Raw genomic sequence first — 100,117 nt, forward strand, 5'->3', positions numbered from 1 at the left:
TTCAATCACCGCCGCTTGCATGGCGAGATCAACCACGTCCCGCCTGTCGAGTACGAGGCCGCCTACTGGGCAAATCACTCGGCGGCCGACTACCGTGAGACACCGGTCCTCGCTGAGGCTGGAACCAGATAGCTGAGCCTCCGCCGAACTCGGGGCGATTCACATCCCTCTTGCGTCAGCGGAGATCAAGACACCGCCGACTCCCGCGATCGCGAGTGTCTCCGTGCCGACAGCGATCACGCGGCGCGCCCATCCCACGTGGCCGATGACAAGACCTTCGATCCGCGCCATGATGTGGACATCATGTGATGTGTAGCCGTAGGGCTGTTGCGGATCCCACTCTCCGAGCTCCTTGAGATACTCGCTGTCGAAGAGCTGTCGAAGCCCACCCAGATCGGCCTCAGTGAGCTCCTGGTGGGCGAGGACCTCGCTCGAATGACGCTTCACGCATTGACATTCCACGGGTCCACGAGTTCGACGCCGGTGTGCTGGAAATCCTTCACATTGCGCGTAGCGCAGGTTGCCCCGTGCGCCAGGCAGATCGCGGCGATCTGGGCGTCGGCGGTACTGACCGGCGCACCTGCTGCCTCACGCGACGCGAGCACCTCCGCGTATCGCTCCGCCGCGTCAGCATCGAAGGCGAGCACCGACCGGCTCCCCCGATACGGTGCTACCGCTTCCTCGATCCCGTGCGCCAGCTCGTCTTTGCGTCGGCCTTCCGGGAGCCTTCGGATACCGGCATGCAACTCCGCGAGAGTGATGGCGGTGATCGCGACGTCGCCCGTCAGCGAAACGAGCCACTCTACGAGACGAGGCTCCGGCGAGGACCGAAAGATCTCTGCGATGACGTTCGTGTCGAGGACGATCATTCGAAGTCCGCCGCCCGTGCGACATCATCGCGCGTCGGAATCGGCAGCTCATCGCCCCCACCGACATCCCGCGCCACGGCCAGAAGAGCCATGCCGATGTGCTGCCGTCGAGCGGCCTTCGTCAGGATGTCTCGAACCTCGGCCTCCATGGACCGCCCGTGCTCCTTCGCCTGCGATGCGAGCTGTTCCTTCACGTGGTCATCGAGACCACGCACGATGATGGATGACATCAGAGCCACCTCCTCTTGCTATCAACTATGATAGCGCTGATTGCTCGATGCGGAAAGACAAGAACGAGGCGACGAAGCCCCGCCGATCACGACGATCGACGGGGCCCGCGGAGCAGGATCAGCTCACATCACACGTTGAATCGGAATTCCACAACGTCTCCTTGGTCTCGCCTACTCACGAACTGCCTCTCCTGTCACTACTAGATCCTTCAACGGCACAAGCCGGTCCGGCGTCTCCAACGCCCAGAACTCAAGGCCACTCATATTGGTGACGCCCAACGAGTGGGAGGCTTCCGTCAACGAATCAAACTGCTTTGTACCGTCGATCACCAAGGTGGCGTCATCATCGACGACTGCATCGACTTCCCACCCAGGGTCAACAGGGTCGAGCAGGTCTCCGGGCCGCAAGACTCCAGCTTCGATTAGCTCGGCCAATGTCGGTTCCTCGGCTGGTTCCGCAACCTCCTGGACGCGTTCAACTGGCAACTCGGTTGCAGATCCAGACAGAACCTTGTAGCCGTCACGAGTGACGCGGGCCATCAGTACACGCCTAGCCTCAAGGAAATCCTCATAGGTCATGCTCTCCCAGCTCTGCGGCAACGCATGCCAGTACATCTGCTTGGCCAACCATTCCGGTGACGTCGACCGAGCGGCGACCAGCTTCGGCCAGTAGACCGACGGGGGGTCGTCGCCAATGGCGATATTGGTACTCCAGTCAGTAGGCGCAAAGTTAGCAGCCTGATTGACACGCTTGATGTCGGTGATGCCAAGCACCTTCTCTTGATAGGCGCGAGGGAACAAGTGGTGCCCCTCAGTACCTTTTACAGCTGGTTGTGAGGGGTCCATCCAGTCGACGACCCGGGCGTCGAGCATGAACATCTTGGCATCAAGAATGTTGAGCGCCGCGAGGTAACACTGGTATTGAGGAGAGAGCGCAGAGCCAGACGTCATCAGGTCCTGGGGCATATTGAACTGCCAGAAATCTGGCGTGAGCTGGGAGCCGATCATCTCGTCGAGGATAGTGGCGAAGCCCGCAGCATCGCCTTTGCTGACGCTGTAGATACGATCGAGATCCTTCTGAATCTGCGACTCCGACGACCCGGTGTACCTGCCCGTCAACTGCGCCATGAACAGCCAACGCGCAACGAGAGTCCGCAGGACGGCCAACTCCACGCCGTAGTGAGTACGCCCCAACAGGAATATGACGTACGAGTAGACGACGTTCATGTTCGAAGTCAGGTTCGCCGATTGTCGGAAGCCCGCCGTGCGAATCGACCGCACATATTCGGTCCAGCTCACCTGATTGGTAACCACTGGCAGCGCGGCTTTCAGTTTGTTCAGCTCCACCTCTTGTCGGTGAGCGTTAACTTGCCCGGTCGCCTTCTCCTTGGCTTGGAGTGCCGCATACGCATCCTGGAGGCGACCTCGACCTTGCCCCACCGCGACCAAAGCCCGCACCACGTGACCGGTCTCCACGGCAATGTACGGATTCAACGCAGTCCAAGTGACGGGAGTCCCTGCAATCTCGGATGCACGTTGAGTGCTGAGTCTGGAGTTGCGGGCAAAATTTTCGATCTCCTCGCGCCCCTCAGACCAGAACACACTCAGCCAGGTCAGAATGTAGTCGTATGCCTTGAGTCTGACTCCCTCCGAATTGATCCGGACGAACACGTCGGCCACAAGCCGCTTATCCACATCCTTCTGAATGTGGACCACGTCGAACTGGTAGTTCTTTAGCTCAGTGAGCTTGGCGAATACGACCTCGACACGTTCTTCTTCGTCCTCGCTGAGTTGGTTACCTCCGGCCTCATAGCGCTTGACGAAAGCCTTACGGGCAGCGATAGGCGATGCGAAACACGAGGAGATGTCTTCCACCCACTGCACGGACTTCGCAAGGGCTGGCGTGCGGACTTCGAATTTCTCGGTGAAGGGATTGAACGCGATCACGATCTTTCGCTGCCGGTATGCTTCGTCGCGGACCGAGTGACCCTGCATCGCGGCATACAGACTCGTCAACCTCTGTTGGCCGTCAATTATCTGGTGACTCGCACCCAGCTGCGCGTCTGAGCTGATCGCATGAGTTTCACCCGCTGCGACCACGTCCCAAAACATCAACGAACCGACCGGGTAGCCACGGTACATCGAGTCGAAAAGGTCCCGCACTTTGGTAGCAGGCCAAACGAAGGGCCGCTGCAAGTCAGGCAACTGGATCTGTCCCGTGCTGACGCCGCTCACCAACTGCTCGACCTGCCAAGCGACGGTCTTGAAGATTGCGGCCATTGCACTACTTCCTCGTGGACTCTATCCGTGATCTACCTGCGCTCGGAACGACCGACCCAGCTGTCACCCGATCTTTATCTAACTCACTTCTTCCCAGACTGGTTTCCGCTACGGAACTCCACCACGTCACCGTCGACCATCACGTAGTCCTTGCCTTCCATCCGCACCTTGCCTGCGGCCTTGGCCGCGTTCATCGAGCCGGCAGCGTCGAGGTCGGCGAACGACACGACCTCCGCCTTGATGAATCCCCGCTCGAAATCGGTGTGGATCACACCGGCGGCCTTCGGTGCGGTGTCACCCTTGCGGATCGTCCAGGCTCGGGATTCCTTCGGACCCGCCGTGAGGTAGGTCTGCAAGCCGAGGGTGTGGAAGCCCGCGCGCGCCAACTGCTTCAGGCCCGCTTCGGTCTGACCGATGGATTCGAGCAGCTCCATCGCCTCGTCCTCGTCGAGTTCGAGAAGTTCCGACTCCACCTTCGCGTCGAGGAACACCGCATCCGCCGGAGCGACGGCCGCGCGCAGTTCGTTCTTGCGGTCCTCGTTCGTGAGCACCGACTCGTCGGCGTTGAACACGTACAGGAACGGCTTCGCCGTGAGCAGATGCAGCTCACGGAGCAGTTCGGCTTTGATTTCGCTCTGCGCGGCGAAGATGGTGCGTCCGTCCTCGAGGATCTTCTGCGCCTTCTTCGTCTCGTCCAGTTGGGCGACGAGTTCCTTGTTCTTCCGCGATTCTTTCTCGAGGCGCGGGAGGGCCCTCTCGATGGTCTCCAGGTCGGCGAGGATCAGCTCGGTGGCGATGACCTCGATGTCGGCCATCGGATCGACCTTACCGTCGACGTGCACGACGTCCGGGTCGTCGAAGACACGCACCACCTGGCAGATGGCGTCGGCCTCGCGGATGTTGGCGAGGAACTTGTTGCCCATGCCCTCCCCGGCGGAGGCGCCCTTGACGATGCCGGCGATGTCGACGAACGACACGGTGGCGGGCAGGATCCGCTCGGATCCGAAGATCTCGGCGAGCCGGTTCAGTCGCTCGTCGGGCAGTTCGACGACACCGACGTTCGGCTCGATGGTCGCGAACGGGTAGTTCGCGGCCAGCACGTCGTTCTTGGTCAGCGCATTGAAGAGCGTCGACTTGCCGACGTTGGGAAGTCCGACGATTCCGAGGGTAAGGCTCACGGAATCAAGATTCTACGTGGTCGCCTCCGGCGGACCGACGCCCGCATGGCAGCGGCGTCGTGCCCGCGCGTCACAGGCAGGCGGCGCGCACCATCTGCGTGATCTGCCCGACCTGGTCGTCGGTCGGCTCCGCCGATCCGTTGGTGGCCGTTTCGGCGACCTTCGCCCGGATGTCGTCGTCGGATGCGTCCTCGTCGACGAGGGGGCAGGTCTCGGTCACGATCGTCTCGATCGAGGAGGTCTCCCGATCCGCCGACAGGTCCGGGTACGCGGCACGGAACGCCGCAACGAACGCGGACAACTGTGCCTGGTCGATGGCGTCCCCCGCCTGGGCACCCGCGCTCTGCACCGACGAGAGGGCACCTTCCGCGCCCTCCTTGACCGAGGTGACGACCGCACCGGCGGAGGAACGCAGGTCGTCCGTCGACGGGGCGTCGTCGGTGCCACACCCTGCGATCGCAGCGGTGGCGACACCGGCCGCGAACAACACGGCCGTCGTGCGGGACGAACGGAAGCGGGGGCTCATGGTTCGAGGATGCCACGTCACACCCCGGCACCGCAGAGCTACGACCGTGTCGGCCCTGCGCACGCGGGGTGTCACCCGTAGATTGGCGATGTCGATCGAGTCGACGGCCCCGCGCCGACCGAAAGGACCCGTGTTGAGCGAATCGAAGGACGAACCCTCGGCCGCCCCGGAGGACGCCGGGGAGTCGACGGACACCGCCCCGGCGAACGACACCGCCGCAGCGAACGACACCGCGCCGGCGAACGACACCGCTCCGGCCCGGCCCGATCGCGGAACCCTCATCGGCAAGGGCGGCATGTGGCTGGCGAAGTGGTCCGCATGTCTCGTGATCATCGCGGCGGCAGCGCTCGTCCTCGGGTGGATCATCGAGAAGACCTGGGTGATTCTGCTGCCCATCGCACTCGCGATCGTCGTGTCGACGATCCTGTGGCCGCCCACCCGGGGCATGACGAAACGCGGTGTTCCGCCGGCCGCCGCCGCGGGCATGACACTCGTGATGTTCTTCCTGATCGTCGGCGGGATCATCGCGGGGATCGTCCCGTCGGTGATCTCGCAGATGCCCGACCTCGCGAACAAGGCCACCGAAGGCATCAACACGGTCCAGGACTGGATCCAGGGCCCGCCGATCAACCTGCGCGACGAGCAACTCGACAACGCCGTGCACGTCGTCGTCGAGAAGGTGCAGGGCAGCGCCGCCAGCATCGCCGGTGGCGTCTTCTCCGGGGTGAGCACAGCCGGGTCGCTGCTGGTCACCCTCGGTCTCGTACTGGTGCTCACGTTCTTCTTCATCAAGGACGGGCCGCGTTTCCTTCCCTGGCTGCACCGTGTCGGCGGTGGGCGCGCGGGTCGCCACCTCGAAGCGGTCCTGCTGCGCATGTGGGACACGCTCGGCGGCTTCATCCGCACCCAGGCGCTCGTGAGCCTCATCGATGCTGTGTTCATCGGCATCGGTCTCGTCATACTCGGTGTCCCGTTGGCGCCGGTACTCGCGATCCTCACGTTCATCGGCGGATTCGTGCCGATCGTCGGGGCCTTCGTCGCGGGCGCGCTCGCGGTACTGGTCGCGCTCGTCGCGAACGGGTTCACCACCGCGCTGATCGTCCTCGCCCTCATCATCGCCGTGCAGCAGATCGAAGGGAACGTGCTCCAGCCGGTGCTGCAGTCCAAGAGCATGAACCTGCACGCCGTCATCGTGCTGCTCGCCGTCACCGCCGGCTCGTCGCTGTTCGGCATCATCGGCGCGTTCCTCGCGGTGCCCGTCGCCGCCGTCGCTGCGGTCGTGATCCGCTACGTCGGTGAACAGATCGACGAACGCTCCACCGAACGCACCGTCCCGTGAGCGAATGGACCGTTCGTCTCGATCGATCGAGCGAACGTACCGTTCGCTCGGGGTAGGGGCGGGGGGCGGGGCGGGAGCGGTCAGCCGACGACGTCGACCGTCGAACCGGCGCGACCGCGCAGGACGTGCAGGCGGCTCGGAATCCGCTGACGCATCTCGTCGACGTGACTGACCACACCGACCACCCTCCCACCGGCGCGCAGGTCGTCGAGCACGCCCATCACCGAGTCGAGCGCATCGGCGTCGAGCGTGCCGAATCCTTCGTCGATGAACATCGTGTCGAGGACGATGCCGCCGGCCTCGGCCGCGACCACATCGGCCAATCCGAGCGCCAACGCGAGGGATGCCTGGAACGATTCGCCGCCCGACAGGGTCTTCGTCGATCGCACCGCACCGGTGTATTCGTCGTGGATGTCGAGCCCGAGCCCACCGCGACGACCGTGACTACCGGCGGCGTCGGTGTGCACGAACTCGTAGCGCCCGCCGGACATCCGACGCAACCGTGTCGACGCGGCCTCGGCGACCTCCTCGAGACGCGCCGCCAACACGTACGACCGCAGTGACATTCGTCGCGCATTCGCCCCGCCCCCCGCGACGACGTCGGCGAGCGCGGTGAGCTCGGCGTGCGCGTCCCGCAGCGGCACCAGTGTCGCGTGCGCATCCTCGAGACGTGCCGTGTACGTCGCGATGTCGTCGTGTCGACGATCCGCCTCCGACGCCACGGAGATCGCCCGCTGCAGCTGTTCACCTGTCTCCATGACGGCGGCGCGCGCCGCGTCCACGTCGACGAACTCATCACCGGTCAGTGCCGCGACAGCGGGTTCGGTCAGCGTGGCCGCCGCGACCGCTCGCCGACTTTCGGCCTCGCGCAACACACCGTCGATCTCGTCGAGCCGCGCCGCGGTCCGCACCGCGGCCCGTGCCTCGGAGACATCGGCGAAACCGTGCTCGCGTGCGGCGATCTCCGCCTCGTCGGCACGTCGCCGCTCGAGGGCGAGGGCGTGTGCCGTGTCGATGCGCGCGTCGAGCCACGAGGTGGCCGCGTCCAGCAGCGTCGCCGTCCGCGCACGCTGCTCCGCCAACGACACACCGTCGCCGGCGGCCTCCGTGATCCGGCGACGGATCTCGGTGGCCTCCGCCTCCGCGACCGCGTCGTCGCGGTCGAGCGCCGCCAGTTCGGTGTCGATCGTCGCGGCACGGTTCTGCAGTGCGCCGTCGAGGTCGGTGAGGTCGGCGACGTGCCGGCGACGCCGTGGGAGGTCACCGGCCACGTCCGCTGCGGCCTCGTGTGCCGCGACCGCAAGGCGGTGGGTCTCTTCGAGGTCGGTCACCTCGCGCCCACCGCAACGCTGTTCGAGTGTCGCGACGACCGCGGCGATCTCGGCTTCGGCCGCGCGCGCCACGGACAGCGCCTCGGCTGCGCGCTGTTCGACGGTCTGCGCGCGTTTCTCGTCGTCCTCGGTCGTGGCGTCGGGTGCCGGACGCGCGGGTTCGGGGTGGTCGCGGGACCCGCACACCTCGCACGGCCGTCCGTCCTCGAGGCGGCCCGCGAGTTCGGCGGCCATCCCCGCGAGACGTCGCTCACGGATCTCGAGGGTCGCCGTCCTCGCCGTGTTCGCAGCATCGTGCAGTTCGACGGCCTGCACGCGAACGCGTTCGAGTTCGTCTGTGCGGGATCGCAGTTCGACGCCGGCCTCGAGAGCGTCGGCGCTGCGTTCGCGGTCGGCGATCAGCCCGGGCAGTGCGGCCTCCGCCTTCTCCGCTTCCGAGACCGCCGCGGTGGCCGCGGCGAGCCGATCCGGCAGCGACGCACGATCGGCGACCACCCCCTCGCGTTCCGCCTCCAGTCGTGCCCGTTCGACATCGGTTCGCTTGCGGCGCTTCTCGATCGCGTCGAGCGTTCGTTCCTCGTCGAGCAGGGCGTCGAGCCGCGAGACCCGACCGGACCAGGCGTCGCACCGGGGCCTGATCGTGGCGCGGTCGCTCTCGGACGGGGGTCCCGAAACCTCGTCCAGGAGGGCGGAACCCTCGGTGTGGGCACCGAGAGCGGTTGCCGCGACATCGAGCCGACGACGGGCGGACTCGGCTGCAGCAGCAGCTGCGGCGGCGTCGCGGTCGTGAACGGCGACGACCTCCGCGCGGCGCGCTGCTTCACGCTCGGCGGCCAGGGCCGCACGATCGACGGCGGTCGCATCGAGCTCGGCGTTCGTCGCGAGCGCCGCGGCTCTCCGGCCGATCCGTTCCTGCAACGCGGTGGCGGCCTCGAGTGCCGCGCGGGCGCGGGTGTCGTCGTCGCGGGCCCGGTCGAGCGCCGCGGCGGTGGCGTCACGGGTGTCGGCGGCGTCGGCGAGCAACCGGTGTGCCCACTGCACGGGTTCGGAGTCGGCGCCCGCCTCGATACCCGCGGACGCGGCGACCTTCGCGGCGAGGACGTCGACGGCGTGCTGTGCGTCGGCGAGTTCCTTGGCCCCGGTGCTGCGTCGCTCCTTGAACCATTGTTCGACGTCGCCGAAGCGAGTCGTGTCGAACAGCCGCTCGAGCAACCTGCCGCGTTCGTCGCTGGGCGCCCGCAGGAACTTCGCGAACTCGCCCTGCGGCAGCAGCACCACCTGGAAGAACTGGTCGGCGCTCATCCCGAGCAGCGCCTTGACGACGTCGCCGATGTCGGGGATGCGCGACAGGTTCTCACCCGAGCCGTCCAGCCATTCGAGGGTCGCCTTCGCCTGCTGTCGGACGGTTCCGGTTCCGCGGAGTTTGGGCCGCTCGAATTCGGGGCTGCGTTCGATGCGCACGCGACGACCACCGATGGTCGCGTCGAGGCGCACCTTCGGGACCGCTCCCCGGGGGGCGTGGTCGGACAGCAACCGGCGACCGTCGGCGCGGGCACCCGGCACCGTCCCGTAGAGCGCGAACGCGACCGCATCGAGGATGGAGGTCTTGCCGGCGCCGGTCTGCCCGTGGAGGAGGAACAGGCCGTCGGTGCCGAGTTCGTCGAAGTCGATGCACACGGTGTCGGCGAACGGCCCGAACGCGGTGATCTCCAGCGAATGCAGCCTCATGCCGACACCTCGGCGCGGTCGTCGCCGGGGGTGGCCTGTTCGTCCCCGACACCTCGACGGCGGTCGGCGTCGCGCAGGGCCTGCTCCATCCATCGGACTTCGCGTTCGCTCGGTTCGGACCGCACGTCGGAGACGAACGTCGACGCGACCTCGAGGTCGGTGCGTCCGCGCACCTTCTCGCGGTAGCTGCCTTCGGACGCGGTGTCGGGGCGTTCCCACTGCACGTGCACGGCGTGCGGGAACCGGGCCTGCAGCCGACGCATCGCATCGACGGGGCGGGCGCGGTCGGTGAGGACGGCCGCGACGTAGTGGTCCTCGGCGGGGCCGTACCCGGGGTCGGCGAGCAGATCGTCGAGGGTGCCCGTCAGTTGCGAGAGCTCACGCACCGTGGGCAGGTCGACGCGTTCGACGCGGTGGAGGCCGTCGCCGTCGAGGTCGACGAGCCACACGGCCTTGCGGTGGTGGCGTTCCCCGAACGAGTACGGCAGCAACGACCCCGAGTACCGGACGTGCTCGGTGACGGTCTGGGGTGAATGCAGGTGGCCGAGCGCGACGTAGTCGGCACCGTCGAAGGTGCCGGCCGCGACCGTCTCGACGCCACCGACCGAGATGGACCGTTCGGACTCGGACGGTTCCCCGTCGACGACGAAGGCGTGCGCGAGGACCACGTGCCGGCCGCCGCGGCTCGCGGCGTCGGCACGCACCCGGGCCATCGCGGCGTCGAGGACGTCCTGGTGCGATCGTGCATCGGGGATCCCCAACTCGGCCCGCGTGATCTCGGGTTCGAGGTATGGGATGCCGTAGAACGCGACGGGCCCGTGGTCGTCGTCGAGGACGACCGGACGATCGATTCCGGAGAGCCGGGTGATCAGGTGCAGGCCGCCGTGCGCCGCGAACGACGCCGCGGCACCGAGCCGCACCGGCGAATCGTGGTTGCCGGAGGTGGCGACGATGGCCGCACCGGCCGACCGGATGGCCTCGAACCCGTCGTTGCACACGGTGACGGCGTCGGCGCCGGGGATCGACCGGTCGTACACGTCGCCCGCCACGACGACGACGTCGACGGCGCGTTCGGTGACGATCCGTGCGATCGCGGCGAGCGCCGCCGACTGGTCGGCGAGCAGGTCGACACCGTGGAAGGTGCGCCCGATGTGCCAGTCGGACGTGTGCAGGATCCGCATGACCTCCGACCGTAGAGGACCGGACCGACACGTCCGCCGCACGGGTGAGCGACGTCCCCGCTCGTGTCGGTGCGGTGCGGCATCATGCGCTGCATGTCGGTTCTCACGGCCACGGGTCTGCTGGTTGCGCTCGCCCTCGGAGTGGTGCTCGGCTGGTTGTTGCACTCCTCCCGCAGCGGCGACCGCGCCGCGCGCGCCGAAGCGAAGCTGGCGGCGCTCGAGGCGAACGAGGCGCAGTTGCGTCAGTCGCTGAGCGCCGTGAGCGAGGACGCCGCGCGCCGACAGTCGGGGGCGATCGGCGATCAGGTGTCGCGGCTCGTCGGGCCGCTGCACGAGGCGGTGGGCGCGCTGGCCCGCCAGGTCGATCAGGTCGAACGCAGCCGGGTGCACGCGTATGCGGGTCTGACGGAGCAGGTCGAGGGCATGCACCGCGCGTCGCAGCTGTTGTCGACGCAGACGCAGCAGCTCGTCACCGCGCTGCGCGCCCCGCAGGTGCGGGGGCGGTGGGGGGAGATCCAGCTCGAGCGGGTCGTCGAACTCGCCGGGATGGTCCGGCACTGCGACTTCGACACGCAGGTCGTCGCGGACGGTGTGCGGCCCGATCTTCTGGTGTACCTGGCCGGCGGGAAGCAGATCGTCGTCGACGCGAAGGTGCCGTTCGCGGCCTACCTGGACGCGGCGCAGACAGAGGATCCGGCGGCCCGCGACCGGCATCTGACCCGGCACGCCCGTCAGCTGCGCACGCACGTCGACCAGTTGTCGGCGAAGGCGTACTGGGAGTCGTTCGATCCCACCCCCGAGTTCGTGGTGTTGTTCGTGCCGGGCGACCCGTTCCTCGACGCGGCGCTGGGAGCGGACCCGGATCTGCTCGAATACGCCTTCACGCGGAACGTGATCCTGGCCACGCCGACGACGCTGGTGGCGTTGCTCCGCACCATCGCGCACACCTGGCGGCAGGAGGCGTTGTCGCAGGACGCTGCGACGATCCACCGGTTGGGGCGCGAACTGTACCGGCGCCTCGGCACGGTCGGAACCCATCTCGACCGGCTGGGCAGTCAACTCGGCAAGGCCGTGGACTCGTTCAATCTCACGGTGTCCTCGATGGACACCCGGGTCGGTGTGACCGCCCGAAAGCTCCACGACCTGGAGATCTTCGACGGCGACGTGCCCGAGGTCCGGAGCGTCGATGCGTGGCCGCGGCGCAGCACACTTGCAGAAACCACCCGATCCACCGGTCCTGTCGACGAAGTCGGATGATGTCGTCGGGTTACTGTTTACCTTGTGTCTGCATCCCAACGCGCCCGCTCGGCAGTGCCGCTGGACATGCGGTCGTCGGCGCCGTCGCTGCCCGGTGTGCCCTGGTGGGGTGCGCTGATCGTCGCCATCGTGGTGACCGGCATCGGCGTCCTGATCGACGGCATGAGCGGCGACCAACTGTCGTCGACGTTCACGCTGTTCTACGTGCTCGGTTGCGTCGCCGCCGTGGTGGCCGTGCGCTACCGGGCACTGTTCACGGCGATGGCGCAGCCGCCGCTGTTGCTGCTGCTGATGGTGCCGCTCGGGCAGGAACTGGTGGCCTCCGGTAGCACCGCGGGGCTCAAGGATCTGGCGCTCAACGTCGTCTATCCGCTGGTGAACCGGTTCCCGGCGATGCTCCTGGCCACCGTCCTCGCCTTGACGATCGGCGGGGCACGGATCTTCCTGACACACCGGAACACGGGTGTCCGGGCGCGCCGTCCCGCGCGGTCGGGGCGCACACCGGCACCGGCGCGCGGGGCGTCGAGGAAGACCGCCGGTGCAGGCGGCCGGAAGGCTGCGGACGCCGTGGGCCGGGGCGCCGAGGCGCCGGTACGCACCGCACCGCCGCGGGCCGCGCAGTCACCGGCCGCCGACCGTGGCCGGCGAGGCACCCCCCGCGGCGACCTCCCCCGCGCTGAGGCCGCCCCCGTGCGTTCGGGAGCGCCGCGGCGGGCACCGGCACGCGCCACTCGCGAAACCCCGGTGGAAGCGAAGACACGCGTGACGACGAAGGCGTCCGTCCGCGATGTCGTCGACACCCGGGGTGCGCCGGCGGTGCGCAGATCCGCACCGCCGGGGGCGGCCGGGGTCGATCCGGCGCGGCAGGCGCAACCGTATCCGCCGCGGCAGGTCCGCTACCGCGACCGCGTCGACGACTGAGCATCCGGCTCCGAGCCGACGCGGGCAGCCGACGCTGACGGGTGCCGCGCGGACGGGTGCGGTGGGGTCAGGCCCGGCGGGCGTCCCTCAACTCCCGGGGCAACGCGAACACGAGTGTCTCGTTGGCCGTGGTCACCGACTGCACATCGTCGAATCCGTGGCCCTCGAGCAGTTCGATCACACCGCGCACCAGGATCTCGGGGACCGACGCTCCCGACGTGATTCCGACGGTCCGTACCCCCTCGAGCCACGCGGGATCGACCTCCGCGGCGTAATCGACCAGGTGCGCGGCCCTCGCGCCGGCGCCCAGTGCGACCTCGACGAGCCGCACCGAGTTCGACGAGTTCCGGGATCCGACGACGATCACCAGATCGCATTCGGGGGCCATCGCCTTGACCGCGACCTGACGGTTCTGGGTGGCGTAGCAGATGTCGTCGCTCGGCGGATCCTGCATCAGCGGGAACCGTTCACGCAGACGCTGCACCGTCGCCATCGTCTCGTCGACGCTCAGCGTCGTCTGCGACAGCCAGATGACCTTCGCCGGGTCGCGCACCTCGACGTTGTCGACCGCGTCGGGGCCGTCGACGAGCTGCACGTGGTCGGGTGCCTCTCCCGCGGTGCCCTCGACCTCCTCGTGGCCTTCGTGGCCGATCAGCAGAATGTCGTAGTCGTCGCGCGCGAACCGCTTCGCTTCCTGGTGCACCTTCGTCACCAGCGGGCACGTCGCGTCGATGGTGTGCAGGTTCCGGGCGGCCGCGGCCTCGTGCACCGCCGGGGACACACCGTGCGCGGAGAACACGAGCACGGCGCCCTCGGGCACCTCGTCGGTTTCGTCGACGAACACGACACCGCGGTCGGCGAGGGTCCGCACGACATGCCGGTTGTGCACGATCTCCTTGCGAACGTAGATTGGTGCGCCGTGCTTCTCGAGGGATTTCTCGACGGTTTCGACCGCCCGATCCACGCCGGCGCAGTAACCGCGGGGTTCGGCGAGCAGCACCCGCTTCCCACGACCGGAGACGGCGGGTGACCGGGTGATACCGACTTCGAGTGGAACAGGCGCAGACATACCACCAGACTACGGGCCGCAGAGTACGGGCCGCGAACACCGTGTGGCGTTCCCGGTCACCATCGACCCCGATCGTGAGGCAGGCTGAGGACATGATCCGTCCCCCGTTCATGGCGCGTGTGGCCGCAGGTGTGGCCGTCACCGCGTACGAAGAGACACTCAAACTCCCGAGCACGGCCGTCGCGTTGCCCATGACGACGGTCAGTCAGGTCCTGCAGACCACCATGCGGATGCAGCAGGTGCTCACCGAACTGGCCATCAAGGGCGACGGATTGTTCGAGTTGCTCGGAGCGGGCCCCGACGAACAGCCCGCGTGGGCGGTGTTCGACGACGATGCACCCGCCTCTACCAGCGCAACCACCGCGACCGACTCGGATGGTCCGGCCCCGGCGCGGGCGCCGACTGCGCCCGCGGATCCCGCTCCGGCGGAGACCGCGGCGACCGGCCGGTTCGCGCTCTACTCGACACCGCCGCCCGCCTCCCGCGACACCGCCGGCGCCCCGTCACCGTCACCGGCCGACGACGCACCGGCAGCATCGGTGAAGGCGGCACCGGCGACGAAGGCCCCCGCGAAGAAGGCGCCGGGGAAGAAGGCGCCGGCCACGAAGAAAACGTCGCCCGCGAAGAAAACGTCGTCCGCGCGGAAGACCGCACCCACCGCGAAGACCCCGACGAAGCCGGGTGTGACGAAGACCTCACCGGTGGCGGGCGCCGCCTCCACCGCCGAGATCGTCGAGTACCTCGACTACGACTCACTGACGCTCGCGCAGCTGCGCGCCCGGCTGCGCACCCTGTCCGTCGACGACCTCACCGTGCTGCTCGACCACGAGAACGCGCACGCCGCCCGCGCACCGTTCGTCACGATGCTGTCGAACCGGATCGCCACCGCCGGCCGCAAGTGACCACCGGGCAGGGCGCCGGTCGCACGAACTCGGCGGAGAATCCGTGGCCGGTGCGGACGGTCGCGCAGAAGGTCGCCGGCTGGATCGACCGGCTCGGCACCATCTGGGTGGAGGGGCAGATCACGCAGATCAACGCCCGCCCCGGAACCCGCACCGCGTTCCTGACGCTGCGTGACGCGTCCGTCGACATGTCGCTGCAGGTCACGTGCTCACCCCAGTTGCTGCACTCGGCTCCGATGCCGCTGACCGAGGGCAGCCGCGTCGTGGTGTTCGGCAAACTCACGTTCTGGCCCGGTCGCGGCAGCCTGTCGCTGCGGGTCACCGAGATCCGCGCGGTCGGGATCGGCGAACTCCTCGCCCGCATCGAACGCCTGCGCGCCCTGCTCGCCGCCGAAGGTCTGTTCGATCCACGACTCAAACGGCCGCTGCCGTTCCTGCCGCAACGCATCGGCCTGATCACGGGTCGGGCGAGCGCCGCGGAACGGGACGTCGTGTCCGTGGCCCAGCGGCGATGGCCGGCCGTGCGCTTCGCCATCCGCAACACCCCGGTGCAGGGCCCCACCGCGGTCCCGCAGATCCTCGACGCGCTCGAAGCCCTCGACGCCGACCCCGACGTCGACGTGATCATCATCGCGCGAGGCGGAGGAAGCGTCGAGGATCTGCTGCCGTTCTCCGACGAAGCGTTGTGCCGCGCCATCGTCGCATGCACCACGCCGGTGGTCAGCGCGATCGGTCACGAACCCGACAGCCCCCTGTCCGATCACGTCGCCGACCATCGCGCCGCCACCCCCACCGACGCCGCGAAACACGTGGTTCCCGACGCGGTGGCGGAACTGCAACTCGTCGGCGACCTGCGGACCCGTTCGGCCGCCGCGCTGCGCAACTGGGTGCGGCGAGAAGAGCACGTGGTGGCGGGGCTGCGCGACCGTCCGGTGCTGGCCGACCCGCTGCGCGGGATCGACACCCGCGCCGAGGAGATCGACCGGCTCCGGCACACCGCACGTCGCGACATCGTCCGCGTCGTGGACCGCGAGGCGACGACCGTCGAGCACCTGCGGGCTCGGCTGGCGACGCTGGGACCGGCCGCCACCCTCGCGCGCGGGTACGCGGTGGTGCAGCGGGTGATACCGGACGGTGAACCGGAAGTCGTGTGGTCCGTCGACGAGATGCCACCCGGAACCCAGCTACGGGTGCGGGTCGGTGACGGCGCGATCAGGGCCGCGGTGATGGGACGAGAGAAGTAGAGGATCGACAGGTGAGCGACACGAACGCCGATGTGGCCGAGTTCGGCTACGAACGGGCACGGGACGAACTGGTCAACGTGGTCAAGATGCTCGAACAGGGTGGTCTCGATCTCGACGATTCCCTCGCACTGTGGGAACGGGGCGAGGCCCTCGCGAAACGCTGCGAGGAACACCTCGCCGGGGCACGCGAACGCGTCGAGAACGCGCTCGCCGCCGGTGAGGACGAGTTCGACGACGCCTGACGACCGTGACAGCCCGAGACTAGGGGGTGAGGGGTTCGGCCGATCCGACGGCCGTCGCGATGGTCGCGAACTCCTCGTCGGTACCCGAACCGCCGATCAGGATGCGCACGTCACCGAAGTCCGACACCCAGAGCGCCTCGACACCCTCACCGCCGTAAACGGTCCAGTCGCGGTCGCCGATCTGCTGGGCACCGGTCACGTAGCGTGGTCCCCCGGCGACGAACCGGACGAGTTCGTCCTCCCCCGCATCCGATTGGGTGAACCGCACGTAGCGGCCGCCCTCGGTGATGTAACCGACGGTGCTCGAGTCACCGCCGTGGTCGCCGGTGATGATGCTGCGGCTACCCGAATTCGAATGCCACGCCTCCGGCACCTCGGGTTGCCGGATCGGGAATCCGAGTTCCTTCGCGTCGTACCGCAGGCCCGCATCGACGTCGAACGTCGGTGCCGGTCCCGCGGACGGGCCCCCCGGGTTGAACGAGCACTGGCTCGCCACCGCGGCGATCAGCAGCATCGCGACCACCAACGGGATCAGCGACCACGACATGTCGCGGAGATCGGTGAGAATGCGGGGTTTCTTCGAAGCCACCCGTCCAGTCTGACAGCCGCCCGCAGACCGCGGTGACGCCGCCCTGGGTCCGAGAGGTCATCACCGTGCACATGGTGAGACAATGACCACGCAAGACACCCATCAGCACGGCCGCCGATCGGCCGCCGCGCCCGTCGGTGCCATCCCGCACCGACCGACTGCACCAGGAGGCAGTAGCCCATGACGGCCACCACCCCATCGCGCCGCGAAGCTCCCGACCGCAATCTCGCACTCGAGTTGGTTCGCGTCACCGAAGCAGCGGCGATGGCTGCGGGCCGCTGGGTCGGGCGCGGCGACAAGGAGGGCGGCGACGGCGCCGCCGTCGACGCGATGCGCCACATGGTCAGCTCCGTGTCGATGCAGGGTGTCGTCGTGATCGGCGAGGGCGAGAAGGACGAGGCGCCCATGCTGTACAACGGCGAGGAGGTCGGCAACGGCGACGGGCCGCTGTGCGACGTCGCCGTCGACCCCATCGACGGCACCACCCTCATGTCGAAGGGCGCCGCGGGTGCGATCGCGGTGCTCGCCGTCGCCGAGCGCGGCGCCATGTTCGACCCGTCGGCCGTGTTCTACATGGAGAAGATCGCGGTGGGTCCCGACGCCGCCGACGTCATCGACATCACCGCACCGGTCGGCGAGAACGTGCGTCGCGTCGCCAAGGCGAAGAAAGTCGCGATCTCCGATCTGACGGTGACGATCCTCGACCGCCCGCGGCACGCGCAGATCATCGGGGAGGTCCGTGAGGCCGGTGCCCGGATCCGCCTGATCTCCGACGGCGATGTCGCCGGCGCGATCGCCGCGGCCCGCCCCGGCTCCGGTGTCGACATGCTCCTCGGTATCGGTGGCACCCCCGAAGGCATCATCGCGGCCGCCGCCATGCGCTGCATGGGTGGCGAACTGCACGGTCGGCTGGCGCCGAAGGACGACACCGAACGGCAGAAGGCCATCGACGCCGGCCACGACCTCGACCGTGTGCTGACCACCGGCGACCTCGTCACCGGCGAGAACATCTTCTTCTGCGCGACCGGAGTGACCGACGGCGAGTTGCTGCGCGGTGTCCGCTACAGCGCGGGTGGCGCCGAAACCCAGTCGATCGTCATGCGCAGCAAGTCGGGCACCGTCCGCATGATCGAGGCGTACCACCGCCTGCAGAAGCTCAGCGAGTTCTCGTCGATCGACTTCGAAGGTGTCGACGGCGCCGTCCCGCCCATGCCCTGATCCGTTCTCGAGGCCCGTGGGGTGCCCGCGACCACGTTCGTGTTCGTGACACCCCACGGGAGGACCCCGCGGGCATACCGTGGACGTCATGACCGACACTTCCGATCAGGAATCCCCGCAGTACCGCATCGAACACGACACGATGGGCGAGGTGCGTGTCCCGATCGACGCGCTGTGGCGCGCGCAGACGCAACGTGCCGTCGAGAACTTCCCGATCTCCGGCCGCGGCCTCGAACGCGCACAGATCCGCGCACTCGGCCTGCTCAAAGCGGCGTGCGCGCGCGTCAACAAGGACCTCGGTCTGCTCGACGCGGCGAAGGCCGACGCGATCGTCGCCGCCGCCACCGAGATCGCCGACGGGAAGCACGACGACCAGTTCCCCATCGACGTGTTCCAGACCGGTTCGGGAACCAGCTCGAACATGAACACCAACGAGGTCATCGCGTCCATCGCGGCGAACGCCGGCGTGACCGTGCATCCCAACGACGACGTGAACATGTCCCAGTCGTCGAACGACACCTTCCCCACCGCCACCCACGTCGCCTCCACCGAGGCGGTCGTCACCGATCTCGTTCCGGCCCTCGACCACCTGCACGCGGCGCTGCGCGGGAAGGCCGACGAGTGGCGCACCGTCGTCAAGTCCGGTCGTACCCATCTGATGGACGCCGTCCCGGTCACGCTCGGCCAGGAATTCGGTGGCTACGCCCGGCAGATCGAGGCGGGCGTCGAGCGCCTGCGCGCCACCCTGCCGCGGCTCGGTGAACTACCGATCGGCGGCACCGCGGTCGGCACCGGGCTCAACGCCCCCGACGGCTTCGGCCCGCGGGTCGTGGCGGCGCTCGTCGAGGCCACCGGTCTCGACGATCTCCGGCCCGCAGCCGACCCGTTCGAGGCCCAGGCCGCGCGTGACGGTCTGGTGGAGGTCTCCGGTGCGCTGCGCACGATCGCGGTGTCGCTGACGAAGATCGCGAACGACGTCCGGTGGATGGGCTCCGGTCCGCTGACGGGACTGGGCGAGATCCAGCTTCCCGACCTGCAACCCGGCAGCTCGATCATGCCCGGTAAGGTCAATCCCGTTCTGCCCGAGGCGGTCACACAGGTCGCCGCTCAGGTGGTCGGCAACGATGCCGCGGTCGCGTGGGGTGGCGCCGCCGGGGCGTTCGAGCTCAACGTGTACATCCCGATGATGGCACGCAACGTGCTCGAGTCGATCCGCCTGCTCGCGAACGTGTCCCGGTTGTTCGCCGACCGGTGCATCACCGGTCTCGTCGCGAACGTCGAGCATCTGCGGACGCTCGCGGAGTCGTCGCCGTCGATCGTGACACCTCTGAACTCCGCGATCGGCTACGAGGAAGCCGCGGCGGTCGCGAAGGAAGCTCTCGCACAGCGTAAGACGATCCGTCAGACGGTGGTCGACCGCGGACTCGTCGGCGAGAAGCTGTCGGAGGACGAACTCGACCGCCGACTCGACGTCCTCGCGATGACGAAGGTCGACACCCCCGACTGACCTTCCCCGGCCCACTCGTTCCACCCGGCCCGGCCACCCCACAGCCGAGCGAATGTATCGTTCGCTCGATCGAATCGATCGAACGATACATTCGCTCGGACAAGGGAAGTCGGTGCGCCGGTTCAGTCCTGGACAACCTCGGTCTGCCCGTCGATGTAGGTGATGTGCCCGTTCTCGAAGTCGCTCTGCAGGCCACCTTCGATCGGGTGTTCGTCGCTGATCGGGAAGCCCAGCTCGCCGCCTGCACCGCCGGCAGCCTCCCACGCGACGCGGATCTCGCCCCACACGATGTGGGCGTCCGTGTCGGGGCTCCACGCGATGATGCCGCCCTCGAACTCGGTGACGGCTCCGTCGCCGATCTCCTCCTGGTTGCCGGTGGCCGGCCCCAGTGGACTCGCGTCGCCACCCACCTCGTCGTACTTGGCGAGGATGTGCCCGCTGATCTCGACGGGCTGCCCGTCGGCACCCGGCACCGCGCTGCTCTGGTCGATGAGCGGTTCATCGGTGTCGCCGGGTAGGTTCTCGACGATCGACTCCGCGGCGCTGGTGCCGCTCTCGGTGACGTCCTGGACGTCGTCGGTGGTGCACCCGGCCAGGATCAGACCGGTCGCCGCGAACCCTGCCGCGACCGCGGTCGCCCTGCGTGGCATGTTCTTCATGTGTTGCGCTCCCATCGTCACGTCCCGCGGCCCGCGCGCGGGACCGGACTGTGTGGACGGCTCGACGGTAACCGCCGCCCGCGGGAGGACACAGCGGTTCCGGAACGATCGATACCGACCCGCCACGTTCGACGACCCCGCGCACGAGAGATCACCGAAACCGGCCCTCGACGGCGACGATCGGCTTACCATGCCCCGCCGGTCGTAGACTCGTCCCGGCAGCCGAACGGTTCGGGTGCCATCCGACAGGGAGCAGCAGTATGTCCGACAGCGACCGCACCGCGGGCTATCACACCGGTCTCGACGTCCGCCGGGAGGTGATGGGCGACGACTTCGTCGAGCGCGCATTCGATCGCGCGCGGGGCACCGATTCGGAAGTGATGCAGCACTTCGTCACGGAACACGCGTGGGGTGCCGTGTGGGACCGCCCCGGACTCGACCGCCGCAGCCGCAGCCTCCTCAACCTCGGGATGCTCATCGCGATGCGCGCCGAGAACGAACTGCGGGGGCACGTGCGTGGCGCCCTCCGAAACGGGTTGACCCGCACCGAGATCGTCGAATCCGTGGTCCACTGCACCGCGTACTGCGGGGCGCCGGCGGGGCTCGCGGCGATGCGCGTCGTGCAGGAGGTCCTCGACACGGAATTGGGTCCTCTTCGGACCCCGCCCGCTTCCGGCGGCGAACCGCGGGACACGGGTGGGTCAGGCGCCGGGGGCGAATTCCTCGAGCATCTCGGTGACGAGCGCAGCGATCGGCGACCGCTCGCTGCGGGTGAGTGTGATGTGCGCGAACAACGGATGCCCCTTCAGCTTCTCGATGACCGCGGCCACACCGTCGTGACGACCCACGCGGAGGTTGTCACGTTGCGCCACATCGTGCGTGAGCACCACCCTCGACCCACCGCCGAGGCGCGACAGCACGGTGAGCAGCACATTGCGTTCGAGCGACTGGGCCTCGTCGACGATGACGAACGAGTCGTGGAGCGAACGACCACGGATATGGGTGAGCGGCAGCACCTCGAGCATGCCGCGACCGGTCACCTCGTCCATCACGGCGGGGCTCGCGAGACCTTCGAGGGTGTCGAAGACCGCCTGGCCCCACGGGTTCATCTTCTCCGCCTCGGACCCGGGCAGGTAGCCGAGTTCCTGTCCGCCGACCGCGTAGAGCGGCCGGAACACCACGACCTTGCGATGCGAACGGCGTTCGAGGACGGCCTCGAGACCGGCGGTGAGCGCCAGCGCCGATTTGCCCGTCCCGGCCTTGCCGCCGAGCGACACGATGCCCACGGATTCGTCGAGGAGCAGATCGAGGGCGACGCGCTGTTCCGCGGAGCGTCCGTGCAGACCGAACGCCTCCCGGTCGCCGCGCACCAACTGGACGCGTTTGTCGGCGGTGACCCGGGCGAGCGCACTGGAGGTTCCACCGAGGAGACGAATCCCCGTGTGACACGGAAGGTCCCGAGCCGATTCGAGGTCGATCACCGTCTCGGCGAACAGTCGGTCGATGTCGGCGCGGTCGACGTCGAGTTCTGCCATGCCGGTCCACCCGGAGGTGACGACGTCCTGCGCGTGGTATTCGTCGGCGGTCAGGCCCACCGCCCCGGCCTTGACGCGCAGCGGCGTGTCCTTGCTGACGAGCACCACGTCGCGACCGTCGGCGGCGAGGTTCAGCGCACACGCGAGGATCCGCGAATCGTTGGTATCGGTGCGGAATCCGGCGGGAAGCACGGCCTGGTCGGTGTGATTGAGTTCGACGTGGAGGGTTCCGCCCGCGTCGCCGACGGGGATCGGCCGGTCGAGCCGGCCGTGGCGCTGCCGCAGATCGTCGAGCAACCTCAGCGATTCCCTTGCGAACCAGCCCAGTTCGTGATGGTGGCGTTTGCCCTCGAGTTCACCGATGACGACGAGGGGAAGGACGACCTCGTGCTCGGCGAACCGGGTGACCGCCCACGGATCGGACAACAGCACGGATGTGTCGACCACGTAGGTGCGCACGGCGGGGACGGAGCGTGTTGTGTTCACGTGAGGCTCCTCGATCCGCGCGACACCACGCGGATTCGGTTCGGTGGGCCGGTCGTTCCCCGGTGTCCCGCAGACACGGGAGCCGGGTGCCGGCCCCCTCACTCGGACGATTCATCCGCACGATCAGGGACCTCCCGTGTGCCCGGCAACCGTGCCGGTCACATCTTCGACGCTAACCCCGACACGCCCCACCGCTCGGCAGCGGAGGGGGCGTGTCGGTGAAGATCCGGTGAACGGCGGTCCCGCGGTCAGCGCGACGCGACCGCGAGCCGCTCGGCACCGGCGATACCGCGGTCGGCCGTCGCGGCGATCGCCTCGAGCACGCCGTCGGTGGTCTCGACGCGCCCGACCCGCTTCGCGACGTAGGTCAGGGCCATCAGGTGTTCGTCGCGGGAGAAGTCCGCGGTGGCGTCGAGCACCATGAACGGTGCGACGTCGCTCATGAACGCGTCGGCGGCGCTGAGCATGCAGCCCATGTGCGCATACACGCCCGTCACGATGAGCTGGTCGCGACCGTAGTGCGCGAGCAGCTGACGGAAGTCGGTGCGCTGGAACGCGGAATAGCGCCACTTCGTGACCTGGATGTCGGACGGTGCGGGGGTCAGTTCGTCGATGACCTCGGTGTCGCGGCCCGTGGACAGGCCGACACCCCAGAAATCCGCGAGGATGCCGCGACGCGACGGGTGCTGATCGCCCGGCTGCATGGTGTAGACGACGGGCACACCCGACGCGATGCACGACTCACGGAGCCGGACGATGTTCGGCACGACCGTCGCCATCGGCTCTGCATCCGTGCGATACGCGTCGATGAAGTACTTCTGCATGTCGTGGATCAGCAGGACGCACCGGGAGGCGTCCAGGTCCCATCCGACACGGTCGGCGGGTACCTCGTCACGCCCGGGCAGGTCGTAGGGCGGGATCGCGGGGATGGCCATGCAGTTTTCCTCCGGTCGAGCGTTGCGGTGGTCGGCGTCACCATGACGACGCGGGTTGAGGTTACCCTAACCTTCGCTCACCGGGGTGCGCCCGGAACGCCGCGAGCCCGGTCCGCACCACACGGGTGCCGACCGGGCTCGCACCGGACGATTCCGTCCGATCAGACCAGGCGCCAGTCCTCGAGACCGGTGTACAGCGGGACCTGCTGGGCCAGAGCACTCACCCGGGTCCGCAGCGACTCCACGTCGGCGCCGCCGATCAGGGTCTGCGCGATGACGTCGGCGACCTCGGTGAACTGCTCGTCACCGAAACCGCGGGTGGCGAGGGCCGGGGTGCCGATCCGCAGGCCGGAAGTGACCATCGGGGGGCGCGGGTCGAACGGCACAGCGTTGCGGTTGACGGTGATGCCCACGTCGTGCAGCGCGTCCTCACCCTGCTGTCCGTCGAGCTGCGAGTTGCGCAGGTCGACGAGCACCAGGTGGACGTCGGTGCCCCCGGTGAGCACCGAGATGCCCTTGTCGGCGACATCGGCCTGCGACAGACGCTCGGCGAGGATCCTCGCGCCCGACAGGGTACGGGCCTGCCGGTCCTTGAACTCGTCGCTCGCCGCGACCTTCAGCGCGACGGCCTTCGCGGCGATCGCGTGCATGAGCGGACCACCCTGCTGGCCGGGGAACACCGCGGAGTTGAGCTTCTTCGCCCATTCCTTCTTCGCGAGGATCAGGCCGGAGCGGGGGCCGCCGAGCGTCTTGTGCACGGTGGTGGACACGACATCCGCGTACGGCACGGGCGACGGGTGCAGGCCGGCCGCGACCAGACCCGCGAAATGCGCCATGTCGACCCACAGGTACGCCCCGACCTCGTCGGCGATCGCCCGGAACGCCGCGAAATCTTCGTGCCGCGGGTACGCCGACCAGCCGGCGACGATGACCTTCGGCTTCTCGCGCAGCGCGATGTCGCGGACCTCGTCCATGTCGATGCGGTGGTCTTCCTTGCTGACCCCGTAGGACGCGACGTCGTAGAGCTTGCCCGAGAAGTTGAGCTTCATGCCGTGGGTGAGGTGCCCGCCGTGCGCGAGGTCGAGACCGAGGAGCTTCTCCCCCGGCGTCATCAGCGCCATCAGCACCGCCGCGTTGGCCTGCGCGCCCGAGTGCGGCTGGACGTTGGCGAACTCGGCGCCGAACAGTTCCTTCGCGCGGGTGCGCGCGAGGTCCTCGATGACGTCGACGTTCTCGCAACCACCGTAGTACCGGCGGCCCGGGTAGCCCTCCGCGTACTTGTTGGTCAGCACGCTGCCCTGCGCCTGGAGCACCGCACGCGGAACGAAGTTCTCGGATGCGATCATCTCGAGGGTGTCGCGCTGACGCGACAGCTCCCCGGCCATGGCCGTCGCGACCTCGGGGTCGAGATCGGCGAGTGCGGCGGTGTTCACATCTGTGCCGGGCACAACTGTCATCAGGGCTTCTCCAAGCTGAGGGCGGCAGAATTCACCGTCCAGTCTACGAACCCCGGGCACCCTGCCGAAACCAGGTCCCTCCCGGCGGCCGGGTCAGCGCAGCGAAGCGGGCACCAGTGGCTCGTCGAGCAGTCGGCGGAACCGCTCGGCACGCCCGGATCCGTCGGGTGCCTCGGCGAGCCAACCACCGAGCAGCCGGTAGCCCTCCACGTACGTGCTGATGTAGGCCCGCCACAGCGGCGACGACAGGAATCGCAGCGATTGACGTGCGCGATCCGGGGTCGACAGCGACCAGCGCTGCAGAAACGCGGCGACGTCGTCCTGGCTGCGCCGACGGTCGTGGAGCAGCAGTGCGGCGTCCTGCCGCACGGACAGCAGCCCCGCGGAGGCCCGGCTCACCCGTTCGGCGAGTTCTCCGTCGAACCGCAACCCGAGATCCGCGTAGATCTCCTGCGCCCAGAGACCCCAGCCCGGGCCGACGATCGCGTCGAGCGCGAGGTCGGCGAGCCCCTCGGCCATGAGGCACTGCGGCGTGTTGACCAGGAACAGCGTCTGCTCCTGCTGGCCCGCCGCGACGAGACCGGCCTCCTTGCGGCAGTGCTCGGTGTGGTGACCGGGGTAGGCCTCGTGCGCGATCAGGTGCGGCAGGTGGGTCATGTGTTGATCGAGGTCGGCGTTGATCGCGACCCGGGACCGGAAGTCACCCAGGTAGTAGTTGAATCCGGACCACGGCTTGTCGCCGACCACCTCGTATTCGACGCGTTCGGTCTCGGGTAGCGGATGGACGGCGCGCACCCGGTCGCGCAGCGCGCTCGAGAACGCGTCGACGCACTCGGCGAGCCGGTCGGCGGGAATCACCTCGGTGCGACGGTGCGTCCGGAGACGGTCGGCGAGTGCCGCTCCCGTGCCGCGGCCGGGCAGCACCTCGTCGAGTTGCCGGTGTGCGTCGCGGTAGACGTCCTCGTCGCCGGGTTCGATGTGCACGTCGAAGTACGCGAAGACCTCGTCGACGAAGCCGATGTCGTCGCCGGCGAACTTGCGCGCCGAACACTCCATGGCCCGCAGGTGCACGTCGAGGAACAGTGTCCGCTCGTCGGACAGGCCCGCCGACGGCAGGTCCGCGCGCAGGCGCTGCGCGATGTGGGATAAATCACGAGGGTCCGGTGCGGGCGCGTTCTCGACCCGGCGGCGCAACGCGGGATCGCCGGTGTACGCGTCGACGAAGCCTTCCTCGAGCCGGTCGAAAGCCAGCCCGAGCAGCAGGTATTCCTCCACGAACGTGTCCGCACCCATGACGCGTAACCCTAGCGCCGCCACTCACGCAGGGGTGCGCGGGTGTGGGTACCCCGGCGAGGCGCGGCGCTGTGTCGACGCGCACAATCCGTTACATGGACATGCAACGCCGCCCGGACGCTGCGGGCAGGACCGCCGGAGCGCGATCCGTGGGAGGGACGCACCGATGGCTCGGGTGAGCGAACCCAGTCCGTACGTCGAGTTCGACCGCAAGCAGTGGCGGACACTGCGCAAGTCGACGCCGCTGGTGCTGACCGAGAACGAACTCGTCGGGTTGCGGGGTCTCGGCGAGCAGATCGATCTGGCCGAGGTCGCCGAGGTGTACCTGCCGCTCGCCCGTCTGATCCATCTGCAGGTCGCCGCGCGGCAGCGGTTGTTCGCCGCGACCGCGACGTTCCTCGGGGAGAAGCACCCCGACCGTCAGGTCCCGTTCGTGATCGGGGTCGCCGGGTCGGTCGCGGTGGGCAAGTCGACCACCGCGCGTGTCCTGCAGGCGCTCCTGGCGCGATGGGAGCATCATCCCCGCGTCGACCTGGTGACCACCGACGGCTTCCTCTACTCGTCGAAAGAACTACTTCGACGAAATATCATGCACCGCAAGGGCTTTCCTGAGAGTTACGATCGACGGAAGCTGCTCCGGTTCGTCACCGAGGTCAAGTCGGGCGCCGAGGAGGTCACCGCCCCCATCTATTCGCACGTGTCCTACGACATCGTGCCGGGCCAGTACCACGTGGTGCGCCAGCCCGACATCCTGATCATCGAGGGGCTCAACGTCCTGCAGACCGGTCCGCGTCTGATGGTCTCGGATCTGTTCGATTTCTCGATCTACGTCGACGCACGCATCGAGGACATCGAGAAGTGGTACGTCGAGCGGTTCCTGGCGCTGCGCAAGACGTCCTTCGCCGATCCCGAGGCCCACTTCCACCACTACTCGAACCTGTCGGACCGCGACGCGATCGGTGCGGCCCGGGAGATCTGGCACTCGATCAACCTGCCGAACCTGGTGGAGAACATCCTGCCGACGCGACCGCGCGCGACGCTCGTGCTGCGCAAGGACTCCGATCACGCGATCAACCGGTTGCGGTTGCGCAAGCTCTGAGCGACGCACCTCGCGGGGGGGCACCGGGGTGCGGTGTCGGGTGCGGTCAGATACCGAAGCGACGGTGCCGGGCGGCGAAGTCGCGCAGCGCGCGCAGGAAGTCGACCCGGCGGAACTCGGGCCAGTACGCCTCGGTGAACCAGATCTCCGAGTACGCGCTCTGCCACAGCAGGAAGCCCGACAACCGTTGCTCACCGGAGGTGCGGATCACCAGGTCGGGGTCGGGTTGCCCGGACGTGTAGAGGTGCCCGTCGACCCCCTCGACGGTGACGGCGTCGACGAGGGCGGCGCCGGAGAGGCCGGCGCCCTGCTTCTCGCGCAGCAGCGCCTGGACCGCGTCGACGATCTCCTGCCGCCCGCCGTAACCGACGGCGACGTTGACGTGGGTGCCGGTGCGGCCGGTGGTGGCCGCGGCGGCGGCCCGCAACCGAGAGGCGTGGTCCTCGGGCAGCAGGTCGGTGGTGCCGACGATCTTCACGCTCCAGTTCTGTCCGGGCGCGGAGATCTCCTCGACGACGTCGCTGATGATCTCGAGGAGCACGTCGAGTTCCTCGGGGTCGCGGCGGAGGTTCTCGGTGGAGAGCAGGTAGATGGTGGCCGTCTCGATCCCGGCGGCGTCGCACCAGGTGAGCAGTTCGGCGATCTTGCGCGCCCCCATGCGATGACCGTGGCTGACGTCGGTGAATCCGTTCTCCCTCGCCCAGCGCCGGTTTCCGTCGCACATGACCGCGACGTGTCGCGGATGACGGGCACCTTCGAGTTGTCCGAGCAACCGGCGTTCGTAGAGCCGGTAGAGCGGTCCGCTGAGTTTCACCCCGTCATCACCACGCGTGTCGTCTTCACCACGTCAGTCACAGTACGCCCACGTCCGACGGCCGTTGCGATCGTGGTCACGGTGCGGCGCACGAGCGCCCCGGAGGGCGTAGCGTGTCCCCCGACCAAACCTACGGGACCGTAGGTTACCGGCGGGTCGAAAGGGTTCCCAGACATGACCGTGTTCGGCATCGACGATCCACCGATGAAACCGGCACTGCGCGGGCGCATTCACCAGTGGGCTTTCGCGGTGGCCGTCGTCGCCGGGGCCGCACTCGTCGCCACCTGCGCGGTCACCCACCCGCGCGCGGTGGTGCCCACCGCGATCTACGCGGCGACGGTGTGCGGGGTGTTCGGCGTCAGCGCCCTCTACCACCGGGTGCACTGGCACGAGCCCGCCCACCGCATGTGGATGAAGCGCGCCGACCATTCGATGATCTTCATGTTCATCGCGGGCAGCTACACGCCGTTCGCGACGCTCGCCCTGCCCGCCGACACCGGCCGCGCGTTGCTGACCGTCGTGTGGACGGGCGCACTCGCGGGTGTCGCGCTGAAGATGCTGTGGCCGACGGCCCCGCGCTGGGTGGGGGTGCCGCTCTACCTGCTGCTCGGGTGGGCGATCGTGCCGGTGGCCGGGGAACTCACCCGCACGGTCGGCGTCGCGCCGATGGTGCTGCTCGCCGTCGGGGGTGTCTTCTACAGCCTCGGCGCGATCCTCTACGCGGCACGCTGGCCGGACCCCTGGCCCGCCACGTTCGGGCACCACGAGTTCTTCCACGCCGCGACCGTGATCGCCGCCGTGTGTCACGCGATCGCCGTCGTCCTCGTCGTCGGGTGAACTCGACGCGAACGGTCACGAATCGGTAACGTCGCGGGCGATGTTCCCCTCATTCCTCGCCCTCGATCCGACCGCCTTCGAGCTGACCGACACCAACCGCGAATGGCTCATCCACAAACCGATCGCCATCGTGAGCTACGTCGTCGTGGCAGTGGTGTTGCGCTACCTGCTGCACCGGCTCATCGACCGGATGACACTCCCCCGCGACCCGGAGAAGAGGTCGTCGCGATCCCTGCTGAGGCCGCTGCAGGAACGCGCCTCGAAGAATCTCGGCGACCCCGCCGCGCGTGAGCGGCGCGCGCAACGCGCCCGCACGATCGGCTCGGTCTTCAAATCGGGCGTCTCCATCGTCGTCCTGATCTGGGTGGTCCTGCAGACCCTCGACGAGCTCGGGTTCAACGTCGCCCCGTTCATCGCGTCCGCCGGCATCGCCGGTGTCGCGCTCGGTTTCGGCGCGCAGAACCTCGTCCGGGACTTCATCTCGGGCATGTTCATGCTGCTCGAGGACCAGTACGGGGTCGGGGACGTCGTGGATGTGGGCGACGCGATCGGCACCGTCGAGTCCGTCGGCCTGCGCGTGACCACCATCCGCGACATCGACGGCACGCTCTGGTACTGCCGCAACGGCGAGATCCTGCGCGTCGGGAACATGAGCCAGGGACACGCCGTCGCCGTCGTCGACGTTCCGGTCGCCCCCACCGTCAACGTCGACCGGGCACAGCGGGTCGCGTTCGATGCCGTCGTCACCGCCGTCGAAGCCGAAGAGATCGCGCCGCACGTCCTCGAGGCCCCCGAGCTTCTCGGGGTCAACGCGGTGACCGCCGGGTCCGTCACCCTCCGCATGACGGTGCGGGTGCGCGCCGGCAAGCAGTGGGCTGTCCGCCGCACACTCACCGGCGCGGTCCTCGAGGCGTTCGAGCAGAACGGCGTCGAGTCGCCGGGGCACCTGCTCGCGACCGTCGCTACTCCCTGACGGCGCTCCCGACGACCACCTGTTGCGAGGACGGATCCGGGACCGCCGGGGGCTGCCCCGGCGACCGGAACCGATCGACGAGGACGACCGACAGCAGCGACACGGCACCCCAGATTCCGAAGGTCACCAGGTGCGGACCGACCGAGTCCGCACCGAAGTACAGGATCGACCGGATCGACTCGACGGCCGCGGGCATCGGCAGCACCCCGTGCAGCACGCGGAAGATCTCCGGGCTCATGAAGATCGACATCGCACCGTTCGACGCCGGCACACCCAGGAACATCAGGATCGCGACCGCGGGGACGACGGCGAGCATGCCGAACAACCGGGTGAGGAAGGTGGCGAACATCGCCGTGGTGAAGATCGCCAGTAGTCCGGTGCCGAACAACTGCGGGAAGTGCCCGTCGACCGCCCCGGTGAGCGGAGCCGCGATCACCCACACGACGAGGGACATGAACACCGAGTAGACGGCGCTGATCGGCAGCAGCGACTTCACTCGCATGGCCGCGGGTGCGGCGCTGTTTCCCACGACGGCGAGCATGAAGCCGGACATGATCCAGCCCATCGCGACGTACATGGACACCGTGCCCATCGTGTCGGATCCGGGCAGCGGGGCGATGTCCTCCACGGTCAACGGCACCTGCATGCCCGCGGCGACCTGCCGGAAGGTCATCGTCACCACCTGCTGCTGGCTCATCCCGGCCGCCTGACTCGTGATCAGCGTCGCCGCGGGCGACTCGGCCGACGGCAGCACGTACGCCGCGACGACGCTGCGGTCCTGCACGGCGGCGCGGGCGTCGCCGAGGGATTCCGATGCGGTGAAGTCGAACAATCCGTCCATGCTCTGCTCGAATCCGGCGACCGTCTGCTCCGCGGTGTCCACCGTGGTGGCGACGACGGTCACCGGCATCTCGCGCGGCGCGGGTTGGTACATCGCACCGAGCATGATCGAGAACATCATGACGACCATCGCGAGGGGGAAGGCACCGAGGGTGAGGTAGCGGACCCAGTTGCGTTCGGGCCGCGGACCCGCGGTGAGCGAGGCGACGGTGATCTCGGGATCGGGGGCATCCGGGTTCTTCCTGCGTTTGATCGCGTCGACACCGAACACCGCGGCGAGCGCGACGATCGCCCCGATCACGAGAACGAGCACGTGCGACCCGAGTTCGACGCCGTCGAAGTAGAGGACGGAGCGGAGCGCCTCACCGGTCGCCGCGGTCGGCAGGAACGAGTGCAGCGTCACGTACAGCGACGGCAGGGTGTGCACCGACATGCCCATGTTGGATGCGGGCACCCCGAGCACCATGACGAAGAGCATCCCGACGAGCACGGCCATCGGGCCGAAGATGCGGGTGAGGAAGAACTGCACCGATCCCACGGCGAACACGGCGAGCCAGGAGATCCCGAGAATCGCCGCGGTGTGTCCCTCGACCGCACCGAGGACCGGGTCTGCGACGAACCACACGAGGGCCGCGATCAGCGCGGACCAGCCGGCCAGCAGCGGAATCGCCCGGCGCTTGCGGAGCAACTCGGGCGAGTTCGACAGCACGATGCTCCACGGCATGTACCCGGCGAGCATCAGGCCGGTGGCCATGAACATCGCGGCCAGGCCGGCGGTGTCGTGCTCGGGCAGCGGCACCAGGTCCTCGGTGACGAGGTCGAGTCCCTGACCGAGTACCTGGGGCGCGAGCAGCCCGGTCACGGTCGACGACTGGGATGCCCCGGCCGCACCGGCCGTGTAGATCGTGGCGGTTCCGGTGTCCGACAGCACGACGGCACCGGCCACCTCCCGGTCGAAGACGAGGTCGCGCGCCTGATCCCCGGTCGCGACGATGCGGACGTCGACGGCATCGGGGTCGGTGTCCCGGAGCGATCGGGCGAACTGCTCGGCCTGCAGACTCGTGCCGGCCACGGCGATCGGCATGTCGTTCGGGGCCGGGGCGTGCATCGCGAACAGGTACCCCGCGATCATCATGCCGACCATCAGGAAGGGCATGACGAAGATCGCGGCCACCCGACCGATCTGTTCCTTGCGGGCACGGGCGAGGTCCTCGTCGGCGGCGTCGTCACCCGGCGGTCCGCCCGGAACGGGCTCGAGTGTGGTGGTCATGGTCGGACTCCTGGAGGTATTCGGATACGGGGCGCGAGAAAGGAGTGCCCCACTCGCCTCTGACACACGACGTGAATTACGCCTCTTGACTTAAAAAATCTACGCCATACGTCTTAAACTGTCCAAGTGGAACGATGGTGACGTTGGTCCCACCGGAAACGGACACACAGCACGGAGAGGCAGGCGATCGTGGGCAGCTACGGAGACCGGGTCCGACTATCACTACTCGAGTCGGCCGAGGAACTGTTCGCCACACACGGCATCGATGCCGTGTCGAGCCGGCGCATCGCCGAGCACGCCGGCAACGCGAACCATTCCGCGGTGAACTACCACTTCGGCAACCGGGACGAACTGATCCGCGCGATGCTGCTGCGCTACGCGGACGACACCCGCGAACGCCGCCGCGAGCTCGCCGCGCAGCTCGGCCCCGAGCCCCGGCTGCGCGACCTCGTGCGCTGCCTCGTGCTGCCGTTCACCGAACAACTCGCGACACTGCCCGTCCCCAGCCGGCGCGCACGATTCCTGCGACAGCTGCGCTCCGTTCCGTCCGTCGTCGAGATCGTCGCGACGAACACGGTCGACGACCCCCTCATGGACGACCTCATCCGGAGAACCCGCAGCCTGCTGTCCGACGTCCCCGACAGCATCATGCGGGGACGCTCGTGGATCCTCGGGCGGATGGTCGTCGACATCTGCGCCGAGTACGAGGCGCGGGTCGAAGCCGACCCCACCGACGCCGACTGGGCCGGGATGAGCCGCTTCCTCGTCGACGTCTGCGTCGGCGTGCTCCGCGCCGAGATCACCGACGCCGGCGACTACGTCGGTGCCGACGCGGGATCCGCCTGGCCCTGACCCCTACGCCCGGGCCGCCACCAACGCGGCGCGCAGGGCGGCACCGTCCGTGACAGGCGGATCGCACACGGTTCCGCGGCACACGTAGGCGGCGGGCAATCCGTCGATCAGCGGTCTGTCCGTCAACAACACCGACGACTCCGGAGCCCCACCGACCACGATCGCGCCACCGGGCGCATACCGCCGTGCCGAACCCAGAAGTTCTCCCCCACCCGCGACCGCCACCTGCAACGGTCCGCGCAACGACGCCTCCGCGACCGCGAGCCAATGCCCCGCCGACCGCGGCATCCGCTCGAACAACACCGCCACACCCGCCAACGCGGCATGTGCCGCATCGGCGTACCGACCTCCGTCGTCGACGACCACCGACAGCGCGAGCAACGCCTCCGTCATCAACGATGCCCCCGACGGCGTCGCACCGTCGACCGGATCCCGCGGCCGCGCGACGAGCGTCTCCGCGTCGCACGCGGTGTCGAACCAACCTCCCGACCCCTCCGGATCCGCGAAGCGGCCCACCGCGACATCCGCGAGCGCCCGGGCCGGTTCGAGCCACCCCACGTCACCGGTCGCCTGGTACAACGAGATCAGCGCGGTGACGAGCGCACCGTGATCCTCGAGCACCGCGGCGGGCCGACCCACCCGACCGCCCAGCGACGCCCGACGCAACCGCCCGTCGACGACATGGACCGACACCAACAGCCGGGCACACTCCGCCGCCGCGTCGATCCACCGCGGGCGCCCCAGCGCGAGACCGGCCTCCACCAACGCGGTGATCGCGAAGGCGTTCCACGCGGTGACGACCTTGTCGTCGCGGCCCGGCTGCGGTCTCGCCTGCCGGGCCTCGAACAGACGCGCCCGTACCCGTGCGTACCGCTCGTGGTCGTCCGGGTCGTCCGGCATCTGCAGCACCGACGTGCCCGCCTCGAACGTGCCGAGGCGTGTCACCGCGAACACGTGCGCGGCCCACCGTCCGTCGTCCTCACCGAGCACGTCCACCAACTGCTGCGGCGTCCACACGTAGGTCGCGCCCTCGACACCGTCGGTGTCGGCGTCGAGCGCCGACGCGAAGCCCCCCTCGTCGGTGCGCAGATCACGCAGCAGGAACTCGGCGATGCCCGACGCGACGCGGCGCGCGGCGCTGTCGCCGGTGATGCGCGCCAGATGCGCGTACACCCGCAGCAGCAGCGCGTTGTCGTAGAGCATCTTCTCGAAGTGCGGCACGACCCAGCGCGCATCCACGCTGTACCGCGCGAAGCCGCCACCGAGTTGGTCGCAGATACCTCCGCGCGCCATCGCCGCCGCGGTGCGGACCACGAGCCCGAGGGGCTCGGCCGCGCCGGTGCGCTCGTAGTTGCGCAACAACCCTTCGAGCAGCGCCGACGGCGGGAACTTCGGGGCGGACCCGAACCCACCGCGGGTGGCGTCCTCGTCCTCGGCGACGGCCCCGACTGCGGCATCCAACAGGATCGCGTCGACGGGCCTGCCACCCGGGGGCAGCACACCGCTCGTCCGCTGCAGTTCCTCGACGACCGCCGTCGCCGCACGGGTCACGTCACCGCGGCGTGACCGCCACGTGTCGGAGATCGCACCGAGGAGCTGCCCGAACGACGGCATGCCACCGCGCGGTGCGGGCGGATAGTAGGTACCGCAGTGGAAGGGTGCACCGTCCGGGGTCAGGAAGCAGGTCATCGGCCACCCACCCTGACCGGTGGTCGCGACCGTGGCGTTCATGTACACCGCATCCAGGTCGGGCCGTTCCTCACGGTCGACCTTGACGCACACGAAGTTCTCGTTCATGAACGTGGCGGTCGCGACGTCCTCGAACGATTCGTGGGCCATGACGTGGCACCAGTGACACGCGGCATACCCGATCGACAGGAGGATCGGGACGTCCCGCTCACGTGCGTGCGCGAGCGCGTCGTCTCCCCACTCCCACCAGTCGACGGGATTGCCCGCGTGCTGCCGCAGGTACGGGCTCGAGGCCGCGGCCAGACGGTTCGCCATGGCACCACGGTACGTCGGTGGCCGATGCTCGGCCCCGCCTGATCGGCCCCGCCTGATCAGCCCCGCCTGATCAGCCCTCGCCGCGCGCACGCTTCCAGGTGTCGCGTCCCGCTCGACCGGCATCCGCGTCACGGATGCCGAACTCCGGCGGTGCGGCACCGCGGTCGGTGCCCTCGTCGACGGCCTGGTCGGCCTCCGGGTGTTCCGGTTCGAACGTCTCGGGGAGCTTGCCGATCTGCTTGTTCATGTTCCAGATCAGCAGCGCCGTCGCGAGCAGCAGAACGAGGACGAGCGCCAACCCGAGCGGCGACGCCTTACCGAATTCCGGCCCGGCCGGTTCCTGAGCGAGCAGATCCATCGCCAGCGTGCCCACCGTCATCCCACCTGTCCGTCCTCGATCCCCGCGAACAGGTCCGATTCGGGAATCGACGTGCTGACGCGGGTCTTGGCCAACTCGAACTCCTCGGTCGGCCACACCTTCTGCTGGATGTCCAGCGGTACCGCGAAGAACGATCCGTTCGGGTCGATCTGCGTGGCGTGTGCCCGCAAGGCATCGTCACGTTGCGGGAAGTAGTCACCACAGGTTATCTGGGTGGTCACCCTCGCCATGATGTCGCCCTGCTCGGTGCGCCATCGGCTCAGCCATTCCTCCATCGGGAACGGTTCACCGCGACGCTCGTACTCGTCGCGGAACATCTCGATGCGCTTCCGGATGAACCCGTGCGAGTAGTAGACCTTGAGGACCTCCCAGGGATCCCCGAGGTCGGGGCGGTAGTCGGGGTCGGCCGCCGCGTCGAACGCCGCCATGGACACCTCGTGGCAGCGGATGTGGTCGGGGTGCGGGTAGCCGCCGTTCTCGTCGTAGGTGGTCATCACGTGCGGACGGAACTCCCGGATGACCTCGACGAGTTTCGCCGTGGACTCCTCGAGCGGCACCAGCGCGAAGCACCCCTCGGGCAGCGGCGGTACGGGGTCGCCCTCCGGCAGCCCGGAGTCGACGAAGCCGAGCCACCGCTGTCGGACACCCAGATGGCGGGCGGCCTCGGCCATCTCCTCCCTGCGGACCTCGCTCATCCGGTCGCGGATCCCGGGCACGTCCATCGCCGGGTTGAGGATGTCGCCGCGTTCACCACCGGTGAGCGTCACGACGAGCACGTCGTGTCCTTCCGCTGCGTAGCGGGCCGTTGTGGCGGCACCCTTGCTCGACTCGTCATCGGGATGGGCATGCACGGCCATGAGCCGTAGTCCGCTCACGTGTTTCCTCCACCTTGCCGTCGGGTACATCGTCGGGCCGTCCGGACCGACGCCGGGGGTACACCACCCACCGCACGCGCGGGCCGTTCGGGTCCTCCCCCTATAGTTCCACCTGACAACTCCTCCGTCAGCCGTGGCCCCACGGCGCCACCCGATCCTCGGCTCGGGCACGAAAGCAGAACTATGAGCGATACGTCCACACGCGACCGTTACCCGGCCGGCCGGTACCCGTCCACCTCCGGCGCGAACCGGGGCAGACGATGGGTGTTCACCGCGCTCGGCGCCGCCGCCGGGCTCGTTCTCGCGTTCGTGCTGTTCCAGCAGATCGGCAACCCCGACGTGGAGTCCGAGGTGGTCGCGTTCGAGGTGATCGACGACAGCACCCTCGACCTCCAGCTGAAGGTGACGCGCAAGGATCCGTCCCAGGAGGCCGTGTGCATCGTGCGGGCCCGGTCCCGGGACGGCAGCGAGACCGGTCGTCGGGAGATTCTGCTGCCGCCGTCCGACAGCGCGACCGTGGTGGTCGCGTCCACCGTCAAGACGTCCCAGCGCCCCGGGATGGGCGACGTCTACGGATGCAGCTTCGAGATTCCCGATTATCTGCGGACCCCCTGATCCACCTGCGGTTTCGGCCCCTCGGGCGGCGTAGGTGCTAGTATGGGCGGATACACGGTTCCACCCTTTGGGGCCGTGTATTGCTGCATAAGAGACAGTACGGCCCCGTTCACCGCATTCCGAGGGGGGAACGATGGGGGTCGTGCTGTCGTCGTCGTTGCATTTGCGCGACTCGACCCTGGAGCCGGGGGCTCCGACCCGAAGGAAGTGATCGATGATGACCGAGACCCAGGTGACCTGGCTGACGCAGGAGTCGTACGACCGGCTCAAGGCGGAGCTGGACCAGCTCATCGCCAATCGTCCCGTCATCGCGGCCGAGATCAACGAGCGGCGAGAAGAGGGCGACCTCAAGGAGAACGGCGGATACCACGCCGCCCGCGAGGAGCAGGGCCAGCAGGAGGCCCGGATCCGCCAGCTCCAGGAGCTGCTCGGCGCCGCCAAGGTCGGCGTCGCGCCCACGCAGTCCGGTGTCGCCCTGCCGGGCTCGGTCGTCACGGTGTACTACGACGGGGACGACTCCGACACGGAGACCTTCCTCATCGCCACCCGCGAAGAGGGTGCACGCAACAGTGAACTCGAGACGTACTCGCCGAGTTCCCCTCTCGGCGGCGCACTCATCGACGCGAAGGTGGGCGAGACCCGCGAGTACTCGCTGCCGAACGGCAACACCATGAAGGTGACGCTGGTGAGCGCGGAGCCGTACGCGGGCTGAGACGCCACCGCGAGCGACGAGGACCCGGCCGGATGTGTTCCGGCCGGGTCCTCGCGTGTACGACGAGTGCCGGTGACCGTCAGAGGATGCGTCGCGCCTTCATATCGGGGAAGACGGAGCCGACGCGGACCACGTCACCGGTGGTGGGCGCGTGCACCATCTGTCCGCCGCCGATGTAGATCGCGACGTGGCCGGGACCGCCGGCCTGCCAGTTGCCGAACAGCAGGTCGCCCGGCCTGGCCTGGTCGAGTGGGATCTCGGTACCGACGTGCCACTGGGTCTCGGACGTGCGGGGCAACGCGATTCCCGTGGCGGCGTACACCGCGTACGACGTCAGGCCGGAGCAGTCGAACCCACCACCGGACGGTCCGTGAATGTTCCCGCCACCCCACACGTACGGCAGTCCCAGGAACTTGAAGGCCAGATCGACGATCCGGTTACCGGTGTCCGCCGTCCCCAGCGCGAGCCCGAGGAAGGGCGACAGCAACCGGGAGAACGCGGCCTCCGTGGCGCGGATCTTCGCGACGTACGGCTTGGTCTGGTTCTCATAGTCCGGCAGGCCGGACGGCATCCCGCCGGAGCGTCGGACGGCTCCGACACCGGCGTTGTAGGCGGCGATCGTCAGGTCGAGGGTGTCGCCCTGGACGAGCCCTTCCTTCTTCCACTTCTCGATCAGCGCATAGTCGTCGCACAGCAGATTTCCGGACGCCATGACCGGGTCGGCGATGCCGAGGATGTCGGCGATGCCGTCACCGTCGGCGTCCTTTCCGTAGGCGTCCCAGGTGCCGGGCATGAACTGTCCCGGCCCCTTCGCGCCGGTCGACGACACGGGGGCCGTCGGCCCGTAGCGGAAACCGTTCTCGGCGGAGTACAGCGCCGCGAGCACCGGTGCGGTGATGCCGTCGCAGATGTCGCCGGCCTTGCGCAGCCACGGCGCGAACACCGCGATCGCACCGATCGGCGCCAGGCCCGTGCCGGGGAGGATCGCCGGGACCGACGGCAGGGTGATTCCACCGACGTTCGCGGACGGCTGCGGTCCGTACACCGTCGCCTGCTGCGGTTGGGGCAGTCCGAACGCGTTCGGGCGGGCCGCCGGTGGGGCCACGGCGATCCCCGTGTCCGGGACGGCCTCCGGCGGCGGCCGGAGCGCCGCGACGGCGTCCTCGGGCAGATGGGGTTCGAGCGCGGTCGCCAGCGATTCGGTGGTGTCGGCAACGGTCTGCCGCGCCGACTCCTGAACCTGCTCGGGCAGCGACGCCACCGCATCGCCGATCTGTTGATCCACCCCCGGCGCGGACTCCTGCCACGACTCGATGACCTGGAGCGCCTGCTCTTGAATCTCTGCCGGTATGTCTGCGCCCTGCACGAGCGCACCTGCTGCCGTAGCCACTGCGACGATGACCGCAGACGGGTCCACCGACATACGCAACCCCCATCACTCTTCGAACGCCCTCACCGTACTTGTGATTCCAGTCACCGGTACAGCTTTACGGTACTTGATATCACATATATTTAGGAACGCGTTCTATTTTTGAGGTCGATGGGACGACAGTGGCCGATGGTTCGCGTGTTACACATCCTCCACAGGCGGGAGTTCCACGCCGCTGAGAGCCGCCACGAGCACCACCGGATCGACGGTGTCCGCGTCGAGCAACACTGCGAGATCGTCGACCGTCTCGTCGACGACCCCCACGACCGCCCCGGCGGCAGACCAGCGGTCGCCGATCGGAATGAATCGCGCGCACACGACGAGTCCGGTGTCGTTGCCGTCCCCGACCTCCGGCGCCGTCACCGCACGACGCTCACCACTACGCAGGTTCCGCACCGTCAGCCCCTCCCCCGGCGCGACCTCCTCGATCTCCCACAGCGAACGACGCTCCTGCACCCAACCGGCCAGGAGCGCACGCTCGTCGTCCGGCAGGAGATGGCCGCGCCGATCGAGGAACTCGGCCTCCGCACCCGCCTCCGCCGACACCACATCGGCGACGAGCCGATCACCGGATGCGAGCGAACCGACGTGCTCGGCATCCTCGCTGAATCCGCTGCGGATGTCGGCGAGCAGATACCTCCACCGCACCCACTCGTACTCGTCCAGATGCTGCGCAAGCTTGACCATCAGCCACTGCGCGCGCTCGTCGAGCGAATGGTCCGCCTTCCCGAGGTGACATACCTTGTACTTGCGTCCCGACCCGCACCAGCAGCGGTCGTTGCGCCCCAGACCGGCGTGCTCCTCCGGCCGGAACCGTTCGAGCTGTTCGATCGTGTGCGCCGCCCGCGCGTCCGTCGACCGCGACAACAGCGAGAGCGCCCGAACCACGTCGCTACGGTCCGACGCGTACCGTGCCGCCGCCAGCAACGCCGGATCGAATCCGCCGTCCGCGTCCACCGCGGCACCGAACAGGGTCTCCGCCTCACCGATCCGACCGGCGGCCTCGGCCGCCGTACCCGCGATCCACGACATCGCGGCGGTCACACGACGCGGACCGTGGTCACGAACCCACAGCGCGGCACGTTCCAGAGCGTCCGCACCGATGTTCTCGTCGAAGAGCTGATCCACCACGGTCTCGGCGACATCCGGATCAGCGAGCTCGGCGTACAGACCGGATCTGCCCACCGCGAACCGTTCTTCGAGATCCTCGACGTCACCGTCGGCGAATGTCTCGGCCAGCGAAGCGAACGACGCCACCGCCGGCACCGCCTCGACCGGCACCCCCACCTGCTCGGCGTACGCATCGAACGCCGCGAGCATCAGATGGCCCTCGAAATCGAAATCGGCCTCCGCCACCAGGTTTCCGGAACGCGCGAACCCCCCTTCGTGCAGCAGCTCCGTCAGCGGGAGGTGCGGGGTCGTGAACGCAGCGGGATCGTCGACGAACAGCCCGAACAGCACCGCATCCAGACGAATCGGCTCGACACGGGACAGTTCCGCGGCGACCGCACCCGCGAACGCGGTCGACGACCCCGGTTCGCCGGCCACCGCCTCCCACGTCACCCCCTCGTCGGCACCGAACACCAGGAGATCACCGGGACCGAACCCGTCGAAGGTGCCGGGCGGGAACGCCAGCAGGTCGCCGAGCACGGAACCGTCGAGCACGACACCCCGCGCAGTGAGCTCCTCCGCATCCAGTTCCGTGTCGAGGATGTCGAAGTCCTCGTAACCCGAGGCCAACGCCAGCAGCGGCTCGATGTCCGCGATGGGCAGCGTCGCGGTCGCGATCTGTTCGGCGGTGAGACGATGGGTGAGCACCCGGCCGGCCAGCAGCACATCGAGCGCCGCGACCCGCCCGTCGGCGAGGTCGGCGATCCTCTCGTCGAGGAGTGCCCGTTCGAGTTCGGGCAACAGGTCCTCGGGGTCGCCCTCCGCCGATGGGACCAGCTCGGCGAGACTCTCGACGTCGAGGGGCCCGCGGTCGCGCAGCACCGCGAGCATCTCCTCGACGACCGCATCGTCGGGCAGCCCGAGGTCCTCGAACAGCCCGAGTTCGTCGGGTACTCCGGGTTCGTCGGGCAGGGAATCACGGGGCGGGAAACCGGTCATCCCCGAATCGTACGGACACCGACAGACCTCGGTCACCCACATCCACGTGCCTCGGACCGACCTCCCGACCGAACGACTTTTCCACGGCACCGAAATGAGGTGGACCTCACTCGATTGCGGGACAGCTTCGCAATCGAGTGGTTCCCACTCCCCACCGCTGGTTCGAGAGGTCCCCTTTTGTTCGCCACACGCACACGTCGCAGATTCGGAGGCGGCCTCCTCGCCGCGGTCACGGGCGTCACGCTCGTGCTGACCGGATGCTCCTCCTCGTCGGACGAACCGTCACAGACCGACTCCCCCACCGCCGCCACCCGGACCGTCACCGACAGCTCCGGTGAGGTCGAGATTCCCGTCGACGCCGAGCGGATCGTCACCGTCCACCACATCGCGACGCAGCCCCTGATCAATCTGGGAGTCGTGCCGGTCGGTCGCGGTGCCGTCGCCGAGAACGCGGTGACGCCCGAGACCTGGCAGAAGATCGACGACGTTCCCGTCGTCTCCAACGGTGCCGAACCCGACACCGAGCAGATCGCCACCCTCGAACCCGATCTGATCATCGCCCACAACTGCATCGACGACACCGACCTCGACGCCCTGCGCGGAATCGCGCCCGTGCTCGTTCTCGACATCGCCGGGCCCGGCCGCGCCGACTGGCAGGGGCGGGTCGAACTGGTCGCGCAGGCCCTGGGACTCGAGGACACCTACCAGCAGCTGCTCGACGACTTCGACACGCGCGCCGCGTCGATCGCCGATACCCACCGCGACGTCCTCGACCGCGAAACGTTCTCCCTGATCGGTTCGTGGAACCCCGGCACGTTCAACACGTACAGCGCACAGAGCATCTGGGGAAGCGTGTTCACCAAGGCCGGCGCGCGCATCTCCCCGGCCGAGGAGGCCGCAGCGAGCGCGGAGTCGTCGGGTGAGGCCGAGTTGAGCATCGAACAGTTGCCCACCGTGCTCGACGGCACCGTGCTGCTGCACGTCACCGACCTGCGCGGAACTCCCAACGCCGAACTCGAGGCCGTGATGGCCGAGCCGCTGTACCGGTCGGTGCCGGCGGTCACGACGGGGCTCGTGTTCCCCGGCGGCAAGGACACCGTCGGTGGTTTCGAGGATGCGAACTACAACCTCGACGTGTTCGAAGCGGCACTGAAGGCTCTCGAGAACGAGGCACAGCCGAGCTGACGACACGGTTCCCCCGCGTCACTCCGCTGGTCACCCCACCCCGGTGATCACCCCGGTGGGTCACCCCACCCCGGAGCGAACGTACCCCTCGATCGCTTGATTCGATCGAGGGGTACGTTCGCTCATCACCGGTGTGTGGTCGTCACCGGGGTGTGGTCACCGGCGGACGCCGTCACCGTCGGCGTGTGGCGTCAGGACAGGGCCTGTTCGATGTCGGCGAGGAGATCGGCGGCGTCCTCGATACCGACCGACAACCGCACCAGATCGTCCGGCACCTCGAGCGCCGAACCGGCCGTCGATGCGTGCGTCATCGCACCGGGATGCTCGATGAGCGATTCGACGCCGCCGAGCGACTCCGCGAGAGTGAAGATCTCGGTGCGCTTGCAGAAGTCGAGCGCCGCCTGCCGGCCACCGGCCAGCCGCACCGAGATCATGCCACCGAACCGGCGCATCTGCTTCGCCGCGTACTCGTGACCCGGATGCGACTCGAGACCCGGGTACAGGACGTGGGTGACGGCCTCGTGTCGCGACAGCGCGTCGACGATCTTCTCGGCGTTGTCGCAGTGCCGTTCCATCCGCACGGCGAGGGTCTTGATGCCGCGCAGAGTCAGGAACGCATCGAACGGGCCGGGCACCGCACCCGCACCGTTCTGCAGGAAAGCGAACGCGGTGTCGAGTTCCTCGTCGTTCGTCACCAACGCACCGCCGACGACGTCGGAGTGTCCGCCGATGTACTTGGTCGTCGAGTGCAGCGCGACGTCCGCTCCCAACGACAGCGGCTGCTGCAGGTAGGGCGACGCGAACGTGTTGTCGACGACGAGTTTCGCGCCGCCACCGTGCGCGACCTCGGCGAGCGCGGCGATGTCACCGATGTTCAGCAGCGGGTTCGTCGGAGTCTCGACCCACACCAGTTTGGTTTCAGGACGCAACGCGGCACGCACGGCGTCCGTGTCGTTGACGGGTGCCGGCGTGTACTCGATGCCCCACTGGGTGAACACCTTGTCGATCAACCGGAACGTTCCGCCGTAGGCGTCGTCGGGGATGACGAGGTGGTCGCCGGGGCGCAGCACCGAACGCAGCAGGCAGTCGGTGGCCGCCATGCCGGACCCGAACGCGCGACCGTAGGTTCCACCTTCGAGCGCCGCGAGGTTCGCTTCGAGGGGGCGGCGGGTGGGGTTGCCGGTGCGCGCGTACTCGAAACCGTTCCGCATCTCGCCGACGCCGTCCTGCGCGAACGTCGACGACGCGTAGATGGGCACGTTGACGGCACCGGTCTGCGGGTCGGGTTCGAAGCCGGCGTGGATGGCGCGGGTGGAGAAACCGTGTCGGGTGTTGTCTGTCATGGATTCGGTGTCCTATCGGCCTTGGGAGATGAAACCGAGCAGATCGTGTCGGGTGATGACGCCGACGGGCTTGCCGTCGTCGATCACCATCAGCGCGTCGGTGTCGCCGAACGCCTTCGTGGCGGCGTCGATGGACTCGCCGACACCGATGTTCGGCAGCGGTGCGCTCATGTGTTTCTCGACGGGGTCGGCGAGTTGGGCGCGCCCCTCGAAGACGGCGCCGAGCAGTTCGCGTTCGCTGACGGACCCGGCGACCTCACCGGCGGTGACCGGCGGTTCTGCACCGACGACCGGCATCTGCGACACCCCGTATTCGCGGAGGATCTCGATGGCGTCGCGGACGGTCTCCGACGGGTGGGTGTGCACGAGTGCGGGCAGGTCGCCGGACTTGCCGCGCAGGACGTCGCCGACGGTGGAGTCGTCGGGCTTGCCGTCGAGGGGGGTGCGCAGGAAGCCGTAGGAGGCCATCCACTTGTCGTTGAAGATCTTCGACAGGTAGCCGCGACCGCCGTCGGGCAGCAGCACGACGACGACGGCGTCGGGGCCTTCGCGCTCGGCGACCTCGAGTGCGGCGACGATCGCCATGCCGCACGACCCGCCGACGAGCAGACCCTCCTCGCGCGCGAGGCGACGGGTCATCTCGAACGAGTCGGCGTCGGACACGGCGATGATCTCGTCGGGGATCGCCGGGTCGTAGGCGGCCGGCCAGAAGTCCTCGCCGACACCTTCGACGAGGTAGGGGCGGCCGGTGCCGCCGGAGTAGACGGAACCTTCGGGGTCGGCGCCGATCACCTTGACCGCGCCGCCGGAGATCTCCTTGAGGTAGCGGCCGGTGCCGGAGATGGTGCCACCGGTGCCGACGCCCGCGACGAAGTGGGTGACCTTGCCTTCGGTGTCGCGCCAGATCTCGGGTCCGGTCGTCTCGTAGTGACTGTCGGGACCACCCGGATTCGAGTACTGGTTCGGCTTCCATCCGCCGGGGATCTCACGGGCCAGCCGATCGGAGACACTGTAGTAGCTGTCGGGGTGCTCCGGCGGCACCGCGGTGGGGCACACGACGACCTCCGCGCCGTACGCCTTGAGCACGTTGCGCTTGTCCTCGCTGACCTTGTCGGGACACACGAACACGCACTTGTAACCGCGCTGCTGCGCGACGAGCGCGAGCCCGATGCCCGTGTTGCCGGAGGTCGGTTCGACGATCGTCCCGCCCGGCTTCAACTCGCCCGACTGCTCGGCCGCGTCGATCATCTTCACGGCGATACGGTCCTTCGAGCTGCCGCCCGGGTTGAGGTATTCGATCTTCGCTGCCACGAGCGCCGAGCCCGGTTTCACCACCGAATTGAGCTTGACGAGGGGGGTGTTTCCGATGAGGTCGACGACAGAATCCGCGATGCGCATACATCCATGTTCTCATTCCCGGCGCGTGCCGACCGCTCCACCCGTCCCGGCCACGATCGGCACCCCCGGAAACGACGCTACCCGTGCGCACTTCTGGTAGTGGGAACTACCGGAAGTGCGCACGGGTAGGGGTGGGACGTGCGCCGGAGGCTAGTCGCTCTGGAAGTAGCTGAGCAGGCGCAGGATCTCGACGTACAGCCAGACCAGGGTGACGGTCAGGCCGAGCGCGACACCCCAGGCCGCCTTCTCGGGGGCGCGAGCACGGATCAGCTGATCGGCGGAATCGAAGTCCAGCAGGAAGCTGAACGCGGCGATGCCGATGCACACGAGGCTGAAGATGATCGCGATCGGTCCACCGTCACGCAGTCCGAATCCACCGTCGATGAAGAAACCGGCGATCAGGTTGCCCAGCGCGAGGACCAGCACACCGACGAGCGCGCCGATGATCATGCGGGTCAGTCGCGGGGTGACGCGGATCGCACCGGTGCGGTACACGACGAGCATGCCGAAGAACACACCGAACGTGCCGAGCACGGCCTGCGCGATCAGCGTCGCACCACCGGCCCCGCCGAACGAGATGTCGGTGAACATGAACGACAACGCGCCGAGGAAGACACCTTCGGCGACGGCGTAGGCGAGGACGATGGCCGGGTTGTCCATCTTGCGCCCGAAGGTCGCGAAGAGCACCAGCCCGAAGCCGATGAGACCGCCACCGATGACGAACGGGGCCGCCAGAGCGATATTGGAGTTGACGAGGACGTAGGAGATCAACGCCGACACCGCCAGCACACCGAGCGTGATGCCGGTCTTGGTGACGACGTCGTCGATGGTCATCGTCCGCTGATCGGTGGGGTGTGCCCACTGATCCGCGGGAGCGTACTGAGGTTGGCCGAATTGCTGGGTGACCTGTGCGGCGCCCGCGCTCGCGGAGCCGAATGTGGCGTATCCGCCGCCCTCTTGCTTGGGCAGGTTGCGGAACACCGGGTTGCTGGTGGTGCGCACCGTGCTCATCCCTTCTGATGGTCGCTACTGTCCGTTCAACGAGGCAGCCGCTGCGAGAGTTCCCGCCGCGGGGCAGACCGTCTCTGGGGCCGCCCGTGCAGACCCCGGACAAACCGGACTCTACCGGGTGCGCACCGACCGGGTGACCGTGAACTTGCGGTTCCGGCCCGCGATCGTCGTCGCTCCGACGTGTTTCTGCAGGACACCTCGATATCCGAGATGCGAGTTGTACACGGTCCACAGTTCACCGCCGTCACGCAGCAGCCGAGCCGCAGCGGCGAACATCTTCTCCGCGGCACCGGTGTGCACAGCGGCACCGATGTGGAACGGTGGATTGCACACCACGACGTCGACGGAGGCATCGGACAACGACCCTGCGACGTCGTCACGCAATGTGTCGATGCGGTCGGCGAGTCCGTTCGCGGCGGCGGTCGCGGCGGCGGAGGCGACGGCAGCCGCCGACTGGTCGGTCGCGATGACACGCACGCCGGGCCGCAGCTTCGCCAGTTCCGCGGCGAGAATCCCCGTTCCGCACCCGAGGTCCACGGCCACGTCGATGTCACGTCGGGTCTGTCTCAGGAAATCCAGCAGATAGCGGGTGCCGATGTCGAGTTTCGCGCCGGCGAACGCTCCCCCGTGGGCGACGACCGTCAGTTCTGTTCCGGCGATCGTCTCGCGCACCGGGTACGTCGGGTCGCCCGGGCGTGGCCCGCGTGCGACGAGCACCCGCGACTTCTGCCGCCCCCGCGACGCGTGGACGTCCGCGAACGATTCGGCGAGCACATCGTTCATGGCGTGGGTGATGTGCTTGTCGCGACCACCGGCGAACACGGCGACGTCGGGATGCGCATGCCGGGCGACGGTCTCGGCGATCTCGGTGAGCGCGGCCAACGACCGCGGCAACCTCAGCAACACGACCCGGGCGTCGGTGAGCAGATCGGCGTCGAGCCCGTGGGAGACGTAGCGGTCGGCGAGTCCCTCACGGTCGGCGTTCGCGGCGAGGGCGCGTTCCGCGACGATCGAATCCTGGTGGACGCGCAGCGCCCCCGCGTCGTGCCGCACCGCCGCGCCGAGGGTGAGAGCACCGTACTGATCGTCGACGACGGCGACGGTGCCGCGCGGTGCGGCACCGAGCGCAGCCGCCGCCTCGTCGAGGAGGAGGCGGTCGGCGGCGTCGACGGCGACCAGGTTGGGCGCTTCCACGTCCGGGAAGCGCCGCAACCTGTCGAACAGCCCGTTGTCGATCAGCACTGCCCCTTGCCGGCGTTGTCGATCGCGCGGAGGGTGTCGGCCTGCTGTTCCTCGCTCAGGTTCGCCCATTCGGGGAGCTGCTGCTGTGCCTCGGCGACCGCGGCAGCGGCCTCGACGCGATCCTGACCCCATCCCTCGAGCTGATCGAGGTACGGCAGCAGGGCCTCGCAGTTCTCCTCGTAGCTCTTGCCGAGCTCGACGGTGGTGGTGACCGTGCCGTCGGACTCGGTTCCGGTCGACGCGGCCGCGCTCGTGCTGGTGGTGTCCGTGGCCGAATCGGAAGCGTCGTCGGACGATCCGCATGCCGCGGCCAGCAGGACCACACCTGCGCCGACCAGCGCCGCGAGAGTCTTCTTCATTCTTCTGTCCCACTTCTGATAGCAGTGTCGTGTCGGTCCGGGTCGTCGGCGGTGCCGCCGCGTCCCGGCGGCACAAAGGTAGTCCAGAACCCGCCGCCGATCAGCGCCGGGCATACACCCACCGGAACTATCCTGGAGAAACCCCTGAACGAGGCACCGCCGATGACCGACAATGATCCGTTCGCCACGCAGCGCGCACCGGTTTTCGACGATTCCGACACCGGGATCGCACATGCGCTCGCCGCGGCCGGTCTCACCGATCCCGAAGAGATCGGACGCGGCGGATTCGGTGTGGTGTACCGGTTCCGCCAGGAGTCCTTGGACCGGACGGTCGCGGTGAAGATCCTCAGTGCCACCCTCGACCCGGAGAACCTCGAACGGTTCCTGCGCGAGCAGCGGGCGATGGGCCGACTGTCGGGGCATCCGCACATCGTGACGGTGCTGCAGGCGGGCACCACGACCACGGGCATGCCGTACCTGGTGATGCACTACCACCCGCACGATTCGCTCGAGGCCCGCATCCGACGTCACGGGCCGCTGCCGTGGCCCGAAGCGCTGCGCACCGGCATCAAGGTGGCGGGTGCACTCGAAACCGCGCATCGCGCCGACGTCCTGCATCGGGACGTCAAGCCCGGCAACATCCTCATCACCGAATACGGAGAACCGCAGCTCACCGACTTCGGTATCGCCCGCGTCGGCGGCGGTTTCCACACCTCGTCGAGCATGGTGACCGGGTCTCCCGCATTCACGGCCCCGGAGGTCCTGCACGGGCACGCACCGACCGCCGCCGGCGATGTGTACGGGCTGGCGGCCACCCTGTTCTGCGCGATCACCGGGCACGCCGCCTACGAACGCCGGGAGGGCGAGAAGGTGGTAGCGCAGTTCCTGCGGATCACGTCCGAGCCGGTCCCCGATCTGCGTGGCGCCGGGATCCCCGACGACGTGTGCGACGTCCTCGAGCGGGGCATGTCCACCGATCCCGGCGAGCGGCCCGCGTCGGCAGCGGAGTTCGGTGAACTGCTGCGCCGGATCGAGTACCGGCACGGCCTGACCGTCGACGACATGGCCGTACCCGACACGACACCGGACGGCACCGTCACCGGCAGTGCCCCGGTGGACACGACCGGCCCCGATTCGCGGCGTCTGCCGTCGACGTCGTTCACGTCACCGTCGACGGCACCGGCCACCCGCTTCCGGCCGCCCGCACCCGCGCGTCCGCTGGTGACCCGCACCCGCCTGATCGACCTGCTGCGCGCCGGGCAGCGACGCCGACTCACCGCGATCCACGCGCCCACCGGGTTCGGCAAATCCACTCTGGCGGCGCAGTGGCGCGATGTGCTGGTGGCCGAAGGGGTCCCGGTGGCGTGGCTCGCCGTCGACGGTGACGACAACAACGTCCTGTGGTTCCTCACCCACCTCGTCGAAGCGATCGAACAGGTGCAGCCGCAGCTCGGCCGGCAGCTCGGGCAGATACTGGAGAACCACGGCGACGACGCGGAGCGGTACGTGCTGAGCACCCTGATCGACGACCTGCATCGCGCCGACACCCCCACCACGCTGGTCATCGACGACTGGCACCGCGTCACCTCCACCGCGACCGTGGCGGCACTCGACTTCCTCCTCGAGCGCGGCTGCCATCACCTGCAGATCATGGTGACGAGCCGGAGCCGGACCGGTCTGCCGCTGAGCCGGATGCGGGTGCGCGACGAACTCGTCGAGATCGACTCGGCCGAGCTACGTTTCGACACCGACGAATCCGATTCGTTCCTGCGCGACATCAGCGGGCTGCATCTCGACCGGGAGGACGTCCGCGACCTCAACAGATCGACGGAGGGGTGGGCGGCCGCGCTGCAGTTGGCGTCGTTGTCCCTGCGCGACAGCGACGATCCCACCGAGTTGATCGAGTCGATCACGGGCCGTCACCACGCGATCGGCGAGTTCCTCGCCGACAACGTGCTGTCCACACTCGAACCGGAGGTCTACGAGTTCCTGCTGGCCACGTCCGTCACCGAATCCGTGAGCGGCAGCCTCGCCTCGGCGCTCACCGGTGATCCACGGGGGCAGGCGCTGCTCGAGGAGATCGAACAACGCGACCTGTTCCTGCGCCACATCGACGACGAGCGCATCTGGTTCCGTTACCACCACCTGTTCCTCGATTTCCTGCGGCGGCGGCTCGAACGCGACCATCCCGAACGGATTCCGGAACTGCATCGCGTCGCCTCCCGCTGGTTCGAGCGCCACCACATGCTCAGCGAGGCCGTCGATCACGCTCTGGAAGCGGGCGACGAGGACCATGCGGTCGATCTGGTCGCCACGGACGGCACCTACCTGATGGAACACGGGCGGATGACGACGCTGCTCACGCTCGTCGACAAGCTGCCGTCCCGCGCGGTGTCCCGGGACGCCCGGATCCAGCTGGCATTGTGCTGGGCGAACGGTGCCCTGCAGCGGGCCGGCAGGGCGCGGGCAGCGCTCGCCGCCGCCCGCGCGGCCGCGGCCACCGGCGACGACGTGCTCGCCATCGAAACGGATGTCGCGGAGGCCGCTATCCTCATGAACGACGATCACCTCTCCGGTATCGACGCGCTCGTCGCCCCGTGCCTCGACGACCCCGACCGGTTCGCTCCGTGGGTCGTCGCCGCCGCCGCGGTCTTCGCGACGTACGCCGATCTCTTCCGGTTCGATTTCGACGGTGCACTCCGTCGTCAGGAATGGGCCGAGCCGTACCAGCGGGCCACGCGGGGACCGTTCGCGGGGATCTACGGCCGGTGCCTCGCCGGGATCGCCGAAACCGAGTTGCTCGACGTGGTGGCGGCGGAAGGACACTTCCGCGCGGCGTTGCGGGCGGCGCGGCGCAGCGGCGGCATCCATTCGCACGGTGGCCGTCTCGCCGCCGCGATGCTCGGTGACCTGCTCTACGAGCAGGGCCGCATCAGCGAGGCCGAAGCGCTCCTCGACGAGAGTTCCGAACTCGGCATCGAAGGGGGAACACCGGATTTCATGTTCGCCCGCTTCGCGACGGCCGCGCGACTGAAAATGGTGTGCGGCGACCGCGACGCAGCGACCGCGCTGCTCGACGACGGGATGCGGGCCGCCGCCGCGCACGGGCTGCCGCGACTGCGCGCACGGATCCGGAACGAACGCGTCCGCATGGGCCTGCCGGTGGACGTCGCCGCGCCGCGGACGATGCCCGACTCCGACGTACCCGATCCGGACGGGGTCGCGGAGTTCACGGCGCAGACCGACGACGCCACCTCCATCCGCCTGCTCTATCGCAGCGGCGATCCCGAGGCCGTCACCCGCGCCGTGGAGTGGGCCCGCCTGTGGCACCGTCGCACCGCGAACGGGCGGCCGCGGGCGCATCTACAGGCGGCCCGTCTGCTGGTGGCCTGCCTCGAGAGTGCGGGGGCGGAGGACGAGGCCGACCGGCTCGCCGCGTCGATCGTCGCGGTGTGCGGATCACGCGGCATGCTGCGTTACCTCGTCGACGGTGGCAGCCGTGTCGTCGCGGTCCTGGAGCGGCTGCGCGCCCGCCTCGACGGTGGGCGGTGGCCGGCGGACTGGCCGGTCGTCGACGCGACGTTCCTGAACGAGATGCTGCGACTCACCGAGTCGGGAGAGACCAGTACCCGGCTGTGAGTGGGGCACACTGCATCCGTGACGTCGACACACAGAGGTGCGGTCCGGACCCGACTGTGGCGTGACGGTGTCCTCACCGCCGAGGACTTCCCGCTCACCGAGGTGTCCGACCATCTCGCCGACGAACACGCGCTGGTGTGGGTTGATCTGGACGATCCGGCCCACGAGCAGATGCACGATCTCGCGGCGGAACTGCAACTGGATCCGCACGCCGTCGAGGACGCGCTCGCCCGCGGCGAACGCACGAAGGCGACGCGCTATCCCACGCACACGTTCGTCACCGTGTACGCGACGCACCTCGAGGACGGCGTCGTGGACGACCGCGTCGACGTGGTGTCGCGCCTACGGACCACCCGGGTGTCGGCCTTCATGTTGCCGCGCGGAATGGTGACGGTACGCCGCGGCGGCCCCTTCGAGATCGCCGACGTGGTGGACCGGTGGGACGAACACCCCGACCTGTTGCGTTTCGGGACGGGCGCGTTGCTGCACGGGCTGCTCGACGTCGTCGTCGACGGCCAGTTCGACACCGTCCAGGCTCTCGACGACGCCATCGAGACACTCGAGGACGGATTGTTCGACGACACCGCGGCGACCCGCACCATCCAGCACCACATCTTCCGCATCCGGAAGGAACTCGTTCTGCTGCGCCGCGTCGTGTTGCCGATGCGCGAGGTGGTCACGGTGGTGATGAGACACCGCACCGAGCAGGACACGCACCCCGAACTGGACAGCTGGTACACGGATCTGTACGACCACGTCATCCGCGCGACGGAGTGGACGGAATCACTGCGCGACATGGTGACGACCCTGTTCGAGACGAACCTGTCGCTGCAGGACGCCCGGTTGAACACGGTCATGAAGAAGCTTTCCGGCTGGGCGGCCATCGTGGCGGTGCCGACGGCGATCACCGGCTGGTACGGCATGAACGTGCCCTACCCGGGGTTCGGCCAGTTCTGGGGTGTGGTGGCGGGGACCGCGATCATCGTGGGTTCGTCGAGCGGGCTGTACCTGCTGTTCAAGCAGCGCGATTGGCTCTGAGTTCCCGGGGGACGCCGTGGTCGAACCGTGTTTCGGGGACGACGCACGGGGGTATCCGCCGAGGGTACGAAGCTCGTGTCCTGGACCCGAGGAGGATCGATGGCCGACTTCATCGACAAGGCCAAGCACAAGGCGGAAGAAGCCGCCGGCAAGTTCAAGGAGAAGGCAGGGAAGGCCACCGACGACCGCGACCTGGAAGCCGAAGGCAAGGGCGATCAGGTATCCGGTGGTCTCAAACAGGCGGGCGACAAGTTGTCCGATGCCGTGGACGACGTCAAGGACAGCTTCAAGGACAAGTGACCTGCACCGACACGGTGAACGCCCCGACAGTCACGGGCGCTCACCGTCGTCCGGTGCCCGCACCCGACCCGGCTGCGATGTCCCCCGTCTACCGGTGGTGGGCGAGGAGGACGCTGCCGTGCCCGCGTCGGCCGAGCTCGCGCACCAGCTCCCACCACACGATCCATCACCTCGAGCAGCCGGGTGTACGCCCGGGTCGGTTGGCGACGCCGCGGCACACGTCGGACTGAGCCTCAATCCACCGACGTTCGGGGCAGGTAACGGCGTGTCGAAATCAAGAAAGCGCCCCTGAGCTGGGGTGTTTGATGTTCTTCACGCACAAACCAATCCAGTTCGCGCTTCCGGTGCCAGTGTCCCACAGGTTCTATCGGTGCTCCGCCCACACCTGATCGCACTCACGGACCGCATCAAGCTGCTCCCCGGCAGTGTGTCCGGGCGCGCGGGACCGCGCCCCCGCATCCGGACCGGGAGCGGTGTAGGGTCGTTCGTATCGGCTGGCCCGCGTACCTGATCTTCGATTTCGACGCGAGCGTCGATGCTTTCCCCGAGTCGCGTCTGCGCCGAGCCGCGCATCACGTCGCGCACGCCACCGCGCCTCGCCGGACCCCTTCACTTCCATGCCACAGCTGTATCCGAGAGGACCCCATGAGCCAGTCACCCGCCAGTTACGGCCCGTTGTTCCTGCAACCGACCGACCCGAAGACCCCCGAGCCCGAACAGGTGTCGCAGCCCGCATCCACCGAGCCGCTCGACTACACCTCGCTGTTCTCGTCCCGCGCCTGACCGAGCCCCGGTCGTCGACCGATGGGAGTGGACCCGTGAGCACCGTTCTGGTCGTGGGAGGCACCGGCACCGCCGGATCCGCCACCGTCGGCGAACTCGTGTCCCGGGGACACACCGTGCGCGTGTTGAGCCGACACGCCCCCGTCCGACCACCCGACGGCGCGGTGCACACCCCCGGCGACCTGACGACCGGAACCGGGCTGGCCGAGGCTCTGGTGGGCGTCGATGTCGTCGTCAGCGCCGTCGACGGCCGCACGAAGTCCACGCGGCGCATCTTCACCGACGGTGCGCGCGCCCTCGGCACCGCCGCCCGCGACGCCGGGGTGCGGCGCACGGTGCTGCTGTCGATCGTCGGGGTGGACCACGTGCAGTTCTCCTACTATGCGGCGCTCACCGAACAGGAACGGATCCACGCGTCGTTCGGCCCCGGCACCGTGATCGTCCGCTCCACGCAGTTCCACAACCTGATCGATTCGCTCTTCACGGCGACCGCGCGTGTCGGGATGCTGCCGGTCGCGCGCGGGGCACGGTTCCAGCCGATCGCGCCGGCGGACGTCGGGCGCGCGTTGGCCGACGCCGCGCTCGATCCGGCACCCGGCGACCGGATCGAGGTCGGAGGCCCCGACATCGTGCCGATGCGGGAACTCGCACAGATCTGGAAGCGGGTGACGGGGTCGCGGGCGCTCGTGGTCGAACTCCCGGTTCCCGGGTCGGTGGGTCGGTTCCTGCGCGAGGGCCGGAACCTGACACCGGACAACCGCTACGGCACCATGCCGTTCGAGCAGTGGCTGACGGCACGTCGCGGCTGATCTACTCCACGAGCCCTTCGTTCCGCAACCAGTCGTAGGCGACGTCGGACGGTTCCTCCCCGTCGATGTCGACCCGCCCGTTCAGTTCACGCATCACGTCGTCGGTGAGCCGTTCCGACAACGCGCCCAGCAGGTCGGCGATCGCGGGGTGGGCGGCGAGCACCTCCCCGCGCACCACCGCCGTTCCGCTGTACGGCAGGAAGAAGTCCCGGTCGTCGTCGAGCACCCGCAGGTCCAGGTTCCTGATCCGCCCGTCGGTGGTGTAGACCATGCCGAAGTTGCACGGCGAACTCGCCGCCGTCGACGTGTACACCACACCCGCGTCCATCCTCGTCACGTTCCCGGCGGGTACACCGTCCGGTGTGTTGTACGGGATTCCGTACGTCTCCAGCATGGGAACGAAACCATCGGGACGGCTGAAGAATTCGTCGTCGACGCAGAACGTCCTGTCCGCCACCGGGAGAGCGGCGACGTCGTCGAGACTGCGCACCCCCAGACGTTCCGCGGTCCGCGCGGACGCCGCGAAGGCATACGTGTTGTCGAAATTCGCCGGCGGTAACCAGATCAGGTCGTACTCCTGCCTCTCGATGTCGCGGACCCGCTCCCACAACTCGGTGGGATCGGCGATCGTCTCGGTCATACCGTGATACGTCACCCAGGCCGTCCCCGTGTACTCCCAGATGACGTCGGCGTCGCCGTTGACCATCGCCTGTCGCGACGGGGCGGCGCCCGGCGCCCCGGTCATGTCGGTGACGTCGGCGCCCGCCGCCGCGAGATAGGTCGCCGTGATCTTGCCGAGCAGCACCCCTTCGGTGAAACTCTTGGATGTGACGGTGAGTGCGGCGCCGTCCAGCGGTGCGTCTCCGTCGGGGAGTGTCGCGTGCCGGAACGACCCCGACGAACTGACCAGACCGCACCCGACGACCGCGAGCACGACCAGCACCGCGAGGAACGCGCGCAGCCGGATCACGTCAGTCCCCGCGGGGTCGCGACCAACTCGACGAGCCGGCCCGACCAGTCGATGATCAACGCAAGCAGCGCCACGAGAATCGCGCCCGAGATCAGCAGTGCCGGCAGGAACAACGTGACGCCGGTGGTGATCAACGTCCCCAGGCTCGGCGCACCGATGAACGTGCTCAGCGTCGCCGTCCCGACGAGGATGACCAGTGCGATCCGGACGCCGTTGAGGATGATGGGCACGGCGAGCGGCAACTCGACACGCAACAGCGTCCGCATGCCCGAGAATCCGATCCCTCGCGCGGCTTCGACGACCCGCCGATCCACCTGACGCAACCCGACGATGGTGTTCTGCAGGATCGGCAGCATCGCATACACCACGAGCCCCACCACGGCCGTCCGGAACCCGGTGCCGAGCCACATCGTGAACAGCACCAGCAGGCCCACCGCGGGCGCGGCCTGGCCGACATTCGCGATGTTCACCACGACGGGGTTGAGCCGGCTCAGCGAATCGCGGGTGAGCAGGATTCCGAGCGGCACCGCGATCGCCACCACGATCGCGGCCGCGACCACCGTCAACACGATGTGGTCGACGATGGTGGCGCTGAGATTGTCCCAGCCCAACGCCGCCTGCTCGGTCTCGGTGAACGAGGTCGTCAGATACCAGATCGCATAGCCGACACCGACCACGACGATGATCAGCGGCTCGAACCACACGTCCACGGGAAGTCGTCCTGCGCGCTTCAACTCGACCTCCGACCGTCGTCCGCGGAACCTTCGGTGTGCGAGACGTACGATGGTTCGTCGTCTTCCGCCCGTACCTCCGCCGTGTAGGAGCGGATCACCGCCATGACCGTGTCGATCCGCAACGAACCGCGCACACGTCCGCGCCCGTCGGTGACGAGGACACCGCCCTGACTCGCCGCGAGCATCGTGTCGAGCGCATCGTTGAGCGTGGACGCCTCACCGACCACCGGTAGCCGCCCGTCGATGTAGTCGGAGATCTGCGGTTTCGTCGCCACCTCGGCGAGGGTGGGCCAGGCGCGCGGCCGGCCGCGCGCGTCGACCGCCACGATCCGGTCGTGACCCCGCGCGCGGGCGCGTTCGAGGACCGCGTGGGCGTCCTCCCCCACCGAGGCCGTGACGACCGGTTCGTGCTCGACGTCCCGCACCCGCGTCAACGTCAACTGCGCGAGCGTGGCGCCCGAACCGATGAATTCCGCGACGAACGGGCTCGCCGGGTTCGCGAGGATCTCCGCGGGCGGTGCGTACTGCTCGATGTGGCCGCCTTCGGACAGGATCAACACCCGGTCGCCGAGTTTCGTCGCCTCCTCGAAGTCGTGGGTGACCACGACGATCGTCTTGCCCAGTTCCTGCTGAATACCGAGGAGACTGTCCTGCAGTCGAACCCGGGTGATCGGGTCGACCGCGCCGAACGGTTCGTCCATCAGCAGCACGGGCGGGTCGGCAGCGAGGGCACGCGCCACACCGACACGTTGCTGCTGCCCGCCGGACATGTCCTTGGGCAACCGATTCGCGTAGGTGTCCGGGTCGAGGCCCACGAGATCGAGGAGGTGCTCGGTGCGTTCGGTGATCCTCGCTCGGTCCCATCCCAGTACTCGGGGTATCGCCCCGACGTTCTTGGCCACCGTCCAGTGCGGGAAAAGCCCACCCGACTGGATGACGTATCCGATGGATTGCCTGAGCCTGTCGGGGTTCTCGTCGGTGACATCGCGGTCGCCGATGAGAATTCGACCTTCGGTGGGCTCGATGAGCCGGTTGATCATCTTCAGGGTCGTGGTCTTCCCGCAGCCGGAGGGTCCCACGAACGCCACGATCTCACCGGCCTCGATGTCCAGATCGAGTCGCTCTACGGCCGGTTTCTCCTGTCCACGATAGCGTTTGGCCACGCCGTCGAGCCTGATGGACGCACCGGTGATGCGTCGCTCCGTCGCGCCGGGCTCGGCGCGGGTGTGATCACGCGTCATCGCAAACCCTTCGAGATCGTCAGGCGCCCCAGCAGAACCAGCAGGGCATCGAACACCAACGCCACCGCGACGATGAGAATCGTGCCGGTCAAGGCCATTTCGACAGAATTGGTACCGCCGAGCCGCGACAGACCGTTGAAGATGAGCGAGCCGAGTCCGGGACCGAGAACGTAGGCGACGATCGCGGCGACACCGACGATCATCTGCGTCGACACACGGATCCCGGACAGGATCACCGGCCACGCGATGGGGAGTTCGACGAACGCGAGGATCCGCCATCGCGCGAGTCCGATTCCGCGCGCCGCTTCGACGACCGCGGGCGACACCGACCGCAGGCCGACGACGGCGTTCCCGATCACCGGCATCGCCGCGAAGAACGCGAGCATCAGGAACGACGGGGTGACGCCGAGGCCGAACGGCACGATCAGCAGGGCGAGCAGCGCGAGGGACGGGATGGTCAGCGCGACCCTGCTGCCGGTCAGGGTGAGCGACGACACGACAGGCAGGCGGTAGACGGCCACCGCGACGGCCAGGGCGACGATGCTGCCGACCAGCACGGTTTGGAACGCGAGCGAGGCGTGCTGGTACGTCAGGAACAGCAGCGTCTCCTCGCGCCCCCGGACGTACTGCCAGAGGTCCACAGCCCTCTCCCGTCCCGTCGACGCCGGTTCGTGACGGCGCGCGGAGCTCCGACGCGCTGTCCGCCCCAGCTAACCGCACCGACGACGTTCGTGTACCCGATTCCGCCGCGGTTGGTCGTGGACGACCCACGCTCCTTCCCGCGGCTCGAACTGCTTCCCGCGGCGGTAATCACACCCGCGGGAAACAGTTGCGGCCGCGGGAAGGAGCCCGCCGTCGATGGTGCCCCCAGTCGGACTCGAACCGACACTGCGCGGATTTTAAGTCCGCTGCCTCTGCCAATTGGGCTATGGGGGCCTCCGGAATCACCCCTGTTGCGTGACCGACAGGGCGATTCCGTCGAGGATGTCGTGTTCACTCACGACGAGTTCGGTGATGCCCGCGCGTGCGGCGAGTTCGTCGGCCAGGACCGTCGTCACGATCGATCCACCACCGATGACGTCGACACGGCCTTCGTGCATCGGCCCGAGCGCGGCGCGTTCGGTGCGGGTCGCGGCGACCAGGCCGTCGCACACCTGCCGCAGCCGGTCGAGCGGCACCGACGACAGGTGGATCCGCTCCGGGTCGTACACGTCCAGGTCGTGCGCGAGGGCGGCGAGGGTGGTCATGGTGCCCGCGACACCCACCCACGTCCTCGCCTGCTCCACCGGCACCTGTGCGAGCGCTTCGGCGACCTTCTCCGACGCGAAAGCTCGTGCCGCAGAGACCTGGTCGGCGGTGGGCGGATCGTCGTGCAGGCAACGTTCCGTCAACCGCACGCAACCGATGTCGGTGGAGTACGCGGCGCGCACGTCGTTCGCGTCGCCGAGGACCACCTCCGTGGATCCACCGCCGAGATCGACGACGACGAACGGACCCCGGGCGGGGTCGAGTTCGCCGACGGCACCGGTGAACGACAGGCGGGCCTCCTCGTCGCCGGTGATGACCTCGGCCTCGGCACCGGGGATCACCGCGCCGAGGACCTCGCGGGTCATCGCGAAGAAGTCCTCGCGATTGCTCGCGTCGCGGGTCGCGGACGTCGCGACCATCCGCACGGCGGTCGCACCGGTCTCCCGGATCAGGTCGGCGTAGTCGCTCAACGCCGCCCGGGTACGTTCGATGGCTTCGGGTGCGAGCCGGCCGGTGGCGTCGACCCCCTGCCCGAGCCGCACCACCCGCATGAGCCGGGTGACGTCGACGAGCGCACCGGACGCGTCGACGTCGGCGATCAGGAGACGGATCGAGTTGGTGCCGCAGTCGATGCCGGCGACCCGCACCGCGCTCACTGCGACTCCCCGCGCAGTTCGGTGTAGGTCGGCCAGTCCGCGGGAATCGCGGTGCCGCGCAGTCCGGCGTCGGCGGCGAGCGCCACCGATTCGTCGCCGAGCGGGTTCACGCCCGGGCCCTTCGCGAGGGAATGCGCGATGAGCACGTGCAGGCACTTGACGCGTTCGGGCATGCCGCCGCCGGTGAAGTCGGTGCCGAGTGATTCGATGGCGTCGCGTTCGGCGAGGTACGACCGGTGTGCGCTCAGGTACCCGGCGGCCAGTTCGGGGTCGGTGCCGAGCCGCTCGGTCATCTCCCGCATCACCCCGGCGGATTCCTGGCGGCTGGCCTCGGCGGTGAGCCGCGGATCCGTCAGATAGTAGAGGGTGGGGAACGGGGTGCCGTCGGGGAGCTTCGGCGCGGTCTTGACGACGCCGGGCGCCCCGTCGGGGCAGCGGTAGGCGATGGCGAGCACCCCGCGCGGCGCGCGCCCGAGTTGGGCGGCGACGGCGTCGAGGTCTTCCTGCGTGACGGGATCGGTCACCCGGGGATGTCTCCTGCTTCTGGGGGTGCCACAGGCATCTGCTGCGGCACCGGGTCGGTCTCGGGTTCCGGCGGCGGCTCGGTCACCGACAACCACAGGTCGCTGTACCACGCACCCGTGGTGCGGCGTTGCGGTTCCTGCGGATCGTCGACGGGCACGCTGTCGCCGGGGAGCTGAACTCGGTACGCGATGTCGCCGGGCATCACGAACTGCAGGCGGCTGCGCGCCTGCGCCGCCACCCACGCCGGGTCGTCGATGTGTGCCTTCTGGTCTTCGAGTGCGGCGATCTCGAGTTCGAGTCGTTCGCGTTCCTGCGCGAGTTGTTCGGCTTCGGACCGTTGACTCACGTAGGTGCGCAGCGGCATCGCCAGCGTCAGTGCGAGTCCGCACACGACGAGGGCGAGGACCACGGCGCGGCCCGTCGACAGACCGAGGATGGTGTGTTCGGACCGGTCGCGCCGGGGCGTGTTCGGCGCGCCCACCCGGGCCGGCCGGGCACGACCGGCGCCGCCGGCACGGCCTCGGGGCGGCGACGAGTGGACGGGATCGTCGCGGCCGGCGGGCCGGGCACCCGCGTTCTCGCCGGCGGAATCGGCAGGTGCGGCAGATCCCGACGGGCGGGCCCGTCCCGGGCGCCGCGTCGTCGCCGCACCGTCGGTGCGGTTCCGCCTGGCCCCGGGTCGGGATCTGCCGCGCTGGTTCATCTGCCCGGATCAGCCCTCGGCGGCGAACCGCGGGAAGGCGAGTTCGCCGGCGTAGCGGGCGGCGTCGCCGAGCGACTCCTCGATGCGCAGCAGCTGGTTGTACTTCGCGACACGCTCGCTGCGGGCCGGGGCACCCGTCTTGATCTGACCCGATCCGACGGCCACGGCGAGATCGGCGATCGTGGTGTCCTCGGTCTCACCGGACCGGTGGCTCATCATCGTCTTGTAGCCGTTGCGGTGCGCGAGGTCGACGGCGTCGAGGGTCTCGGTGAGGGTGCCGATCTGGTTGACCTTCACGAGCAGCGCGTTGGCGGCGCCCTTGACGATGCCGTCCTCGAGACGCTCGGGGTTGGTGACGAACAGGTCGTCGCCGACGAGCTGCAGCTTGTTGCCGACACGCTCGGTCAACGCGACCCAACCCTCCCAGTCGTCCTCGCTGAGCGGGTCCTCGACCGACACCAGCGGGTACGCGGCGAGGATCTCCTCGTAGAAGGCGGCGAGTTCGTCGGCGGTGCGAACCTTGCCCTCGAACTTGTAGCCGGTGCCGTCGGTGTAGAACTCGGTGGCGGCCACGTCGAGCGCGAGCGCGACGTCGCTGCCGAGCTTCAGCCCGGCCTTCGCGACGGCCTCACCGATCAGGTCGAGCGCCTCACGGGTACCGGCGACGTCGGGAGCGAACCCACCCTCGTCGCCGAGACCGGTCGCCAGGCCGCGGCTCTTGAGCACGGACTTGAGCGAGTGGTACACCTCGGCGCCCCACCGGAGGGCTTCCTTGAAGGTGGGGGCACCGATCGGCGCGACCATGAACTCCTGGACGTCGACGCCGGTGTCGGCGTGCGCGCCGCCGTTGAGGATGTTCATCATCGGCACGGGAAGAACGTGGGCGTTGGGGCCGCCGACGTAGCGGAACAGCTCGAGGCCGGACGATTCGGCGCCGGCCTTCGCGACGGCGAGGGACACGCCGAGCAGGGCGTTCGCGCCGAGACGACCCTTGTCGGGGGTGCCGTCGGTGTCGAGCAGGGTCTGGTCGACGGTGCGCTGCTCGGTGGCGTCGAGGCCGATGATGGCGGGGGCGATCTCGCCGAGGACGGCCTCGACGGCGTTCTCGACGCCCTTACCCAGGTAGCGGTCGCCGCCGTCGCGCAGCTCGACGGCCTCGTGCTCACCGGTGGAAGCACCCGACGGCACCGCAGCGCGGGCGAAACTTCCGTCTTCGAGCAGCACCTCGACCTCGACGGTGGGGTTGCCCCGGGAGTCGAGGATTTCGCGGGCTCCTACCTGCTCAATGATGGCCACTGGCTGATTCTCCTTCGATGGACGGCCGCGCTGCGGGTTGTGCACGCTGGGGACAGCCTAACGTCCCGACCAGGCGAGGAGGCACGGGCGCGCCCCACTGTGTCACGGCGCGGACGTCACGGCGCAGGTGTCACGGGCGGACACCCACCCCGTACGCGGCGGCGCGGTCGCGGACCAGCGCGACGTAGTCGTTCGACATGTTGTAGGCGAGGACCGCCCGGGTCCAGCCCTCCGCGGTCGTCAGGTCGCCACCGCGGTCGCACAGGTAACGTCCCGCGGACAGGGCTGCGTCGTCGATGTTGTCGGGGTCGGCGCGTCCGTCGCCGTTCGCGTCGACACCCCAGCGCCGCCACGTCTCGGGGATGAACTGCAGCGGCCCCATCGCGCGGTCCAGGACGGTGTCGCCGTCGAGTTCGCCGCCGTCGGTGTCGCGGATCTCCGCGAGGCCGGGTCCGCCGTCGAGGGGCACCCCGCGGATCTCCGGTGTGGCGGTGCCCGCCTCGTCGAGCTCCGCTCCCCCGTGCCTGCCGTGGTTGCTCTCGACGCTGCCGATACCGGCCAGCGTGGTCCAGGCGAGTCCGCAGTCGGGATCCGATGCGGTCAGGATCGCCGCGGCGTGCCCGTACGCCTCGAGTGCGATCACCGGGATTCCCAGTGTGTCGGCCTGCGGTCGGGCCCAGTCCCGCAGAAGCACCGCGGTGCGGCCCGGTCCGTCGAAGTCGATCGCCGGGACGGGTGCGCCCGCGGCCGGTGGTACGCCGTCGGGGATCTCCACGCGGGGTCGCTGCGGCGACTGCAGGTTCGTTCCGATCGCGACGATCACCACCACGACGAACGCACTGAAGAGGAGCAGCGGCCAGGTCGAGCGACGGCGTCGTGGAGCGGGGTGCACGTCTCCATCTTCCACACGTCCCGGATATCAGCAGGTCGACGCGCCTGTGCGGGCGATCGCGATGATCGCCCGCACCGGCCGGGAGGGTGGGGGTCCGAGGGGTCAGCGGGCCCCCACCGAGAGTTCCGCGCCGGTCCCACCCCTCGCCGCCGACCACGCCTCCCATGCGCTGCCGACGATGTCGCCGAGGTCGTGGACGGCCGTCCAACCGAGTTCGTCGCGGATCAGGTGGGTGTCGGCGACGACCCGGGCCGGATCACCGGGTCGAGGTTCGGCGATCCGCCACTGGAAGGGCACGCCGCTCGCCTCCCGGGCCGCCCTCATCACGTCGAGCACGCTGGCACCGCGACCGCAGCCGACGTTGTAGATCGCGGACATCGGCACGGCCGCCACCGCGTCGACGACCGTCGCGTGGGCGGCGGCGAGATCGGACACGTGGATGTAGTCGCGGATGCACGTGCCGTCGGGCGTGTCGTAGGTGTCACCGAACACGGTCGGTTCCTCGCCGAGATCGATCGCCTGGAACACGCGGGGAACGAGGTTGTGTACGCCGTGGTCGGCGAGGTCCCGACCGCCGGCACCCGCGACGTTGAAGTAGCGCAGCGCCGACCAGCTGATGCCCTCCACCGCGGCGATGTCGCGGAGCAACCATTCGCAGATCAGTTTGGTGCGGCCGTACGGGGAGCGAGGTGCGGTCGGCGCGTCCTCGGCGGCGGTGTCGTCGGCGACGGCACCGTACACGGCGGCGCTGGACGAGAACACGATCCGGCGCACGTCCAGTCGCACCATCGCGGCGAGGACACTCTGCATGCCGAGTACGTTCTGCCGGTAGTAGAAGGAGGGGCGGGTGATCGACTCGTCGACGGCCTTCCGCCCGGCGAGATGCACGACGCAGTCGACGCGGTACATGTCGAGCACGTCCATCATGAAATCGGTGTCGAGGACCGTTCCGACCTCGACGGGTATCCCGTCGGGCAACAGTTCCGGGTGCCCGTCGGACAGGTCGTCGACGACCACGACGTCGTGCCCCGCACCGCCCAGCGCACGTACGACGTGCGTGCCGATGTAGCCCGCACCACCGGTGACCAACAGCATGTTCCCGTCTCCTTCGATCGGGGTGGACGATCGCCTCGGCTCGGCCTGTTCCGCCGTCAGTAGGCGCCGTCGCTGCGCAGCACCGCACCGACGGTCCTGCGCAGGATCGACAGATCCATCGCGAACGACCAGTTCTCGACGTAGGCACGACGTACTCCTGCGCTCGCCACAACTCGCCGACGGCCCCGAATGGTCCCGGTTGCGCATCCACGACCGGGAGTTTCTCGAACCGTTCTGGGTGAGCTCGGAACTCCCTTGGGAGCAAAGGCATTCCGGTAACGCCTGGATCGACCTCTACCTGCGGATGCGCCGTGAGGAACGCGCCGGCGTCGCCCTGCACCTGGCCATGTCGATCGACGGGCGATTCGCCGGGCAGGTCGACCTCGAGCGCATCGACCGACACGCACGCACCGCAGACGTCGGATTGTGGATGTCCTCCGAGTACACCCGGCGGGGAATCGCGGGTGGAATCGGTGATCTGTTCCTCGACTTCGTCTTCGGTGAACTCTGCCTCGAGCGACTCTCCGCCGCGATCTGCATCGACAACGCGCCTGCCCGACACCTCGCCGAGTACGTCGGATTCGAATACGAGGGGACGATGGCAGACTATCTCGATGTGGGAGGTCGTCGGCGCGACCACGACCTGTGGGCCGTCACCGCATCGATGTGGCGCGCCGATCGGGCCGCACACACCGACGATCCTCATTCGCGCCGCTTCGCCACCTGATTCGACCGACTCGCCTCGTCCCGCGACCCCGATGCCAACGCCGCGACGACATCGAACGATGCATTCGACGCCGCGATCTGCGCACGCGCGCGGTCCCTCAGCGGATCCCGCACTCGGTCGGCGGCGTCCCAGAGTTCCGTGACCGCGCGGTCGAGCGCCTCGCGTAGCCCCCGGTCGTCGAGGTGGACGAGCGCGAAGCCCGCCCCGAACATCGCTCCCAACCCGCCGAACTTGTCGTCGTAGTACCGCGACGATGTGAGCCCCACGACGGGAATCCCCTGGGACAGAGCGAAGACCGCCACGTGGTACGCGCCGGTGACCAGTACCCGGCAGCGCGACACCTCCGCAGCGAGTCGCTCCGGCCCGGAGAATCTGCCGAGGGGTGTTCCCTCCGCGCGATACCCGGCGAGCAGCGGCATCGTCGCCCTGCGATCCTCGCTGCGATACTCCGACACCGGCAGCGGAACGAGTCCCGCACCGGCACGGTCCGCCACCGACCGCACCACCCGACCCACCTCGGCACGCGCGCTGCCGGTCACCGGAGAGTACCCCGCGATGCGCAGGCACACGCCGAGGTGCCGGCCGAGTCCCTCGGTGCGCGCGCGGTATCCGAGTTCCACCGCATCGTCCCCCGTGACCACCACGCGGCCGTCGGGGACACCGAGCGACCGCAGCAGCGCCGGCCCCCGACGACCCTCACGCAGCGCGATGTGGTCCACGCGCGGCAGGACTCTCGCGGCGTGGGCACGCAGCGTGGGGTCGTCCATCGGGCCGATTCCCTGCCCCAGCATCGCCGTCGGTACGCCGCGCTCGAGCGCCCGCTCCAGCAGCGACAACGTGCGGTGCGCCTGGTACTCGTCCACATCCGTGAGGTATCCGCCGCCCATCGCGATGACCATCGTCGCGTCATCGACCGCGTTCGGCAGCAGCCCCCCACCCGAGCGGGTTCGTGGGGTATCGAAATACCCGTCGTACCATTCTGTTCGACCCTCACCACCGCCTCCGCCGACGGTGGCCGAGCGGCGGGCCCGCAGCCCGTTCCGGGCCGAGCGCACCGCGGAACGAAGCGGATCCACCGTGCCCGACCACAACCACCCCGTCGTCCCGACGACGCGGGGCCCCGCGACCCGGGCGGCCACCCGTCCGACCCACGCATCGGCGACCCACGCATCGGCGACGCGCGCATCGGCCCAGTCGCCACCCCGGCGATAACACACCGGTTCCGCATCCGGTTCGTACGACCGAAGGAGTATCGGCGCATTCGTCAGCACACCGATACGCGCGTGCGGCAACCGTTCGCGCAGGCGCCGGACGGTGACCCGGATGATGGCCTGGTCCCCCTTGTTGGTGAGCCAGTACTCTCCGTTGTCCGCCAGGATCCGGATGTCGGCCCCCGGTGCACCGCGAACGCCCCGCCGACGCGGACACATCGACTCTTCCGGAGTGGGATCGGCCATGACACACCTGTCGTCGAAGGATGCCGCAACAGCATTGCGCGGGAGCGATCCGACGCCGGATCCGGTCGTGTCGGAACGCACGGGTGTGGCAGGCCCGAAATCAACGCTACTCCGCGACTGTCGTTGCGTCCATACCGATTCGCGGCCACACTGGAGAACGATCGCCACCGGGCCCAGCGCCCACCATCACTCCCCCTCACCGGGTTCCGCCCCTCATGGAGCCGTCACCATGACGCACCTCGCATCGCCCGGCCGCGTGTTCACCCGCTCGGCCGCACTCCAGGACCGCCTCCACGATCTCGTCCCCGGCGGCGCCCACACCTACGCGCGCGGCCCGGACCAGTATCCGGAATTCATGACGCCGATCCTGGAACGCGGTGCCGGGGCCAACGTGTGGGATGTCGACGGCAATCGGTACGTCGAATACGGAATCGGGCTGCGCTCGGTCACGCTCGGTCACGGCTATCCGCCGGTGGTGGACGCCGTCACCCGGGCCATCGCCGAGGGAGTCAACTTCAGTCGCCCCACCGTTCTGGAGGTCGCCGCTGCCGAGGACTTCCTCGATCTGGTGCCGGGCGCCGACATGGTGAAGTTCGCCAAGAACGGATCCGATGCCACCACCGCGGCGATCCGACTGGCGCGCGCGGTGACCGGCCGCGAGGACGTCGTCGTGTGCGATCAGCCGTTCTTCTCCGTCGACGACTGGTTCATCGGCACCACCCCGATGAACTCCGGTGTTCCCGATGCGGTGGCCGAGAGAACCCATCGATTCCGGTACAACGACCTCGTCGACCTCGATGCGGCACTGACCGGGTGCGCGGCCGCGTGCGTGATCCTCGAAGCCGCCACCGCACTGCACGAGCCGGCTCCGGGCTTCCTGGAAGGAGTGCGCGCACTGTGCGACCGGCACCGAGCGCTCCTGGTGTTCGACGAGATGATCACCGGCTTCCGGTGGTCCCACCACGGCGCGCAGGGCCTCTACGGTGTCACCCCGGATCTGTCGTGCTGGGGCAAGGCGATGGGCAACGGGTTCCCGATCGCGGCTCTCGCCGGACGGCGCGAGCTCATGGAACTCGGCGGCCTGCGTACCGACCGTGACCGGGTGTTCCTGCTGTCCACGACGCACGGGCCCGAATCGTGCGGGCTGGCCGCGTTCCGCGCGGTCGCCCACGCCTACGCGACCGAGGATCCGATCGGGCGTATGGAATCCGTCGGGTCCGCTCTCGCCGCCGCCGTCACCGGCGCCGCCGAGGAACTCGGCGTCGGAGAGTTCCTCCAGGTCGCCGGACGGCCGTCATGTCTGATCTTCGTCACGCGCGGGCCCGACGGTGCACCATCGCAGGAGTTTCGCACCCTGTTCCTGCAGGAACTGCTGGTGCGCGGCGTGCTGGGCCAGTCGTTCGTGGTGTCCGCGGCCCACACCGACACCGACCTCGACGAAACCGTCGACGCGGTGCGCGGCGCGCTGCTCGTCTATCGTCGGGCGCTCGAGTCCGGTTCCGTCACCGGCCTGCTGCACGGACGCCCCGTCGCACCCGCGTTGCGTGCCCGCGCGGCGCCGCGGCGGGTGCGGCGCCGAGGTGGGTGCGACGCCGAGGTGGTCGCTCAGCCGGCCCAGTGACGTCGCCACTGCCGTGCGTGGAGTTGCCCGTACGGAACTCCGTCCGCATGCGCGGAGCGTTCGGTGGCTCGGATCACGGCCGCGAACCGCAGAGCGGCCGCCCGCAACGTCGCCTCCGCATCGCCCGCACCGGTGACCCGCACGGTGGTCAGTTCGTCGGGGATCAGGTCCCGGGGCAGCCCCGCTCTCGTCGCCCGCGCAATGATCTTGTCCGCCAACGCCAGCGACGGTTGCGCCATCGCGATCCCGTCGAGACACGACGGGCGGGCCTTCTCGACGGCTTTCGCCGACTCCCACGCCGCCTCCTGTGCGACGACGTCCACCGGACCGGTGTGACCGTTCGTGAGGTGGGGGCTGCGCGCAGACAGCTTCGCGATCAACGTGTCGGCGACATCGTCGACGGTGAACGCTCCCGCGGCCTCGGCGATACGCGAGTGGAACAGCACCTGCAGAAGCAGGTCGCCGAGTTCCTCGCGGAGGTCGTCGGGATCGCCGGCGTCGATGGCGTCGAGCACCTCGTAGGTCTCCTCCACGAGGTAGCGTCGCAGGCTCTCGTGGGTCTGTGTGACCTCCCAGCCACCGAACGACCACAGGCGGTCCATGACGCCGGCGGCCTCGCGGAGCGCATCCCCCGGGCCGTCCCCCACCGTCACACCCCCGCGCCGGCGGGCGTCCGCACGTCCACCGATCCCTGCGGTCTGCCGTCCATCGCGAGCAGGAAGTCGACGATGTACTGCAACAGGTCGACGTCGCGGACCCGGTCGGAACCGACACCGCCGGTGCGCGGGATCGGCAGCTGCACGATGCCGCTGGTCGCCCGGTACTGCGCGGCCGGGTAGAGCCGCTTGAGCCGCATCTGTTTGGAATCGGGGAATTCCATCGGCGAGATCTTGATCTGGGTGCCGACGACCGCGACCTCCTCGAGCCCGTACTCGCGGCACAGCAGACGCAGTTTCGCGACGGACACGAGGCGCCCCACCTCCTCGGGCAGCGGCCCGTACCGGTCGACGAGCTCGTCGATCACCGCGGTGATCGCGGCGTCGTCGCCGGCCGCGGCCAACTTGCGATACGCCTCGAGACGCAACCGGTCGGAGGTCACGTAGTCGGCGGGGATGTGCGCGTCCACCGGCAGGTCGATGCGCACCTCCTTGGGTGCTTCCTCCGTCGAGACGGGGGTGCCGTCGGCGGCGGCGCGGAACGCTTCGACGGCCTCGCCGACGAGTCGCACGTAGAGGTCGAAGCCGACACCCGCGACGTGCCCCGACTGCTCGGCACCGAGAACGTTACCGGCGCCGCGGATCTCGAGGTCCTTCATCGCGACCGCCATGCCGGCGCCGAGATCGGAGTTCTGCGAGATGGTCGCGAGCCGGTCGTAGGCCGTCTCGGTGAGCGGCTTCTCCGGGGGGTACAGGAAGTAGGCGTAGCCGCGTTCCCGTGACCGGCCGACACGACCGCGCAGCTGGTGCAGCTGCGACAACCCCAGCGCGTCGGCGCGCTCGACGATGAGGGTGTTGGCGTTGGAGATGTCCAGTCCGGTCTCGACGATCGTCGTACACACCAGGACGTCGAACTCGCGTTCCCAGAATCCCTGCACGGTCTTCTCGAGCTGGTCCTCGTTCATCTGGCCGTGCGCCACCACCACGCGGGCCTCGGGGACGAGATCGCGGATCTTCTTGGCGGCCTTCTCGATCGAGCTGACCCGATTGTGGACGTAGAACACCTGACCGTCGCGCAACAGTTCGCGGCGGATCGCGGCGGCCACCTGCTTGTCGGAATACGCCCCGACGTACGTGAGGATCGGATGCCGCTCCTCCGGCGGGGTGAGAATCGTCGACATCTCACGGATCCCGGCCATGCTCATCTCGAGGGTGCGCGGGATCGGAGTCGCCGACATGGTGAGCACGTCGACATGGGTGCGCAGCGCCTTGATGTGTTCCTTGTGCTCCACGCCGAACCGCTGTTCCTCGTCGACGATCACGAGACCGAGATCCTTCCAGCGCACACCGGTCTGCAGCAGCCGGTGGGTGCCGACGACGATGTCGACCTCCCCGTCCGCCATACCCGCGAGGATCTCCTTCGACTCCGCGGGATCGGTGAAGCGGCTCAGCCCCCGGACGGTGACCGGGAACGCCGCCATGCGCTCGGTGAAGGTCTGCAGATGCTGCTGCGCGAGCAGGGTCGTCGGGACGAGCACCGCCACCTGCTTGCCGTCCTGCACCGCCTTGAACGCGGCGCGCACCGCGATCTCCGTCTTGCCGTACCCGACGTCACCGATGACGACGCGGTCCATCGGCACGGACTTCTCCATGTCGGACTTGACCTCGGAGATGACGGTGAGCTGGTCCTGCGTCTCGGTGAAGGGGAAGGCGTCCTCCATCTCCTTCTGCCACGGTGTGTCGGGGGCGAACGCGTGCCCCGGGGAGGCCTGCCGCGCCGCGTACAGCCGGACCAGCTCGCCGGCGATCTCGCGAACCGCCTTGCGGGCCTTGCGTTTCGTGTTCGCCCAGTCGGATCCGCCGAGTTTGCTGATCGCGGGCAGTTCACCCCCGACGTACCGGGAGAGCTGGTCGAGCGATTCCATCGGCACGAACAGCCGGTCGCCGGGGTGTCCGCGTTTGCTGGGTGCGTACTCGATGACGAGGTATTCGCGGCGGGCGCCGCCGACGGTGCGTTCGACCATCTCCACGAACCGGCCGATGCCGTGCTGGTCGTGCACGACGTGGTCGCCGGCGGTGAGCGCGAGCGGATCGACCTGGTTGCGGCGCTTGACGGGTGTCTTACGTCCCTCGGCGGTGGTCACCCGGTTGCCGGTCAGGTCGGCCTCGGTGACGAGGACCAGCCCGGGCACCACGTTGTCGCCGTTGCCGGCCAGGACCATGCCCTCGTGCAGGGTGCCGCGGATGACCCCGACCTGCCCGCGGACCGGTTCGGCACCCGGCTCGAGCCTGCCCGCCGGGACCTCGTTCTCCTTCAGCCGCTCCAGCACGCGCAGCCCGGTGCCGGTGCCGGAAACGACGATCACGGCGCGCCCACCGGTGGTGACGTGTGCACGCAGATCGGCGAACAGCATCGACAGCAGTTCCTCCGAACCCCGCACCTCGGGCGCGTGCTGCACGTCCAGGACGACCTCGGTGTCCGAACCCGACGCGAGGGGGCTCAGCGTCCACCACGGGGTGCCGTTCGCCTCCGCGGCCTCGCGCACCTGCCGCAGCGACCGGTAGGCGGATGCGGCGAGATCCGTCGGCTTGCCGTCCACCCCCTTGAGGTTGCCGGTGTCCAGGGGCGCGGCCCCACCGAGGGACGCGGCCGTCCACGACGCTTCGAGGAATTCCTGGCCGGTGCGCATCAGGTCGGTGGCGCGGGTACGCACCTTCTCGGGGTCGCAGATCAGCACGTGGGTGCGCGGCGGCAGAACGTCGGTGAGCAGCTGCAACTCGCCGGCCTGCAGCACCGGCAGCAACGCTTCCATGCCCTCGACCGGAATGCCGGACGACATCTTGTCGAGCATCTCGAGGAGCGCGGCGTCGGCCGGGTTGTCGTGCGCGAGCTGCGCGGCGCGGGCCTTGACGTCGTCGGTGAGCAGCAGTTCGCGGCAGGGCGGGGCGATGAGCGTGCTCAACTCGACCTCCGGAATGGACCGCTGGTCGGCGACGGAGAAGGGACGCAGTTCGGTGACCTCGTCGCCCCAGAACTCCACGCGGACGGGATGGTCGGAGGTCGGGGGGAACACGTCGAGGATGCCGCCGCGCACCGCGAACTCGCCGCGTTTGCCGACCATGTCGACGCGGGTGTAGGCCAGTTCGACGAGCCGTGCGACGAGGTCGTCGAAATCGTGCTCGGAGCCGACCCGCAGGGTGACGGGGTCGATGTCGCCGAGCCCGGGCGCCATCGGTTGCACGAGCGACCGGACGGTCGCGACGACGACCTGCAGCGGGGACCCGAGGTCGCGGTCGTCGGGGCGGGCGAGACGGCGCAGCACCTGCAGGCGGCGTCCGACGGTGTCGGCGCTCGGCGAGAGCCGCTCGTGCGGGAGGGTCTCCCACGACGGGAACTGCGCGACGGCGTCACCGAGCATCTCGGTGAGCGCGGAGGTCAGGTCGTCGGCCTCCCGTCCGGTGGCGGTGACGACGAGCACCGGTGTCTTCTGCGCGAGTGCGGCGGCGACGAACGGGCGGACCGCCGGCGGCGCGACGAGTGCCTGCGCGGCCGAGCCGGTGAGTTCGGCGACCGCGCGGAACTGGTCGTCGGCCAGCGCGATCTGCGCCAGTCCGGACAGGGGAGGAACGGCTGGGACGGGCACAGCAGACAAGGGAGGGCGCTCCTGGGTGTGGGACGAAGACCGTGTCGAGTCTACAAACCGCCCCCGCACCCGTGCGCGTTTGTGGTAGTCGGAGCTACCACAAACGCGCACGGGTGGCGTGGGCGTCGAGGAGGTCGGCGCTGCTGGGGCCGAGAGCGCGGCGTGCCCACCAGGACAGGCGTGCCAGCAGATCGGGATCGTCGGGGCTCGCCGAGTCGTCGTGCTGCAGCCACCGGCGGCGCACCATCCGCAGCAGCGCGTGCAGTGCGGGTCGGGGGGTGGCGTCGAGCACGAACGTGACGAAGGCATCGGGTGTCCACGGCTCGACGTCGACGAGGTCGAGGGAGTCGGCGACCGCCGCGGTGTCGGTGACCACGGCGTCGGCGTGGGCGAGCAACGCCACCGACGTGACGTGCGACTGCTCCGGGTCGACGACGAGCGGTACCTCCCGCAGCACCGTCGCCGGCCACGTCACCCGGGCTTCCGGGAAGGCGCGCTCGAGCTCGGCGAACAGGTAGTCGCGGGCCGCGCGGGGCATCTCCGGAGGCAGCCTGCGATCGGCGTCGACGATGATGCCGTCACTCCAGAACGGCTGGTACAGACCGTCTTCCGCGAGCGCGAGAGCAACGTCACGGACACGTGGTCGCGCCAGCACCTCCGCCCCCAACACCACCCGAACCGGCACCCGGCCCCCTTCTCCCGTGTCGCTGCACGTCGTCAGAACTCGTCGTACAACCCTTCGCGCCGCGACAGTTCGGCGAGCGCGTCGAGCACCTCGGTGCGGACCCGGGCCTGTTCCCGCGCGACGGTCAGCACGTCGGCGCGGGCGACCCGGCGGTGCAGACCGTGGAACTCCGCGGGCAGCGTCCCCCGATCGATCAGGTTCGCCACGTGCTGCCGTGAGCTGCCCAGTACGTCCGCGACCTGTCCCACGGTGAGCAACTGCGGAACCACGTCGATGGTGACGGCGGCGTCGGGTCCGTGCTCGGTGAGGAGCCGGGTGAGCACACCGGGCGCCTGGCGGGCGTCGAAGGGTCCGTGGTCCACGGCGGTGATGGTGTCACACCCGCAGTCGCCGGGCCACGAACTGGAGGAAGTAGTCGGCCTTGCCGACGGGGACGATCGCGGGCAGCATCACCGACCACATCCCCTCGATCTGCTCGGTGAGCCGGTCGCCACGACCGAGCGCCTCCGCGACGGTGCGGGCTCCGATCAACGACTGGAGCAGCACCGTCGACAGCGTCTCGACGTCGACGTGGTCGGCGAGATCGCCCTCGTCCTTGGCGCGGGTCATCAACTCGCGCATCGCCTCGATCCACCGGTCGAACGGGCGGGTCTCGTCGCCGCGGTAGTCGCCGATCTCGACGATCAACCGGAACATCGCCCGCACGACCGCATCGGATTCGGACAGGTCGACGTTGAGCACCGACGTCTCGATCGCGCTCTCGAGTGCGGGGCCCCGCTGCCGGAGACGCATCTGCACGGCCTCGCCGAACCGCTCGACTCCGGTGTCGATCACGGCCCGGGCGAGTTCTTCCTTGGACCCGAAATGGAAGTAGAGCGCGCCCTTCGTCACACCGGCCTCGTCGATGATCTCGCTCAGGCTCGCGTTCGCGTATCCGAGTCGCATGAAGATGGTCGCCGCGCCGCGCAGGACGGCTTCGCGGGTGACCTCGGCGCGGACCTGACGGGGCATCGACGGACCTTTCGTCTCGGATACGAACGCAGGCGAGACCTCATCCCGAGCGGACCGCTGGTCCGGATGTGCCCATCTCCACGGTAGTGAAGTATTCGGAACACAGCGTAACAGGCAGCCGATCGGCACCGGTAGTGCACAACCTACCCCGAGATCGGGACAAATGTCCCGATTCGACGTCGATTCCCGACCGGAGGTCAGGCCGTACCGAGCGTCGGATCCGCCTCGAGCCGGGTCAGGCCGTTCCAACACAGGTTGACCAGATGCGCCGCCACGACCTCCTTCGACGGGGTCCGCTCGTCCAACCACCACGTCGCGGTCGTCGCGACCATGCCGACGAGTGCCTGCGCGTAGAGCGGCGCCAGGTCGGGGTTGAGGCCGCGACGCGAGAAATCTCCCGTGAGCAACTGCCCGACCTGCCGCATCGCCTCGTTGAGCAGGCTCGAATAGGTGCCTTCCTCCGCCGGCATCGGGGAGTCGCGCACCAGGATCCGGAAGCCGTCGGTGCGTTCCTCGACGTACGTCAGCAACGCCAGGGCCGCGCGTTCGACCCGCACCCGCGACCGGTTGCGGGTCAGGCTCTCGGTGACCATCGACATCAGGATGGTCATCTCCCGGTCCACCACGACGGCGTAGAGGCCCTCCTTGCCGCCGAAGTGCTCGTAGACGACGGGTTTGGACACCTGCGCGCGCTGCGCGATCTCCTCGATCGACGTGCCCTCGTAGCCGCGCTCGGCGAACAGGGCCCGGCCGATCTCGATCAGCTGCTCGCGACGCTGCGTCCCCGTCATCCGCGTCCGGTGCGTGCGGTCGCCCGCCCCCGTCCGTTCCGCCCCACCCGCGCGTTCCGGTTGTTCCCGTGACGCTCGCGACACCGTGCCGCCTTCCTCTCGAATCCCATCCCGGTGACCGTCTGCTCGACACCGCCTGTCGGACGCATGTCCGACATCCCACCCTATCGACACCCGGGTGGGGCGGGCCCCACATTCGACCTGCGGGCCGACTCGTGCGAGGATCATGGGCGCATGCCCGGCGCCCGCGCACCGGACGTGCGGCAATCCGCCGTGGTGTAATCGGCAGCACCTCTGATTTTGGTTCAGATAGTTCAGGTTCGAGTCCTGGCGGCGGAGCGGGGGAAGTCGATACCGGAGCCGCCCGGCGCGCGACGCGTCGGCGGCACCGATGTGCACGTCGTCGGGGCGTGTGCATGCACGCCGCGTCGAGGGAGCTACATGCAAGTGCAGACCGCGATCATTGTCCTGGCAGCCGGAGCAGGCACGCGGATGCGATCGAAGACACCCAAGGTTCTGCACACCCTCGGCGGCCGCTCGATGCTCGCGCATGCAGTGCACGCGGCCGCCGGCCTGGAACCCGATCATCTCGTCGTCGTGGTCGGGCACGAACGCGAACGGGTCACCGAGGCCGCCACCGACATCGCCGAGTCGCTCGGCCGATCCGTCGGCATCGCCGTCCAGGACGAACAGAACGGCACGGGCCACGCCGTCGACTGCGGGTTGGGGCGGTTGCCGGCGGACTTCGCGGGCACGGTGATCGTCACCGCCGCCGACGTGCCGCTGCTCGACGCGGGGACCCTGCGCGACCTGATGGCCACCCACACCGACCCCGAACCCGCCGCGGTGACGGTGCTGACCACGACGGTCGCCGAGCCGCGCGGCTACGGCAGGATCATCCGCACCACCGACGGCGACGTCGCATCGATCGTCGAGGAGAAGGACGCGACGATCTCCGAGCAGGCGATCACCGAGATCAATTCCGGGGTGTACGCGTTCGACGCGACGCGCCTGCGCGCCGCCCTGACCGAACTGGACTCCTCGAACGCGCAGGGTGAGCTGTATCTGACCGACGTGATCGGCATCGCCCGTCGCGCCGGACACGTCGTGCGCGCGGTGCACACCGACGACGCGCTGCGCGTCGCCGGCGCGAACGACCGGGTGCAGTTGGCGGCGCTCGCCACCGAACTGAACCGGCGCACCCTCGAACACTGGATGCGCGCGGGCGTGACCGTCGTCGACCCGGCGAGCACCCGCGTCGACGTCGACGTCGTGCTGTCACCCGATGTGACCCTGCACCCCGGTGTGCAGTTGCACGGGCGGACCGTCGTCGGTGAGGACGCCGTGATCGGCCCCGACACCACCCTCACCGACGTGCAGGTGGGGGCGGGCGCCTCGGTGGTGCGCACCCACGGATCCGAATCGGTGATCGGCGCGGACGCCACCGTCGGCCCCTTCACCTATCTGCGACCGGGCACCGACCTCGGCGCGAGCGGTAAGCTCGGGACGTTCGTGGAGACCAAGAACGCGCAGATCGGCGCGCACTCGAAGGTGCCGCATCTGACGTACGTCGGCGACGCCGAGATCGGTGAGCATTCCAACATCGGTGCGTCGAGCGTGTTCGTGAACTACGACGGCGTGAAGAAGTATCGGACCGTCGTCGGATCACACGTCCGCACCGGATCGGACACCATGTTCATCGCCCCGCTGACCGTCGGGGACGGCGCCTACACCGGCGCCGGGACGGTACTGCGCGAAGATGTTCCTCCGGGGGCGCTCGCGGTGTCGGGTACACCACAGCGCACTATTGAGGGATGGGTTCAGCAAAAACGCGCTGGAACCCCCGCTGCTGAGGCAGCATCGAAAGCACAGCTGCACGATCGCCAGAAGGACGGCCAGGACCAGTGACCAATTGGATCGACAACCAGAAGAACTTGATGCTCTTCGCGGGCCGGGCCCATCCCGAGCTGGCGGAGCAGGTCGCCAAGGAACTGGGTGTGCCGCTCACCCCGCAGACGGCGCGTGACTTCGCCAACGGCGAGACGTTCGTGCGGTTCGAGGAGTCGGTTCGCGGTTCCGACGCCTTCGTGCTGCAGAGCCACCCGTTCCCGCTCAACGAGTGGGTGATGGAACAGCTCATCATGATCGACGCGCTCAAGCGCGGCTCGGCGAAGCGGATCACCGCGATCCTGCCGTTCTACCCGTACGCCCGTCAGGACAAGAAGCACCGCGGTCGCGAGCCCATCTCCGCCCGCCTGATCGCGGATCTGCTCAAGACCGCCGGCGCCGACCGCATCATCACCGTCGACCTGCACACCGACCAGATCCAGGGTTTCTTCGACGGGCCGGTCGACCACATGCACGCGCAGGGGCAGCTCGCCGAGTACATCCGCGGCCGGTACGGCGTCGACAACATCGCCGTCGTCTCCCCCGACTCCGGTCGTGTGCGCGTCGCCGAGAAGTGGGCCGACACCCTCGGTGGTGCTCCGCTGGCGTTCATCCACAAGACCCGCGACCCGCTCGTCCCCAATCAGGTCAAGTCGAACCGGGTGGTCGGTGAGGTCGAGGGGCGCACCTGCATCCTCATCGACGACATGATCGACACCGGCGGGACCATCGCCGGCGCCGTGAAGATCCTCCGCGAGGCCGGTGCGGGCGACGTCATCATCGCCGCGACGCACGGCGTGCTGTCCGACCCTGCCGCCGAGCGGCTCGCCGCGTGCGGCGCCAAGGAGGTCATCGTCACCAACACCCTGCCGATCCCGCCGGAGAAGCAGTTCGACAATCTCACCGTGCTGTCGATCGCGCCGCTGCTCGCGCAGACCATCCGCGAGGTGTTCGAGAACGGTTCCGTCACGTCGCTGTTCAACGGTGTCGCCTAGCCACCGACTCGTCTGACTCCACCGGGTGCGGTGGCCGGATCCCGTCCGGCCACCGCACCCGTCCGTATCCGTCCGACGAGTGCGCACGAGCCCCCGCGTTCGCCTCCCCACCGAACGGGACGGCGTGTTCGGTACCGTCCGTGCCGAACACATTCCCGAGGGCGAGCTGCCGTGCAGAACCGGTCCGGGCGGATTCGTCACTGCGGCACCGGGTGTCGGCGTCCATCGGGGCACGTCCGCACGTCTCGCGTCGCTGCGGCTCCGCACCCTCGATCCGCCGGGGCGGTGGCCCTGTCGCCCGAGCACCGTTCGGCGACGCCACCCGCCGACCAGACCGCCCGGTCTGCAAAAGCAGTGTGGCGCAATACTTTGCCGACGCGCATGTGCTACTCGTCGGTCACCTCCCCGGCGGGGATGATCTTCGTCACGTCGCCGCACCTCCCGCCCAGGTCGAGTGGGACCCCCCGCGGCGCGGCCGTCCCGTTCTGACTTAAGGTGGCTCCTCGTGATCGACGCGCAGACTCTCGAGCCCCCCACGGAAACCGCGACAATCCAGTCGGAGATCTCGACGGTCCGGAGGGCACGACGATGGACCCCCGGAGCCTGCGTGTGGTGCGGCGACGACGACGCCGTCGAGATCTTCCGCAACGAACCCCGCTGTGCCACATGCCGTGAACACGAGTCGGTCATCGAGGAGGCCCGCCGCTTCGTGGGCACCTACGGTCTGCGCCCGATCGGCGGCACCCTCCAGTCCGACGACGAGGAGGAGTACGAACACCGGCTCGCGGCACGCGACGCCCGCCGCACCCTCAACGAGATCCGCCTGGACGAGCAACCCGACCCCGCACTGGTCCGCAAGGCGCTGCGCCCCCGCGCCGCCGCGGTCGTCGCCGAGAAGCCCGACACCCGCGCGCCCCGCGCCACCACGCCGACGGCCGCGCCGCGACGCACCCGGCCCGCGACCCCACCGGCGGCCGCGGCCACCACGTCCGTCGACATCGACGAGATCCAGACCCGCGCGCTCGCACTGCTCGATCAGCTGTCGGCGATCGACGCACAGCTCGAGATCGTCGCGGAGCAGAACGGCCTCGCGGCACGCGCCCGCCGTTCCGACCTCGAGAAGCAGAAGGCCACGATCCTGCGCACCCTCGCCGCGCTCGAGAAGGCCCGCCTGAGCGCCGCGTCCCGATAGTCGTCGCGGGCGCAGTCCGCCCATCGCGCCGCCGATCACCGGTGCGGTCGTTATCCTCACTCCGATGAGCCCCGCACTCGGAATCGCCGTCGGACTCGTCGCGTTGGTGGTCGGCGCCGAGGTTCTCGTCCGCGGCGGTTCCCGACTCGCGACACGACTCGGTCTGACTCCGATCGTGGTGGGCGTGACGATCGTCGCGGTGGGTACGAGCGCCCCCGAACTGGCGATCGGCATCGACGCGGCCGCCACCGGGAACTCGGGGCTCGCGCTCGGCAACATCGTCGGCACCAACATCATCAATCTGCTGTTGGTGTTCGGGTTGAGCGCGCTGATGCGGTCCATCGCGTTCGGCACCCAGACGCTCCGCGTGGACCTGCCCGCGATGACCGTGGCCGCGTTGCTGCTGTGGGCGATGTCCGCCGACGGGCACCTCGGTGGAGGCGAAGCGCTGGTTCTGCTCGTCTGCGGCGTGTTGTACACCCTGCTGGTGATCCGCGCGGGCCGCGCCGAGGCCGCGTCGGTACGCGCCGAGTACCGCGACGAATACACCCCCGCACGCACCCAGTGGCAGGTCGGCACCGTCCTCGTCGAGATCGCGATGCTCGTCGGTGGCATCGCCGTCGTCGTGGTGGGCGCGGACATCCTCGTCGACGCCGCCTCGGAGGCCGCGCGGTCGCTGGGGGTGTCCGACACCGTGATCGGGTTGACCGTCGTCGCGATCGGCACGTCCGCTCCGGAACTGGTCACCACCGTCGTCGCGACGATCCGCGACGAACGGGACATCGCGATCGGCAACCTGCTCGGCTCGAGTGTCTACAACATCGTCGTCATCCTCGCGGTGACCGTCCTCGCGACACCGGGCGGCATGACCGTGCCCGACGACGTGATCCGGGTGGACCTGCCGGTCATGGTGGCGGTGGCGCTGGTGTGCATCCCGGCCTTCCTCACCGGCCGCCGATTGTCGCGGCTCGAGGGCGCGCTGTTCGTGATCTCCTACTGCGTCTATCTCGCGTTCCTGCTGCTCACCCGCACCTGAAGCCCCCGGCGGATTCCGGGTTCGCACATGTCGCGGGCGTTCCCCGGGGACCCCCGCCCCCGAGCGAACGTATCGCTCGCTCGACTCGTTCGATCGGGTGTACCACTCGCTCACGGAGGGAGCGGAGCGACACACGGACGCGCATACCGGGCGTATGTGGTCGGAGTTCCGTAGGCTGCGCCGGGCGGGGCCGACGACGAGGAGTGCGACAGGTGGATCCGAACGATCCGGTGGCGACCGTGTGGAACCGGCGACAGTTCTTGGTGCGACTCGCCGTGACGGGTGTCGCGGCGACGTCCGTGGCGGCGTTGTTCACCGCCCCGCCGGCCGCACGCGCGCAGACCGACGCCACCACCGACACGATCAACGCGATCCTGGCGTTCGTCGTCCCCGGCGACGATCCGTACTCGCGTCAGCAGGGTATGGCGACCGACCGCCCCGGCGGGGTCACCCCCGGCACCACCGACAGCCTGCGACGCACGTTCGACCTGGCGGTGCCCGACATGGGCCTGACGCCTCTCGGTCTCGACGTGACCGGTGCGGATGCCGTCGCGGCGCTCGTGAACCTGTTCGCCGTCACCGCGGAACCGTCGTCGGTCACCGGCCCGTTCGCGGCGCCGTTCGCGAATCTGAGTCACGCGTCGAAGGCCCATGTGTTCGACCTGCTGGACACCGACCCGCGGTTTCCGGGTCGGTCGATCGCCTACGCGGTCAACGCGATTCCCACCCTCGCCGCGTTCGTCGCCTATTCGGAGGTGTCGGCGTTCGACCGCGACCGGCGTGTCCTGACGGGCCGGCCGGTGGGATGGGCGCTGTCCGACTACGCGGGTGTGGGCGACGGCTGGGACGAATTCCTCGGCTACTACGGCGGTGTCGACCGGGTGGAGGGCTGACGTGCCGGACGTGATCGTGATCGGTTCAGGTGGGGGCGGCCCGGTCGTCGCGAAGGAACTCGCCGCCCGCGGGCTCGACGTGCTCGTCCTCGAAGCGGGACCGCGTTTCGCCGACCCCGCCACCGAGTGGACGCATTTCGAGGACGACGCGAACAATCCGGTGAGCGGATTCCTGCGTTCCGGACCCGCCGACCGGTCGAGACCACCGTGGTTGCGCGACCTTCCGCAGCACTCGTACGTGTGGCAGGTCACCGGTGTGGGCGGAACGACCCTGCACTACTTCGGCAACTCGCCGCGCGCCGTGCCGGGGGTGTTCGCCGGCTACGACGGTGCCGACCGGTCGCTGTACGACACCGGGCACCTGTTCCCGTTCGGCTACGACGAGCTGCGCCCGTACTACGAGTGGGTGGAGGCGACACTGCCGGTGCAGACCGCGCCGATGGGCACGAAGGAACGGGTGTTCCTGCGTGGCGCGGCGGCCCTCGGACTGCCGCACCAGGTGTCGCTCGACACGACCGGGCCGGGGCACCGGGCGCAGCAGAACGCGATCCTGCAGCCGGGCGGCACGGCGGGCCGCACCCGTGATCCGGCGTTGCTGCGTCACCCTCGGGCGCGGGGATGCACGATGTGCGGGCACTGTTATCAGGGTTGCAGCCTCCCGGCGGGTGCGCCTCGCAATCTGAAGGCGCGCCGCTCCACCGACAACTCGTACGTGCCGATGATGCTCACCGCCGACGCGTGGTCACCGCACGGCCACGCGGTGACGTTGGTGACGGGTGCGGTGGTCACCCGGATCCTCACGGACGACGCCGGCACCGTCGCCCGGGGTGTGCGTTTCCGCACCGACGACGGTGACGAACAGGAGGTGACCGCGGACGTGGTGGTGCTCGCCGCCGGGGCGATCGAATCACCGCGACTGTGGCAGCTGTCGGATCTGCCCGACCCGTACGACCGGGTGGGGCGTGGCCTCACCGACCATCATCTCGACGCGGTGTTCGGCGTGTTCGACGAGTACACCGGCGAGACGCGCGGTGCCGGATCGAACGCGCGCGTCGACCTCCCCGGCTACGGCGGAATCGAACAGGTCGGGATGCCCCCTGCGCTGCAGGCGTATTCGCTGGGGTTCAGCGACTCCGGGATCCACGGTCACGGGCGCGCCGGTGGCGTCGTCGACACCGCCGGCGCGGACGGCCTGGGTCGGTTGGTGGGCACAGATCTGCTCGGGGCACTCTCCGATGCCGATCGCACCCTGATGGCGTTGGTCATCACGGACGACGACGTGGAGGACGACAACCGGGTTACGGCACCGGGTTTCCTGCCCGCGGACGACCACGGTCCGGTCGCGCGGGTCACGATGAGGCATCGGCAACGGTCGGCCCGGACCCGCCGCAATCGCGAGCACTGCACCCGCACCGCCGTGGAGTTGATGCGGGCGGCGGGCGCGAAATCGGTGCACCGGTGCGATTGGCCGCCGCTGATCCTGCACGCGCACTCCACCATGCGGATGGGTGCGCGGGAGGAGGATTCGATCCTGGATCCGTCCGGGGAGGCGAGGTGGGTGCGGCGGTTGTTCGTCGCCGACAACTCGGCGCTGTCGAACAGCCTCGGTGGCCCCAATCCCACACTGACGACGCAGGCCCTCGCGACCCGCACCGCCGAACGGATCTTCGCGGCGTACTTCGGCGGTGACGCCTGGGTGGGCCGCGAGGACCCGGTGTGTTCGATCGACGATCGGGTCACCGAAGCGGTGATCGCGAGGGGACTGTGAACCGGTTCACGGTCATCGGCGACGGCACGCCGCGATCACCACGAACCGGGCGTCGGCGTCGACCCATTCGCGCCGGACGGTGAATCCGGCGGCGTCGAGTTCGGCGGCGAGCCGGTCGAGCCGGAACTTCGCGGAGATCTCGGTGCGCATCTGTTCGCCCTCCGCGAAGTCGACGTCGATCCCGAGACCGGGAACGTGCACCGTCATGGCCCGGGTCGCCTCGAGCCTCATCTCGATCCACTCGTTGTCGGCGTCCCACACCGCGCGGTGCACGAACAGATCGGGGTCGAAGTCGGCTCCGAATCGGTCGTTGAGCACGCGCAGGACGTTGCGGTCGAACTCGGCGGTCACGCCGGCGGCGTCGTCGTAGGCGGGCACCAGCACCGAGGGGTCGACGACCAGCCCGGCGCCGAGCAGCAACCACTCCCCCGGTTCGAGGATCGCCGCGAGCCCGGTGAGGAACTCCGCGCGTTCGGTGGGCGCGAAGTTGCCGATGGTGCCGCCGAGGAACGCGATCGTGCGATGCCCGCCGGCCGGTAGATGTGCCAGCGACGCCGTGAAGTCGCCGACGACGCCGTGCACCTCCACCTCCGGATACTCGGCGGTCAAGCGCCGTACCGCAGGGCGCAACGCCGCTTCCGACACGTCCTGTGGCACATAGGTGCGCAGGGTGGGCGCGAGGGCGTCGAGGAGGACCCGGGTCTTCTCCGACGACCCCGAGCCGAGTTCGACGAGCACTTCGGTCGCGGTCGTGTCGGCGATCTCCCCGGCGTTCTCGCACAGCAACGCGAACTCGGTGCGGGTCGGATAGTACTCGGGCAGTTCGGTGATCCGCTCGAACAGCTCGCTGCCACGTTCGTCGTACAGCAGGGTCGGCGACAGGTACTTCGGTGATGCGGTCAGCCCGCGGAGTGCCTCGGCCCGCAACGTCGCGTCGAGTTCGGTCGGGGTCAGATACACGTCGACGGTCACGGGGCGGACACCTCCAGCGGGGTGACCACGAGTTTTCCGGGGACGGCGGCGACGAGGTGCCGATCGGGGATCTCCGACCAGCGGCGGTCGTCGTCGACGGGTTCGGATGCGACGATCGCGACCCCTTCGTCGACCAACGCCCACAGCGAGTGCTGCCAGGCCGTCGCCCACATCTCGGATCCGTTGCACAGCAGAAGATTCAAGCGCGATCCGGGAGCGAGTGCGGCGACGTCGCGCACGAGGGACGTCACCGCCGCCTCCGGCTCGGCCGACCGCAACCGCGACCGCAACAGCAGCCACAGCGCAGCCGCGTCGGTGGGTGCGTCGAGGCGCAGCAACTCCGACACGGGCAGCAGCTCGGCGAGCGACACCAGCGAACCGGGCCACCCGCGCACCACACCGTTGAAGGAGAACGCCCACTGCCCGTCGGTGAACGGCGCGGTCGCCGACCGCTCCACCGGCATACCCTCGGTCGCCGACCGCAACGACACCATCGCCGCGCACGTGTCGACGGTGTGGAAACCCTCGGTGACGAACGGGTCGGACCAGATCGGTCGAGTCGACCGGTAGCGGCCGAGGACACCGCGCTCGGACCACCAGGCGACGCCGAATCCGTCGGCGTTGACGGTGCCGCCGCCCCGCATGTCACGCGGATCCCACGACTGCCGCAGCATCGATCGGGGTCCCTCGGTCAGGAGCGACGTCACCGTCGTGAGCGGTCCGAGATAGGCCAGGTGCCTACACATCCGAGGCTCCCTCCGCATCGCGCGCCACCCGGAACCCGGCGAAGATCTGCCGGCGGATCGGCAGATCCCAGTTGCGGAACGTACCGCGGCACGCGACCGGATCGGTGCCGAAGGAACCGCCGCGCAGCACCCGGTGGTCGTCGCCGAAGAACACCTCCGAGTACTCACGGTAGGGGAAGGCCCGGAATCCGGGATACGGCAGGAACCGCGACGACGTCCATTCCCACACGTCCCCGATCAGCTGGTGCACCCCCAGCGGCGACACCCCACCGGGGTAGGCGCCGACCTCGGCGGGACCGAGATGCCGCTGGCCCAGGTTCGCGTGAGCAGGACCGGGATCGTCGTCGCCCCAGGGGAATCGACGACTTCCCCCGGTGTCCGGATCCCACCGTGCCGCCTTCTCCCATTCGGCCTCGGTGGGCAGCCGACCGCCGTCCCACCGCGCGAACGCCTCCGCCTCGTGGAAGCACACGTGCACGACGGGTTCGTCGGGCCGCACCGGTATCCGACGACCGAATCGGCGGGTGACCCACCGCCCGTCCTCACCGCGGGACCAGAACAGGGGCGCGTCGAGGGACGCCTCGACACGGTGCGCCCAACCGTCCTCGGTCCACAGTGCCCGCCGGTCGTAGCCGCCGTCGTCGACGAACCGCAGATACCGCGCGTTGGTGACCGGGGCCGCGTCGATCACGAACGCCTCGACGTGCACGCGATGCGCGGGCCGCTCGTTGTCGAGTGCCCACGGGTCGTCGGAGGTGCCCATCGTGAACGGTCCTGCCGGGACGACGACCCGATCCGGGGCGGGTGACGCGACGGTGCGCGGCGCAGCGGGCGCATCCAGAATCGGTTCCCCGGAACGCAACTGGTGTGTCGCGAGCATCGTCTCGTCGTGCTGCTGCTCGTGCTGGGCGATCATCGCGAACACGAATCCGTCGCGGGTCAACTCGGTGTCGAAGTCGCAGTCGTCGAGCACCTCCCACGTCGCGTCGCGCACCTCCGCCGCGTAGGCGCGGGCGCCGGCGGGGTCGAGCAGCGCCAACTCCGTTCGGGTGGCGCGGGGATGGAGCAACGCGTCGTACATCTCGTCGATGCCGTCACGAACCGCCGCCCTGCCCGCCACCCGCCGCACCAGCCAACTCTCCTCCTGGTTGGCGATGTGCGCGAGATCCCATACGAGCGGACTCATCAACACCGAATGTTGCGCGGTCAGTTCCGACTCCGGCACCGCAGTGAGCGCGTGGGTGCGGGCGCGAGCCCGCTCGAGTTCGCGCCGCAGCCGGACTCGCGTGTGGTTCACGTCGTCTGCTTCCCCGGCGGCTGCCCGCGCACGCATCGCATCGCCGCGGCATCGAGCAGTGCCGTGAACCGCATGTCCGGCGACGTCTCCGCCGCCAGCGACAACACACCCACCGCGGCGGCACGCAGTTCGACCGAATCGAGACCGTGTTCCGCTGCTTCCCACCACATTTCACGAACAGGTTCGGCGATCGCGACGGCCTCGTCCATGACCGCGTCGTTGCGGAGCAACGCCTCGACGGCCGCGACCGGAACCTGCCACAGCTCACCCGGCTGCGCATCCAGATACCGCACCTCGAGGTGCCCGCACGGCCGTACCGGCGGAAAGAGCGTCGTGAGGTGGTAGTCGAGATCGTCGACGGTGGGACAACGACCGATCTCTGCGTCGAGCGCACCGGAGATCCAGTCGGCGAACGATGCACCCGGCGGTGCGTGCCACTCCCGTCCCGCCGATCGCACGCACATCAGCGGCGCATCCAACGCCCACGCCGGGTATTTCTGCGGATCCGACACGACCGCGGTGCGCTCCGGATCCAGCGACAACCACGTCCGCATCCGCTGCGACATCCACGCCCCCTCGGGGACCCCGCGCAGGGCCGGGGAACACGCGAACGCGGCGATCAACGCCGGACCGATCGCGTGCAGGACGTTCCAGCGGCGCGCCAACTCGGTGTCGTCGGCACCGACGTCGACACCCACCTGCACCGCCGCGGTGCTGTTCATCATCAGGCGCCCGAGCGGACCGATCCGATCGAACCGCAGTTCCATCGCCGTGTAACGGGGCGTGCGCAACAGTCGGTGCGGCGGGCGGATCTCGTCGGTCGCGGTGTCGAGCATCGTCACAGACCGCCGCGCGAGCAGCGACCGCACCATGTTCGTGTCGGCCCGCAACCGGTCGCACACCTGCCGCGCCGAAGTGCACGGCACGCTCGACAGCTCCACCTGCCCGCCCGGTTCGAGACTCACCAGGCTTCCCGACGGCAACGGGCGATGCGACGACGACGCCGCCAGTGCCCGCGGGGTGTGCGGACCGAGCGCCTCGACGATCGAGGACAGTTCCGGCCGCGACGCCGTGCCGTCGGCGCGTGCGGTGAGCCACTCGAGTTCGACACCGATCAGCCGCGGCGGACCGTACCGGAACACCGCCCGCCGGACGTACTCCTCCGCGTCGGCGCGCGCGCCGATCACCGCGGACACCCCCGAATCGGGCCGTCCGGGCATCCGGGCAGCCGCCCGATCGGTCGCCGTCGCCACTCGCCACCCTCCCTCGTTCGTGGGCCAGGTCACGGACGAGCCTAACGCGCCGGGGTGTCCACCGCCCGAAGAACACTCCCGGGCCGGCGCCCCGGGCTACATTCGGCGGTACCCCGGCACCGGAGAGCGAGGAGGTCGTCGTGCTCGACCTGCAACAGACCCGCCGCGACACACCGGCCTGCTTCGAGCGGGTGTTCCTCGACAGCGCGGGATCGTCGCTGCCACCGACCCCGGTGCTCGACACCGTGGTGGGGCATCTGCGACGCGAGGCCGAGGTCGGCGGGTACGTCGCGGCGAACGAACGTCTCGACGACCTCGCGGCGGTGAAGTCGTCGATCGGCCGACTGCTGGGCGTCGACGCGACGTCCGTCGCGCTGTCCGACAGCGCCACCCGGTCGTGGACGTCGTTCTTCCATGCCGTGCCGCTCGCACCCGGCGACCGCATCCTGCTGTCGCGATCCGAGTACGCCGCGAACGCGGTCGCCGCACTGCAGCGCGCCCGCGCCACCGGCGCCGTCGTCGAGGTGGTCCCGTCCGACGCATCGGGACGCCTCGACGTCGACGCGCTGCGCGGGATGCTCGACGATCGGGTCAAGATCGTGTCGGTGGTGCACGCCCCCACCAACGGGGGTCTCGTCAACCCCGTCCGGGACGTCGCCGACGCCGCGCACGCCGTCGGGGCGCTGGTACTGCTCGACGCCTGCCAATCCGTGGGACAGATCCCCGTGAGCGTGCCCGAACTGGACGTCGACGCGCTGTCCGCGACGGGTCGCAAATGGCTGCGCGGGCCCCGCGGCACCGGATTCCTGTACGTGCGGCCGCGGCTGATCGGTGACCTCGAACCACCGGTGATCGATCAGCACAGCGCGACGTGGACGTCACCCGACCGATACGACCTCGCGCCCGACGCCACCCGGTTCGAGCTGTGGGAGGCCGACGTCGCCGCACGCCTCGGGCTCGGCACCGCCGTCGACTACCTGCTGGATCTGGGGGTGGATGCGGTCACCGAGGCCGTCTCGTACCGGGCCGAGCACGTGCGCGACGGTCTCGGCCGGATCCCCGGCGTGACCGTCCGCGATCTCGGCGAGGACCGCAGCGGCATCGTGTCGTTCACCGTGGAGGGCCACGATCCCGCGGCGGTCCGCGACGCACTCGCCGCACGGTCGGTCACCGTCACCGTCAGCGGACGCAGTTCGACGTTGCTCGACATGACGGATCGGGGCCTGGACGCCGTGGTGCGGGCCTCGCCGCACTATTTCGTCTCGCCCGCCGACGTCGACCGGTTCCTCGCCGAGGTCCGTCGCCTGACGGTGGGATGACTTCGGCACCGACGGCCCCGTTGATGCCGTCACCGGCGATCCGGTAGAGTGTTTCGAGTTGTCTCGGCGAGGGTGAACCGCGTATCGCTGGCTCACCGTGATCGACGCGACCGCGGCTCCATCCGAGTGTCGAACACTCGACCTGCCGCGCGTGTCCGGTCCCGCGTATCGCCGAGAAGACCGACCGCCCGAGAAGTCACAAGCGTAGGAGCCGTTGCATCATGTCCGACGAGAACCGTCTCGTAGCCGCCGTCCGCACCGAGTTCGGCAAGGGCGCCGCCCGCCGCGCACGCCGCGCCGGCCAGGTCCCCGCCGTCCTCTACGGCCACGGCACCGACCCGCAGCACCTGAACCTGCCCGACCTCGAGTTCGCGGCGGTCCTGCGTAACCACGGCACCAACGCCGTCCTCACCCTCGACATCGAGGGCTCCGAGCAGCTCGCGCTGACCAAGTCGGTCGTCGTGCACCCCATCCGTCGTTACATCGAGCACGCCGACCTGCTCGTCGTGAAGAAGGGCGAGAAGGTCACCGTCGAGGTGCCCGTCGTCCTCACCGGTGTCGCCGGCTCCGGCACCCTCGTCGTCAACGAGGTCACCACCATCAAGCTCGAGGCCGACGCCCTGAACATCCCCGAGGAGGTCACGGTGTCCATCGAGGGCGCCGAGGCCGGCACCCAGATCCTCGCCGGTGGCGTCGAGCTGCCCGCCGGATCGAACCTCCAGGACGACCCGGAGCTGCTGCTCGTCAACATCGTCGAGGCCCCGAAGGCGCTCGACGAGAACGCCGACGAGGCCGACGAGGCCGCGGCCGACGAGGCCTGAGCGCTCTGCTCGAGGCGGTGACGTCTTACGTGCGGCGCGTCATCCTGCGGGATGGCGCGCCGCACGCGTGTTCGGAAGGGGAAGTGGACGTGAGCGAGGACACCGTGCTCGTCGTCGGGTTGGGTAACCCCGGCCCCAAGTACGAGAACACCCGCCACAACATCGGTTTCATGGTCGCGGACGTGCTGGCCGCGCGGGTGAGCGGGAAGTTTTCGGCGCACAAGCGCAGCAACGCCGAGATCGTGCAGGCGCGGCTCGACGGCCGGCAGGTGATCGTCGCGAAACCCCGCACGTACATGAACCTGTCGGGTGGACCGGTCGCGGGTCTGGCGAAGTTCTTCTCCGTCGCACCGGCGAACGTCGTCGTCGTGCACGACGAGTTGGACCTCGACTACGGGACCATCCGCCTCAAGCAGGGCGGCGGAGAGAACGGGCACAACGGCCTGCGGTCGACGTCGTCGGCGCTCGGCACGAAGGACTACCTGCGGGTGCGGATGGGGATCGGTCGGCCGCCGGGCCGGCAGGACCCGGCCGACTTCGTGCTCAAACCGTTCTCCAGCACCGAACGCAAGGACCTGCCGGTGTTCTGCGAGGAGGGCGCCGACGCCGTCGAGCTGCTGCTCGGGCTCGGTCTCGAGGGCGCGCAGAACCGCCTCCACTGACCCCGACCCGTGCGCCTTTCTGGTGGGCGGAACTACCAAGAAGGCGCACGGGTCCGAGTGGTGCGGTCAGAGGAGGGCCGCGGAGCTGCCGCGGCGGAGCTTGCCGGACGACGTCTTCGGGATACTCCCCGGCCCCAGCACCGCGACGGTCCGCGGTCGCGCCCCGACCTCCGCGACGACGGCGTGCACCACCTCGCGTTCGATGCGGCGCACCTCCCCCGGATCGTCGATGCGGCCCGTCTCCACCACGACCGCGAACGATTCCCGACGGTCACCGGCATCGAGCCGCACCGCGACGGCATTGCCGGGGCGCACCCCCTCGACCGCGCAGGCGGCACGTTCGACGTCGGTCGGATAGATGTTGCGACCGCCCATGATGATGACGTCCTTGATCCGCCCGCACACGACGACGAGCCCGTCCTCGGTGAAGTAGCCGATGTCGCCGGTGTCGAACCAACCGTCGGCGGCCTGCGCGGCGACCGGTCCGTCCACGGTGAGGTAGCCGCGGGTGACGGCCCGGCCGCGCAGTTCGATGATGCCGACGCCGCGCGGCGGCAGCACCCGGCCGTCCTGCCCCACCACGCGCCCCTCCAGCCCGGGGACGAGACGCCCGAGGGTGGGCAGCCGCCGGGCGTGCGGGCGTGACGTGGGCACGGCCATCCCCCCGGATTCGAGGAGGTCGGGATCGACGACGTCGAGCACCTGCCCGCGACCGGGGTCCGGCAGCGACACCGCGAGCGTAGTTTCGGCCATCCCGTACACCGGGGCGAGAGCAGCCGGGTTCAGACCGAACCGGCGACCGGCCTCGGCGAGTGCGTCCATCGTGTCGGGGTCGACGGGCTCGGCACCGTTCCACATCCACTCGACCGACGACAGGTCCACCGCGCCGTCGGGGGCCTGCGACAGTCTGCGGGCCAGCAGCGAGTAGGCGAAGTTCGGGGCGGCCGTCACGGTTCCCCGGTACTTCGTGATCAGCTCCGCCCACAGCATCGGTGACCGCAGGAATTCGAGGGGGGTCACGGCCACGACCTCCCCGCCCAGCTGCATCGGGACCGACAGGAAACCGACCATCCCCATGTCGTGGAACAGCGGCAGCCAACTCACCATGACGTCGTCGTCGAGGGAGAACTTGATGCGGTCGAACATCGCGTACGCGTTGACGTAGAAGTTCTCGTGCGTGATCTGCACGGCCTTGGGGGTTCCCGTGGACCCCGACGTCAACTGCTGCAGCACGATGTCCGATTCTGCGGGATCGACCGGGTCGACGGGCCGCCCGGCACGCAGCTGCGCGACCGTGACGACGTCGATGCCGCGTTCGCGCAGCAGCGGTTCGGCGACGTCGAACGGTGCCCCGAGGACGACGATCCGCGCGTCGATCATGCGCAGCACCGTCTCGGTGTCGCGCGCCCACGCGGCGAGGTCGGTGCGGGGCGTCGGCTGGTGCAGCATCGTGATGCTGCCGCCGCGCATCCACACGCCCTGGCACACGGGCGCGATGTCGACGGGATCGCCGGCGAGGATCCCGACCGCGTCACCGGGACCGATCCGTGCGTCGGCCAGCGCACCCGCGACCGACCGGGCCTGCTCGTGGATCCGCCCCCAGGTCTGCCGCAGCGGCGCGCCCGGTTCTCCGGTGGTCAGCCCGCGCGTGCTCGATCGTGCCGTCGCGTACATCTCGTCGGTGAACCTGCTCACGACACCCTCCTCCGGTCCGCGACCGCCGCGGCGGTGCGACGGTCACCTGTCGTCAGCGTGGACCTCCGGCCGGTCACCGGACGGCGGAGCTCGCGAAACGTGACCGAATCTCACGGAAATCGACACCCGATCGACGAGTAACATGGACGAGTTGCCTGCGATGGCATCCCTTTGTTCGAGCTTCGAGAGGTTTTCCGCGTTGAGTACCCCGCACGCGTCCACCGCCGGCGACTCCGTCACAGGCGGTCCGGCCACCAGCGGTTCCGCCGCCGACGTGCGGGCCCAGGCCCGGCGTCGCCGCACGTTCGCCGTCATCTCCCATCCCGACGCCGGCAAGTCCACGCTCACCGAGGCGCTCGCGCTGCACGCGAAGGTGATCTCGGAGGCCGGTGCCGTGCACGGCAAGGCCGGGCGCAAGGCGACGGTCTCGGACTGGATGGAGATGGAGAAGGCCCGCGGTATCTCGGTCAGCTCCACGGCATTGCAGTTCAACTACACCTCGTCCGAATCCGACGACGGTGTCGTCAACGTCGTCAATCTCGTCGACACCCCCGGCCACTCCGATTTCTCCGAGGACACCTACCGGGTGCTCACCGCGGTCGACGCCGCCGTGATGCTCATCGACGCCGCGAAGGGCCTCGAACCGCAGACCCTGAAGTTGTTCCAGGTGTGCCGGCATCGGGGTATCCCGGTGATCACCGTCATCAACAAGTGGGACCGTCCCGGCCGCGCCCCTCTCGAACTTCTCGACGAGATCGACGAGCGGATCGGGTTGACACCCACCCCGCTGTTCTGGCCCGTCGGCATCGCCGGTGACTTCCGGGGTCTGCTGCGACGCGGCACCGACGACCGCGCCGGGGAGGCACTCGAGTACATCAAGTTCACACGCACCGCCGGTGGCGCGCGGATCGCACCCGAGGAGCACCTGACCCCCGATGGCGCACTCGACCGCGAAGGCGACGTGTGGACCGAGGCCGCCGAGGAATCGGAACTGCTGTCGGCGAGCGGGCAGGACCACGACCAGGAACTGTTCCTCGCCGGCCAGACGTCGCCGGTGATCTTCGCGTCGGCGATGCTCAACTTCGGTGTGCGGCAGATCCTCGACACTCTCGTCGCGCTCGCACCACCGCCGCGTGCACGACTCGACGTCGACGGTTCTCCGCGGGAGGTGGACGATCCGTTCAGCGCCGTCGTGTTCAAGGTGCAGGCCGGAATGGACACCGCCCACCGCGACAGGCTCGCGTTCATGCGCGTCGTGTCGGGCGTGTTCGAACGCGGCATGGTCGTCACGCACGCGCAGACCGGGAAACCGTTCGCGACGAAGTACGCGCTGACGGTGTTCGGCCGGGAACGGAGCACCGTCGAGGACGCCTACCCCGGTGACGTGGTGGGTCTGGTCAACGCGACGGCGCTCGCGCCCGGCCACACCCTGTACGTGGATCCGAAGGTGGAGTTCCCACCGATCCCGTCGTTCGCGCCGGAGCACTTCGCGATCCTGCGGGCCGAGAGCGCCTCGAAGTACAAGCAGTTCCGCAAGGCCGTCGACCAGCTCGACTCCGAGGGGGTCGTGCAGATCCTGCGCAACGACATCCGCGGCGACGCGTCCCCGGTGATGGCGGCGGTCGGCCCGATGCAGTTCGAGGTGGTGTCGGCGCGGATGAAGGCCGAGTACAACGTCGAGCCGCGGGTCGAACCGCTCGGGTACGCGCTCGCGCGACGCACGGATGCGGCGTCGGCGGACGAACTGAACCGTCAGCGCGGCGTCGAGGTGTTCACCCGGTCGGATGGGGTGCTGCTCGCGCTGGTCAGCGACAAGTGGCGACTGCAGTACCTCCTCAAGGAGATGCCGGAGCTGACGCTCGAGCCGTTGGTCGCCGCCACCGACTGACACCCCCGGATCCCGAATCCGACATACGGGGTGATGACGACACCGGGCATTGCTGGTAACTTGCTGCCGTCGAGCACATGCTCGGGTCATCTCAGGAGTTTTCTCGCATGAACGACGATTCATCGACGGCGACGCCCGACGGCGCGCCGCCGAACGGGGACACCACCCTCCCGAAGGACACCGCGCCGACGAAGATCACCGCGTCGGCAGACGACGCCGCGTCGGCGAAGGACACCGCGTCGACGAAGGACACCGAGGCGACGCAGGAGACCGCGTCGACGGCGGGCAGCCGGTCCACCCGGTCTCCGAAACACACGGCGCCGGCGAAGGACACGGTGTCGCTGTCGAAGGGCGCGTCGACGGACAGCACCGCCGACACCGCCGACGACGGAAGTGGCTCCGCCCCGGGCGACGCCGTTTCCGGAGATGCCGCCGGCGCGACGTCGGACGACACGTCGGGCGGGCGACGCTCGTCGGGGCGGCGACGCGCCGGGACCTTCATCTATCCGCTGCCGAGCACACCCCTGCCGAGCAGTACCCCGATGACCAGCACCACAACGACGGTCGGCACGACGAAGACCGTCGGTGATCACGCATTCGACCGCACCCTCGCCGACACGGTGGGTGTCGGCGCCACGAACGAAGGGACGTTCTCGATGACCAGCACCAGCACCAACGGCACCCCGGCGACGGGGGTCACCCAGAACGGTGCCGTCGACGGTCTCGGCGCGGGCGCCCCGTCGCGGCGCAACTCGATGGGTGTGGCGTCGGTGCGGATCGCGGCACGACTGGCGCAGGGTGAGCTGACGTCGCGGGCGTCCCGCACACACGCCGATCCGACCCTCGATTCGGACGAGCTGCTGCAACTCCTGGGCGAGTACCTCCTGGCCGGCGGCCTGGAGAAGCCCGAGATCCACGCGACCCTCGGTGGGCAGCCGATCGTCGTCGATCTTCAGACGCCGGGTCGCTTCACCCGCTGAGCCCCGCCCGCGTCGTTCGGCGACCGAGGCGACAGGGTCTCAGTCGCCGAACAGCGCGGCGACGTCGGCGGGGTCGACGTCCTCGATCGTCGCCGGTGACCACGTCGGCGCGTGGTCCTTGTCGACGAGGACGGCACGGACACCCTCCACGAAGTCGGGGACGGCGCTGATGTGCACCGCCACGTCGAGTTCGCGCGCGAAGCACTCCGCGAGGGTGCTCTCGGCGCCGCGCCGCATCAACTCGGCCGTCGTCCACACGCTCGTCGGCGACACCGCACGCAGGGTGGCGCGGGTCTGTGCCGCCCATTCCGCGTCGACGCCTGCCTTCTCCGGATCGTCGAGCCGAGCCAACATGTCGAGGACGGTGCCGTCGCCGAACACCGCTTCGATGTCGGGTACGCGGCGCTCGAGGTCGGATTCGGGCGCCGGGCCGACGTATTCGTCGAGGGCGTCCTGCCACCGACCGGTGCGGATGCGGTCGGCGAGATCGTCGACACGGGCGCTCGGTACGAAATGGGTGGCGAGCCCGACCGCCACGGCATCACCCGCACCGATCCGCGTCCCGGTCACGGCGAGATACATGCCCACCGCATCGCAGCGGGCGGTGGTGCCGCGCAGCCGCGGCAGGAAATGGCTCGATCCGATGTCGGGGACGAATCCGATGGCGGTCTCGGGCATCGCGAAACCGGCGTTCTCGGTGACCACGCGGACGGCGCCGTGCACGGAGATCCCGAGGCCACCGCCCATGGTGACACCGTCGATCAACGACAGATACGGCTTCGGGTAGGTGGCGACGAGTTCGTCGAGCCGGTATTCGGCGGCGAAGTAGTCGCGTACGACGTCGGCGCCGTGCCCGGCCAGAATCGCGTCGCGGACGGGTTTGACGTCGCCGCCCGCGCAGAACGCGCGCTCGGAGTTGCTCGTCACGAGGACCGCCGTGACCTCCGGGTCGTCGCGCCACCGTTCCAGCGCGGCGTGTATGTCCCGGATCATCGACGGGCCCAGCGCATTGAGTGCGGCGGGCCGGTCGAGCTGCACCTCGCCGACACCGTCGGCGACGCGGGTTCGGATGAGCGACTCGTTCACGGGCGGGAGCCTACCGGGCGAATGCGACACCGGCGCGCGCGGAGCAGGTCAGTCCGGCGGGGGTGTCACCTCGCCGGTGAGGGGCCCCACGAGCATCCACCGGTGCCCGAACGGGTCGATGAGGGTGGCGTTGCGGTGTCCGTGCCCCTCGGAGATCCATCGTTCGACGGTGCCGCCGGCGGTGCGCGCTCGTTCGAGGACCGCGTCGGTGTCGTCGACGGGCAGCATCAGGCTCACCGACGTCGCACCACCGGCGGGTGCGGTCAGGCCCATCTCGGGGAACTCCTCGGCGAGGTACACCATGCCGGACGGGAAGCTCAGTTCTGCGTGTCCGAGCCGGCCGTCGGGGGTGAAGATCGGATCCCCCATCAGCGCCGCACCGAACGCCGTTGTGTACCAGTCGATCGCATCGCGTCCCCGCCCGACGGTGAGGTACGGCAGTGCGCCGGAGCGAGGAAAGACCGTGTCGTCGGGCATCGTCATCGGTTGTTCCTTCCCGCGCCCGGCCGGGCGCTCGCTCGTCAGGACGCCCGAGGAGGCTGCTGCAGCAGTGCCCACCGGCCGCTGCTCACCCGGAACGACGGCACGTCCGACATCGACACGACCGTCTCCCAGTTCCTCTCGTACCCGGTGTGGGCGATCCGCCAGCGATCGTCCTCGCAGAGCACGTACCGGTCGTGGTAGTGGGCCGAACCGCGCAGCACCATGCCGTCCTCCGGAACGATCACGGTGTCGGCGAGCAGCCACGTACCGGTCGCGGTGCGCCCGTCGTCGGACAAGTCGATCTCGGGATGGCTGCAGTGGTGTTCGGTGATCATGTGGACGCCGAGGGTGTTCTCGAGGAAGTTCACGAACACGTCGCGGGATTCGAAGCTCAGATGCTCCCCGTACACGGCGGTGGCCTCGGGAATCAGGGTGTCGGCCAGCTCGGACCAGGACTTCGTGTCGAGGGCCCTCGCGTAACGGAACTTGACGCGAGCAATCTGCTCGACCGCCGCCAGATCCATCGCCGACCTCCCGTGTCACCGCGTCTCCCCCTGCCAGGCTAGCCCGGATCACGACGGCACACCGTGCGATTCCCCGACTCGCCGACGCTCCTGATTGCAGTTCCGTCACAGCGACGTGCGTCGTGACGGAACCGCGATGTCCCTCCGAGCGCGCGCAGGCCCCGGCGCCGAGCACCCGGCAGATCGGTATACGCTCGTGCGCACACCAGCCGACCGGACGGAGAACGACGATCGTGACCGAACCCCACCGCATCCCCGTCGTGATCGGAGCCGCCGGCCTGCGATCGGGATCCGCGGGGGCGCCGGCCGAACCACGCGAACCCCTCGAGCTCGTCCACGATGCGGCCGCCGCCGCACTCGCCGATGCGGGAATCGACGCCCCGACAGCCGGAATCGACGCCGTACACGCGGTGCGGACGGCCAGTTGGACGTACGACGACCTGCCGGGACTGCTGGCCGGCCGACTCGGTGTCACACCCGCCCTGACCGAGACCACACCGCTGGGCGGACACTGGCCCGCCGCGCTTCTCGACCGCGTCGCACGCGACGTCGCCACCGGCGCCCGCACCACCGCGCTCATCGTCGGCGGCGAGAGCCAGGCCTCGGTGACCGCACTGCTGAAATCCGGTCGGAACCCGGCGACGCTCGGCTGGATCGCCGCCCCGGGTGGACCACCCGCGTTCGATCCCGACGATCTCGGCAGTCCCGCGATGCAACGCGCCGCGATGATCGCCCCGACCCGCGTCTACCCGCTGTTCGAGAATCGGTTCAGCCACGAGATCGGGCAGTCACGGGCCGAATCGATGCGCTGGTCGGCGACGATGTACGCCGCGTTCTCGCAACTCGCCGCCGCCGATCCCGCCGGATGGACACGCACACCGCGCAGCGTCGACGACATCCTCACCGTCGGCCCCGGGAACCGCATGGTCACCGATCCCTATCCGCTGACCGTCAACGCCATGCCGTTCGTCGATCAGGCCGCGGCCGTCGTCGTCACCTCGCTCGCGACCGCCCGGTCGCTGGGGGTCGCCGAGAACCGGATCGTGTACGTGTGGGGCGGCGCCGGCGCGACCGAACCGGTGGACGTGCTCGCCCGCGCCGAACTCGGCCGCTCCCCGGCACTCGCCGATGCGCTGCGACGGATGCTCGACGCCACCGGGCTCGCCGCCACCGACTTCGATGTCGTCGACGCGTACAGCTGCTTCCCGATCGTGCCGAAGCTACTCGTCGAGCACCTCGGTCTGCCCCGCGAGACCGTCCCGTCCGTGACCGGCGGGCACTCCTTCTTCGGTGGGCCTCTCAACAGCTACACGCTCCACTCGATCGTCTCCGCGACCCGTCGCCTGCGCGCAGGGGCACACCGCGCGCTGGTGCACGGCAACGGCGGGTTCCTCACCTACCAGCACGTCGTTGCGCTCGGCGCCGAACCCCACGTCGACGGGTACGTCGGCGATCCCGTCCCCGTGCCGATGGAGGCGACCGGCCCCGAACTCGCGCTCGACCACTCCGGCGAGGTCGAGGTCGTCACCGCCACCGCCGAGTACGGGCGTGACGGAGAACCGTCCGTCGGATTCCTCGTCGCGACCGCACCCGACGGCCGACGCGTCGCGGGACACACCGACCGGTCCGGGGCACGCATCCTTGCCGCGGGTGCAGATCTCATCGGGAAATCGCTGCACGTCACGGATACCGGAGGGTCGTTGCACATCGAGACCGTGTGAGCGACACATGATCGTGCGCAGCTGCATTCCCGCGGACCGAACTGCTTCCCGCGACGGCAATTGCAGACGCGGGAAGCAGTTCGGGCCGCGGGAACGGTTCGGGTCAGCCCAGTTGCTCGGCGAGTTCCATCCACTGTTCCTCGGCGGCCTCCCGCTCGGCCACCACCTTCCGCAGCTCCGCGTCGAGTTCCTGCAGTCGGGTGGGATCGGTCGCGGCCTCCGCCAGATCGTGGTGCAGCTTCTCCTCGCGGTCGGTGAGTTTGCCGACGGCCCGCTCGAGCCGCGACAACTCCTTGCGGGCCGCGCGTTCGGCGGCGCCGTCGAGTCGGGGCGCCGCCGGCGCTGTACCCGCGTCCACGCTCTTGCCCACCGTGGACGCCGACGACGGCACGTCGCCGTCCCCCATCGCCGCGCGCCGGCGCAGATACTCGTCGATGCCGCCCGGGAGGTTGGTGAGCTTGCCGTCACCGAACAGCGCCCACGTCGAATCGCAGATGCGCTCGACGAGGTAACGGTCGTGGCTGATGACCACGAGGGTGCCCGCCCAGCCGTCGAGCAGATCCTCGAGCTGCTGGAGGGTGTCGATGTCGAGGTCGTTGGTGGGTTCGTCGAGCAGCAGCACGTTCGGTTCGGCCATGAGCACCCGCGTCAGCTGCAGACGGCGGCGTTCACCACCGGACAGATCACCGACGGGGGTGCGCTGCCGGGCAGGGGTGAACCCCAGCCGTTCGGCGAGCTGGCCGGCAGAGATCTCCTTGTCGCCCAATGTGATCCGCTCGGCGACATCCTGAACGGCCTCGAGCACCCGCATGTCGGTGGGTAGATCGTCGAGTTCCTGTCGCAGCCAACCGATCTCGACGGTCTGCCCCTGGATGCGGCGACCGGCAGCGGGTTCCCGTTCCCCGGCGAGGGTGCGCAGCAGCGTCGTCTTGCCCGATCCGTTGACGCCCACCAGACCGATGCGTTCGCCGGGGCCGAGCCGCCATGTCAGATCGCGGACGAGCTCGCGACCGTCCGGGGACGTCAGCGTCGCGTCCTCGAGTTCGACGACCACGCGCCCGAGGCGGCGCTTCGCGAACGACGCGAGCGCCACCGAATCACGCGGCGGCGGCACGTTCGCGATGAGCGCTTCGGCTGCCTCCACGCGGTAGCGGGGTTTGGACGTGCGGGCGGGGGCGCCGCGACGCAGCCAGGCGAGTTCCTTGCGCGCCAGGTTGCGGCGACGCTCCTCCATCGCGTCGGCCTGCCGGGCGCGTTCGGCGCGCGCGAAGATCCAGTCGTTGTAGCCGCCGTCGTAGCTTTCGACCTTGCCGCCCACCACTTCCCACGTGCGGGTCGCGACGGTGTCGAGGAACCAGCGGTCGTGGGTGACGACGACGAGCGCGCTGCGCCGCGACAGCAGATGCTCAGCGAGCCACTGCACACCCTCGACGTCCAGATGGTTGGTGGGTTCGTCGAGGACCAGCAGGTCCAGTTCCTGCACGAGCGCTGCCGCGAGAGCGACCCGGCGACGTTCGCCACCCGACAGGCCGTCGACGATCGTGTCGAGCCCCAATCGGTCGATGCCGATTCCGGCGAGGACCGAACGGATCCGGGCGTCGCCCGCCCATTCGTGTTCCGCGACGCCGAGCGGGCCGAGTACGACGTCACCGACGGATGCACCGGCCGGCAACGTACCGCGCTGAGTCACGACGGCCATGCGGAGACCGCCGACGCGGCTCACCCGCCCCGAGTCGGGCTCCTCGAGTCCGGCGAGCACCTCGAGCATGGTGGTCTTGCCACCCCCGTTGAGGCCGACCACCCCGATGCGTTCGCCTTCGTTCACGCCGAGCGACACCGAGTCGAGTAGCGGCTTGATGCCGAAGGACTTCGAGACCTGTTCGAGGTTGATCAGATTCGCCACGTGGAGCGGATGCCTTTCCTGTGTCGCTGGTCCGCCGGTCTCGGCGGGGCCGCCGATCCGGCGGTGTGGGTCAGTGGTGGGTGCTGCGGGTGTGGTCGACGACGCGTGCCCCCGGAACCGGGCCCGACGCCGTCCGCACGGTGCGGCACACCCCCGCCCCCGCGAGTTCCGCGCCGACCGTCACCGCGGCGTGTTCGTCGTCGACGAGGAAGGCGCATGTCGGGCCGGACCCGGACACGATCCCGGCGAGGGCTCCCGCCTCGCGCCCCGCGCGCAGAGTGCGCCGCAACACCGGGTTCAACGACAGCGCCGCGGCCTGGAGGTCGTTGCCGAGCAGCGGCGCCATTTCCCCCGCGTCGCCGCTTCCGAGGGCGTGCAGCAACGCGTCGGTGTCGCCGATCCGGTGCGGATCTCCCTGCTCGCGAAGCCGGTCGAGTTCGCGGAAGACCACCGGCGTCGACAGTCCGTCCTTGGCGAGCGCCAGCACCCAGTGGAACGTGCCGCGGCTGAGGACCGGCACCAGTTGCTCGCCGCGCCCGGTGCCGAGCGCGGTGCCGCCGTGCAGGCAGAACGGAACGTCGCTGCCGAGCTGTGCGGCCAGCTCGTCGAGGTCGGCACGGCTCGCACCCAGACCCCACAGGGCGTCGAGTGCGACGAGGGTCGCTGCGGCGTCGGCACTGCCGCCGGCCATCCCCCCGGCGACGGGAATGCCCTTGTCGATGGTGATCGCGACGTCGGGGGCGCGGTCGGCGCGGGCGGCGATCAGCTCGGCGGCGCGCCACGCCAGGTTCGAGGAGTCGGTGGGCACGGCCGCGGCGTCGGCGCCGCGAACCTCGACGCTCAGCGTGTCGGCCGGCGTGACGGTCACCTCGTCGTGCAGCGACAGCGCCTGGAAGACGGTGTGCAGGTCGTGATAGCCGTCCGGGCGCACCTCACCCACCGACAGGTGCAGATTGACCTTGGACGGGGCCCGCACGGTGACGGCGGACGGAACGACGGAAAGCACGGATACACAGCTTACCCGCCGAGGCACCGCCCCCAACCCCGACCGAGCGAACGGTACATCCGCTCGAATCAATCGAGCGAGCGATACGTTCGCTCAGCGGCGGGCGGAGCCCGCAGACACACGGAGACGGCAGGGCCGGCACCTCGA

General features: G+C 69.1%; 88 protein-coding genes, 2 tRNA genes and 1 pseudogene. 36 read left to right on the forward strand and 55 right to left on the reverse strand.

All coding sequences use genetic code 11. The annotated features are described in order from the left end of the window. Window positions 1-159: 159 nt before the first annotated feature. From LDQ05_RS02315 to LDQ05_RS02340, 6 genes are all read right to left on the reverse strand, one after another. The gene (locus LDQ05_RS02315) at window positions 160-447 is read right to left on the reverse strand and encodes a hypothetical protein (protein WP_226435289.1); all 288 of its coding nucleotides are present in this window, start codon (window positions 445-447) and stop codon (window positions 160-162) included. Beyond that, window positions 444-869 (reverse strand): type II toxin-antitoxin system VapC family toxin, encoded by a 426-nt coding sequence (locus tag LDQ05_RS02320; protein WP_226435290.1) that lies wholly within the window; start codon window positions 867-869, stop codon window positions 444-446. The genes LDQ05_RS02315 and LDQ05_RS02320 overlap by 4 nt, the downstream gene beginning before the upstream one ends. Continuing rightward, window positions 866-1,099, reverse strand: a complete 234-nt coding sequence (locus LDQ05_RS02325) for a FitA-like ribbon-helix-helix domain-containing protein (RefSeq protein WP_226435291.1) — start codon at window positions 1,097-1,099, stop codon at window positions 866-868. Before LDQ05_RS02325 ends, LDQ05_RS02320 begins: the two co-directional genes overlap by 4 nt. 171 nt (window positions 1,100-1,270) lie before the next feature. Continuing rightward, window positions 1,271-3,379 carry a GmrSD restriction endonuclease domain-containing protein gene (locus LDQ05_RS02330; RefSeq protein WP_226435292.1) on the reverse strand — a complete coding sequence of 703 codons (2,109 nt, stop codon included), beginning with the start codon at window positions 3,377-3,379 and terminating at the stop codon, window positions 1,271-1,273. Between the two features lie 83 nt (window positions 3,380-3,462). Then, window positions 3,463-4,557, reverse strand: a complete 1,095-nt coding sequence (gene ychF, locus LDQ05_RS02335; RefSeq protein ID WP_226435293.1) for a redox-regulated ATPase YchF — start codon at window positions 4,555-4,557, stop codon at window positions 3,463-3,465. Window positions 4,558-4,627: 70 nt separating this feature from the next. Then, window positions 4,628-5,083: a hypothetical protein gene (locus LDQ05_RS02340; protein ID WP_226435294.1), complete on the reverse strand. Its 456-nt coding sequence runs from the start codon at window positions 5,081-5,083 to the stop codon at window positions 4,628-4,630. Between the two features lie 280 nt (window positions 5,084-5,363). On the opposite strand from LDQ05_RS02340, the gene LDQ05_RS02345 reads away from it, so the two are divergent. Then, a complete protein-coding gene (locus LDQ05_RS02345; protein ID WP_226435366.1) occupies window positions 5,364-6,422 on the forward strand; it encodes an AI-2E family transporter in 1,059 nt (352 codons plus the stop codon). 80 nt (window positions 6,423-6,502) lie between these two features. Here LDQ05_RS02345 and LDQ05_RS02350 read toward each other — a convergent pair whose 3' ends face one another. After that, window positions 6,503-9,481, reverse strand: a complete 2,979-nt coding sequence (locus LDQ05_RS02350) for an AAA family ATPase (protein ID WP_226435295.1) — start codon at window positions 9,479-9,481, stop codon at window positions 6,503-6,505. Next, the gene (locus tag LDQ05_RS02355; protein ID WP_226435296.1) at window positions 9,478-10,662 is read right to left on the reverse strand and encodes an exonuclease SbcCD subunit D; all 1,185 of its coding nucleotides are present in this window, start codon (window positions 10,660-10,662) and stop codon (window positions 9,478-9,480) included. Before LDQ05_RS02355 ends, LDQ05_RS02350 begins: the two co-directional genes overlap by 4 nt. Before the next feature lie 93 nt (window positions 10,663-10,755). Between LDQ05_RS02355 and LDQ05_RS02360 the strand changes: the two genes are divergently transcribed. Then, entirely contained in the window at window positions 10,756-11,919 is a 1,164-nt protein-coding gene (locus LDQ05_RS02360; protein WP_226435297.1) for a DNA recombination protein RmuC, read from the forward strand. Between the two features lie 24 nt (window positions 11,920-11,943). Then, window positions 11,944-12,840 carry a DUF6542 domain-containing protein gene (locus tag LDQ05_RS02365; protein ID WP_226435298.1) on the forward strand — a complete coding sequence of 299 codons (897 nt, stop codon included), beginning with the start codon at window positions 11,944-11,946 and terminating at the stop codon, window positions 12,838-12,840. Window positions 12,841-12,907: 67 nt separating this feature from the next. Here LDQ05_RS02365 and LDQ05_RS02370 read toward each other — a convergent pair whose 3' ends face one another. Next, window positions 12,908-13,909 carry a 4-hydroxy-3-methylbut-2-enyl diphosphate reductase gene (locus tag LDQ05_RS02370; protein ID WP_226435299.1) on the reverse strand — a complete coding sequence of 334 codons (1,002 nt, stop codon included), beginning with the start codon at window positions 13,907-13,909 and terminating at the stop codon, window positions 12,908-12,910. Between the two features lie 92 nt (window positions 13,910-14,001). Between LDQ05_RS02370 and LDQ05_RS02375 the strand changes: the two genes are divergently transcribed. Genes LDQ05_RS02375 through LDQ05_RS02385 form a run of 3 tightly spaced genes read left to right on the forward strand, consistent with a single transcriptional unit; the run spans window position 14,002 to window position 16,297 of the window. Then, complete coding sequence (locus tag LDQ05_RS02375) at window positions 14,002-14,811, forward strand: lipid droplet-associated protein (RefSeq protein WP_226435300.1); 810 nt, start codon at window positions 14,002-14,004, stop codon at window positions 14,809-14,811. Beyond that, the gene (xseA, locus tag LDQ05_RS02380; protein WP_226435301.1) at window positions 14,808-16,055 is read left to right on the forward strand and encodes an exodeoxyribonuclease VII large subunit; all 1,248 of its coding nucleotides are present in this window, start codon (window positions 14,808-14,810) and stop codon (window positions 16,053-16,055) included. Before LDQ05_RS02375 ends, xseA begins: the two co-directional genes overlap by 4 nt. 11 nt (window positions 16,056-16,066) lie before the next feature. Further along, the gene (locus tag LDQ05_RS02385; protein WP_226435302.1) at window positions 16,067-16,297 is read left to right on the forward strand and encodes an exodeoxyribonuclease VII small subunit; all 231 of its coding nucleotides are present in this window, start codon (window positions 16,067-16,069) and stop codon (window positions 16,295-16,297) included. A 19-nt stretch (window positions 16,298-16,316) separates the two neighbouring features. Here the strand turns inward: LDQ05_RS02385 and LDQ05_RS02390 are convergent, their stop codons facing one another. Further along, window positions 16,317-16,886, reverse strand: coding sequence for a DUF4245 domain-containing protein (locus tag LDQ05_RS02390; protein ID WP_226435303.1), 570 nt, complete (start codon window positions 16,884-16,886; stop codon window positions 16,317-16,319). Window positions 16,887-17,066: 180 nt separating this feature from the next. On the opposite strand from LDQ05_RS02390, the gene glpX reads away from it, so the two are divergent. Together glpX and LDQ05_RS02400 are read left to right on the forward strand one after the other, a co-directional pair. Beyond that, on the forward strand, window positions 17,067-18,104 hold the full coding sequence (glpX, locus tag LDQ05_RS02395; RefSeq protein ID WP_226435304.1) for a class II fructose-bisphosphatase: 1,038 nt from the start codon (window positions 17,067-17,069) through the stop codon (window positions 18,102-18,104). An 88-nt stretch (window positions 18,105-18,192) separates the two neighbouring features. Beyond that, window positions 18,193-19,611, forward strand: a complete 1,419-nt coding sequence (locus tag LDQ05_RS02400) for a class II fumarate hydratase (protein ID WP_226435305.1) — start codon at window positions 18,193-18,195, stop codon at window positions 19,609-19,611. A 122-nt stretch (window positions 19,612-19,733) separates the two neighbouring features. Here LDQ05_RS02400 and LDQ05_RS02405 read toward each other — a convergent pair whose 3' ends face one another. Further along, the gene (locus tag LDQ05_RS02405; RefSeq protein ID WP_226435306.1) at window positions 19,734-20,270 is read right to left on the reverse strand and encodes an LGFP repeat-containing protein; all 537 of its coding nucleotides are present in this window, start codon (window positions 20,268-20,270) and stop codon (window positions 19,734-19,736) included. A 260-nt stretch (window positions 20,271-20,530) separates the two neighbouring features. Between LDQ05_RS02405 and LDQ05_RS02410 the strand changes: the two are divergent. Further along, a pseudogene (locus tag LDQ05_RS02410) lies at window positions 20,531-20,929 on the forward strand (carboxymuconolactone decarboxylase family protein); the annotation flags it as partial. A 42-nt stretch (window positions 20,930-20,971) separates the two neighbouring features. On the opposite strand, the gene phoH2 reads toward LDQ05_RS02410, so the two are convergent. The 4 genes from phoH2 to LDQ05_RS02430 form a co-directional block, all read right to left on the reverse strand. Continuing rightward, on the reverse strand, window positions 20,972-22,291 hold the full coding sequence (gene phoH2 / locus LDQ05_RS02415; RefSeq protein WP_372461016.1) for an RNA 5'-3' helicase PhoH2: 1,320 nt from the start codon (window positions 22,289-22,291) through the stop codon (window positions 20,972-20,974). 248 nt (window positions 22,292-22,539) lie between these two features. Beyond that, window positions 22,540-23,226, reverse strand: a complete 687-nt coding sequence (locus LDQ05_RS02420; RefSeq protein WP_226435307.1) for an isochorismatase family protein — start codon at window positions 23,224-23,226, stop codon at window positions 22,540-22,542. Window positions 23,227-23,387: 161 nt separating this feature from the next. Then, window positions 23,388-24,683, reverse strand: coding sequence for a serine hydroxymethyltransferase (gene glyA, locus LDQ05_RS02425; RefSeq protein WP_226435308.1), 1,296 nt, complete (start codon window positions 24,681-24,683; stop codon window positions 23,388-23,390). Between the two features lie 93 nt (window positions 24,684-24,776). Then, window positions 24,777-25,976, reverse strand: coding sequence for a DUF885 domain-containing protein (locus tag LDQ05_RS02430; RefSeq protein WP_226435309.1), 1,200 nt, complete (start codon window positions 25,974-25,976; stop codon window positions 24,777-24,779). Window positions 25,977-26,142: 166 nt separating this feature from the next. Here LDQ05_RS02430 and coaA point away from each other — a divergent pair, with 166 nt between their 5' ends. Beyond that, entirely contained in the window at window positions 26,143-27,075 is a 933-nt protein-coding gene (coaA, locus tag LDQ05_RS02435; protein ID WP_226435310.1) for a type I pantothenate kinase, read from the forward strand. A 46-nt stretch (window positions 27,076-27,121) separates the two neighbouring features. On the opposite strand, the gene LDQ05_RS02440 is transcribed toward coaA, so the two are convergent. Then, the gene (locus LDQ05_RS02440; RefSeq protein ID WP_226435311.1) at window positions 27,122-27,889 is read right to left on the reverse strand and encodes an isoprenyl transferase; all 768 of its coding nucleotides are present in this window, start codon (window positions 27,887-27,889) and stop codon (window positions 27,122-27,124) included. Window positions 27,890-28,063: 174 nt separating this feature from the next. On the opposite strand from LDQ05_RS02440, the gene trhA reads away from it, so the two are divergent. Next, the gene (trhA, locus tag LDQ05_RS02445; protein WP_226435312.1) at window positions 28,064-28,726 is read left to right on the forward strand and encodes a PAQR family membrane homeostasis protein TrhA; all 663 of its coding nucleotides are present in this window, start codon (window positions 28,064-28,066) and stop codon (window positions 28,724-28,726) included. A gap of 40 nt (window positions 28,727-28,766) precedes the next feature. Then, complete coding sequence (locus LDQ05_RS02450) at window positions 28,767-29,699, forward strand: mechanosensitive ion channel family protein (RefSeq protein WP_226435313.1); 933 nt, start codon at window positions 28,767-28,769, stop codon at window positions 29,697-29,699. Here the strand turns inward: LDQ05_RS02450 and LDQ05_RS02455 are convergent. Then, window positions 29,689-31,809, reverse strand: coding sequence for an ABC transporter permease (locus tag LDQ05_RS02455; protein WP_226435314.1), 2,121 nt, complete (start codon window positions 31,807-31,809; stop codon window positions 29,689-29,691). The genes LDQ05_RS02450 and LDQ05_RS02455 overlap by 11 nt on opposite strands. A 189-nt stretch (window positions 31,810-31,998) precedes the next feature. Here LDQ05_RS02455 and LDQ05_RS02460 point away from each other — a divergent pair, with 189 nt between their 5' ends. Next, window positions 31,999-32,661, forward strand: a complete 663-nt coding sequence (locus tag LDQ05_RS02460) for a TetR/AcrR family transcriptional regulator (protein WP_226435315.1) — start codon at window positions 31,999-32,001, stop codon at window positions 32,659-32,661. Between the two features lie 3 nt (window positions 32,662-32,664). Here the strand turns inward: LDQ05_RS02460 and LDQ05_RS02465 are convergent, their stop codons facing one another. From LDQ05_RS02465 to mca, 3 genes are all read right to left on the reverse strand, one after another. Next, window positions 32,665-34,665 (reverse strand): thioredoxin domain-containing protein, encoded by a 2,001-nt coding sequence (locus tag LDQ05_RS02465; RefSeq protein ID WP_226435316.1) that lies wholly within the window; start codon window positions 34,663-34,665, stop codon window positions 32,665-32,667. 70 nt (window positions 34,666-34,735) lie between these two features. Next, on the reverse strand, window positions 34,736-35,044 hold the full coding sequence (locus tag LDQ05_RS02470; protein ID WP_226435317.1) for a hypothetical protein: 309 nt from the start codon (window positions 35,042-35,044) through the stop codon (window positions 34,736-34,738). Further along, the gene (gene mca / locus LDQ05_RS02475; RefSeq protein ID WP_226435318.1) at window positions 35,041-35,919 is read right to left on the reverse strand and encodes a mycothiol conjugate amidase Mca; all 879 of its coding nucleotides are present in this window, start codon (window positions 35,917-35,919) and stop codon (window positions 35,041-35,043) included. The genes LDQ05_RS02470 and mca overlap by 4 nt, the downstream gene beginning before the upstream one ends. 183 nt (window positions 35,920-36,102) lie before the next feature. Between mca and LDQ05_RS02480 the strand changes: the two genes are divergently transcribed. After that, the gene (locus tag LDQ05_RS02480; RefSeq protein WP_226435319.1) at window positions 36,103-36,534 is read left to right on the forward strand and encodes a DUF4307 domain-containing protein; all 432 of its coding nucleotides are present in this window, start codon (window positions 36,103-36,105) and stop codon (window positions 36,532-36,534) included. Window positions 36,535-36,751: 217 nt separating this feature from the next. Beyond that, window positions 36,752-37,246 (forward strand): transcription elongation factor GreA, encoded by a 495-nt coding sequence (gene greA, locus LDQ05_RS02485; protein ID WP_226435368.1) that lies wholly within the window; start codon window positions 36,752-36,754, stop codon window positions 37,244-37,246. 79 nt (window positions 37,247-37,325) lie between these two features. Here the strand turns inward: greA and LDQ05_RS02490 are convergent, their stop codons facing one another. Together LDQ05_RS02490 and LDQ05_RS02495 are read right to left on the reverse strand one after the other, a co-directional pair. Further along, a complete protein-coding gene (locus LDQ05_RS02490) occupies window positions 37,326-38,669 on the reverse strand; it encodes a C40 family peptidase (protein ID WP_226435369.1) in 1,344 nt (447 codons plus the stop codon). 147 nt (window positions 38,670-38,816) lie between these two features. After that, a complete protein-coding gene (locus LDQ05_RS02495; RefSeq protein WP_226435320.1) occupies window positions 38,817-40,784 on the reverse strand; it encodes an SEC-C metal-binding domain-containing protein in 1,968 nt (655 codons plus the stop codon). Window positions 40,785-40,961: 177 nt separating this feature from the next. Here LDQ05_RS02495 and LDQ05_RS02500 point away from each other — a divergent pair, with 177 nt between their 5' ends. Then, window positions 40,962-41,969, forward strand: coding sequence for an ABC transporter substrate-binding protein (locus tag LDQ05_RS02500; protein WP_226435321.1), 1,008 nt, complete (start codon window positions 40,962-40,964; stop codon window positions 41,967-41,969). A 191-nt stretch (window positions 41,970-42,160) separates the two neighbouring features. On the opposite strand, the gene LDQ05_RS02505 is transcribed toward LDQ05_RS02500, so the two are convergent. The 5 genes from LDQ05_RS02505 to LDQ05_RS02525 all read right to left on the reverse strand — a co-directional run bounded on the left by LDQ05_RS02505 (window position 42,161) and on the right by LDQ05_RS02525 (window position 47,322). Next, window positions 42,161-43,312 (reverse strand): cystathionine gamma-synthase, encoded by a 1,152-nt coding sequence (locus LDQ05_RS02505; RefSeq protein ID WP_226435322.1) that lies wholly within the window; start codon window positions 43,310-43,312, stop codon window positions 42,161-42,163. Between the two features lie 12 nt (window positions 43,313-43,324). Continuing rightward, a complete protein-coding gene (locus LDQ05_RS02510; RefSeq protein WP_226435323.1) occupies window positions 43,325-44,710 on the reverse strand; it encodes a cystathionine beta-synthase in 1,386 nt (461 codons plus the stop codon). Window positions 44,711-44,860: 150 nt separating this feature from the next. Continuing rightward, on the reverse strand, window positions 44,861-45,712 hold the full coding sequence (locus LDQ05_RS02515; protein ID WP_226435370.1) for a Bax inhibitor-1/YccA family protein: 852 nt from the start codon (window positions 45,710-45,712) through the stop codon (window positions 44,861-44,863). A 120-nt stretch (window positions 45,713-45,832) separates the two neighbouring features. Then, window positions 45,833-46,963 (reverse strand): class I SAM-dependent methyltransferase, encoded by a 1,131-nt coding sequence (locus tag LDQ05_RS02520; RefSeq protein ID WP_372461017.1) that lies wholly within the window; start codon window positions 46,961-46,963, stop codon window positions 45,833-45,835. Next, a complete protein-coding gene (locus LDQ05_RS02525; RefSeq protein WP_226435324.1) occupies window positions 46,957-47,322 on the reverse strand; it encodes a hypothetical protein in 366 nt (121 codons plus the stop codon). The genes LDQ05_RS02520 and LDQ05_RS02525 overlap by 7 nt, the downstream gene beginning before the upstream one ends. A gap of 162 nt (window positions 47,323-47,484) precedes the next feature. Between LDQ05_RS02525 and LDQ05_RS02530 the strand changes: the two genes are divergently transcribed. From LDQ05_RS02530 to LDQ05_RS02550, 5 genes are all read left to right on the forward strand, one after another. Further along, a complete protein-coding gene (locus LDQ05_RS02530; protein ID WP_226435325.1) occupies window positions 47,485-50,961 on the forward strand; it encodes a serine/threonine-protein kinase in 3,477 nt (1,158 codons plus the stop codon). A gap of 18 nt (window positions 50,962-50,979) precedes the next feature. Beyond that, window positions 50,980-51,999, forward strand: coding sequence for a magnesium transporter CorA family protein (locus LDQ05_RS02535; protein WP_226435326.1), 1,020 nt, complete (start codon window positions 50,980-50,982; stop codon window positions 51,997-51,999). Window positions 52,000-52,098: 99 nt separating this feature from the next. Then, complete coding sequence (locus tag LDQ05_RS02540; RefSeq protein ID WP_226435327.1) at window positions 52,099-52,299, forward strand: CsbD family protein; 201 nt, start codon at window positions 52,099-52,101, stop codon at window positions 52,297-52,299. A gap of 645 nt (window positions 52,300-52,944) precedes the next feature. Further along, window positions 52,945-53,082 carry a hypothetical protein gene (locus tag LDQ05_RS02545; RefSeq protein ID WP_226435328.1) on the forward strand — a complete coding sequence of 46 codons (138 nt, stop codon included), beginning with the start codon at window positions 52,945-52,947 and terminating at the stop codon, window positions 53,080-53,082. Window positions 53,083-53,117: 35 nt separating this feature from the next. After that, a complete protein-coding gene (locus LDQ05_RS02550) occupies window positions 53,118-53,891 on the forward strand; it encodes an SDR family oxidoreductase (RefSeq protein WP_226435329.1) in 774 nt (257 codons plus the stop codon). 1 nt (window position 53,892) lies between these two features. Here the strand turns inward: LDQ05_RS02550 and LDQ05_RS02555 are convergent, their stop codons facing one another. From LDQ05_RS02555 to galE, 11 genes are all read right to left on the reverse strand, one after another. Next, the gene (locus LDQ05_RS02555) at window positions 53,893-54,861 is read right to left on the reverse strand and encodes a glycine betaine ABC transporter substrate-binding protein (RefSeq protein ID WP_372461018.1); all 969 of its coding nucleotides are present in this window, start codon (window positions 54,859-54,861) and stop codon (window positions 53,893-53,895) included. Beyond that, window positions 54,858-55,595: an ABC transporter permease gene (locus tag LDQ05_RS02560; protein ID WP_226435330.1), complete on the reverse strand. Its 738-nt coding sequence runs from the start codon at window positions 55,593-55,595 to the stop codon at window positions 54,858-54,860. Before LDQ05_RS02560 ends, LDQ05_RS02555 begins: the two co-directional genes overlap by 4 nt. Beyond that, window positions 55,592-56,836 carry an ABC transporter ATP-binding protein gene (locus LDQ05_RS02565; protein ID WP_226435331.1) on the reverse strand — a complete coding sequence of 415 codons (1,245 nt, stop codon included), beginning with the start codon at window positions 56,834-56,836 and terminating at the stop codon, window positions 55,592-55,594. Before LDQ05_RS02565 ends, LDQ05_RS02560 begins: the two co-directional genes overlap by 4 nt. Beyond that, the gene (locus tag LDQ05_RS02570) at window positions 56,833-57,477 is read right to left on the reverse strand and encodes an ABC transporter permease (protein WP_226435332.1); all 645 of its coding nucleotides are present in this window, start codon (window positions 57,475-57,477) and stop codon (window positions 56,833-56,835) included. Before LDQ05_RS02570 ends, LDQ05_RS02565 begins: the two co-directional genes overlap by 4 nt. A 218-nt stretch (window positions 57,478-57,695) precedes the next feature. After that, a tRNA-Leu gene (locus LDQ05_RS02575) sits at window positions 57,696-57,772 on the reverse strand. An 8-nt stretch (window positions 57,773-57,780) separates the two neighbouring features. Then, window positions 57,781-58,731: a Ppx/GppA phosphatase family protein gene (locus tag LDQ05_RS02580; protein WP_308013146.1), complete on the reverse strand. Its 951-nt coding sequence runs from the start codon at window positions 58,729-58,731 to the stop codon at window positions 57,781-57,783. Window positions 58,732-58,736: 5 nt separating this feature from the next. Then, on the reverse strand, window positions 58,737-59,264 hold the full coding sequence (locus LDQ05_RS02585) for a DUF501 domain-containing protein (protein WP_226435334.1): 528 nt from the start codon (window positions 59,262-59,264) through the stop codon (window positions 58,737-58,739). Continuing rightward, window positions 59,261-59,746, reverse strand: a complete 486-nt coding sequence (locus tag LDQ05_RS02590) for an FtsB family cell division protein (RefSeq protein WP_226435335.1) — start codon at window positions 59,744-59,746, stop codon at window positions 59,261-59,263. Before LDQ05_RS02590 ends, LDQ05_RS02585 begins: the two co-directional genes overlap by 4 nt. 231 nt (window positions 59,747-59,977) lie before the next feature. After that, window positions 59,978-61,264, reverse strand: coding sequence for a phosphopyruvate hydratase (gene eno / locus LDQ05_RS02595; RefSeq protein WP_226435336.1), 1,287 nt, complete (start codon window positions 61,262-61,264; stop codon window positions 59,978-59,980). A gap of 130 nt (window positions 61,265-61,394) precedes the next feature. Further along, window positions 61,395-62,156, reverse strand: a complete 762-nt coding sequence (locus LDQ05_RS02600) for a lytic transglycosylase domain-containing protein (RefSeq protein WP_226435337.1) — start codon at window positions 62,154-62,156, stop codon at window positions 61,395-61,397. A 102-nt stretch (window positions 62,157-62,258) separates the two neighbouring features. Beyond that, window positions 62,259-63,251 (reverse strand): UDP-glucose 4-epimerase GalE, encoded by a 993-nt coding sequence (gene galE / locus LDQ05_RS02605; RefSeq protein WP_226435338.1) that lies wholly within the window; start codon window positions 63,249-63,251, stop codon window positions 62,259-62,261. Window positions 63,252-63,450: 199 nt separating this feature from the next. Here galE and LDQ05_RS02610 point away from each other — a divergent pair, with 199 nt between their 5' ends. After that, window positions 63,451-63,978: a GNAT family N-acetyltransferase gene (locus LDQ05_RS02610; RefSeq protein ID WP_308013144.1), complete on the forward strand. Its 528-nt coding sequence runs from the start codon at window positions 63,451-63,453 to the stop codon at window positions 63,976-63,978. Here LDQ05_RS02610 and LDQ05_RS02615 read toward each other — a convergent pair. After that, window positions 63,954-65,435, reverse strand: coding sequence for a polysaccharide pyruvyl transferase family protein (locus LDQ05_RS02615; protein WP_226435339.1), 1,482 nt, complete (start codon window positions 65,433-65,435; stop codon window positions 63,954-63,956). The two genes, LDQ05_RS02610 and LDQ05_RS02615, sit on opposite strands and share 25 nt — an antisense overlap. A 229-nt stretch (window positions 65,436-65,664) precedes the next feature. Between LDQ05_RS02615 and LDQ05_RS02620 the strand changes: the two genes are divergently transcribed. Beyond that, window positions 65,665-67,056, forward strand: coding sequence for a glutamate-1-semialdehyde 2,1-aminomutase (locus LDQ05_RS02620; RefSeq protein WP_226435340.1), 1,392 nt, complete (start codon window positions 65,665-65,667; stop codon window positions 67,054-67,056). Here the strand turns inward: LDQ05_RS02620 and LDQ05_RS02625 are convergent. From LDQ05_RS02625 to LDQ05_RS02650, 6 genes are all read right to left on the reverse strand, one after another. Continuing rightward, complete coding sequence (locus LDQ05_RS02625; RefSeq protein ID WP_226435374.1) at window positions 67,041-67,658, reverse strand: nucleoside triphosphate pyrophosphohydrolase; 618 nt, start codon at window positions 67,656-67,658, stop codon at window positions 67,041-67,043. The genes LDQ05_RS02620 and LDQ05_RS02625 overlap by 16 nt on opposite strands. 47 nt (window positions 67,659-67,705) lie before the next feature. Next, window positions 67,706-71,356, reverse strand: a complete 3,651-nt coding sequence (mfd, locus tag LDQ05_RS02630) for a transcription-repair coupling factor (protein ID WP_226435341.1) — start codon at window positions 71,354-71,356, stop codon at window positions 67,706-67,708. Between the two features lie 94 nt (window positions 71,357-71,450). Then, entirely contained in the window at window positions 71,451-72,041 is a 591-nt protein-coding gene (locus LDQ05_RS02635; RefSeq protein WP_226435342.1) for a PIN domain-containing protein, read from the reverse strand. Between the two features lie 32 nt (window positions 72,042-72,073). Next, entirely contained in the window at window positions 72,074-72,403 is a 330-nt protein-coding gene (locus LDQ05_RS02640; protein WP_226435343.1) for a helix-turn-helix domain-containing protein, read from the reverse strand. A 13-nt stretch (window positions 72,404-72,416) separates the two neighbouring features. After that, a complete protein-coding gene (locus tag LDQ05_RS02645) occupies window positions 72,417-73,052 on the reverse strand; it encodes a ScbR family autoregulator-binding transcription factor (protein WP_226435344.1) in 636 nt (211 codons plus the stop codon). A 197-nt stretch (window positions 73,053-73,249) separates the two neighbouring features. Beyond that, window positions 73,250-73,843, reverse strand: coding sequence for a TetR/AcrR family transcriptional regulator (locus tag LDQ05_RS02650; protein ID WP_226435345.1), 594 nt, complete (start codon window positions 73,841-73,843; stop codon window positions 73,250-73,252). Between the two features lie 267 nt (window positions 73,844-74,110). Here LDQ05_RS02650 and LDQ05_RS02655 point away from each other — a divergent pair. The 7 genes from LDQ05_RS02655 (at window position 74,111) to LDQ05_RS19810 (ending at window position 81,614) form a co-directional block, all read left to right on the forward strand. Next, window positions 74,111-74,182: transfer RNA gene (locus tag LDQ05_RS02655), tRNA-Gln, on the forward strand. Between the two features lie 102 nt (window positions 74,183-74,284). Next, entirely contained in the window at window positions 74,285-75,751 is a 1,467-nt protein-coding gene (glmU, locus tag LDQ05_RS02660) for a bifunctional UDP-N-acetylglucosamine diphosphorylase/glucosamine-1-phosphate N-acetyltransferase GlmU (RefSeq protein ID WP_226435346.1), read from the forward strand. Beyond that, window positions 75,748-76,725, forward strand: coding sequence for a ribose-phosphate diphosphokinase (locus LDQ05_RS02665; protein WP_226435347.1), 978 nt, complete (start codon window positions 75,748-75,750; stop codon window positions 76,723-76,725). Before glmU ends, LDQ05_RS02665 begins: the two co-directional genes overlap by 4 nt. Before the next feature lie 505 nt (window positions 76,726-77,230). Beyond that, window positions 77,231-77,917 (forward strand): hypothetical protein, encoded by a 687-nt coding sequence (locus LDQ05_RS02670; RefSeq protein ID WP_226435348.1) that lies wholly within the window; start codon window positions 77,231-77,233, stop codon window positions 77,915-77,917. 64 nt (window positions 77,918-77,981) lie between these two features. Then, a complete protein-coding gene (locus tag LDQ05_RS02675; protein ID WP_226435349.1) occupies window positions 77,982-78,953 on the forward strand; it encodes a calcium/sodium antiporter in 972 nt (323 codons plus the stop codon). 212 nt (window positions 78,954-79,165) lie between these two features. Beyond that, window positions 79,166-79,846 (forward strand): hypothetical protein, encoded by a 681-nt coding sequence (locus LDQ05_RS02680; RefSeq protein WP_226435350.1) that lies wholly within the window; start codon window positions 79,166-79,168, stop codon window positions 79,844-79,846. A 1-nt stretch (window position 79,847) separates the two neighbouring features. Further along, window positions 79,848-81,614, forward strand: coding sequence for a GMC family oxidoreductase N-terminal domain-containing protein (locus LDQ05_RS19810; protein ID WP_226435351.1), 1,767 nt, complete (start codon window positions 79,848-79,850; stop codon window positions 81,612-81,614). Between the two features lie 12 nt (window positions 81,615-81,626). Here the strand turns inward: LDQ05_RS19810 and egtD are convergent, their stop codons facing one another. Genes egtD through egtA form a run of 4 tightly spaced genes read right to left on the reverse strand, consistent with a single transcriptional unit; the run spans window position 81,627 to window position 85,849 of the window. Continuing rightward, the gene (gene egtD / locus LDQ05_RS02690) at window positions 81,627-82,586 is read right to left on the reverse strand and encodes an L-histidine N(alpha)-methyltransferase (protein ID WP_226435352.1); all 960 of its coding nucleotides are present in this window, start codon (window positions 82,584-82,586) and stop codon (window positions 81,627-81,629) included. Beyond that, window positions 82,583-83,332: an ergothioneine biosynthesis protein EgtC gene (gene egtC / locus LDQ05_RS02695; protein ID WP_226435353.1), complete on the reverse strand. Its 750-nt coding sequence runs from the start codon at window positions 83,330-83,332 to the stop codon at window positions 82,583-82,585. Before egtC ends, egtD begins: the two co-directional genes overlap by 4 nt. After that, a complete protein-coding gene (egtB, locus tag LDQ05_RS02700; RefSeq protein WP_372461019.1) occupies window positions 83,325-84,665 on the reverse strand; it encodes an ergothioneine biosynthesis protein EgtB in 1,341 nt (446 codons plus the stop codon). Before egtB ends, egtC begins: the two co-directional genes overlap by 8 nt. Beyond that, entirely contained in the window at window positions 84,626-85,849 is a 1,224-nt protein-coding gene (gene egtA, locus LDQ05_RS02705) for an ergothioneine biosynthesis glutamate--cysteine ligase EgtA (protein WP_264184349.1), read from the reverse strand. The genes egtB and egtA overlap by 40 nt, the downstream gene beginning before the upstream one ends. Window positions 85,850-86,022: 173 nt before the next feature. Between egtA and LDQ05_RS02710 the strand changes: the two genes are divergently transcribed. From LDQ05_RS02710 to pth, 3 genes are all read left to right on the forward strand, one after another. Next, the gene (locus tag LDQ05_RS02710; protein WP_226435356.1) at window positions 86,023-87,201 is read left to right on the forward strand and encodes an aminotransferase class V-fold PLP-dependent enzyme; all 1,179 of its coding nucleotides are present in this window, start codon (window positions 86,023-86,025) and stop codon (window positions 87,199-87,201) included. A 221-nt stretch (window positions 87,202-87,422) separates the two neighbouring features. Next, window positions 87,423-88,022: a 50S ribosomal protein L25/general stress protein Ctc gene (locus LDQ05_RS02715; RefSeq protein ID WP_226435357.1), complete on the forward strand. Its 600-nt coding sequence runs from the start codon at window positions 87,423-87,425 to the stop codon at window positions 88,020-88,022. 89 nt (window positions 88,023-88,111) lie between these two features. Then, complete coding sequence (pth, locus tag LDQ05_RS02720; RefSeq protein ID WP_226435358.1) at window positions 88,112-88,684, forward strand: aminoacyl-tRNA hydrolase; 573 nt, start codon at window positions 88,112-88,114, stop codon at window positions 88,682-88,684. A gap of 66 nt (window positions 88,685-88,750) precedes the next feature. Here pth and LDQ05_RS02725 read toward each other — a convergent pair whose 3' ends face one another. Continuing rightward, on the reverse strand, window positions 88,751-90,379 hold the full coding sequence (locus LDQ05_RS02725) for a fatty acyl-AMP ligase (protein ID WP_226435359.1): 1,629 nt from the start codon (window positions 90,377-90,379) through the stop codon (window positions 88,751-88,753). A 199-nt stretch (window positions 90,380-90,578) separates the two neighbouring features. On the opposite strand from LDQ05_RS02725, the gene LDQ05_RS02730 reads away from it, so the two are divergent. Together LDQ05_RS02730 and LDQ05_RS19985 are read left to right on the forward strand one after the other, a co-directional pair. Next, window positions 90,579-92,267 carry a peptide chain release factor 3 gene (locus LDQ05_RS02730; RefSeq protein WP_264184331.1) on the forward strand — a complete coding sequence of 563 codons (1,689 nt, stop codon included), beginning with the start codon at window positions 90,579-90,581 and terminating at the stop codon, window positions 92,265-92,267. Window positions 92,268-92,809: 542 nt separating this feature from the next. Beyond that, window positions 92,810-93,247, forward strand: a complete 438-nt coding sequence (locus tag LDQ05_RS19985) for a hypothetical protein (RefSeq protein WP_226435376.1) — start codon at window positions 92,810-92,812, stop codon at window positions 93,245-93,247. 39 nt (window positions 93,248-93,286) lie between these two features. Here LDQ05_RS19985 and LDQ05_RS02740 read toward each other — a convergent pair whose 3' ends face one another. From LDQ05_RS02740 to LDQ05_RS02750, 3 genes are read right to left on the reverse strand one after another with little or no spacing between them, the layout of a single operon-like run. Next, a complete protein-coding gene (locus LDQ05_RS02740; RefSeq protein ID WP_226435360.1) occupies window positions 93,287-94,333 on the reverse strand; it encodes an enoyl-CoA hydratase/isomerase family protein in 1,047 nt (348 codons plus the stop codon). 48 nt (window positions 94,334-94,381) lie between these two features. Next, window positions 94,382-94,816 (reverse strand): VOC family protein, encoded by a 435-nt coding sequence (locus LDQ05_RS02745; RefSeq protein ID WP_226435361.1) that lies wholly within the window; start codon window positions 94,814-94,816, stop codon window positions 94,382-94,384. A 38-nt stretch (window positions 94,817-94,854) separates the two neighbouring features. After that, the gene (locus LDQ05_RS02750) at window positions 94,855-95,340 is read right to left on the reverse strand and encodes a nuclear transport factor 2 family protein (RefSeq protein ID WP_226435362.1); all 486 of its coding nucleotides are present in this window, start codon (window positions 95,338-95,340) and stop codon (window positions 94,855-94,857) included. 233 nt (window positions 95,341-95,573) lie between these two features. Between LDQ05_RS02750 and LDQ05_RS02755 the strand changes: the two genes are divergently transcribed. After that, window positions 95,574-97,061, forward strand: coding sequence for a TLP1 C-terminal extension domain-containing protein (locus tag LDQ05_RS02755; protein ID WP_226435363.1), 1,488 nt, complete (start codon window positions 95,574-95,576; stop codon window positions 97,059-97,061). A gap of 103 nt (window positions 97,062-97,164) precedes the next feature. Here LDQ05_RS02755 and LDQ05_RS02760 read toward each other — a convergent pair whose 3' ends face one another. Both LDQ05_RS02760 and LDQ05_RS02765 read right to left on the reverse strand, forming a co-directional pair. Continuing rightward, complete coding sequence (locus LDQ05_RS02760; protein ID WP_226435364.1) at window positions 97,165-98,964, reverse strand: ABC-F family ATP-binding cassette domain-containing protein; 1,800 nt, start codon at window positions 98,962-98,964, stop codon at window positions 97,165-97,167. Window positions 98,965-99,034: 70 nt separating this feature from the next. Beyond that, a complete protein-coding gene (locus tag LDQ05_RS02765; RefSeq protein ID WP_226435365.1) occupies window positions 99,035-99,970 on the reverse strand; it encodes a 4-(cytidine 5'-diphospho)-2-C-methyl-D-erythritol kinase in 936 nt (311 codons plus the stop codon). Between the last annotated feature and the right edge of the window lie 147 nt (window positions 99,971-100,117).

The organism is Rhodococcus yananensis, from assembly GCF_020515525.1.
Classification (GTDB): Bacteria; Actinomycetota; Actinomycetes; order Mycobacteriales; family Mycobacteriaceae; genus Rhodococcus; species Rhodococcus yananensis.

Coding starts and splice junctions, on each gene's coding strand:
- LDQ05_RS19985 (WP_226435376.1), top strand. CDS start 92,810: ATGACCAGCACCACAACGACGGTCGGCACGACGAAGACCGTCGGTGAT.
- LDQ05_RS02430 (WP_226435309.1), bottom strand. CDS start 25,976: ATGGGTGCGGACACGTTCGTGGAGGAATACCTGCTGCTCGGGCTGGCT.
- LDQ05_RS02545 (WP_226435328.1), top strand. CDS start 52,945: ATGAGCCAGTCACCCGCCAGTTACGGCCCGTTGTTCCTGCAACCGACC.
- LDQ05_RS02370 (WP_226435299.1), bottom strand. CDS start 13,909: ATGTCTGCGCCTGTTCCACTCGAAGTCGGTATCACCCGGTCACCCGCC.
- LDQ05_RS02360 (WP_226435297.1), top strand. CDS start 10,756: ATGTCGGTTCTCACGGCCACGGGTCTGCTGGTTGCGCTCGCCCTCGGA.
- LDQ05_RS02625 (WP_226435374.1), bottom strand. CDS start 67,658: ATGGACCGCCTGTGGTCGTTCGGTGGCTGGGAGGTCACACAGACCCAC.
- glyA (WP_226435308.1), bottom strand. CDS start 24,683: ATGACAGTTGTGCCCGGCACAGATGTGAACACCGCCGCACTCGCCGAT.
- LDQ05_RS02650 (WP_226435345.1), bottom strand. CDS start 73,843: ATGACGGGGACGCAGCGTCGCGAGCAGCTGATCGAGATCGGCCGGGCC.
- glpX (WP_226435304.1), top strand. CDS start 17,067: ATGACGGCCACCACCCCATCGCGCCGCGAAGCTCCCGACCGCAATCTC.
- trhA (WP_226435312.1), top strand. CDS start 28,064: ATGACCGTGTTCGGCATCGACGATCCACCGATGAAACCGGCACTGCGC.
- LDQ05_RS02355 (WP_226435296.1), bottom strand. CDS start 10,662: ATGCGGATCCTGCACACGTCCGACTGGCACATCGGGCGCACCTTCCAC.
- LDQ05_RS02715 (WP_226435357.1), top strand. CDS start 87,423: ATGTCCGACGAGAACCGTCTCGTAGCCGCCGTCCGCACCGAGTTCGGC.
- LDQ05_RS02510 (WP_226435323.1), bottom strand. CDS start 44,710: ATGCGCATCGCGGATTCTGTCGTCGACCTCATCGGAAACACCCCCCTC.
- LDQ05_RS02340 (WP_226435294.1), bottom strand. CDS start 5,083: ATGAGCCCCCGCTTCCGTTCGTCCCGCACGACGGCCGTGTTGTTCGCG.
- LDQ05_RS02455 (WP_226435314.1), bottom strand. CDS start 31,809: ATGACCACCACACTCGAGCCCGTTCCGGGCGGACCGCCGGGTGACGAC.
- LDQ05_RS02530 (WP_226435325.1), top strand. CDS start 47,485: ATGACCGACAATGATCCGTTCGCCACGCAGCGCGCACCGGTTTTCGAC.
- LDQ05_RS02350 (WP_226435295.1), bottom strand. CDS start 9,481: ATGAGGCTGCATTCGCTGGAGATCACCGCGTTCGGGCCGTTCGCCGAC.
- LDQ05_RS02330 (WP_226435292.1), bottom strand. CDS start 3,379: ATGGCCGCAATCTTCAAGACCGTCGCTTGGCAGGTCGAGCAGTTGGTG.
- LDQ05_RS02540 (WP_226435327.1), top strand. CDS start 52,099: ATGGCCGACTTCATCGACAAGGCCAAGCACAAGGCGGAAGAAGCCGCC.
- LDQ05_RS02675 (WP_226435349.1), top strand. CDS start 77,982: ATGAGCCCCGCACTCGGAATCGCCGTCGGACTCGTCGCGTTGGTGGTC.
- LDQ05_RS02320 (WP_226435290.1), bottom strand. CDS start 869: ATGATCGTCCTCGACACGAACGTCATCGCAGAGATCTTTCGGTCCTCG.
- egtA (WP_264184349.1), bottom strand. CDS start 85,849: ATGCCCGGACGGCCCGATTCGGGGGTGTCCGCGGTGATCGGCGCGCGC.
- greA (WP_226435368.1), top strand. CDS start 36,752: ATGACCGAGACCCAGGTGACCTGGCTGACGCAGGAGTCGTACGACCGG.
- glmU (WP_226435346.1), top strand. CDS start 74,285: ATGCAAGTGCAGACCGCGATCATTGTCCTGGCAGCCGGAGCAGGCACG.
- LDQ05_RS02565 (WP_226435331.1), bottom strand. CDS start 56,836: ATGACGCGTGATCACACCCGCGCCGAGCCCGGCGCGACGGAGCGACGC.
- LDQ05_RS02375 (WP_226435300.1), top strand. CDS start 14,002: ATGATCCGTCCCCCGTTCATGGCGCGTGTGGCCGCAGGTGTGGCCGTC.
- LDQ05_RS02490 (WP_226435369.1), bottom strand. CDS start 38,669: ATGTCGGTGGACCCGTCTGCGGTCATCGTCGCAGTGGCTACGGCAGCA.
- LDQ05_RS02745 (WP_226435361.1), bottom strand. CDS start 94,816: ATGACGATGCCCGACGACACGGTCTTTCCTCGCTCCGGCGCACTGCCG.
- LDQ05_RS02525 (WP_226435324.1), bottom strand. CDS start 47,322: ATGAAGAAGACTCTCGCGGCGCTGGTCGGCGCAGGTGTGGTCCTGCTG.
- LDQ05_RS02420 (WP_226435307.1), bottom strand. CDS start 23,226: ATGGCCATCCCCGCGATCCCGCCCTACGACCTGCCCGGGCGTGACGAG.
- LDQ05_RS02645 (WP_226435344.1), bottom strand. CDS start 73,052: ATGCCCCGTCAGGTCCGCGCCGAGGTCACCCGCGAAGCCGTCCTGCGC.
- galE (WP_226435338.1), bottom strand. CDS start 63,251: ATGCTGTTGGTCACCGGTGGTGCGGGCTACATCGGCACGCACGTCGTA.
- LDQ05_RS02400 (WP_226435305.1), top strand. CDS start 18,193: ATGACCGACACTTCCGATCAGGAATCCCCGCAGTACCGCATCGAACAC.
- LDQ05_RS02505 (WP_226435322.1), bottom strand. CDS start 43,312: ATGACAGACAACACCCGACACGGTTTCTCCACCCGCGCCATCCACGCC.
- LDQ05_RS02750 (WP_226435362.1), bottom strand. CDS start 95,340: ATGGATCTGGCGGCGGTCGAGCAGATTGCTCGCGTCAAGTTCCGTTAC.
- LDQ05_RS02470 (WP_226435317.1), bottom strand. CDS start 35,044: ATGACGGTGGGCACGCTGGCGATGGATCTGCTCGCTCAGGAACCGGCC.
- LDQ05_RS02405 (WP_226435306.1), bottom strand. CDS start 20,270: ATGAAGAACATGCCACGCAGGGCGACCGCGGTCGCGGCAGGGTTCGCG.
- egtC (WP_226435353.1), bottom strand. CDS start 83,332: ATGTGTAGGCACCTGGCCTATCTCGGACCGCTCACGACGGTGACGTCG.
- LDQ05_RS02495 (WP_226435320.1), bottom strand. CDS start 40,784: ATGACCGGTTTCCCGCCCCGTGATTCCCTGCCCGACGAACCCGGAGTA.
- LDQ05_RS02615 (WP_226435339.1), bottom strand. CDS start 65,435: ATGGCCGATCCCACTCCGGAAGAGTCGATGTGTCCGCGTCGGCGGGGC.
- LDQ05_RS02325 (WP_226435291.1), bottom strand. CDS start 1,099: ATGTCATCCATCATCGTGCGTGGTCTCGATGACCACGTGAAGGAACAG.
- LDQ05_RS02450 (WP_226435313.1), top strand. CDS start 28,767: ATGTTCCCCTCATTCCTCGCCCTCGATCCGACCGCCTTCGAGCTGACC.
- LDQ05_RS02620 (WP_226435340.1), top strand. CDS start 65,665: ATGACGCACCTCGCATCGCCCGGCCGCGTGTTCACCCGCTCGGCCGCA.
- egtB (WP_372461019.1), bottom strand. CDS start 84,665: ATGCGTGCGCGGGCAGCCGCCGGGGAAGCAGACGACGTGAACCACACG.
- coaA (WP_226435310.1), top strand. CDS start 26,143: ATGGCTCGGGTGAGCGAACCCAGTCCGTACGTCGAGTTCGACCGCAAG.
- LDQ05_RS02465 (WP_226435316.1), bottom strand. CDS start 34,665: ATGGCGAACCGTCTGGCCGCGGCCTCGAGCCCGTACCTGCGGCAGCAC.
- LDQ05_RS02480 (WP_226435319.1), top strand. CDS start 36,103: ATGAGCGATACGTCCACACGCGACCGTTACCCGGCCGGCCGGTACCCG.